Consider the following 82,908-nt stretch of genomic DNA (forward strand, 5'->3'; position numbering starts at 1 on the left):
AGGCGTCCTGGCAACAGGCGGAGAGACAGATTGGTCCACGAATCCTTATCCGGCAGCCGCGACAGCGCTTGTCATGAAAAAACAATAGGACTGAAACGTCCCTACCGCCATCAGGGGCGCTGCCTTGCTGCCTCCTGCGGAATGCAGGGCTTGTCAAGCCGGCGACGACGCGAGACCGTTCAATGACCAGCAACCCTTGATCGCACAGCAAAATCGCCATGCCCGACGCTTCGAACGGTCCCCTGCCCCGCCAACAGGATGTCGCCCCCCTTGATGTCGCCATCGTCGGCGGCGGGCTCGCCGGCCTCTATGCCATCCATCGCCTTCGCGGCCTCGGCCTCCGGGTGCGCGCCTACGAGGCTGGTTCCGGAGTCGGTGGAACGTGGTTCTGGAACCGCTACCCCGGCGCACGCTGCGACGTCGAGAGCTTGGAATACTCCTACAGCTTCTCCAACGAGCTGCAGCAGGACTGGAAGTGGCCAGAGCGCTACGGCACCCAACCCGAGATCCTGAAATACATCAACCACGTCGCCGACCGCTTCGACCTGCGCCGTGACATCCAGCTCGACACGCGCATCGTCGCCGCCCACTTCGAGAGCAAGGCCAACCTGTGGACACTGCGCACCGCGTCGGGCGAGGAGATTCGCGCTCCGTACTGCGTCATGGCCGCCGGCAATCTCTCGACCCCGCGCGTCCCCGACTTCAAGGGGCTCGAGAGCTTCAAAGGCAAGTGGTATCACTCCGGCCTCTGGCCGCATGAGGGCGTGGATTTCACCGGACTGCGCGTTGGCGTGATCGGCACCGGCTCGTCCGGCGTGCAGATGATCCCGATCATCGCCCGCCAGGCGCGCCATCTGCACGTCTTCCAGCGCACGGCGAATTTCAGCCTGCCGGCCCGCAATGGGCCGATGGAACCCGAGCGCGAGCGTTGCCACAAGGCGGAGTATCCGGCGCGGCGTGCGGCCGCGGCGGAAACGCCGTTCGCCATCGGCGGGTACCCCAAGCCGACGAAGTCGGCGCTCACCGTCTCCGCAAAGGAGCGAAGCGAGGCCTACGAGGCCAAATGGCAGGAAGGCGGCAGCATCAGCTACCTCTATGCCTACACCGACCTGCTGGTGAACAAGGAGTCGAACGACACGGCGTCCGAGTTCGTGCGCAACAAGATCCGCGGCATCGTCAGGGACCCCAGAACCGCGGAGCTGCTGGCGCCGAAGGATCATCCGATCGGCACCAAGCGACTGTGCCTCGATACCGATTACTACGAGACCTACAATCTTCCGAACGTGAGCCTGATCGACGTGCGCAGCGATCCGATCCGGGAGATCACCGGGAACGGTCTGCGAACCGGGAAGCGGCAATTCGAGCTCGATGCCATCGTGTTCGCCACAGGCTTCGACGCCATGACCGGCGCGTTGCGCGAGATCGACGTCCGCACCAGCGACGGTGCCGTGTTGCGCGATCACTGGGCGGGCGGACCGCTCACCTATCTCGGCCTGATGGTGGCCGGCTTCCCCAACATGTTCGTCGTCACCGGACCCGGCAGCCCGGGCGTGAAGACGCAGATGATCGCGTCGATCGAGCAGCATGTAGACTGGATCGCCGACGCGCTCGCCCATCTGCGCCGAAAGGACCTCGACCGCATCGAACCGACAGCAAAGGCCGAAATGGACTGGGTCCACCACGTTAACGCCGTGGCCGATAGCACGCTCTATCCTCTGGCCAACTCCTGGTACATGGGCGCCAACATTCCCGGCAAGCCGCGGGTCTTCATGCCCTATGTCGGCGGCTTCGATCGTTACAAGAAGCGCTGCGACGAGGTGGCGGCGAAAGATTACGAAGGCTTCGTACTGTCGCGCCACGGAGCCGTGGCGGCTTCAGCCTGAAAGCGCGCGCGAGTCCGGATGTGACGGGATCATGTGTCGCGCACTGAGCGCGGCCAGCACGGAAGCCAGCGCGGCGGCAAGCAAGGCCGTCGACGGAGAGTCACCCACAAGCATGCCACCCAGCGCCGATCCGAGCGGCAGACCCGACATGTTGAGGCCCATGGACACGGCCATGACGCGTCCAAGCTGGCCCGGATCGGCACGCCGCTGGCGTAGCGACAAGACGGCGATATCGACGGGACCGGCGAACAAGCCGACAAGGACGAGGCCGAGAGCAGAACCCGTCATGCCAGGCAGGAAAGCGATGGCGCCGATAGCGACCGCCGTGGCGAACATGCCGCCAACCAGAAACCGCCGCTCCCGGCCGTCGGTTCGCGCGTATCCGGCACAGAGCGCACCCGCGCCGCCGGCCACGCCGGCCGCAGCCCAAAGAACGCCCACTGCGGTGTCGGCCGCCGGCCCGCTGCCCAGACGATGGATCACCATGACCGGAACGACGACCGCCAGGATTCCCCAGCTTGCCTGATACAGTGAATAGGAAAGCGCAAGCCCGCGCAGCGAGCGATGACGCATCACGTAGCCGAGACCGGCAACGGCCTGCTGGAGCAACGGCTTCGCCAAGGTGAAACCTTCGGCCGTCGCGTGCCGCCTCAATGAAGCGACGCCAAGGCTGGCCGCCAGCGGCAGCAGGCCGATGACCAGCATCGTGGCATGCGGCCCGACGAGGCCCATGAGGAGTCCCGCGAGCGCCGGTCCCATGACATCGATCAAGGCATGGCTTGCCGTATCGAGCGCATTGGCACGGTCGAGTTCGGCAAGCGGCACCAATCGCGGAAGCAGGACCCGGATGCCCGCCGAACTGAGCGGGCTGGTCAACGACTGGAGCGCCACCAGCACGAGCAGCGCCGGCACCGCGACGAGACCGATCCAGCCGCCCACTGCCAGCGCCAGCAACAGTACGCCGCCGACGGCCATATCGAGGGCGATGGCCCGGGCAGCGCCGATTCGGTCCAGGATGGCGCCGGCCAGGGGGCTGATGGCGAGGCCCGGCGCGAAGGCCGCGAAGAACAGCCATCCGGCAAGCTCGGGAGAATGAAAGCGGCTCAATGCATAAAGCACGATGGCCAAGGCAAACATGCGCGCTGCCAGCCGCGAAAGGCAGGCCGCCCAGAAGAGCTGCGGTACATGCGGCAGGCCGAGGAGTGTGCGGTACGCGCGCCATGCCGCAATCATGCCGCAACCTATCATGACCTCGACGAGGGCCTCGGCGAAAAGGACTCGTCAAACATGGGGCGACCGCCTATCTCACGGCCGCGATGCCGACCCTGCGCACCCTCGAGGCCCTGGAACGTGAAGGACTGGTCGAAGCCGATCCACGGCTCGCCAAAGCTGCCCGCTCCATGCCCATCGCCATCACGCCCGAACTGGCAGCGTTGATCGACCGGACCGACCTCGCGCACGATCCGATCGCGCGCCAGTTCGTGCCGGACATCCGCGAAACCGACATCGGGGCCGAGGAATTGGCCGATCCGATCGGCGACGAAGCCCGTTCGCCGGTGAAGGGAATCGTGCATCGCTATCCGGATCGCGTGCTGCTGAAGCCGATGCACGTTTGCCCCGTCTATTGTCGCTTCTGTTTTCGCCGCGAAAAGGTCGGACCGGGTGGCGAGGCGCTCGACGCCGCCGAGCTTGCGGCCGCGCTCGCCTATATCCGCGCTCATGCGGAGATCTGGGAAGTCATCCTGACCGGCGGCGATCCGTTGATGCTGGCGCCACGGCGGCTCGGCGAATTGATCAAGGCGCTCGATACCATTCCGCACGTCGCCGTGATCCGCGTGCACAGTCGGGTTCCGGTCGCCGATCCCGAGCGGGTCACGAACGATCTCGTGACGGCGCTGAAGCCCAGGCATGCGAGCCTATGGATCGGCGTGCACTGCAATCACGCGCGCGAATTGGCGCCGCCGGCGCGATTGGCGCTGGCGCGTCTGGCGGATGCCGGCTTTCCGCTGTTGAGCCAGACCGTGCTGCTTGCAGGCATCAACGACGATGTCGCAACGCTTTGCGAACTGATGCGCGCCCTGGTGAGCGCCCGGGTGAAACCTTACTACCTTCATCACCCCGATCTGGTGCGGGGGACCGGCCATTTCCGCATTTCGATCAAGCGCGGCCAGGCACTGATGAAGGCGTTGCGCGGCCGCCTGTCCGGGCTCGCCCAGCCGACCTATGTGCTCGACGTGCCGGGCGGGCACGGCAAGGTTCCGGTCGGTCCTGCCTATCTCGGCGACGATCCCGGGGCGCTCCTGGTCGAGGACGCGTTCGGCAGGCGCCATCGCTACCCGGACTGAGCTTCCTTTCCCTCCACCTCGGACAGAGCGTCCTGGTCGGGCCTGTAAAGGCCCAGCGCGTCCTTGTTGATATAGCCTTCCACCTTGACGACCAGCTCGACCTCGCGTGTGCCACTTCGGGCGAACTTCAACGTGACCGGCACCTTCTCTCCCGGCACCAGCGGCCTGGCGAGGCCCTGGAAGAACAGGTGATAGCCGCGCGGCTTCAGTTCGATCGCCATATCGACCGGGAGGTGTACGCCCTCCTCCAGACGACGCATACGCAGCACGGCGCCCGCGACCTTGATGCCCCAAATCTCGGTCCTGGCCGCCAGGGGGCTGGACGCCGCAATCAGGCGATCCGCCTCGGGACCACGATTCGTCAGAGTGACGAAACCGGCGGCTTCGGCGGAATCGGCCGCCTGCATGCGCGCCCAGGGCCGGCGGATGTCGATGCTCATGATGTCATCCCAAGATTAGCTCTCGTGTGCAGGCCGACGGGACGTCGTGCAGAGCGTGGCCCACCGAAGGGGGTCGTCGCATGACTGAATGGCACATGAGCGACCCTTACTATTGGACCACCCGAATGACCACAACATCACGCCGTCCTCGGGCTGGCGATCCAGCGCGCTAGGTCCGTGCCGAAACCAGCTCCGAGGCGACCGTCAACGGCGCCCGGTCGCAGCAAGTGCTGCTCGGGCAGACCGCGAAGGCGGCGCGCTGAGCTCCTCCACAAGCCAATCCTCGAAGGCCCGCGTCTTCGGCCGGCTGGCCGAAGACGGCGGACAGACGAACCACCACGCCTTTCCCGAATCGACGATCTGTGGAAAAGGCTGGAACAGGCGGCCTTCCGCCAGCTCTTCGCGGAAGAGCTGGGGCGGACCGACCGCGACACCCGCTCCCTCCATCGCCGCTTCGACGGCGATCATGGTCGAGTCGAACGTGAGCACGCGCTTGGGCTTGAAATCGCCCATGCCCACGGCCCGAAGCCAGATCGCCCATTCCGGGTCGTAGGTCATGTCGATGAAGGGCACACGCTTCAGATCGTCCAACGTCTTCAGCTTGTCCTTGTAGCGTTTGCCGCAAAGCGGCGTGAGCACGTCGCTGAAAAGCCGGGTGGCATGCAGATCCGGCTCGGGCTGCACCGCGAACCGGATCGCACAGTCGAAGTCCTCGCGGGCGAAATCGACGCGGCGCAAGGCCGTGGTCATGCGCACTTCGATCTCGGGGTGCTTGGCCTGGAAGCGATGCAGCCGTGGCGCCAGCCAGCCGAGCGCAAAGGTCGTCACCAGGCTGACATTGAGGGTGCCGGAATTGGCCTTGCGGCCGACCCGCTCGAGGGCATTGGTCATGCGGTCGAAGGCATCGCGCAGATCGGGCAGGAGTGCCTGGCCTTCGCCGGTGATCTCGAGACCGCGCGGCCGGCGCACGAACAGGGCCACTCCCAGCCGTTCCTCGAGCGCCTTCACCTGGTGGCTGACCGCCGCCTGGGTGACATGAAGCTCTTCCGCGGCGTGCGTGAAGCTCGCGTGACGTGCCGCGGCCTCGAAGGCGCGCAATGCGTTCAAGGGAAGCTGAGATCGGCTCATCGCAATCCAAGGTTCATAGTTTTTCTATGCCTCCCCCAAGCAATGATCCTTTGCGAATATGCACAGCATACAGCAAATTGGGCACATAAACGAGGTGTAACGAAGCCGTAGTGGCTTTCTCGCCTCAAACGGAGCTAAGTCATGTCGACCCTGTCCAGCGTGCGGGCAATGGCCCGTACGGAAACCGCTTCCCTCTCGCCCGGCCGCATCGCGGCGTTGGTGGCCGGGACGATCGTGGTCGGCGTCGAAGCTCTGATGAACCGTGCCGAACTCTACCGTTCGCGACGCCAGTTGGCCGAGCTGGACGACCGCCTGTTGCGTGACATCGGCGTCGATCGGGCGCGGGCTCGCTTCGAAGCCACCAAAGGCTTCTGGTCCTAGGCTCTCCGGATCGGGGAATTGCCGGCGGGTGCCGGATAGAGCAGGTTGGTCCTGGCGCCTATATGGGCGTCATGACCCAGCACTTCTCCGTCCTCCCGCCTCCTGCCGTGGCACCCGCCAGTTTCTCCCTCCCCGGCACTTTCCCTGATCCGGACTCCTGCTGGCATGCCCTCCGCCAGCGCGACCGCACCTACAACGGCCGGTTCTGGTTCTCGGTCAAGACGACCGGAGTCTATTGCCTTCCGTCCTGTGCGGCGCGCCCGCCGCTGCGCAAGAATGTGGCCTTCCATGCCTCGCCGCAGGCTGCCGAGGCTGCAGGATTTCGCCCCTGCAAGCGCTGCAGGCCGCGCGACTGGCGAGGAGAGGTCGGGCTCAGTGCTCCGGTTGCCAAGGCATGCGCGCTGTTCGACGCAGGAAACGGCGATGCCCCGCCGTCGCTCGCGGAGGTCGCGCGCAAGGCCGGCCTGTCGTCAAGCGCCCTCAGCAAGCGCTTCCTCGCCGAGCTCGGCGTCAGCCCGCGCGACTGGCTGGTGGCGAGAAAGCGCGAGCGCTTCCGCAAGGCCCTGCGCGACGGCGAGAAGGTGAGCGAAGCCCTCTATGGGGCCGGGTTCGGCTCACCGAGCCGTGTTTACGAGTCGAGCAACAAAGCGCTGGGCATGACGCCGGCCACCTACGCCAAGGGCGGGGCGGGCGCGCATATCGACTTCACCACGGTCGATTCCGACTATGGCCGGGTCCTCGTGGCGGCCACCCGGAAAGGCATTGCTGCGGTGTTCCTCGGCGACGACGATCGCACTCTGGAGCGCGATCTCAGGCACGACTTTCCGGCGGCCGATCTCACACGGAACGACGAAGCCCTCGGCGGGCGGGTGAAAGGGGTGCTGGCGCGCCTCTACGGCCGCAGACCCTCCGCCCTGGATGCCCCCGACGTGCCGCTCGACATCGTCGGCACGGCCTTCCAGTGGAAGGTCTGGAAAGCGCTGACCGAGATTCCTCCCGGCGAGACCCGCACCTACGGCGAGATCGCTGCGCGCATTGGCGAGCCTGCCGCTGCACGCGCTGTCGGCCGCGCCTGTGCCACCAACCGGGCGGCTGTCGTCATCCCATGCCATCGTGCCGTCGGTTCGGGCGGCCGGCTGAACGGCTATCGCTGGGGACTGGCACGCAAGGAACGGCTGCTGGCCGAGGAGCGCCGGCGCGGCAGCAACTGAACAGCAGCGATCAATTGCTGTTCTCGATGCGGGTGATGACATAGCGACCGGTCCGGCGCCGCAGATCGAACCGGATCTTGTCGCCGGGCGTCAGCCCGGCGAGCGTCGCCGGGTCCTCGACGGGGAAGATCCTGGTCATTCTTTCCAGGTAGAATCGCGGGATCGGAGCGTGCGCGACCGTGATCTCGCCGTCCTTCGAGTCGACCGCGACGACGCGGCCGGCAGCCAGCGGAAACACGTCGGCCGGCGGCAGGCTGCTGACGTCGCCGTGCAAGGTGACGGCATGGGTCGCGACGGCATGCGTCGCCCTGTGATTGAGCACCGCGGCGCCAACGCCGCTACAAAGCACTGCTGATGCCAGCATCAAGCACCACGTCAGGGTCATACAACGCATAGGCATATCTCCGGGCCGCTTGGGACATTGAGGTGACGAGGTGGCAGTGCAAGGCGTGGCGTGGCTCACCTTCCCGCAAGAATGCGTGAGCAGTCACCCTGCAGATGCGCCCTGTCGGCGGCCTCGGCGCAGCAACACATAGAATGCGCCGCCGCCGCCGTGGCGCGGATGGGCGGGCTTCATGCCGCGTATGCGGACGAGATTCTCGGGACGCCGCAGCCAGCCCGGAAATTCCGCCCGAATGCGGCCGCCGACAATTCGGTCGCCGACCTGACGCAAGCCTTTGCCGGTCACGATCAACACGAGCCGCAGATCGAGCGCGGCGGCTTCCTCGAGGAAGCGCGTCACAGCCCTCTCCGCCGCCGCCAAGGTCATGCCATGCAGATCAAGGCTGGCCTCGGGCGAGCGACGGCCGCGCGACAGGGCGCGGTCGGTGTCCCGGTCGAAGGAGAAATCCTCGTCAGGAACGGAAGTGGATCCTCCAACCCTCTTCTTCTTCTTGTCGGGCACGGAAGAGCCTTCCGGCCGTTCGTCCGATGGCCGCTGCGCCCTTGGCCTGGCAACCATGCGCTGGCCGCCCCGCCGCCCCTTCAACGGCGTCGTGCCGGCCATCGCCGTCCGGAACAGGTCGAGGTCCTTGACCATGGCGTTTCGTCTAGCCTTGGCCGTGGGGCGGGTCTACACACAGCGCGCCATGGCCGTTGCGCCCCCTCCCCCGACCGCTAATCCGCCGGCCCAAGGTCGGCCCGATCCCGAGCTGCAGACCGCGGTGCAATATCTTCGCGCGGGGTGGTTCGATCGCGCCGAGCCGATTTTCCGCTCGGCCCATGGCCGCTATGGCGATCGACCGGATATCCTGCACTATCTCGCCGTGTGCCTGTCCCAGCGCGGCGCGCTCACAGACGCCGAAACGTTGTGGCGCAAGGCGCTGGCCAAGGACCCCAACGAGCCTCTGCTGTCGTACAACCTCGGCTTGATGGCGCGCCGGCTGGGCCGACTGGACGAAGCCGCCAAGCGCTTCCGCGATACGATCCGCCGCGCGCCGACCCATGTCGAGGCTCGCCTGGCGCTGGCATCGCTTCATCTGGACCAAGGTCGATTCGCGGCTGCCGAACGCGAGCTGAGCGAATTCGCGCACAATGTCGACCGCGCCATCCAGCAGCCGGGCGGAGAGGTGCTGAAGCCGCTGCAGGCTCGGGCGCGCAACATGCTGGGACACGCCCTCTATCGTCTGGGTCACTATTCGCCTGCCATCGAGGTTCTCGACATGGCGCTGCAGGATGCCGGCGACGATGCGGCGAGGCGCGGCCAGATCATGGGCGACCGCGCATTGGCCCTGGGCGGCTTGAACCACCACGACGAAGCGATCGCCGAAGCCGAAGGCGCGCTCGCCATCGCGCCGCAAAGCGCCAGCCTCCATCACGTGCTGGGCTTCATTCTCTATTTCGCCGGCCGGCCGTCGGACGCCATCGGTCCGATTCAGAAGGCCTTGGAGCTCGACCCGACCTTCACGCCGGCCTTGAAAACGCTGGCGCTGGCGCAAACCGCCGCCGGCCGGACCGAGTCGGCCATCGAGATGCTGCACCGTGCGCTGCGACACGATCCGATGGATCGCGACGCCATTCTCCAGCTCTCGTTCCTACAAATCGAGCGCGGCCGGTTTGCCGAGGCCACCGAGACGCTGGAGCCGTTTCTCAAAGTGGCGCCAAACGATGTCCGCGCGCTGAGCAACCATGGGCTCGCCTTACGCGGCCTGAAGCGCAACGAGGAAGCGCGGCGGACATTGAAACGGGCGTCGCGGCTCGCGCCCGACGATCCGCTGGTGCTGACCAACCTCGGCGCCGTGCTGGTCGATCTCGGCCGGGCCACCGAAGCGCGCGCGCTACACGAGCACGCCCTGCGCGGCCTGCCCGGCGATCCTCGCCTGCTGACCAATTATGGTACCTGCCTCGTCGCACTCGGTGAGCGGGAGCGCGCGCGCGAAACGCTGGATGCGGCCTTGGCCGGCGACCCTGGCAACAAGGATGCGCTGGCGGCCCGCGCAGCGCTCGATGCGTAAGCCATTTCCGGCCAGCAGGGTCCAATGAGCGCGGGGTCGGAGCATCTCGACGAAGTGACGAGAAGGATCGGGCAGGCGGCCCGGGCAGCCGGTCGCGACCCCGCCGACGTGACGCTGGTCGCTGTCTCCAAGACCCACGGAGCCGACCGCGTCCGCGAATTGGTCGCGGCCGGACATCGGATCTTCGGCGAAAACCGCGTCCAGGAAGCCCAGGAAAAATTCCCGACGCTCAAGTCCGAGTTTCCCGACCTGCAACTCCATCTCATCGGCCCGTTGCAGACCAACAAGGCACGCGAGGCGGTGGCGCTGTTCGATGTCGTCCAATCGGTGGACCGCGAAAAGCTCGCGGCCACCTTGGCCAAGGAGATGGCGCGGGCCGGCAAACGGCCCGATTGCTTCATTCAGGTCAACACCGGCGAGGAGCCGCAGAAGGCCGGCGTCCTGCCGGCCGACGTTGACTCCTTCGTCGTGGCCTGTCGAGACACTCACAAGCTGCCGATCGTCGGCCTGATGTGCATCCCCCCGCTTGACGAGGAACCGGCCCTGCATTTTGCACTTCTGGCGAAGATCGCGGCGCGCCATGGACTGCCCAAGCTCAGCATGGGCATGAGCGCGGACTACGAGACTGCGGTGAGGCTGGGTGCCACCCATGTCCGGGTCGGCAGCGCACTTTTTGGGCAGCGCCAGTAATCGAGCATGCCGGAGCTGCCTGAAGTCGAGACGGTTCGCCGCGGGCTGGTCCCGCGGCTGGTGGGTCGGCGCATCCGTCGCTTGCATCAACGCCGGCGCGACCTGCGGATACCGCTGCCATCTCGCCTGGCGGAGCGCGTCGAGGGGCGCACGGTCGTAGGCATCGATCGGCGTGCCAAGTACCTGCTCGTTCGGCTCGACGACGGCCATACCCTTATCATCCATCTTGGCATGTCCGGCCGCATGACTTTGCATGACGCGACAAGCGCAGCCGAGCACCCCCTGGATCGACATGACCATGTCGTGATCGGCCTCGAAGACGGCTGGCAGGTTCGTTTCAACGACGCACGTCGGTTCGGATTGATGTTGCTGGTGCGCAACGAAACGCTGACCCGGCACAAATTGTTCAAAGGCCTGGGGCCGGAGCCGCTCGATCCGACGTTCGATGGAGCGGCCTTGGCCCGGCGGTTGAAGGGCAGACGTACCTCGATCAAGGCCGCCCTGCTCGACCAGAGGACACTGGTCGGGATTGGCAACATCTATGCGTGCGAGGCGCTGTATCTCGCCGGCCTCTCGCCTCGGCGCTCGGCGCACACGGTGCAAGGCGAGCGCGCCGACCGTCTGGTCGCGGCGTTGAAGCAGGTCCTCATCCGCTCGATCGAGGACGGCGGTTCCACTCTGCGCGATCATGTCCAGCCGGGCGGCGAACTCGGCTATTTCCAAACTCGATTCAACGTCTATGACCGCGCCGGCGCAGTGTGCCCCACGCGTGGCTGCGGTCGTGAGATCAAGCGCCTTGTCCAGAGCGGTCGCTCGACGTTCTATTGCGCGCACTGCCAGCGCTAGCTAAGAGCGGCGACCTATTCCGGGAGGAATCCGTGGCTGCCTATGAAAATATCAAAATCGAAACCAGGAATCGGGTCGGCATCATTCGCCTCGATCGGCCCAAGGCTCTGAACGCGCTCTGCGCCGATCTCGTACGAGAACTCGGTGAGGCGCTCGACGGTTTCGAAGCCGACCCCGATGTCGGTTGCATGGTGCTCACCGGCAGCGACAAGGCCTTCGCCGCCGGCGCGGACATCAAGGAGATGAAGGAGAAATCCTATCAGGACGTCTTCCTTCAGGACTTCATCACCGTAGGTTGGGAGAAGGTGAGTCAAGTGCGCAAGCCGATCATCGCCGCGGTCGCAGGCTACGCGCTCGGTGGTGGCTGCGAGATGGCGATGATGTGCGATTTCATCATCGCCGCCGACAATGCAAAGTTCGGTCAGCCTGAAATCACTCTCGGTACCATTCCTGGCGCGGGCGGCACGCAACGCCTGCCGCGCTTCGTCGGCAAATCGAAGGCCATGGACCTCGTGTTGACGGGCCGCATGATGGACGCGGCCGAGGCCGAGCGTTGTGGCCTGGTGAGCAGGATCGTTCCACTCGGTCAGCTGATGGACGAGGCGATCGCGGTCGCCGGGAAGATCGCCGGCATGTCCCTGCCCGCCACGATGGTGGCCAAGGAAGCGGTCAATCGCGCCTTCGAGACCACGTTGTCCGAAGGCGTTCGCTTCGAGCGGCGTACGTTCCATGCGACGTTCGCGTTCGACGACCGCAAGGAGGGCATGAACGCTTTCGCGGACAAACGAAAGGCGGCCTGGAAACACCGTTGATTCAAGGTTTTTGGCGGCTTGACCGGGTGCGACGCGGCTCGTATAAGCGCGCCCTTCGAGGAACGAGGATCAGATGGCGAATCACAAGTCGGCCGAGAAGCGCGCCCGCCAGACGAAGCGTCGCACCACGGCGAACTCTGCGCGTCGCAGCCGCGTGCGCGGCTCGATCAAGAAGGTCGAAGAGGCAATCAAGGCCGGCGACAAGAAAGCGGCGGCCGACGCATTGCGCGCGGCACAGCCGGAGATCCAGCGCGGCGCTACATCGCGAGTCGTCGCCAAGAACGCCGCGGCGCGCCGCATCTCGCGTCTCAATGCGCGCATCAAGGCGATGAGCTGATTGACGACTGCAGCACCCTCAACGAAGGATTAATGCGCCGCTCCAACGAGCGGCGTTTGTTTTTTTGGCCGACGGCGCTGGAAATTTTTTTGACGATTTTCGCGAAGATCGTTTGGTCGCCGATTCGGCGAACGACATACGATTCGCCTTTATCGTTCCGCGCGCGAGTGTCGGCGCTAGATGTTGAGCAACGTCATTCTGCTCGCGCGGCGGAGAATCGAATCGAAAGCATTGTCAATCGAGTCGGACAGGGAAGAGGTTGAATAGCGGGTGACGTTGCCTGAGCGAATCGTTTGATTGCTCTCGACGCGGTTGCTAAGAGTCATCGCATCGCGACGGGGCGTGGGGCGCTCATACGCGAGCCAGGGCGAAGACGGGGGGCTTCCTCTTCGCCGAAACGAAGAACGAGGGAGAGCGGCACAGCGCACCGGCATCGCGACGTCCAACAATGGCAGTGCCCCTTCAACGGCGCTCGATTCGGATTTCTTCGTCGCTCCTGCTTCGCTGTGTTTCTGTCGTTGGTCGTCGGCTCGTGAGTGCCCCGCTCGTCAAATGAAGAGCGGGGGGCTATGACGAAAGACAACAGGATCGTCGGCACGTATGAGGTGTCTCCCGCCGCCGGCTATGCCGGTGACGTGACGCCGCAGACCGCGTGGAAGATCCTGAACGAGAACAAGGATGCGGCACTGGTCGATGTCCGCACCCGCCCCGAGTGGACCTACGTCGGGCTTCCCGACCTTTCACCTGCCGGCAAGAAGCCGGCGCTGCTGGAGTGGCAGGTCTTCCCCAGCATGCAACCGAATCCGGAGTTCGTGACGGCTCTCTCCGGTGCCGTCACGGACAAGGATACTCCGCTTCTCTTTTTGTGTCGGAGCGGAGTCCGCTCGGCCGCGGCGGCGAAAGCGATGGCCGCGGCGGGCTACAGCACTTGCCTGAACGTGGTGGACGGCTTCGAGGGGCCGCTGGACGCGCAAGCCAAGCGCGGCACGGCGGGAGGCTGGAAAGCGGCAGGACTTCCGTGGAGACAGACTTGACCCGATTTCAATCACCTATTGCCGACAACGACGCGGCCTACAACCAAAAGACCATAACGGGGACTGACATGGACGAGGGCGGCCGAAAGGAGCTGACGGCGCAATGGACGCGCGTCTGTGACCGGCTGCGCAAGGAGATCGGCGACAAGGCCTTCAAGACCTGGTTCGGCGAGGTCGAGCTGGGGGAACTGAAGGCCGGCAAATTGCGGCTTTACGCCCCGACCCGCTTCGTACGCGACTGGGTGAGCCGTCACTATGGCGATCGGGTGCTGGCCTATTGGCAGGCCGTCATTCCGGACGTGGCAAGCGTCGAGGTGAACCTCGTGCCGCCGCCGGCGCCGCGCCGTCCCAACGACATCATCGCCATGCCGCCGGTACCGGCACCGCAATCGAGCTTCCAACAGCCCATGCCGCGGCTGGGGCCGTCGATCGGACGCGGGATCGACGACGCCTTCCAGGGCCCGGAGGCGCGCTATACCTTCGCCAACTTCGTGGTCGGCAAGCCAAACGAGTTCGCCTATGCCGCTGCGCGCAACATCGCCGAACAGGACCGGCCGCAGCCCGAACGCAATCCGCTTTATATCTTCGGCGGCGTCGGGCTCGGCAAGACCCACCTGATGCATGCCATCTGGCATACCATCCGCGAACGCGATCCCAAGCAGCGCGTGCTCTACCTGACTGCGGAAAGCTTCGTGAACCGGTTCATCCACGCGCTGCGCACCAAGAACACCAATCAGTTCAAGGAGCTGTTCCGCAACGTCGATGTGCTGATGGTCGACGACGTGCAGTTCATCTGCGGCAAGGAGGCGAGCCAGGACGAGTTCTTCTTCACCTTCAACTCGCTGGTGGAGCAGAACAAGCAGATCGTGCTCAGTTCGGAGAAGCCGCCGTCGGAGCTGCAGGACATCGAGGAGCGCATGCGCTCGCGACTGGGCAGCGGACTGGTGGCCGACATCCATTCCTCGACCTACGAGCTCAGGCTCTCGATCCTGCAGACCAAGGCCGAATCGGCGCGAGTGCCGGTGCCGACCGCGGTGCTGGAGTTCCTTGCCCACAAGATCAGCACCAACATCCGCGAGCTCGAGGGCGCGCTGAACCGCGTCGTCGCCCACGGACAGCTCATCGGCCGCGAGATCACCGTCGAGATGGCGCAGGACGTCCTGCACGATCTCCTCCGCCAGGCTGATCGCAAGGTGACGGTCGACGAGATCCAGCAGCGCGTTGCCGCGCACTACAACATAAAACTCGCCGAGATGAGCTCGCCGCGGCGCGCCCGCTCGGTGGCGCGGCCGCGGCAGGTGGCGATGTATCTTGCCAAGCAGCTCACGACGCTCAGCCTGCCGCAGATCGGCAAGCGCTTCGGCAACCGCGACCACACCACCGTCATGCATGCTGTCCGCAAGATCGAGGAGCTCAAGATCTCCGATCTCTCGATTGCGGAAGACGTCGAGTTGCTCAAGCGGCAGTTGCAAGGCTGACGATTTCCGGCGTACCCCTCGAGGACGGGGCCGTAACGGCCCCGTTTTTCGTGCCTCGAAGGCAGCCTAAACGCCTCATATTGCGGGCGAAATCGCTTTCAGCCGTCGGCCTCCGTGGTATACTTTTCAGCCATCCTGCCGGGGCTTCTCCGCCCCTGGCGCGGTGGGCCCAAAAACACCTCCAATCGGCCCCGATTACAGCGACCCAACCATGAAACTGACGATCGAGCGGGCGGCCCTTCTCAAGGCCTTGGCCCATGTCCAGAGTGTGGTCGAGCGGCGGAATACGATACCCATCCTGTCGAACGTGTTGATCACCGCCCAGAAGGGTCGGCTGAGCCTTGCGGCGACCGATATGGATCTCGCCGTCAGCGAGACCGTCGATGCGAGCGCCGCCAAGGCCGGCTCGACGACGGCGCCCGCGCACACCCTCTACGAGATCGTCCGCAAGCTGCCCGACGGGGCGCAGGTCGAGCTGGAGACGGCAAGCGACGGCAACAGCCTCGTGATTCGCGCCGGCCGCTCGCGGTTCACCCTGCAGTGCCTGCCGCCGGCCGACTTTCCGGCGATGAACGAGGGCGACCTGCCGCATCGCTTCCAGCTGCCGGCGACTGACCTCAAGGGCATCATCGACCGCACGCGCTTCGCCATTTCCAACGAAGAGACACGTTACTACCTGAACGGAATCTACTTCCATGCCGCCAAGGCCGCGGGCACCGAGGTGTTGCGCGGCGTGGCGACCGACGGCCATCGGCTGGCGCGGGTCGAAGTGCCGCTGCCGAAAGGCGCCGGCGACATTCCGGGCGTGATCGTGCCGCGCAAGACCGTGAACGAGGTGCGCAAGCTCCTCGATGAAAGCGACGGGTCGGTGGATATCGAGCTTTCCGACACCAAGATCCGTTTCGCCAGCGGCGGCGTGACCCTGGTCAGCAAGCTGATCGACGGCACTTTTCCAGACTACGAGCGTGTCATCCCGACAGGCAACGACAAGGTGCTGAACGTTCCCTGCAAGGAGTTCGCCAACGCCGTCGATCGCGTGTCGACGATCTCGACCGAGAAATCTCGGGCCATCAAGCTTGCTGTCGGCAAGGGCGTGGTCACGCTGTCGGCCACCAGCCCCGACGCGGGCAGCGCCACCGAAGAGATCGAGGTCGACTACAAGGACACGGCGCTCGAAATCGGCTTCAACTCGCGTTACCTGCTCGACATCACCGAGCAGATCGCCGGAGCGGAGGCGCGCTTTTTGATGGCCGACGCGGGCTCGCCCACCCTGGTGCGCGACGGCGCCGACGAGAGCGCGCTCTATGTTCTCATGCCGATGCGGGTATGACGCCGCCGCCGATCAACGCGCTCGCCTATTCTTCCGACGCCGCACCCGGCGCAGCGCCGGCCCTTCTGGCCGTGCGCCAGGTTCGACTGACCGATTTCCGCAACTATCGCGGGCTTCGCCTCGATTGCGGCCCTGAGCCCGTGGTGCTGGTGGGCGCGAACGGCGCCGGCAAGACCAATCTCCTTGAGGCGCTGTCCTTCCTTGTTCCCGGGCGTGGCCTGCGCCGGGCGCGGCTCGACGAGATCACGCGCCGGGCGCGCGGCGAGCAGCCGGTGGCCTCGACCTGGGCCGTGGCCGCGACGCTCGACACGGCGCAGGGCCGGCTTGCCATCGGCACGGGTCTCGAGCCGGCGCGCAACGAAGGCGGCATGCCAAGACGGGTCGTCCGGATCGACGGCCGGCCGGCTGCAAGTCAGACCGCCCTCGGCCTGCACGCGGCGGCAGTATGGTTGACGCCGCAACTGGACCGCCTGTTTCTCGATGGCCCGGGCGAACGGCGGCGGTTCCTCGACCGGCTGGTGACGGCTCTCCATCCCGAGCATGCGGGCGATGTTGCCGCTTACGAGAATGCCCTGCGCCAGCGCAGCCGCCTGCTGGGCGAGGGCAACCGCGACCCGCACTGGTTCACCGCCCTCGAGGACACGATGGCGCGCCACGGCGTGGCGCTGGCGGCGGCACGCGCCGACACCGTCCATCGGCTCGATGCGGCGGCGCGGCTGGGGGTCGGGCCTTTTCCCCGCGCCTCGCTGGCCATGGCCGGCGAGGTCGATGGCTGGATCGCCTCGATGGCCGCGCTCGATGTCGAGGACCGGTTGCGCGCCGAGCTGGCCGCGGGACGCTTGCGCGACGCCGAAGCCGGCACCACATCTTGCGGGCCGCATCGCAGCGACCTCAGCGTACGCCATCTCGATCTCGACCTGCCGGCCGCGGAAGGTTCCACCGGCCAGCAGAAGGCTCTGCTGGTGTCGATCACCATGGCGCATGCCCGGCTGGTGGCGCTGTCGCGCGGACAGCCGCCACTGTTGCTGCTGGACGAGATCGCGGCGCATCTCGATGCCGAGCGCCGCGCCGCGCTGTTCGAGGAGATCGTGGCGCTGCGCGCGCAGAGCTGGATGACCGGCACCGACGCCGGCCTTTTCGAGCCGCTGGCCGGCCGCGCGCAGCTCTTGCGCGTCGCCGACGGAACCATCGCGGCAGGCTGAACGCTTTCAGGATCGGGACGATGGACGAGAACGAGCAAGTGCCGAATGGCAACGGAAGTGGAAACGGAAACGGCGAGGACTACGACGCCGCTTCGATTCAAGTTCTGCGTGGGCTGGAAGCCGTGCGCAAGCGGCCGGGCATGTATATTGGAGATACCGACGACGGCAGTGGTTTACACCACATGGTTTACGAAATCGTCGACAACGCGATTGACGAGGCGCTGGCCGGTTACTGCGATGCGGTGAATGTCGTCCTGAATGGCGACGGCTCTGTCACCGTGCGCGACAACGGTCGCGGCGTGCCGGTTGACATCCACAAGGAAGAAGGCATTTCCGCTGCCGTCGTCATCTTCACCCAACTCCACGCCGGCGGGAAATTCAATCAGAACGCCTACAAAGTCGCAGGTGGCCTGCATGGCGTAGGCGCTGCGGTCGTCAATGCACTCTCCAGTCAGCTCGACCTGCGTATCTGGCGCGGCGGCAAGGAACACTTTGTGCGCTTCCGCGATGGCGGCAACTGGGAGAAAGATCTCGAAGTGGTGGGCGATGCACCCGAGGGCAAGCGCGGCACCGAGGTGAGCTTCCTGCCTTCGCCCGAAGTTTTCACCCGGACCGAGTTCGATTTCGCCACCCTGGAGCACCGCTTGCGCGAGCTTGCCTTCCTGAACTCGGGCGTGCGCATCATCCTCACCGACGAGCGCGGCGCCGAGACCAAGGTTTCCGAGCTCTTCTATGAAGGCGGAGTCGAGGCCTTCGCCAAGTATCTCGACCGCAACAAGCAGGTGCTGCACAACCCGCCGGTCTCGATCCGCGGCGAGAAGGAAGGCATCTCGGTCGAAGTCGCGATGCAGTGGAACGACAGCTATCACGAGACGATGCTGTGCTTCACCAACAACATCCCGCAGCGCGACGGCGGCACGCATCTCGCCGGCTTCCGTGGCGCGCTGACGCGCACGCTGAACAAGTATGCCGACGAGTCGGGCATCTCGAGGAAGGAGAAGGTGAGCCTGAGCGGCGACGACATGCGCGAGGGCCTGACCTGCGTCCTGTCGGTCAAGGTGCCCGACCCGAAATTCTCCTCGCAGACCAAGGACAAGCTGGTCTCCTCGGAAGTCCGGCCGGTCGTCGAATCGGTGGTCAGCGACAAGCTCGGCCAGTGGTTCGAGGAGCACCCGGCCGAGGCGCGCAAGATCGTCACCAAGGTCGTCGAGGCGGCGGCGGCGCGCGAGGCGGCGCGCAAGGCGCGCGAGCTCACCCGCCGCAAGGGAGCGCTCGATGTGAGCTCGCTGCCGGGCAAGCTGGCCGACTGCCAGGAGCGTGATCCAGCGCTTTCCGAGCTCTTCATCGTCGAGGGGGATTCGGCCGGAGGCTCGGCCAAGCAGGGCCGCAATCGCGCCAACCAGGCGATCCTGCCGCTGCGCGGCAAGATCCTGAATGTCGAGCGCGCCCGCTTCGACAAGATGCTGTCCTCGGCCGAGATCGGCACCTTGATCACGGCCCTGGGCACGGGCATCGGCGTCGACGATTTCAGCCTGGAGAAGCTGCGCTACCACAAGATCATCATCATGACCGACGCGGACGTGGACGGCAGCCACATCCGCACCCTCCTGATGACGTTCTTCTACCGCCAGATGCGCGAGCTCATCGACCGGGGCCATCTCTATATCGCCCAGCCGCCGCTGTTCAAATCCGTCAAGGGCAAGTCGGCGATCTACCTCAAGGACGAGCGTGCGCTGGACGATCACCTGATCCGGACTGGACTCGAGGGCGCCACGCTCCGGCTCGGCGACGGCACCGTGCAGGCGAGCGACGATCTGCGGCACACGGTCGACATCGCCCGCTCGGTCTCCAATCTCGTGAAGCCGCTTGCGCTCTCGCGCCGCGTGACCAACCAGGCGGTGATCGAGCAGGCGGCTATTGCCGGCGCCTTCAAGCCGGATGTTTTGGCCGATGCGGATCTTGCGCGGCAGACGGCCGACTACATCGCGCGGCGCCTGAATGCGGTGAGCCCGCCGCTGGAGCGCGGTTGGACCGGCGAGCCGACGGCGGATGGCGGCCTCGCCTTCAGCCGGCGCCTGCGCGGTGTGCAGGAACGGCACGTAATCGATGGCCCGCTGATCAAGAGCGCCGAGGCGCGTCGCCTGGATGCGCTGGCCGCCGACCTGCAGGCGGTCTATCAGCAGCCCGGCATCTTCGTGGCGAAGGACAAGGAGACGACCATCGCCTCGCCGACCGAGATGTTCGCCGCTGTGCTCGAGGCCGGGCGCAAGGGCATGACGATCCAGCGCTACAAGGGCCTGGGCGAGATGAACCCGGATCAGCTCTGGGAGACAACTCTCGATCCCGAGGCGCGCACGCTCCTGCAGGTCAAGATCAATCATGCCGACGAGGCGGATGAAATCTTCTCGACGCTGATGGGCGACGTGGTCGAGCCGCGCCGCGACTTCATCCAGGACAATGCGCTCAAGGTGGCGAACCTCGATGTCTAGGCTGCTGGCGCTCGTCGCGGCGATCATGGCAATCGCGAGCGCCGCACTGGCGCAGGCGCCCGGCCCGGCGCCCACCGTGCATCCGGGGACCAGGCTCAACTTTCCACCGACCCTGGGCGGCGCCAGCTTCGAGCGCGGCGAGGCCGAGGGCAGCGGTGCCGTCTACCTTTACGGCATCAACAAGATGCAGATCTACGTCATCCTCTATGACGGTGGACGGCGCGTGCCGCCGGGCAGCGACAGCCCCGCCCTCTTGACCCAGTTCACGACCGAGGTGAACCAGGCCGCGGCCCAGCTCACCGGCGCCGGATATCATCAGTTCGAACGCCCCACGGTGCCGTCCACCTGCGCCTATGGCAGCGTCACGTTTCGCTGCATCGTCTACAGCGTCCATGCGGCCAGCGGGCGCCTCTACAGCAAGCTCCTGATGACCGGTTACCACGACTACTTCCTGAAGATCCGCATCGACTGGGCATCGGGCACCGGCCAGACACAGGCCGATGCGGACAAGGCGCTGCAAGCCTTCGTCCCGGCCCTCATCCACTGAGCTAGAGCACCATCTGCGTCTGTGTGACGACCGCGACCAGCTTGCCCTCGGCGGTCGTGATGCGGGTCGTCCAGACTTGCGTCCGCCGTCCGCGATGGATCGGCGTCGTGTCGCCGATCACCGTCGTGCCCACTGGCGCGGGTCCCACGAAATTGGTCTTGCTCTCGATCGTGGTCGTGCCCTTGCCCTCGGGCAGGTTGAGGACGGTGGCAGCCGCGCCCAGTGTGTCCGCGAAGGCCATCACGGCACCGCCGTGCAGGACGTCCGGCCGCGTGCAGAGTTCGGGCCGGACGACCATCTCTGCCCTGACGCCGGTCTCACTCGCCGCCACGAACTTGAGCCCGAGCACCTTGGCGAAAGGCAGTTGGCGGTCGTTCAGGAATTGCACCTTGTCCATGTCGTCTCCGTTCAGTGGTCGGCCCCGAGGCGGCGCAGGCCCAGATACTCCAGGATGGCGATGTCGGCCACGATCAACGCCTGGATCACGACGGCCACGATGCCAACGGTGGTCCATACCGACGGCAGGCCGAGCACCAGCACGCTTCCCACGACCCAAGCCAGATCGGTGGCGAATATGACGCGTGCCCACGCTGCTGGCAGGATTCGGCGCGAAGCGATCCAGGCGCAGGCGGCACCGAAGGCAATCAGCCCCAGACCCAGCACTTCGAGCACGATGGCAACGTCGAGGCCAGCCGGCGCCGCCGGCTCGTGGACGGCAAGCCTTGCCAGCGGGGTTGCAAGGATCGCCATCACGGCGCCCGAGACGGCGGAAAACATGGCGTTGCCCCACAGCGTGCGGCGCAGCAGGCGGTCGGCCGAAACGTTCATGACATCCTCCCTGGAATGTGTCGACGACAGGAGAATTCCGTCCGAATCGGCTGCCGGACAATTACGCTTCGGGTAATCGGCGGACCTGCGGGCCGGTGCTACTGTTTGCACCATGATGAACACAGCTATGCCTGCGACAGCCAGCCAGCCCGACCTGTTCGGCCCCATGCTGCGCGCTTGGCGCCGCCGCCGTGGCGCCAGCCAGCTCGCGCTCGCCCTGCAGTCGGGCGTGTCGCAGCGTCATGTCAGCTTCCTGGAATCGGGCCGCGCGCGGCCGAGCCGGGAGATGGTCGTGCAGCTCTCCTCGGCCCTCGACGTCCCGCTGCGCCAGCGCAACGCCATGCTGCTGGCGGCCGGCTTCGCGCCGGTCTATCGGGAGAGCAATCTCGCCGCGCCCGAACTCGGGCCGGTGCGCCAGGCGATCGAGCGCATGCTGAAGCAGCAGGAGCCCTATCCTGCCGTTGTCATCGACCGGCTGTGGAACCTCCTGCAGGCCAACGAGGCGGCCAACGCCTTCATCATCTTCCTGTTCGAGGGCCCCCCGCCCGCACCGCCGCCAGGCAAGGGCCCCAATGTGTTGCGCTGGCTGCTCGACCCCAAGGCACTGCGATCCAAGATCGCCAACTGGGAAGAAGTGGCGCGCTATCTTGTGTCGACGACCTATGCCGAGATCCTGGCCGACGGCGGCGAACCAAAGGCCCTCGCCTTCATCGAGGAGATCATGGCCTACCCTGACGTGCCGGCCTCGTTCCGCAAGCTGCGCTTCGAGGACCGGCCGGCCCCGGTGCTGACGGTCGACTATATCGTCGGCGGCAAGTCGCTGTCGGTGTTCACCACCATCGCCACGCTCGGCACGCCGCAGGACGTGACGCTCCAGGAAGTCCGCATCGAATGTTTCTTCCCGGCCGACGAGCGCAGCGACGCGCTGTTCAAGAGCCTGGCGGCCAAGGGCTGACGCGCGATTATCCGGCCTTTTCCATGAGTGCCAGGAGGCCCTTCACGATCTGAATGGGCGCCGGCGGGCAGCCGCCGATATGCAGGTCAACGGGAAGAACACTGGCAAGTGGTCCAGCGACAGCGTCCGATCCGGCAAAAACCCCGCAATTGGCAGCGCAATCGCCCACGCCGACGACCCATTTTGGTTCGGGCGCGGCATTGTAGGCGCGCAAGAGTGCCTCCTGCATATTCCACGTCACCGGTCCCGTTACCAGGAAGACGTCGGCATGCCGCGGTGAGGCCACAAACTTCAGACCAAACCGTTCGATGTCATAGACCGGGTTGTTGAGCGCATTGATCTCGAGCTCGCAGCCGTTGCAGGAGCCGGCATCGACCTCGCGAATGGCAAGCGACCGGCCCAGCTGCTGTCTTGCCCGCTCGGCCAGCGCCTTCGCCAGCTCCTCGAGCGCCGCCGGCTCCGGCACGGGCGGCATGACCGTCGCTTTTCCCCTGCGCAAGGCATCGAGCAGAAACGATCTCATGGCGCACGCCTCATAGATCCTGACCCGAGTAGGCGCAGTTGAAGGATTTATTGCAGATCGGGAAGTCGGCAATGATGTTGCCCTCGATCGCTGCTTCAAGAATCGGCCACTGGAACCAGCTCGCGTCCCGTATATGCACGCGACCCAGACGCCCTGCGCTATCGAGGGTCACGCTCAGGAAGGCGTCGCCCCTGAAGGCCTCAATCAACGCCGCCCCTTCGCCGGCGACGAACGGCGGCGGCTCGCTTCGGATGTCGCCGGGTTCAAGCCGATCTAGGAGTTCTCGGACCATCCGAAGGCTCTCGACGATCTCGTCCATGCGCACCTGCAGGCGTGCATCAACGTCGCCGTCTATGCGTGTCTTGGCCTCGAAATCGAGCCTATCGTAAGGCCCATAGGGAAAGGCTTTGCGCGTATCGAAGGCTCGCCCGGAAGCGCGACCGACAAAGCCGCCCGCTGCATATTGGCGCACGAGCTCGGGCCTCGCGACGCCAGTTGTGACGGTGCGATCCTGGAGCGATGGCAGGCCGTCGTAGACACGCAGGATCTCGGCGCGTGTTTCCTCCAGCCGCGCGAGAAGGTCGCGGATCGGACCGATGCCGTCCTGTGACAGATCGGTCGCGACGCCGCCCGGTACGACGCAGTCCATCATCAGGCGGTGGCCGAAGCAGGCGGCAGCGACCAACAGTACGTCCTCACGCTGCAGCATGCAGCGTGCGTTGATCGTGATCACGCCTGCATCGTTGCAGATCCCGCCCACATCGTTGATGTGATGCGAAAGCCGTTCGAGCTCGGCGAGGATGCCGCGCAGCAGTACGGCGCGTGGTGGTACGCTCCAGCCCAAGGCCGTCTCGACCGCCCGGGCAAAAGCCCAGGCATAGGCGACCGTGCTGTCGCCGGAGATGCGGCTGGCGATGCGTGCACCCCGCGCGACGTCGGCCCCCTGCAGCAGCCGTTCGACGCCTTTGTGGGTGTAGCCAAACCGCTGCTCAAGCCGCACCACTGTCTCTCCGCTCGCGGTGAAGCGGAAGTGACCAGGTTCGATAATGCCGGCATGAATTGGTCCGACAGCAACTTGGTGCAGATCGTCACCCTCGACGCGAAGGAATTCGTATCGGGCGGTGCTTTCGCGCCCCGGCCATCGTCCGTGATCAAGCCAAGGCCGCCCATCGGGCAGGCCGACCGGCCGCACACCATGCAGGTCCCGCATCGCCCGCTCCAACCGCAGCGCCGGAGCGTGATGGACCGAGACAGAAGGATAGGCACCCTTGTCGGTCTTGAGCGACAAGATGGCGCGACGGCCCTTGCCATTCAGCGCCATGCGCACCCTGCCTTCGTCGACCCACAGCGCGCTAAGGTCATGCTGACCGGCCGCGCAGCCCTCCGCCAGCGCCGTCCAAACGTCGGACGTGACGTCCAGACGCACATAGCCGTCCGGCCCGGCATGGTTGCCGGCAATGAGGTCGGCGAGTGCGGTACCGGTCATCCCAGAAGCTCCGCGGCGCGCTGGAACCAGGCGACGAGCACTGCCGGCAGAAAGACGCCCGCCGCCAGCACGAGTGCGAGATGCAGGACCATGGGCACGGACGAGGCATCCACGCGGTGCGCCGGCCCCGTTGGCACACCCAGAATTGTGCCCTGCAGCCGCATCAGTAGCGCGCCGAATCCGACCAACAGGCCGAAGGCCGGCAACAGGGCGAGCCACGGCTCGCGCGCAAAGGTCGTCGTCAGGATCAGGAATTCGCTGGCGAAGACGCCGAACGGCGGCATGCCGGAGATGGCCAGCACCGCAAGTGCGAAAGCGACAGCCAGCCGGGGATGCGTTTCGCTCAGTCCGGTGATCTCGGCGATGCGCTGAGTACCCTTGGCCTGAGCGATGTGGCCGACGGCGAAGAAGATGCCGGACTTCGTCAGGCTGTGCATGGCCATGTGCAGGAGGCCGGCGAAGTTGGCGAGCGGTCCGCCCATGCCGAACGCGAAGACCATCAGGCCCATGTGTTCGATCGACGAATAGGCGAACAGCCGTTTGATGTCGCGGCGCTGGTAGAGCATGAAAGCCGCGAAGATCAGCGAGACCAGCCCCATCACGATCATCACCGGGCCGGGGTTGAGCGCCGTCGGCTGGCCGGCAATCAGCATCTTGAAGCGCAGCAGCGCGTAGAGCGCAACGTTCAGCAGAAGGCCGGACAGCACCGCCGATATCGGCGTCGGCCCCTCGGCATGGGCGTCCGGCAGCCAGGCATGCAACGGTGCCAGCCCGATCTTTGTGCCGTAGCCGATCAGGAGGAAGATGAACGCAAGATCGAGAATCGCCGGATCCATCTTCGCCGCTACCCCCTGGAGAAGGCTCCAGGTCATCGCCGGCACTCCCTCGCCCAGCGCCGGCTGGCCGGCCAGATAGATCAGGATGGTGCCGAAGAAGGCGAGCGAGATCCCCACGCTCGCCAGGATGAAATACTTCCAGGCTGCCTCGATCGACTGAGGCGTCCGGTAGAGGCCGACCATCACCACCGTGATCAGCGTCGCCAGTTCCAGCCCGACCCAGATGAGGCCGATGTTGTTGGCGGCCAGGGCAACGTTCATCGACCCCATCATCGCCTGGAACATGGCGTGGTAGAACCGCACGAATCTGGGCGGCAGCCGGCCGGTCTCGATTTCATGGCCGATGTACGAGGCGCTGAAGATCGAGGTAGTGAAGCCCACAAGGGTGTTGATGGCGATGAAGACGATGTTGAACTCGTCGACGATCGCATAGGGACCAACCGTCCTCTCGTCGCCGATCAGCCACAGGCCGGCGGCGAAGGTTATGGCGGAAGCAAGCACATTGACGATCGCCCCCGTGCGATAACCGGGAATGGCCGCCAGCACGAGCGCCGCCACATAGGGCACGAGAACCACGATCTGATAGGTGTGCATCAGCGCGTGTCCCCGCGCATGCGGTCGAGCGCCTCGATATCGATCGTGTCGAAGCGCTCGCGAATGCGAAATACGAAGACCGCGAACACGAAAAGGGCGATCAGCACCGAGAAAGCGACGCTGACCTCGACGACCAGCGGCATGCCCCGCGCGCCGGTGGCAGCGAGGATCAGACCGTTCTCCATCGACATGAAACCGACAACCTGGGTGACGGCATTGCGCCGCACGATCATCATCAGAAAGCCGAGAAGGATGATGGCGAGGGCCAACGCCAGCCCTTCGCGCGCATGGCTCGCCGTGCCTTGCGCGACCTTGAGCAACAGCGCCTGCGCCAGGCCCGTGAGGGCGAGCCCGACCATCAGGGCGAGGCCCACGCCGACCACCTTCTCGACCTCGCGATGGATGCCCAATCGCACCACCGTGCGATGGAGCGCTACCGGAATGACGATGCCTTTGAGGCAGAGGGCGATCAGTGCGGTGATGAAGAGTTCCGACCGGTCTTGCGACCACGCCGCCCAGGCCACGGCGAGCGCCAGCGTGACCGATTGCGCCGCGAAAGTCTTGAGCACCGCGGCCATGCGCTCCTGGTAGAGGAGCGCAAAGCTCGTCACCAGCATGACGCCGGCCAACAAATGGGAAAGCTCATATCCTTGAATCACTGGACCGCCCCTCGCGCAAGGAACGCCAGCAGAATCGCCAGGAAGCCGAACACGAAGGCGATGCCGAGGAAATCAGGCAGGCGAAACACGCGCATCTTGGCGATGCTCACCTCCCACACGCCCAGCAGCGCGGCGCCGCCCAGAAGCTTTGCGGTCCAGGCCAGCAGCCCGACGATCCAGCCGCCGATGCCTGCGCTGGCGGGCGCCATGCCAAAGGGAGCGAACAGGCAGATCAGCAGCGAGAGATAGAGAACCAGCTTCAGGTAACCCGCAGCCTCGACCAAGGCGAGATGGCGTCCCGAGTACTCGAGAATCATCGCCTCGTGGACCATGGTGAGCTCGAGATGAGTGGTCGGATTGTCGACCGGGATGCGTGCATTCTCGGCGAGCGCCACGATGATCAGCGCAACCAGCGACAATGCCAGCGATACCCGCACCGCTAGTGGCTCGGCAATGAAGAAGTCGGCGACGCCGGCGAGCCTGGTCGTGCCGGCGGCGATGGCAAGCGTCAGGACGATCAGCATCATCGCCGGCTCGGCAAGCGTGGCGATCATCATCTCGCGCGACGAGCCGATGCCCCCGAAGCTCGTGCCGACATCCATCCCCGCCAGCGCGAGCAGCGCACGTGCGGCGCCGAGCAGCGCGACCAGCGCCACGACGTCGGCCGCCCAATTGAACATCAGTCCGGAGGCGAAACTCGGGACCAGCGCCGCGGCCACCCACGTGAGGGCGAAGATCAGAGAGGGCGCTGCCCGGAACAGCCACGAGGCGCTCTCGGCCACCACCGATTCCTTGCGCAGAAGCTTGGCGAGGTCACGATAGCCCTGCAGGAGTGGCGCGCCTTGACGACGCATCAGGCGGGCCTTGACCCGCCGCACCACGCCGACAGCCAGCGGCGCGATCAGCAGCACCAGGAACATCTGCCCGCCCTGCGCCAAGACCCGCATCACGAGATCGGCGCTCATACCGTCACTGCGGCGATTGAAAGCAGGATGACGAGGGCCGCGAACATCAGTACGAGGTAACGCCGGATGGTAAGGAACTGCAGCGCATTGAGACGTTCGGACAGCCTCAGCAGGGCGCGCCACGGCGCGACATAGAGGGTCGTCCATACGTAGTCGATCAAGGCGACCGAGAAGCGTGCCGGACGAAGATCGCCCGGCGGCGGCATCACCACCGTCTCGCGAGCGGAAAAGACCACGGCGCCATAGACGCGCCGCAAGGGCTGGGCAAAGCTCGCGGCGCTGTACTGGAGGGCCGGCGACGGATCGGGAAAGCCGCAATCCCATGCCGGCCCGCGTCGCGTGCGACGGGCCGACAGGCGATGCACGACCAGCAGCGTGACAACCGACGCGATCGCCACGAAGAGCACGATGATCGCCGCATCGTAGTTGCTGCGGGAGGGCTCGAAGGCGATCAGTGAGAAGGGAGTTGGTCCTGTGCCGGCATTGGGCAACCCGCTGCCCACGAGCCCTTTCAGCACCGGCGTGAGGGCTTCCGTCAGAAATGCCCCGAGCAGCCCGCCCAAGATGCAAAGAAGCGCAAGCCCCCCCATCGCGATCTGCTGCACAAGTGCTACCTCGTGCGCACGCGCCGCCTCGACGCTACGCGGGCGGCCAAGGAAGGCGATGCCATAGACGCGCACGAAGCAGGCAGCCGCCAACGCCGCCGCCAAGGCCAGCATTGCCCCGATGGTGGGGGCGGCGAAATTCAGCGTCGACTGCGGCAAGGCGGGCGCGGCGATGACCGACTGGAACAACAGCCACTCGGACACGAAACCATTGAGGGGCGGCAGGGCGGAGATGGAAAGCGCCCCCACGAGGAAGAACGCCGCCGTTCGCGGCATGCGATGGATGAGGCCACCCATCGCCTCGAGATTACGCCGCCCCGTTACATGCAGTACAGCGCCTGCGCCCAGGAAGAGCAGAGACTTGAACCAGGAGTGGTTCAGGATGTGCAGGAGCGCCGCGGCCATTGCCACGGCGGCGGCTGCGGGCTGTCCATTGGCACGAAAGGCGAGCGCGAGGCCGAGTGCCACGAAGATCACGCCGACATTCTCGACCGTCGAATAGGCCAGCACGCGCTTGAGGTCGCGATCGAAGACAGCGTAGAGCAGGCCCAACACCGCGGTGATCGCACCCAGCACGATCGGCGGCAGTGACCACCACCACGCCGGAGGCCCGAGCAAGTCGAAGGCGATGCGCACGAAGCCATAGAGAGCGACCTTGGTCATGACGCCGCTCATCAGGGCCGACACATGGCTTGGCGCTGCGGGATGGGCGAGCGGAAGCCAGACATGCAGGGGAGCAAGGCCGGCTTTGGAGCCGCAGCCCACCAGCGCGGTCGTCAACACCAGCGCCGCGATCATCGGTGTCGCGGTATGGGTGCGAATGGTGTCGAACACATAGCCGCCCGCTGGACCTGCAAGGCCGCCAAAAGCAAACAGAAGCGCCGTCGTACCGATGGCCGCCATGACAAGGTAGAGATGCCCAGCCCGCCGGTTCTCCGCGTTCGTATGGTGCGCCACCACCAGCGCCCACGAGGTGAGTGACATCAGCTCCCAGGAAAACAGGAAAGCATAGGCATCGTCGGCGATCAGAACGAGATTCATGGCCGCCGCAAACAGCGGGAATAGTGGTTCCACGCGCGGCGTGAGCTCTTTCGCGTGATCCAGCCCCATACCGTAGAGGCTAGCGGACAGCAGACCGCCGTTGATCACCAAGCCGAAGAACGCGGACAGCGGGTCAAGGCGCAAGTGAAGCCCGATCGTCGACAAACCGATCGGCAGCACGGCCGCAAATCCGGCGTGGCCCAGCCATACCGCCAAGTCGATCGCGCCGAGCGCAATCGCCGCCAAAGCAGTAACGGGATAGACGACCGCCAGCAGGAGACCGCGTCCCGATACCGCGGCAAGGGTCGCCGCAACAGCCAGCGCTCCGAGCGCGACCCCTGGGACATACATGACCGGCACGACTGGGTTGGCTCTTTCCTAATTTTACTTCTTTTTTATGTCTAATCTTATCCAGTCTAGCAAACGAACACCCTCACGTTGAAGCTAAAGAGCGCACGGGGGGCAGATTCAAGCCGTGCTCAAACTGCCAAAGCCTGGAGCCAGAGCGGTGAATCAGGGCAAGGTCTTGGCCCGTTCGGCGGCGTCGGCGAAGTCGAGCGGGCTGTCGGACCGGCAGGCGGGCGGGCGGCGCGGATCGGGCACATCGATGAACTCGTTGCGCAAGCGAGCCGCGCAAGCGTCCTGCGCCGAAACGCCATGACCCAGGGCGCGAAAGACGATGTGGCGCGAGAGCGAGAGATGTCGCGCCGCCTCGTGCCCCCATTCCGGCGGGGTCAGCCAATCGTAGCCGCCGCTCAGCAGAAGAGTTGGAATGCCCGATTCCACGGGCTCCCGTTCCGACGACGGCGCCTTCGGCACGCGCCAGACCGGACAGAAGGCGCCCAGTCTGCTCATCCGGGCACTCAGACTGTAAATGCCGCCATCCTGGATCGCCCGGTCACGCGCCGTCTTGTCGACGACCGCCCAGCTTTCGCGGCATTCGATGGTGTTGAAAAGCCCGCCAAACTGCTGCGCGTTTCCTTCGGTCAAGGCGCCGTCGTCTTCCTCCAGCGCTTCGGCAAATCGGGCGATCAAACGCCGATCGCCTCGTGAAAGCGCCGTGACCGTCTCCGGCACCATCGCCGCATCGCCCTCGCGCATCATGTACAGCAGCACCAGCAGGAGCTTCGTGCTGTCGAGCTTGACGGTCCGGGATTGATCGTCGATCTCGAGCGTGATTTCGATCGGCTCGCGATCGGCATTGGCGACCAGCGCGCGGGTAACGGTATCCAGATCGGGATTGCGCGTGCGGCAGACCTTGTCCGAGGCACAGTCCGCATAGAGCTGTTCGAACGCCCTGCGAACGATCTCGGGCTCGTTCTGCTCGCCGTTGATTTCGGGCGGATAGACACCATCCAGCACGGCCGCGCGAACCAGCGCGGGATGGCGCCGCATGATCTCGAGTGCCCAGCGCGTGCCGTAGGAGATGCCGTAGAGATTGACCTTTTCGAGCTTCATCGCCTTGACCAGATCGGCGACGTCGTCGGCGAGCGCGGGTGTCGCATACATCGCAAGATCGATCTTTCGCTTGTCGAGGTCGGCGCGACACTCCTGCAAAATGTCCCGTTCCTGCGGCTCGGTGACAGTGCGGCGACGCGCCCGCGCCGGCTCGGAGTCGCGCGCCTCGAAGCAATCGAGATTGGGCCTGGAGCCTCCGGCGCCGCGTTCGCTAAGGATGATGACGTCGCGCTTGCGACGGATTGCGGCGGTGTCGCGCCACCAGTCGCCTTCGGCCAGCGGGTCGCCACCGGCATTGTAGGCCACGAGCGGCGCATCGCCCGGCCCGCCGGCCAGATAGATCACAGGATCGCGGCCGAGCGCCCGACGAGCTTTCAGGACCGCCACCTTGAGGCGAACTTGCTGGCCCTCCGGCCGGGCGCGATTTTCCGGCACGATCAGGGTGTGGCATTCGAGCCTGTCGCCGCGCGGCGGCTTGAAAGCGCAGCGGTCACGCTCGAGGCGCGGCGCCGCCGCTGCGGCACCGATCGTCAGCATCAGAAGAGCCGCCAGCCCCGCCCCGACCAATCTTGAGATCATGTCCTCGCTTCGAGCCACATCGCGGCTTGTGGCGCCATGAAGTATTCTATCGCAGCGAGCGCGGCTGCTGCTTGAAAAACTGTGCGCTGCCGCCGCAAGTTGGTGCGCATGAGCAACCGTTCCTACTGGACCGCCGTGTGGTGCGGCTTCCTCGTCCTCGCCATCGGGCTGGGCGTCCGCCAGAGCTTTGGCATATTCCTGAAACCGGTCTCAGCGGAGCTGCATGTGGGCCGCGAATTGTTTTCCTTCGGCACCGCGCTCTCCATGCTGCTGATGGGAGCTTTCGCGCCGTTTTCAGGACGTCTTGCCGACCGATTCGGCTCCGCCCCCACCATCGCCGGCGGAGGTGCGGTCTACGTGCTGGGCATGATCGCGACGGCCACCATGCATGGCGGCGTGATGCTGGTGCTGGGAAACGTCCTCGTGGGCATCGGACTCTCGGCGGCGACCTTCGGGCCGGTGCTCGGCGTGATCCTGCGCGTCGCGCCGCCGGCGAAGCAGGCGCTGGCGATCGGGATCTGCTCGGCCGGCGGTTCGTTCGGCCAGTTCTTCATCGTGCCGCTCGCTGCGGTGCTGCAGAACCATTTCGGCGACTGGCGCCCCACCATGTGGGCGCTGACGGCAGTCGCCGTGCTCATGATCCTGTTGCCAGTCGGGCTCAACGACAGCCGGCAGATCGCGGCCGCCAAGAACTCCAGGGCCGGCGCCCAGAGCTCGCGCGAGGCGCTGGTCGAGGCCTTCGGCCAGCGAAGCTACGTGCTGCTGGTGATCGGCTACTTCGTATGCGGCTTCCACGTCGCCTTCGTCGGCGGCCATCTGCCGGCCTATATCTCCGACAAGGGCATCGGCCTCTCCCTCTTCGGTCTCAGGCTGTCGCCTGCCGAGCTCGGCGGCTGGAGCATCGGCATGGTGGGTCTCTTCAACATCGCAGGCTCGATCCTGTGGAGCGCGCTCGGCGCCCGTTTCCAGCGCAAGAACCTGCTGGCGTCGCTCTATCTGCTGCGCTCGGTCGTGTTCCTCGCCTTCGTGCTGGCGCCCGTGTCGGCGGCGTCGGTGCTCGCCTTCGCGGGCGCCCTCGGCTTCCTGTGGCTCGGCACGGTGCCGCTGACGACGTCCCTCGTGGGTTACATGTTCGGGCCCGTCCACCTCACCATGCTGAACGGCTTCGTGTTCCTCGGCCACCAGGTCGGCAGCTTTGCCGGCGGCTGGGGCGGCGGCGTGCTGTTCGACCTCACCGGCAACTACGATGCCATGTGGTGGATCTCGATCGCGCTCGGCGTGGTGTCGGCCCTGCTGCATTGGCCGATCGTCGAGAAGCCGGTGCCACGGCCGGCGGCGCTGGCGGCGCAGCCCGCATGACAGCCGGTTGGCGCTCCCTGATCCTGTGGAGCGTCGCCACGCTGGCCGTGGCCGCGACCGCCGTCTCGTTCGTGCTCTGGGGCACCAACGGCGCGGCATATCTCGTCGACCTGGTCGAGACCTACTGCTTATAGCCGAAGCTACAGAATGTACTTGCTGAGGTCGGCGTTCTTGGCCAGCGAACTCACACGCTCGCGCACATAGCCAGCGTCGATCTCGATCCTCTGGCCGGGCTTGTCGGAGGCGGTGAAGCTGATCTCTTCGAGGAGCTTCTCCATCACCGTGTGCAGGCGGCGCGCGCCGATATTCTCGACCGTCCCGTTGATCTCCGCCGAAAGCCGCGCCAGCTCGTCGATCGCATCTTCCTTGAAATCGAGTTCGACCTTCTCGGTCGCCATCAGCGCCTTGTACTGCTTGACCAGACTCGCCTCTGGCTCGGTCAGGATGCGGCGGAAATCCTCCTGATTGAGCGAGGCGAGACTGACGCGGATGGGGAGCCGTCCCTGCAGCTCCGGCAACATGTCCGACGGCTTGGCGAGATGGAAGGCGCCGGAGCAGATGAAGAGCACATGGTCGGTCTTCACCGGCCCGTGCTTGGTGTTCACCGTCGTGCCCTCGATCAGAGGCAGAAGGTCGCGCTGCACGCCCTCGCGGCTCACGTCGCCGCCGCCGCGGAACTCGCTGCGCCCGGTGATCTTGTCGATCTCGTCGATGAAGACGATGCCGTTCTGTTCGACCGATTCGCGCGCCTCGCGCACGACGCGCTCCTGGTCCAGGAGCTTGTCGCTCTCCTCGCGCATCAGCGTCTCGTGGGACTCGGCGACCGTCATCTTGCGCTTCCTGGTGCGCCCGCCGAAGGCCTTGCCCAGCATGTCGCTGATATTGATCATGCCCACGGAGGCCCCGGGCTGGCCCGGGACCTCGAACTGCATCGGACCGCCCTGGTCGGCGACCTCGATCTCGACATCGCGCTCGTTCAGCTCGCCCGCGCGCAGCTTCTGGCGGAAGCGCAGCCTCGTGTCCTCGCTGGCATTGGCGCCGCAAAGGGCGTCGAGCACGCGATCCTCGGCGGCGAGTTCGGCCTTGGCCCGCACATCCTTGCGCATCTGCTCGCGCGTCATGTCGAGGGCGGCCTCCATCAGATCGCGTGCGATCTGCTCGACGTCTCGGCCGACATAGCCGACCTCGGTGAACTTGGTCGCCTCGACCTTGAGGAACGGCGCATTTGCAAGCTTTGCGAGACGGCGCGCGATCTCGGTCTTGCCGCAGCCGGTGGGACCGATCATCAGGATGTTCTTCGGCAACACCTCCTCGCGCAGCGCCTCGGGAAGCTGCAGGCGGCGCCAGCGATTGCGCAGCGCGATCGCGACGGCGCGCTTGGCGTCCTGCTGGCCGATGATGTGCTTGTCGAGTTCGGAGACGATCTCGCGGGGGGAAAAGTCGTTGCCCATGGACTCTACTCAGAGCTTCTCGATGACGAGATTGTGGTTGGTGTAGACACAGATATCGGCGGCGATATCCATCGCCTTGCGCGCGATCGCCTCGGCGTCGAGACCCTCGACGTCGAGCAGTGCCCGCGCCGCGGCGAGCGCATAGTTGCCGCCTGAGCCGATGGCGATCAGGCCGCCTTCCGGCTCCAGCACGTCGCCGGTACCGGACAGCAGCAGCGACACTTCCCTGTCGGCCACCGCCATCATCGCCTCGAGACGGCGCAGATAGCGATCGGTGCGCCAATCCTTGGCGAGCTCGATGCAGGCGCGCAGCAGCTGGCCCGGATGGCGCTCGAGCTTCGCCTCCAGTCGCTCGAACAGAGTGAAGGCGTCGGCGGTGGCGCCGGCGAAGCCGGCGACGATCTGGCCGTTGCCGATGCGGCGCACCTTCTTGGCGTTGCCCTTGACGATCGTCTGGCCCATCGAGACCTGGCCGTCGCCCGCCATCACGACCTGCCCGGCCTTGCGCACAGAGAGGATCGTCGTGGCATGCCAGCCGGGGGATGCCGTGTCGGATTGTGGGGACATGGCACGCTAAATAATCATTCACGGGCGCAATTCAATCGCATTGCTGGGCGGTCGCAGCGCCCGTGCTAACGTCCGCCGATGAACAATTCAGCCCCCGTCATCGTGATCGGCGCCGGAATCGTCGGCACTGCTACCGCCCGCGCACTGCAGCGCGCCGGCCACGGCGTCACTCTTGTCGACAGCGCCGAGCCCGGCCGGGCGACGTCCTACGGCAATGCCGGCTTCATCGCCATCGATCACGTCCTGCCGCTCGCCCGGCCCTCGACCCTGAAGCGCATACCGCGGATGTTGATGGACCGCGACGGCCCGCTCACCGTGCATCCGCCCAGCCTGCCGCAACTTCTGCCCTGGATGACCCGATTTGCGCGCGCAGCCTACAGCGCCGCCGAGGTGAAGAAAGGCGTCGATTCCTTCGGCCCGCTGATGGCCGAAGCCAACATTGCCTGGAAGGCCGAGATCCAGGCGTCCGGCCTCGCCGATCTGTTCCGCAGCAAGGGCGCGCTCTACGTCTACGAGAGTGAGATCGCCTTTGCCGGCGGCGCCGAGGAGCGGGCGCTGCAGGAGGCCAAGGGAACGAATTTCGAGATCGTCGACGGCGATCGCGCGCGCGGCCTGGCGCCGGGCCTGAGCCCGCGCATCGTACGCGGCGTCTACTACCCGCACGGCATGCACACGATCAATCCCTATCGGCTGGTGACGGCGCTGGCAGAGCGCTTCACGGCCGACGGCGGCAGCATCGTGCGCAGGAAAGTGCGAGGGTTCCGGCGCGACGGCAATCGCGTCACCGCGGTCCAGCTCACCGATTCCGAGCTCGCCGCCGACGCCGTCGTGATCGCCGCCGGCCGCGCCTCGGGCGAGCTCACGCGGCTGCTCGGCTTCAATGCGCCTTTGGTCGCCGAACGCGGCTATCACGTCATGCTGGCGCCCGATAATGTGCGCTTCGACCTGCCGGTGAGTCCGGCCGAGCGCGGCTTCTTCATCACACCAATGGAGGAAGGCCTGCGCATCGCAGGCACCGTCGAGCTCGCCGCACCTCACCAACCGCCGTCATGGCATCGCGCCGACCTCCTGGTGAAGCATCTCAAGGACGTCTTTCCCGGCGTCGGCGGCGAGGAGCGCAGCCGCTGGATCGGCGAACGGCCGAGCCTGCCCGACTTCCGCCCCGCCATCGGTCGCGCGCCGCGACTGGCCAACGTCTATTGTGGCTATGGCCATCAGCATGTCGGCCTGACGCTCGCCACCGCGACCGGCCGCCTGATTGCGCGTCAGATCGAAGGCGAAGAGCTGCCCGAGGCGCTGCAGGCCTGCGACCCTGGCCGGTTCGGCTAGGCAACGACACCTCTTCTGCAATCGCAGGGCGGATGGCCCTGACCGTGGTTTCGTTGCGGGATCGAGGCGGGAGGACTACCGTAGCCTCCCTTTTTTGGTTGGCGAATTGTGATCCTGGAGGCGCGCATGAGTTCTCATCGCAGTCCGGCGCAGGTTCGTGCCAGTCTCAAGCACCCCATCATCGACGCCGACGGCCATTGGGTCGAGTACACGCCGGTGTTCGCCGAGCGCATGCGCAAGGTCGCGGGCGACAGGGCGGCCGACGGCTTTCTCGCCGCCCAGCGGCGGATTCCTGACGCGCTGGGACTGTCGATCGCCGAGCGCAAGCAGCGCGGGATCGCCATGGAGAACTACTGGGGCCGCCAGTCGACGAACACCCGCGATCGCGCCACGGCGATGATACCGCGCCTGCTCTACGACCGGCTCGACGAGCTCGGCATCGACTTCGGCATCATCTACCCGACCGCGGGGCTCAGCGTCCCACGCATCCAGGACGACGAGACACGCCGTGCGATCGCACGCGGCTTCAACATCGTGACGGCGGAGTATTTCGCCAAGCTTTCGGACCGGCTCACGCCCGCAGCCATCATCCCGATGTTCACGCCCGAGGAGGCGATCGAGGAGCTCGAGTTCGCGACCAGGCAGCTCGGCGCCAAGGTCGGCATGTTCGGCGGTGCCTTCGCGCGCCGCATGCCGATCGCGGGTGGCCTCGATCCGGCGCTGGCGCGATTCGTCGTGTCCTATGACTCGATCGGGCTCGATAGCGATCACGACTACGATCCCGTCTGGCAGAAGTGCCGCGAGCTCGGCGTGGCTCCCACCTTCCATGCCGGCGGCCGCGGCTTTGCCCTGCGCGCCTCGCCCAGCAACTTCACGTTCAATCACATCGGCCACTTCGCCTCGGCCGGCCATGCCATCGCCAAGGGGTTGTTCCTGGGCGGCGTCACGCGGCGCTTCCCCGATCTCAACTTCGCGTTCCTCGAAGGCGGCGTCGGCTGGGGCTGCCAGCTCTTTGCCGATCTGATCGAGCATTGGGAACGGCGCGGCGCCAAGGGCATCGCCTACATGGATCCCCGCAAGCTCGACCGTTCCTTGCTCAGAACTCTCGTCGACAAGTACGGCGATGCGGACATGGCCGCCGAGCTAGTGCGCCGCGACGGTTGGCCGAGCCGCGAGGAGGACGAGCCGACCGGCGGTGTGCCGGTGCTGGACGACTTCGCCGCCTGCCAGATCACGCGCAAGGAGGATTGGATCGACCTCTACGCGAGACCCTACTACTTCGGCTGCGAGGCCGACGATCGCATGAACGTCACGGCGTTCGGCCGCGCCAATCCGTTTGGCGCACGGATCAACGCGATCTTCAGCTCCGATATCGGTCATTTCGACGTGCCGGACATGCTCATGCCCGTGCCCGAAGCCTACGAGCTGGTCGAGGACGAGTTCATAACGCCGGACGACTTCCGCGATTTTGCCTTCGCCAATGCCGTGCGCTTGTGGGGCACGCAGAATCCACGCTTCTTCGAGGGCACGTCGGTGGCGAAAGAAGCGGCCGCCGTTCTCAACGTTACGCCAACAAAAGTGGCAGCGGAGTAAGCCAGCCTTCGGGTCGCGAGCGACCGGCCAGACTGAGCGCCGAAGACGCGCGCGGTCCGGCGGCCGGCGTCAGGCTCCGTATTGAAGCAGCGCCTCGCCGTTGGCGCGGAGCCAGGCGCGCGGCTTGGCCATGGGTCCGTCGCACAATCGCTCGGTCAGGGCCCAGAAGCGTGGGCCGTGGTTCTTGTGCACGAGATGGGCGACCTCGTGCGCCACGAGGTAGTCCAGGACGTCAGCCGGCGCGAAGACCAGGCGCCAGGAGAAGGACAGCGCGCCGTCGGGGCCGCAACTTCCCCAGCGTGTGCGGCTGTCGCGTACGCTGATGCGCTTCAGCGGCCGCTCGACGCGGGCGGCCTTGGCATGAGCAAGCGGCGTCACGCGCCGACGGACCTCGGCCATCAGCCAATCGCGCAGGCGCCGTGTCAGATACTCGGCCCGCCCCGCGACATGGATCTCGCCCGCCTCGAGCCAGACCGTGCCGCGCGCGCCGGGCCGATGCCGGATGCGATGCGGCACCCCGAACAACGGTACCTCGGCGCCATCGGCGAAAGGACGACGTGCCGGCAGGCGCTTCAGTCTCGCTGCGATCCAGCCGGCCTGCATCTCCGCGAATTGCAGCGCAACGGCAAATGGCATGCGGACCGGCGCGGTGAGCAGGACGCGCCGCTGTGCCGAATCCACGCGCAATGAAACGCGGCGCGCGCGAGCACTGCGCACGAAGGTAAGGGGCAGTGTGGCTCCAGCATGCTCGATTGCGAGTTGTTGGGATTCGCTCGTGAGACTCCCCCTTTGCTGTCGATTGAAAGCCCACCTACCCGACCCTAGACTTCCTGACAAGAAAACGAGGAGGGGGGATGATACGTCGCGATGTCCTGATGATGGCAGGGGCCTTGGGTGCCGTGTTTGCCGCAGCGCTGCATCCAACTTGCCTTCGGGCGCAGACCAAGCTCGCGCTCAAGGCGGCCGACGTCCATCCTGCCGGCTATCCAACCGTTGCCGCCCTGGAAGCGATGGGCAAGAAGCTCGAGCAGGCGACCGGCGGTCGGCTGTCCCTGCAGATGTTCGCCTCGATGACCCTGGGGGGTGAGAAGGAGGAGATCGAGCAGGCACAACTCGGCGCCATCCAGCTTGCCCGCGTCAGCGTGGGGACCCTGGGCCCGGTCATCAATGATCTGAACGTGATGAACCTGCCCTTCCTCTTCCGCAGCACGGCGCACATGCAGAAAGTGATCGATGGATCCATCGGCCGCGAGCTGCTGGACAAGGTCACCGACAATGCGAATGCCCGGCTCGTCGGACTCTGCTGGATGGATGCCGGAGCGCGCAGCCTCTACAACACCAAGAAGTCGATTCACACCATCGCCGATCTCAAGGGATTGAAATTCCGCGTCATCGGCAATCCCATGTTCGTCGAGATGATGAACGCGCTCGGCGCCAATGGCGTGGCCATGGGCTACGACCAGGTATTCAACGCCCTGCAGACGGGGGTGGTGGACGGCGCCGAGAACAATCCGCCGAGTTTCGTGTTCGACAATCACTACACCGTTGCCAAGCACTATACCCTCACCGAGCACCTCATCGTCCCCGAGATGCTGGTGATGTCGAAGAAGACCTGGACCGGCCTTTCGAAGGACGATCGGGCGCTGATCATGAAGGTGAGCGCCGAGGCACAGCGGGAAGAGCGTGTCCTGTGGGAGAAGTACGAGAAGCAGGCGATGGACAAGGCCGCCGCGTCCGGTGTCGAGATCGTTCAGGTGGCCGACAAGAAGCCTTTCCAGGATGCCGTCAAGCCGGTCTGGGACAAGTATGGGCCGAAGTTCGCCGACCTCGTAAAGCGCATCCAGGCCGTTCAATAGCGCAGTGTGAACACCAAGAGCGAGGGGGACGCCGCGTGGCCGAGGCTCTGCGCCGGACGATGGATGGACTCTACCTGCTCTGCGCCTGGGCCGCCGGCCTCGCCTTCGTCCTGATCTCGGCAGTGATCCCCTGGGCGGTCTTCACGCGCTATGTGTTGAACAGCGCGGCCTCCTGGCCCGAGCCCACGGCGGTCCTGCTTACCATCCTGTTGACCTTCATTGGTGCCGCTGCCTGCTATCGCCGCGGGCAGCACATGAACATTTCCTTTTTTGTCGGTTTGCTGCCCGACACGGGCCAGCGAGCGTGCGCACTCGCCGGCGAATTGCTGGTCGGCGCCATGGCGACCTTCATGGCAATCTACGGCACCGGTCTCGTCGAGACGACGTGGCACAACACGATCGGCGACTTTCCGTTCCTTTCGGTCGGCGTCACCTATCTGCCGATCCCGATCGGCGGTGTGTTCCTCCTGCTGTTCGTCATCGAGCGCCTGCTGATCGGCCCGCCGGTCGTCCCGGTCGGGTCGGCCGAGGAGACACGCTGAGGCTCGGCCATGGATATCTTCGTTCTCCTTGCCACCATGTTCGCATGCTTCGTGATCGGCGTGCCCATCGCCTATTCGCTCGCGCTAGCGGCGATCGCAGGCGCATTCTGGATCGGCATTCCGCTCGAAGCGGTCATGCTCAAGATCTCCGACGGCGTCAGCAAGGTCTCCATGCTGACCATTCCCTTCTTCGTGCTGGCCGGTGCGATCATGGCCGAGGGCGGGATGGCGCGCCGGATGGTGGCCTTCGCCGACGTACTGGTGGGTTTCACCGGCGTGCGCGGCGGCCTGTCCGTCGTCAATGTACTGGCGACGACGTTCCTGAGCGGCATCTCGGGCTCGGCCGTCGCGGATACCTCCGCAGTGGGTTCGGTGATGATCCCGCAGATGGTGAAGAGCGGCTTTCCGCGCGTCTATTCGACGAATGTGACCATCACGGCATCGGTCCAGGCGCTGCTCGTGCCGCCCAGCCACAATGCCGTCATCTACTCGCTCGCGACCGGGGGCTCGATCTCGATCATCACGCTCTTCATGGCCGGCGTGGTGCCGGGCCTGGTGCTCGGCTTCTCGCTGATCGTGCTCTGCCTCGTCATCGCCTATCGCGACCGTCATCCGCGCGGAGTGAGCATGCCGATGCGCGAAGCGGCGAAGGTGACCGTCGAGGCAATCTGGGGGCTCGTCACGCTCGTCATTATCCTGGGCGGCATCCTGGCCGGCATCTTCACCGCCATCGAAGCCGGCGCCGTGGCCTGTCTGTGGGCGTTCTTCGTCACCATGTTCGTCTATCGCGACTATCGCTGGCGCGACCTGCCTGCGCTCGTGCACCGCACGCTGCGCACGGTAGCGATGGTGATGACGCTGATCGCCTGCGCCTCGAGTGTGGGCTACGTGATGGCGCTCACCCAGATGCCTGCGAAGATCACGGCATTCTTCCTTTCGATCACCGGCGACAAGCACATCTTTCTGTTCCTGATCAACATCCTGCTGCTGATCATGGGATGCCTGGTCGACATGGCGCCGTCGATCCTGATCGCGACCCCAATCCTCATGCCGGTCATGCTCAGTTTCGGTGTCGATCCGGTTCACTTCGGCATGATCATGATGCTGAACCTCGGCATCGGCCTCTGCCATCCGCCGGTCGGCGCGATCCTCTTTGTCGGCTGTGCCGTCGGCAACGTGACCATCGAAGAGGTCATGCGGCGCATCTGGCCCTTCTATGGCGTGATGTTCCTGGTCCTGATGCTGGTAACCTACCTGCCGGACCTGTCGCTCTGGCTCCCGCGGCTGCTGGGGCTGACCTAGGAGGGCTCCGCCGGGCTCTACTCCGCCGCCACACCCAACCCGATCGGGCAGCTCACGCCGGTGCCGCCGAGGCCGCAATAGCCGTTCGGGTTCTTGGCGAGATATTGCTGGTGGTAGTCTTCGGCGTAGTAGAAGGATGGCGCGTCGACGATCTCGGTCGTGACCTGGCCCATGCCGTTCTTGCTGAGCTCTTTCTGGAAGAGCGCGCGCGACGCCTCGGCCTTACGCTTCTGCTCGGGTGAGAAGGTGTAGATGCCGGAGCGATATTGCGTGCCGACGTCGTTGCCCTGGCGCATGCCCTGGGTGGGGTCGTGGTTCTCCCAGAAGACCTTGAGCAACGCCTCGTAGGAAGTCTTCTTCGGATCGTACCACACCATCACCACCTCGTTGTGGCCGGTGTAGCCCGAGCAGACTTCCTCGTATGTCGGATTGGGCGTGAAGCCGGCGGCGTAGCCGACCGCGGTCGCATACACGCCCGGCGCCTGCCACAACTTGCGCTCGGCACCCCAGAAGCAGCCCAGCCCGAACATCGCCTTCTCGAGGCCGGCGGGGAACGGCGGCTGGATGCGGTTGTGGTTCACGAAATGCTCCGCCGGCACGGCGAAGGCCGCCTTGTCCCGCCCCGGCAAGGCGTGGGCGGGGTCAGGCAACTCGGCTTTCTTCCGCAGGATCTGCCACATGGACGGCTCCCTTGCTTTTGCGTCTCCCAATATGGCCATACAATCGGTGCGAATCGAGAGGAGAGCGCCGACGATGACGGTCTTTTTCGTATGCGCAGGCCTGCTCGGGCTGCTGGCCGCCGGGATGACCGTCCATGTCGGGCAGCTGCGCGGCAAGAAAAGGATCTTTCTGGGCGACGGCGGCGATCCCGAGCTGCTGGCGGCGATCCGCGCCCATGCCAACCTGCTCGAATTGACGCCGCTCTGCTTGTTCGTCATCTGGCTGCTGCACGGCCCCTACGGCAACGGCACCATCGCCGTGCTTGCCATCATCCTGACGGTCGCGCGGTTTCTCCATGCCGGCGGCATGCTGGGCTTCCTGAAGCTCGGGCGCGCCGCCGGCGCCACCGCCACGACGGCGATTCTGGCCATCGCATCGATCCTGCTGGTCCTCGCAGGTCTCGCCATCCGGCTCTACTGACTGCATTCCGGACGCGATGCTCAACAAGCTCTGGAAGATCGCCGTCGACTCGTTCACCGGTTTCTTCACCAACCGGCTCGCGACCTCCGCCGCGGCCATGGCGTTCTACACCATGTTCGCGCTCGGCCCCATCATGATCTTCTCGATCGCCATCGCCGAGCCGTTCGTGGGCAAGATGATGGCGCAGCAGACCATCTTCGATGCCCTGAGCACGGTCGTGGCGCCCGAACATCTCAAGAGCATTCAGCGCTTCGCCTCGGAAGACCTGTTCCGCGGCCGCGGCATCGCCGCCGTCGGCGGCGCGCTGGTGCTCCTCTATACCGGCAGCCGCGTGTTCGTCGAGCTTGACGACAGCTTCGACGTGATCTGGCGCGGCAACAGCCCGCGCCACATCCATGTCGTGCTGGCGACGCTGCAGTCGCGTCTCCTGGCGCTGCTACTGATGGTGCTGATGGGCGTGCTGCTGATTGCCGTCATCATGCTGAGCTTCCTGTTATCCGCCTACGCCGGTGCGCTGCAGGCGTTTCCCATCCTCGGCAAGTGGATCGGGCCGGCGATCTCGGGCCTCACCCACTACGGCATCCTCGGAGTCTTCTTCACGCTGATTTACAAGTGGCTGCCGACCGGCGGCGTGCCCTGGCGTTTCGCCTTGATCAGCGGCGGCATCAACGCCCTCCTGTTCCTCGCCGGCAACCGGGCGCTCGTCTACTACTTCGAGGTGACGCAGCTCACCTCCGCCTTTGGAGCTACGGCCGGCTTCGCCGCCATCATGGTGTGGATGTACTGGACAGCGCTTACGATCCTGATCGGCGCCCAGGTCGGTCGCGCCACACGCGATGCCTTCGATACCGAGGAACCGCACGCCGCACGCGAAGCGGTCGAAGGCGACATCAGCGATTGAAGTCGGGCGCGCCCCGGTGTCAGAACATCGTCGCCAGTACGCGGTCGGGCGGCTTGTGGCCGTCGGCGAAGGTCTTGATGTTGATCAGGACTTTCTCGCCCATCTCGATGCGGCCTTCGAGCGTCGCCGAGCCCATGTGCGGCAACAGCACGGCATTGTCGAGCTCGAGCAGCTTCGGGTTGATCTGTGGTTCGTGCTCGTAGACGTCGAGGCCGACGCCGGCGAGCTCGCCGGCGCGCAGCATGCGAACCATGGCATTCTCGTCGATCACCTCGCCGCGTGATGTATTGACGATAACCGCCGAGGGTTTCATCAGCTTCAGCCGCCGCGCCGACAGGAGGTGATAGGTGGCCGGCGTATGCGGACAGTTCACGGACACGATGTCCATGCGCGCCAGCATCTGGTCGAGGCTTTCCCAGTAGGTGGCCTCGAGCTCGCGCTCGATCTCGCCGTGGACGCGCTTGCGGTTGTGATAGTGGATGGCCAACCCGAAGCCGCGTGCACGGTGCGCCAGCGCCTGGCCGATGCGGCCCATGCCGACGATGCCCATGCGCTTGCCCATGAGTCGCGTTCCGAGCATCGAGGTCGGGCTCCAGCCACTCCACTTTCCGTCACGGACCAGCCGCTCGCCGGCGCCCATCCGGCGCGCCGTGGCCAGCACCAGCGCCATCGACATGTCGGCCGTATCGTCGGTCAGCACGCCGGGCGTGTTGGTGACGGTGATGCCGCGCTGGCGCGCGGTATCGAGATCGATGTGGTCGACGCCGGTGCCGAACGAGGCGATCAGCTTCAGCCGCGGCCCGGCCTGCGAGAGAATGCGACTGTCGATGCGGTCGGTGACGGTCGGCACCAGTACGTCTGCCGTCCTCGCGGCCTCGATCAGGGCCGCCGGGCCGAGGGGCTTGTCATCGGGATTGAGCTTGGTGTCGAACAGCTCCATCAGCCGCGTCTCGATAGCGTCGGGCAGCTTGCGGGTGACGATCACCAGCGGCTTTTTCTTGGAGCTTGCCGGCATGCCCGCCCCGATTAGCAAGTCCGCTCAGCTGTTGTCCAGCGCGCGACCCCGGTCGTGGAAATTCCTGAAAATCAGGCAATTTCAAGTGGTTGTCGTCCAATGTGGAGATTTCATGTATAAAGACGGTGATGGGAGTTCATCCGTTCGTGCTGCGCGTCGCAGCTGGCATCGCCATTGCCACTCTGGGGATCTGCGCCTTGCGGCCGCTGATCGGCACCTGGCAACAATACGGAGCGCGCGCCGACACCGCCAACACGCCCACCCATCGCGGCTCCGGCCTGCCCATTCCGCGCTTTGCCTCGCTGCGGTCCGACGAGGTCAACGTGCGGACCGGACCGGGGACCCGCTATCCGGTCGACTGGGTCTACCGGCGCAAGGCCATGCCGGTCGAGATCGTGGCCGAATACGAGAACTGGCGCAAAATCCGCGATTGGCAGGGCGCCAGCGGCTGGGTCCACCAGAGCCTGCTGACGGGCAAGCGCAGCTTCATCGTGCCGTCGAAGGCAGTAAGCCTGCACCGCACGCCGGCGCGTTCGGCGGAGGTGGTGGCCAAGCTCGAGCCGGAGGTTACGGGTATGATCGAATCGTGCTCGGGCGACTGGTGCCGCGTCAAAGTGTCCGGCGTCAGCGGCTGGCTCCAGCGCATCGATCTTTGGGGTGTCTACAAGTCCGAGCCAATCAACTAGCGGCCTGCGAGCCTCCCGCCTAGAACGGGTCACGTGACCCACGTCATCAGCGCCACCTATACCCGTTTCGACCGCATGTCGCCGACTGCGGCCGCGCTGGCGGTGCTGCTGCATCTGGCAACCGCGCTCGCAGTGTGGTGGGTGTCGCCCCTCAGCCACCGGACGGCCGAGGTCGAAGACCGGACCATCGACGTCACGATCGAGCAACCCGCCGCTGCCCCGCCTGAAGCAAAGGCCAAGCCTTCTCCTCCGCCATCGGCTGCGAAGCCGCCTCCGCCGCCGAAGGCGACACCTGCACCGCTCGGTCTTGCGCCGCCGAGCCCCACGATCGCCGACACACCCAAGCAGGCCGTGCCGGCGCCGGAGACCCAACAGCTCGCTTTGCCGCCGCCGCAACAAGAGCCTCAACCCGATCCGCAGAAGAACCCATCTCCGCCTCAGCAGCAGCAGGCATTGGTGCCACAAGAAGCGGCACCGTCCGTACCGCTCGAAAGGTCGTTGCCACCGCTCGAGGCACCACCACCGCCATTGACGTCCAAGGATTTCCCCAAAGCGCCGCGCGCCCAGCCGCCGATGCGTCCCCAGACGCATGTCGCGCCACCGGCCGCTCCCCACCAGCAGCTTCGGCCGTCACCGCTCCCGAGTTCGCCGCCGCGGCAGGCGCCTGCCGACTCCCAGGCAACCGCGCCTTCGGCGACATTCGTCAACCCGGCCGACCAGTACAATCAGGCGCGGGTGGTCGACCAATATCTGTGGAGCGTCGCCAACAAGATCTCGCAATACCGCTACCACTCGAACGAGGCGAACGAACAGGGCACCGTCGTGCTGCGTCTGGTCATCAGCCGCGATGGACGCCTGCTCGATGTCAGCGTCGCGCGCTCGAGTGGGATGGTGAATCTCGACCGCGGCCTGATTGAGGCGGCGCGTGCCGCAGCACCCTATGCGCCCTTGCCAAATGCGCTCCGCGGCCCACAGGTCGCGTTCACCCTGCCGTTTGCCTCGGTCTATCGGCGGCAGTAGCAGCGCTCAGTCGAAGTCCGCGACAAGGGCCTTGCGCACACTCGCCGGCATCACGGCCATGTGGCCGTAGTTCGGATGATCGAAGCCGACGACGACATCACCCCTTCCGCCCTTGAAGGTCGCGACCTGCGCCGCCGTGAACGGGAAGCGGATGAAGTGCACGGACGAGGCCTTGCCGTCCTCGCGCGAGCGCTCCTGGTCGTCTTCCGCCAGGCCGCGGATGGTCTCGCCGCCGAGGCGGATGAAGGCGCTGCCCTCGATGCCGCCCAGGCTCGCCAGCACGCGTGCCCGGCGCACCGGGTCATCGATCTCGAACATCACCGTCGCTACCAGTTCGCTGCCCTGCGGGATGAGGGGATTGTAGGCTGCAAGCTCGTCGGGAAGCTGTTGGGCGCCGCCCTTCTCGATGAAGAGCATCTCGTGCACCTGGTGCAGCATCGTCTCGTAGCATTCGAAGTAGAAGGCCGCGAAGGGCCCCACCTCCAGCCGGCGGTCCTTTTTGATCTCGGCGATGCGCTTGCGCCGCTCGCCGCGCTGCCTGCCGTATTCGGCAAGGGGGACGATCGCGGAGGCGTCGATCTTGCGCAGATTCATGACGAGGACTCCCTCAATCCATAGGCGCGGGCCAGGATCTCGATCGGATGGTCGGCACGGAAAGGCTTGGGCTTCTGTTCGCCGGCGGACAGTTCCATCACCTGCATCAGATGCTCGGCGGCCAGCGGACATTCCGAGGCCACGTGGCTGGTATTGTTCTTGAGCGCGGCCTGCGCTGCGGGCTTGCCCACCTTCACCGCGATCTCGAAGTTCTCGACGCGCGCGCCCCAGATGCCGCCATGGCCACTGCAGCGCTCGATTACCGCGACCCGCGTTTTGGGAATGAGGCGCAGCATTTCGGCGCCTTTCGGTCCCATGTTCTGGGCGCGTGCATGACAGGCAAGATGCATGCTGATGCCACCTTCGATCGGCGTTAGCCCCTCGGCCAGGCCGTCCTTCTTGGCGATGTCGACAACGTATTCGGAAAGATCGAAGGTCGCCTGCGCCAGGCTTTCGATCGCCGGATCCTTGGGCAGGATCAACGGCCATTCGAACTTCAGCATCAGCGCGCAGGACGGAGTGAGCGCCACGATGTCGTAGCCCTTGTCGACCCAGGGCAGCAGCTCCGACGAGACCTTCCTTGCTGCGGTGGCCACGGTCTCGAGATCGCCCAGTTCCAGCTTCGGCATGCCGCAGCAGGCCGGATGCAGCACCTCGGTCTCGACGCCGTTCTTCGCCAGAACGGCTAGCGCGGCGGCGCCGATACCGGTCGAATGGAAGTTCACGAAGCAGGTGGCGTAGAGCACGGCCTTGCGCTTGCCGAAGGCCGGAGCGGCCTCGTTGAGCGTAACGCCCTCGCGCCGCGCGCGTTGCACGAACGTCTCGCCGGCCTGCCTGGGCAAGCGCGCGCCATGATGGATGCCGGCAAACCGCTCCATGCTGCGGCGGACCGGCTGGTTGCGTTCGTCGGTGGCCCAGTTCATGAGTGGGGCGATGAAGGTGCCGAGCCGCCCGGCGCGGTCGGTGTCGGCGAGCTGGCTTTCGACGAAGTCGATGCCCTTCTTGCGCGCCTGTACGGCGCGATGGCGCAGCATGAGATGCGGGAAATCGACGGCCCATGCATGCGGTGGCACGTAGGGACACTTGGTCATGAAGCACATGTCGCAAAGCGTGCAGGCTTCCTCGACCTTGGCGTAGTCGGCCTTGTCGACTCCGTCGAGCTCGCCCGTCGGACCATTGTCGATCAGGTCGAACAGGCGCGGGAAGGAATCGCAGAGATTGAAGCAGCGCCGGCAGCCGTGACAGATGTCGAAGATGCGCGCCATCTCCTTCTCGAGCGCCCGCTCGTCCCAGAACCACGGGTTCTGCCATTCGAGGGGATAGCGGACGGGGGTTTCGAGACTGCCTTCGCGCATGGTCTTGCTTCGCTGGTATTTCTCGGGCGGGACGAAAAAGGGGACCCGACGGGTCCCCCTTCGGCAGGGCAATGTGAATTCAGCTCAGCGTATCGAGCGCCTTCTGGAAGCGACCGGCATGGCTCTTCTCGGCTTTGGCCAGCGTCTCGAACCAGTCGGCGATCTCGCCGAAGCCTTCCTCACGCGCCGTGCGGGCCATGCCCGGATACATGTCGGTGTATTCGTGCGTCTCGCCCGCGATCGCGGCCTTGAGGTTGGACGAGGTCTCGCCGATCGGTAGCCCGGTCGCCGGATCGCCGCTCACCTCGAGGAACTCGAGATGCCCGTGGGCATGACCGGTCTCGCCCTCCGCAGTCGAGCGGAAGACGGTGGCGACGTCGTTGTAGCCCTCCACGTCCGCCTTCTGGGCGAAGTAGAGATAACGACGATTGGCCTGGCTTTCGCCCGCGAACGCCGCCTTCAGATTGTCTTCAGTCTTGGAGCCTTTGAGATTGGCCATGGTCCACTCCTCCGAATGAGAAGCGGATTTTGGAAGCCGACCCCTTCCCCGTCAAGCACTTTAGAATAATTCCAAAGATCAAAACGACTCGCAAGCCGCGACGGGCCGCGATGCCTCAGCGACGCACTCGGACCACGACATCGACGCGCGACAGATGCGTCCCCTTGGGGGGCGCCGGCAGGCCGGCAATCGTCACCTTGTCCGACGGGAAGTCGTGCAGTTCGCCGTCGTTCTCGACAAAGAAATGATGATGATGGCCGGTGTTGGTGTCGAAATAGGACCGGCCCGGCGCAACCACGACTTCGCGCAGCAAACCGGCGTCGCGAAACTGGTTCAACGCATTGTAAACGGTCGCCAGTGCCACAGGGATGCGGGTCGCCCTTACTTCAGCATGCAGGCTCTCCGCGGTCACATGCCGATGGCCCGCGCCGAACAGGACGCGCGCCAGCGCCACGCGCTGACGGGTGGGGCGCAGCCCTGCGCTGCGCAGGCGGGCCGCAAAATCGGGGCTGGTACCGGGCATGCTGCGACCATATGTAAGGTTTGCGGGGCACCCTGGAAAGCCCCAAACGGCCAATTCGGCGGTTTGCGCAAGCCGACCGGCGTCCTTATTCTGCGCCCGATCCGGGAAATCGGACGCCTGCGGGACGGTGAAGAGTGAACGAAAAGAAGAGCAGTTATTCCTTCGAAGACCTGATCGAATGCGCGAAGGGCCATCTGTTCGGTCCGGGGAACGCCCAGCTTCCCCTGCCGCCCATGTTGATGTTCGACCGCATCCTGAAGATCGACGATACCGGCGGGCAATTCGGCAAGGGCGAGGTCGTGGCCGAGCTCGATATCAAGCCCGACCTCTGGTTCTTCGCCTGCCACTTCAAAGGCGATCCCGTCATGCCCGGCTGCCTGCCGCTCGACGCCCTCTGGCAGCTGCTCGGATTTTTCCTCGGCTGGATGAAGGCTCCCGGGCGCGGCCGAGCTTTGGGCGTTGGCGAGGTCAAGTTCTCGGGAATGGTCGTGCCCACGGTCCGCAAGCTCACCTATCACGTGCACCTCAAGCGCGTGATCCTGCGCAAGCTCGTGATGGGCATCGCTGACGGGTTCGTGCATGCCGACGGCAAGCAGATCTACGAAGTGAACGGGCTCAAGGTGGGCCTGTTCCAGGAAGCGGCAACCGCCGCGGCGGCGAGCTGACATGCGGCGCGTCGTCGTTACAGGCTTGGGCGTCGTCTCCTCGATCGGCAACAACGCCGCCGAGGTCACGAAGTCGCTGAAGGACGGCAGGTCCGGCATTGAATTCGTGCCGCAATACAAGGAACTCGGCTTTCGCAGCCAGGTCGCCGGAACGATCAAGATGAACGTCGATGAGGTCGTCGACCGGCGCTTGCGCCGCTTCATGGGAGATGGCGCGGCGTTCGCCTACCTTGCCATGAAGGAGGCGATTGCCGACGCCGGCCTGAGCGACGCGGAGATCTCGAACGAACGGACCGGGCTGGTCGCGGGCTCGGGCGGACCGACCACCGGCGCGATCGTGCAGTCGGCTATCATCGCCAGGGAGAAAGGGCCGAGGAAGATCGGCCCCTTCATGGTTCCGAAGGCGATGTCGAGCACGGTGTCGGCCAATCTCGCCACGGCGTACAAGGTCAAGGGACTCTCCTATTCGATCAGCTCGGCCTGCTCGACCTCGGCGCACTGTATCGGCAACGCCGTCGAATGCATCCAGCTCGGCAAGGCCGATCGCATGTTCGCGGGCGGCGGCGAGGAGCTCGACTGGACGCTCTCGGTGCTGTTCGACGCCATGGGCGCCATGTCATCGAGGTACAACGACGAGCCGCAGCGTGCGAGCCGGGCCTACGACAAGGATCGCGATGGCTTCGTGATCTCGGGCGGCGGCGGCATCCTGGTGCTGGAGGATCTGGAGCTCGCCAAGGCGCGCGGCGCCAAGGTCTATGCCGAGGTGATCGGCTACGGCGCGACCTCCGACGGGGCCGACATGGTGGCGCCGTCCGGCGAGGGCGCGGTGCGCTGCATGAAGCTCGCGACCGAAGGTTTCCCGGGGGCCGCCCGGCGCAATGCGCCGGTGGACTACATCAATGCCCACGGTACATCGACCCCCGTGGGCGACATCACCGAGCTCGACGCCATCCGGACGGTATTCGGCGAGAAACTGCCGGCGGTCAGCTCGACCAAGTCGCTTACCGGCCACAGCCAGGGCGCCACCGGCGCGCACGAGGCGGTCTACTCCCTCCTGATGCTGAAGGAGGATTTCGTTGCAGCATCGGCGAACATCGAAAGCCTCGATCCGGGTGCCGAGGGATACCCTATCGCCCGGCAGCGTATCGATAAGGCCGGGCTGCAAACGGTGATGTCGAACAGTTTCGGCTTCGGCGGGACCAATGCCTGCCTGCTGTTCTCGCGCTACGATCACTGAGAGGGGAAGATGCCAGTGAACCGTACCCTCTCCGCCGCGCCCGATGCGTCGGGCGGGAGTGTTTCCGGCACTTCCTCCTCTGGCGCCTCTGTTTCCAGGCCCGCCGAACTGCCCGCCGTACCGAAGCTGATGGCAGGCAAGCGCGGCCTCGTGATGGGTGTCGCGAACGAGCGCTCGATCGCCTGGGGAATCGCCCAGGCTCTGCATGCCGCCGGCGCGGAAATGGCCTTCACCTACCAGGGTGCGGCATTCGGCAAGCGCGTCCTGCCCATGGTGGAAAAACTCGGGGCGCGCATCGTCCAGGAGGCCGATGTCGAGAACGAGGACAGTCTCGATGCCCTCTTCGCCCGCCTGAGGAAGGAGTGGGAGCGGCTCGACTTCGTGGTCCATGCCATCGCCTTCTCCGACAAGGAGGAGCTCAAGGGCCGCTATGTCGACACGACAAAGGCCAACTTCCAGAAGAGCCTGACCATCTCCTGCTATTCCTTCACCGAGATCGCCCGGCGTGCCCTGCCCCTGATGAGCCAGGGCGGCAGCCTGATCACGCTCACCTATGAGGGCGCCGCTCGGGTAATGCCGTCCTACAACGTGATGGGCGTCGCCAAGGCGGCCCTGGAAGCAAGCGTCCGCTACCTCGCGGCCGATCTCGGCCCGCAGGGCGTGCGCGTCAACGCGATCTCCGCCGGGCCGATGCGCACGCTGGCCGGCGCCGTGATCGGCAGCAGCCGTTACGTCTATCGCCTGTCGCGCGAAGCCTCGCCGCTTCGCCGCAACATGGAGCTGTCCGATATCGGCGGCGCGGCGCTCTATTACCTGTCCGACCTGAGCGCCGGGGTGACCGGCACCATCCATTATGTCGATGGCGGCTACCATGCCGTGGGCATGCCGCCGGCAAGCGCGGCCGGCCAGAACGGCGACGATAACGGCAACGGCAACGGCAACGGCAAGTAGCCGGAGCGTGCCGCTCGCTCCCCGTCGTTAGATGCCGAGGAAGATGCGCGACAGCAGTCGCGCGCGGCAATCAGCCGACGACGATATCCATTGTCGTGGCGAGGGCGCCCGTCTCGAGCCCCGGCGCAGGGGCAAGCCGCATTTCGATCAGAGCGCGCTGGCGTGGATCGCGGGCGGCGGCGCGATAGACGCCATCGCGTTCGTTGCCCGGCTCACCCGCGATATAGAACTGGCTGGTCAGCGCGCTGCCGGCCACCGGCGTGACCTTGAAATGGATGTGCGGCGTGCGGCCGGGATAGGCGACAGGCTTCAATGTACGGAAACTGTAGTGGCCGTCCTGCGCCGCCATGCGGCCATAGCCCTGAAAGGCCGAATCCCGGCGGTCGCGCCCCGGCTGGCGCGGATGGTCATAAAGCCCCTGAGCGTCGCACTGCCAGATCTCGACCAGCGCGTCCGGGACTGGCCGGCCGTTCAAGTCGAGCACGCGGCCCTGCAGATGCAGCACCGTCCCCATCGCCTGCGACGCCTGTCCGCGCACTTGCACGAGATCGTTGTCCATGTCGGCGGGGAACGATGTGGGATAGAACGGGCCCTCGGTCTGCGCGGGCGTGGCGACCAGCGTCGTGGCGAGCGTCGGCCGGAGCGGCAGCCAGGTCGCAGCGGCGGCCGCGATCAGGGCCCTGCGGGAGGTGTTCATCCTCGCAACTCTGCACGCAAAAACGGCGGCCTGATGGCCGCCGTCCGGTCCCTTCCTGATGCCTACTCTCCGGCTGCCGGCGCGGACTGCTCCTCGCGCGGCTTGCTGGAAATGTCTTCGCCGGTCTCCTGGTCGACCGCCCTCATGCTGAGGCGCACCTTGCCGCGATCGTCGACCCCCAGCACCTTGACCTTCACCTGGTCGCCTTCCTTGACGACGTCGGTGACCTTGGCGACGCGCCGCGGCGCCAGTTCGGAGATGTGCACCAGGCCGTCGCGTGCGCCCAGGAAATTGACGAAGGCGCCGAACTCGACCGTCTTCACGACCTTGCCGCTGTAGATCACGCCCACTTCCGGCTCGGCGACAATGCCCTTGATCCAGTCGATCGCCTTCTGACCGGCCTTGGCATCGACGGCCGCGACCTTGATGGTGCCGTCGTCCTCGATGTCGATCTTGGTGCCGGTCTGCTCGGTGATCTCGCGGATCACCTTGCCGCCGGTACCGATCACTTCGCGGATCTTGTCCTTGGGGATCGTGAACTGGGTGATGCGCGGCGCATTCTGGCTCACCGTTTCGCGCGCACCGCCCAGACCCTTGGCCATTTCGCCCAGGATGTGGATGCGGCCGTCGCGCGCCTGAGCAAGCGCAACCTTCATGATCTCCTCGTTGATCGAGGTGATCTTGAGGTCCATCTGCAGCGAAGTGATGCCACGCTCCGTGCCGGCGACCTTGAAGTCCATGTCGCCGAGATGATCCTCGTCGCCCAGGATGTCGGACAGGACGGCAAAACGCTCGCCCTCCTTGATCAGGCCCATCGCGATGCCGGCCACCGGGCGCTCGAGCGGAACGCCCGCATCCATCAGCGACAGCGAGCCGCCGCACACCGAGGCCATCGACGAGGAGCCGTTGCTCTCCGTGATCTCCGACACGATGCGGATCGTGTAGGGGAACTTGTCCTTGAGCGGCAGCATCGGGCGCAGCGCGCGCCAGGCGAGCTTGCCGTGGCCGATCTCTCGTCGGCCGGGCGAGCCCATGCGACGCACTTCTCCGACCGCGTAGGGCGGCATGTTGTAGTGCATCATGAAGTGCTCGCGATACTCGCCCTCGAGAGCATCGATGATCTGCTCGTCCTGGCCGGTGCCGAGCGTCGCCACGACCAGAGCCTGCGTCTCGCCACGGGTGAACAGCGCCGAGCCGTGGGCTCGCGGAAGCACACCGACCTCGGCCACGATCGGCCGCACCGTCCTGGTATCGCGGCCGTCGATGCGTTTGCCGGTATCCAGAATGGCACCCCGCACCACTTCGGCTTCGAGGTTGCTGAACTGGTCCGGGAAAAGCGCAAGCTCGTCTTCGTTGGTCTCGAACAGCTTCTTGGCCTCGTCTTTCACGGCCGCCACCTTCTGCTGGCGGGTGAGCTTCTGGACCTCAGCGTAGGCGTCGACCAGCCCGGCGCGCGCCTCCGACTTGAGCCTGGCGGCCACCGTCTTGGCCGCCTCCGGCGGCTCGGCGAGCGGCAGCGGATCCTTGGCGGCATGTTCGGCCAGGGAAATGATGGCGTCGATCACCGGCTGGAAGGAACGATGGCCTTCCATCACGGCGTTCAGCATCACGTCCTCGGGCAGCTCCCTGGCCTCGGACTCGACCATCAGCACGCCTTCCTGGGTGCCGGCGACGACCAGGTCGAGGTCGCTCTTCTCGGTCTCCTCGAGCGTCGGATTGACGATGAGCTTGCCGTCGAGATAGCCCACGCGCGCCGCGCCGATCGGGCCCATGAAGGGCACGCCCGAGAGGGTGAGCGCGGCGGAGGTCGCGACCATCGAAACGATGTCCGGGTCGTTCTCCATGTCGTGCGCAAGCGTGGTCACCACGACCAGCGTTTCGTTGCGGTAGCTCTCATGGAACAGCGGCCGGATCGGACGGTCGATCAGGCGCGAGGTGAGGACCTCCTTCTCCGAGGGACGGCCTTCGCGCTTGAAGAAGCCGCCCGGGATCTTGCCGGCGGCGAATGCCTTTTCCTGGTAGTTGACGGTCAGCGGGAAGAAATCGAGGCCAGGCTTGGGCTTCTTCTCGAAAACGACCGCGGCCAGCACCGTGGTGCCGCCGTAGGTCGCCAGCACCGCGCCGTCCGCCTGGCGCGCAATCTTGCCAGTCTCGAGCACCAGCTTGCGGCCGGCCCATTCCACTTCTTTACGGAAAACGCTGAACATATCGGTCATATTTCATCATCCTTTCCTACACGGCCGTCCGCCCCCGTTTGGCGGCGACCGCCCACCGGCGCCCTTGCGCCGGCAGGACCGGACCAGGCCTTTGCTCTCGCCCCTGCCTTCCCGGTTACTGCGAAGTCGCGTCAGCCGGCCGAACTCACGGGGACCGGACGACGCGACGCGAAAAGGCCCCGCCACGCGGACGGGGCCGGACAATCAACGGCGCAGGCCGAGGCGCTCGATCAATGTGTCGTAGCGCTTGTGGTCCTTGGCCTTGAGGTAGTCGAGCAGACGGCGCCGCTGGCCGACGAGCTTCAGCAGGCCGCGGCGCGAATGGTGATCCTTCGCGTGACCTTTGAAGTGCTCGGTAAGATTGCTGATGCGCTCGCTCAGGATGGCGACTTGCACTTCGGGCGATCCGGTGTCGCCTTCCCCCTGGGCATAGGACTTGATCAGCTCCGCCTTGCGCGAGGCCGTGATCGACATCGGTCATCTCCTGACTCTAGAGGTTGAACACCCGCACCGGCTGGAGGGACGCGCCGTCCGAACGGACCAGCGCCACCAGCCTGCTGCCAGACTCGGCGCGAACCAGTGCGCCGGATGGCGGTGCGTTCCCGGTCAAGAGCACCGGCTGGCCTCGGCGCAGCCGGTCCGCTTGGGCGTCCGTCAGGGCCACCGCCGGGATGTCGTCCAGCGCGGTCGCGACGGGAGCCAAGGCCCCGAGAAGCGGCGGAATATGCCCGAGGCCCTCCAGTTTGGAAAGCGAAATGGCCGCCGCCTCCCGGAATGGTCCGGCGGCGGTGCGACGCAGCGCCGAGAGATGCCCGACGGTGCCCAGGGCCAGTGCCAAATCTCGCCCCAACGACCGAATGTAGGTGCCCTTGCCGCAGCCGACCACGAAATCTGCGTGGTCGGCGTCGGCACGGGCCAGAAGCTCCAGACGGTCGATCCGCACTCGGCGAGGCGTGAGGGCGACCGCTTCGCCGGACCGGGCAAGGTCATAGGCCCGCCTGCCGCCGATCTTGACGGCGGAATAGGCTGGCGGTGTCTGCTCGACTTCGCCGATGAAGCGACCGAGAGCGGCGCGGATCGCTTCGTCCGTCGGACGCGTGGCGCTGTTGGCCGTCACCTCGCCTTCGGCGTCCTCGGTGGAGCGCGCCTCGCCGAAGCGAAGCGTAAAGCGATATTCCTTCCGCCCGTTCATCACAAACGGCACGGTCTTGGTCGCCTCGCCGAGGGCAATCGGCAGGACGCCGCTGGCCAGCGGATCGAGCGTGCCGCCGTGTCCTGCCTTCCATGCCCCGAACAGCCGGCGCACGCGCCCCACTGCCTGCGTCGAACCCAGCCCGACCGGCTTGTCGAGTACGACCCAGCCGTCGATCTTCTCGCCCTTCTTCCGGGAGCTCATTCCTCTTCGATATCGCGCGCAACATCGGGACGGCGCAGCAGCGCCCCGATCTTGTCCGCTTCGTCGAAGGTTCGGTCGAGCTCGAAGCGGATCTCGGGCGCATAACGCAGGCCGGCGCGCTCGCCGACACGGGCTCGGAACCAGGGCGCCGCGCGCCGCATGGCCGCCAGCAAGCGCGTCTCGTCGACACCGCCCAGCGGCATCACGAAGGCCGTGGCGTTACGCAGATCGGGGCTGACATCGACAGCCGTCACCGTGACCGAGGCGTCACGCAGGACCGGATCCCGCATGTTGCCACGCTCGAACAGCTCGGCCAGCAGATGGCGGATCTCCTCGCCCACACGCAACTGGCGCTGGCTGTGGCCGCGATTGTCTTTTTCGGACGAACGACGCCGGGACATGGCCCCATCCTCGTCCCCCAACCATTGCTGGGGGCGCGCCACTCCAGCGGCGCGATCTCGCACTACACAAAGACGCGCGACTGGAGTCGCGCGCCCCACCTCCTAAAGCGTCGGCTGGACTTCCTCGATGTCGAAACACTCGATCACGTCGCCGACCTTGATGTCGTCGTAGTTCTCGAACGCCATACCGCACTCGAAGCCGTGCTGGACCTCGCGGACCTCGTCCTTGAAGCGCCGCAGCGTCTTCAGCGTGCCTTCGTGGATCACCACGTTGTCGCGCAGCAGCCGGACCTTGGCGCCGCGCCTGACCATGCCTTCCGTCACCATGCAGCCGGCGACGTTGCCGACCTTGGTAATTCGGAAGACCTCGCGGATCTGCGCGTTGCCGATGAAGGTCTCCTTGTAGGTCGGCTCGAGGAGGCCGACCATCAGCGCCTGGATGTCCTCCGTGACCTTGTAGATGATGCTGTAGTAGCGGATGTCGATCTTGTCGCGCTTGGCGATTTCGCGGGCCTGCGGGTTGGCACGCACGTTGAAGCCGATGATCAGCGCGCCCGAGGCCTTGGCGAGGGTGAGATCGGCCTCGCTGATGCCGCCGACTCCGCTGAAGATCACGCGCGTCGCCACCTTCTCGGTGCTGAGGCGCGAGATCGCGCCGGCCAGCGCTTCCGCCGAGCCCTGCACGTCCGCCTTGATCAGCACGGGCAACTCCTTCGCCGTGCCCTCGCGTATGCCCTTCAGCATCTCCTCGAGGGTGCCGCGGCCGCCGGCGGCGCGGGCAAGTTGGGCCTGCCGTTCACGGCGCGCGCGGAAGTCCGCGATCTCGCGCGCCCGCGCTTCGCTGTCCACGACATGGAACTCATCGCCCGCCTGCGGCGTGCCGTCGAGCCCCAGGATCTCGACCGGGAAGGCCGGACCTGCGTTCTCCACCGCATTGCCGCGATCATCGACCAGGCGACGCACACGTCCCCACACGGCGCCGGCCACCAGCACGTCGCCGACCTTGAGCGTGCCGCGCTGGACCAGCACGGTCGCCACCGAGCCGCGGCCCGGATCGAGCTTGGCCTCGACCACGACGCCATCGGCCGGGCGCTCCGGATTGGCCCTGAGCTCGAGCACCTCGGCCTGCAGGAGGATGGCCTCCTCGAGCTTGTCGAGATTCATCTTCTTGGTCGCCGATACCTCGATCGATTGCACGTCACCACCGAGCTGCTCGACCTGGATCTCGTCCTGCAGGAGTTCGGTGCGCACGCGACTCGCGTCGGCGCCCGGCTTGTCCATCTTGTTGATGGCGACGATCACCGGCACGCTGGCCGCCTTGGCGTGCGCGATCGCCTCCTTCGTTTGCGGCATGACGCCGTCATCGCCGGCAACGACCAGCACGACGATGTCCGTTACCTTGGCACCGCGGGCGCGCATGGCGGTGAACGCTTCGTGGCCGGGCGTATCGAGAAAGGTGATCTTCTGCCGGGACGGCAGGGTCACCTGATAGGCGCCGATATGCTGGGTGATGCCACCTGCCTCGTGCGCGGCCACGTCGGTGGCGCGCAGCGCGTCGAGCAGCGAGGTCTTGCCGTGATCGACATGGCCCATGATGGTGACGACCGGCGGCCGCGGCGCCTGCGCGCCCTCGCTGTCGCCGGCGTCGGTCAGGCCGATCTCGACATCGCCCTCGGCCACCCGCTTGGGCCGGTGGCCCATCTCGGTCACCACCAGCTCGGCCGTGTCGGGATCGATCACCTGGTTGATGGTCGCCATCACGCCCATCCGCATCAGCGTCTTGATGACGTCGGCACCGCGCTCGGACATACGCGAGGCCAGCTCCTGGACCGTGATGGTCTCGGGAATGGTCACCTCGCGATAGACCTTCTGTTGCGGCGTGTCGTTGGCATGCTCGCGGCGACGCTCGCGCTCCAGGCGGCGACGCTGCTGCGCCACCGACCGGCTGCGGAAATCGTTCTCGCCTTCGACCGCCCGGCCGACGTCGATCTTGTCGGAGCGGCGCTTGGGCGCCTCGCGACGCGCGCCCGGCGGCTGCGGCAGCCGCTTGTTGACGGCGGGACGCATCGGCGGACGACGCAAGGCACCAGGGCCGCCGGGACCGGCGCCGGGCGCTCCGGCCGGCCGGCGCACCGGTTGTGCCGGACTGGTCGATGCCGGCGCCCCGGTCTTGATCTCCTCGGCCTGACGCGCCATCGGCGTCTGTGGCGCGCTCGCCGCCTGATCCAGGCGCTTCTGCACCAGGACGTCGGCCTTGCGCTTCATCTCTTCTTCGGCCTTCCGCCGCGCCTCTTCCTCGGCAAGCCGCTTCTTGTGCTCCTCCTCGGCAGCCCGGCGCGCCTTCTCCTCGGCCGCGCGGCGCACGGCATCTTCGGCGGCGCGCTGGCGGGCGACTTCGGCGTCGCGATTGGCGTCGACAAGAGCTCGGGCACGCGCCTCCTTCTCTTCCTCGGTCAGCGTGCGCAGAACGATGCCACGGCCACCGTCGGGTCGCGTCTGCGCGGGACGCTGCGTGGCAGCGCCGGCGCCGAGCTTCAGGGTCCGCCCGCCGGTCGCCGCCGGCGCCGCCGCGGCCGGGGCCGCAGGAGCAGCCGATGCGGTGGCACTCGTCCCGGGCGACCGCTTCACCGGCTTCTTGACCTCGACGGTCACGGCGCGGGTCCGGCCATGGGAGAATTTCTGCCGAACCTGCGTGGCGTCGCTCTTGCTCGCGGCCGCGCTCGTGCGCGCCGTCGTCGTCGAAAGGGTGAGCGGCTTGGTCGGCTTGTTGGTTTCTTTCTGTTCCGTCATATCGCTTGTTGTCCTTGCTCCGCTCCGGCCCGTCAACCGGTGCTGTTCAGGCGATAGCGGCGCCACCGCGCCGCACCCCCTGCGATCCGTTGAATGAACTGCCCCGACCGATCGTCGCGGGCCACCGCCAGGTAGATCGCCTGCTCGCGCCCGAAGACACGCCCTAAGGTCGGCGCGTCGCCCAGGCGCTCGATCGGAAGCCCGCTCGCCTGTAGTTTGGCGAGCCCGTCACCCTCGGCCCCCTCGGCCACGACCAGCAGGCCGACCTGGCCACGGCCGATCATCTGTTCGACCCGCACGAAGCCAGCGGTCGCATGGCCGGCGCGGCGCGCCCGGCCGAGATCCTCGCAGACACGCTCCAGCAACAGCCGTTCGACCCGGTCGGCGAGATCGGCCGACGCCTTTGCGGGGCGCCGTGCGGCTTTGGAGAAGAGCCTGCGCGCGACGGCCTGTTCGACGGCCGAGCGCTCGGCGGTCACCCACAGCCCGCGCCCTGGCAGGCGGCGCGCCAGATCCGGCACGACCTCGCCGTCCGGCCCGACGACGAAGCGGATCATCCGGTCCGGACTCTTCTCCACGCCGGTCACGATGCAGGTGCGCACCGGTCCTGCGAAGGAAGACGCGGCGGCTCTCTTCTCGTCGAAGCGGGTCATTGCGAGCACCGGGCTCAAGCGATCGGTCCTCCTCCTAGGCTTTGGCGGCTTCGCCGGCCGCTTCCTCGGCCGGGAACCAGTGTTCGCGCGCCTTCATGATGATGGCGTTGGCGCTGTCGGTATCCATGGCGCTCTCGCCGACGATCTCACGCAGCTCGTCGGAGGCGAGATCGGCAAGGTCGTCCAGCGTCTTCACGCCTTTTTCGCCGAGTGCGACCAGCATCGGCAGGGTGAGGCCCTCGGTGGAGCGCACGTCCTCGGCCATGCCCAGCTCCTCGAGGCGTCCTGCGAGCTCGGCGTCGCGCTTCTCGATATACTCCCGTGCGCGCCGCTGCAGTTCGGTGGCGATCTCCTCGTCGAAGCCCTCAACGCCCGTCAGATCCTCGACGGCAGCGTCGGATACGTCTTCGACCGTGGCGTAGCCTTCGGCGACGAGGAGATGGGCAATGACGTCGTCGACATCAAGGGCTGCCTTGAACAGCTCGGTGCGCTCGCGCGTCTCCTTCTGACGGCGTTCACTTTCCTCCGCCTCCGTCATGATGTCGATCTCCCACCCGGTGAGCTGGGAGGCGAGCTTGACGTTCTGGCCGCGCCGGCCGATGGCAAGACTCAACTGATCGTCCGGCACCACGACCTCGGCCTTGTTCTTCTCTTCGTCCATCAGCACCTTGCTGACTTCCGCCGGGGCAAGCGCATTGACAATGAAGTTGGCGTGCTCGGGCGACCACGGAATGATGTCGACCTTCTCGCCCTGCAGCTCCTGCACGACGGCCTGCACCCGGCTGCCTCGCATGCCGACGCAGGCCCCGATCGGATCGATCGAGCTGTCGTGACTCAGCACGGCGATCTTGGCGCGGCTGCCGGGATCGCGCGCGACCGCCTTGATCTCGATGATGGCGTCGTAGATTTCCGGCACTTCCTGGGTGAAGAGCTTGGCCATGAACTGCGGATGGCTGCGCGACAGGAAGATCTGCGGGCCGCGCGGCTCCTCGCGCACGTCGAAAATGTACGCACGCACGCGGTCGTTGACGCGCAGCGATTCGCGCGGGATCGACTCGTCGCGGCGGATCACGCCTTCGGCGCGCTGCAGGTCGACAGTGATATTGCCGTAGTCGACGCGCTTGACGACCCCGGACACGATCTCGCCGACGCGGTCCTTGAACTCCTCGTACTGACGCTTGCGCTCGCTCTCGCGCATGCGCTGCGTGATCACCTGCTTGGCGGTCTGGGCGGCGACGCGACCGAAATCGATCGGCGGCAACTCGTCGGTGAGGAAGTCGCCGATCTGCGCCTCGGGATTGCGACGCTGCGCCTCGGCGACCGAAACCTGGACGTTCTCGTTCTCGACCGGATCGGCGACCTGCATGTAGCGCAGGAGCTTGATCTCGCCGGTCTTGCGGTCGATCTCGGCGCGGATGTCGTGCTCCAGGCCGTACTTGGCACGGCCCGCCTTCTGGATGGCCTGCTCCATCGCCTCGAGCACTTCCTCGCGCTCGATACCTTTCTCGCGGGCGACCATGTCGGCCACCTGCAGCATCTCCAGGCGAGGGATATCGGCGGTCGTTGCCATGTGTGTCTTCCTCTCGTTCCCTAAACCGTTCAGTGAGTCGGATTCCCCGCGCCGCCTTCATGCGCGCGGCGGTGTTCGTCGAGCAGCGCGTCAGTCAACTCGAGCTTCGCCCTGCTGACGGACGCAAGCGGCAAACGGGCTTCATTGCCGTCATCGAGCTTGAGTTTCACGGTACCGTTCTCGAGTCCCAGCAGCGTGCCCTTGAAGCGGCGGCGGCCATCGATCGGCTGCGCGGTTTCGACCCGCGCCACGTGCCCGGTCCAACGAACATAGTCCTTTTCCCGGGTGAGCGGCCGATCGATGCCGGGAGAGCTCACCTCAAGCATATAGGAGCCGGAAATCGGGTCCTCGACATCGAGCAGCGCGGACAGGGCTCGCGACAGCGTCGCGCAAGCCTCGACGTCCATCGACCGCCCGTCGGACGGCTCGACCATGATCTGCAGCGTGCCGCCGCGCCCCATGGCGATGCGCACGAGCTCGTAGCCCATGCCGACGATGGTCGGAGCGACGATGTCTTCTATGCGATGCAGCAGCTCGGTCACGCGGCAGATGCTTCTCGACGGTTGGGCGGCGGGCCGGGCCATAAATGAAAAGAGCGGGCTGTTGGCCCACTCTTTTTTCTTTGGTCCGTCCCGCGAACCCGATGAGGATGGCGGGGGTATAGGCGCAGCCCGGCCAACTGGCAAGCTTTTCCTATGCTGCAATGCCGTTTGGCCGCCCTTCTTGCCCCTGTTGATGATGCCCGAAAGTCGCCAGCGACCTGGGCACAACCGTGGAAGGATTGACCGATCGTCGAAAGAACAACTAGCGAGCGGTTGGATATGTCGCGTCGGTATCACGGTTGGTGGGTTGTCTTCTGTGCCTTTGTGGTCGCCCTCTATGGATGGGGGTTCGGCTTCTATGGTCTCAGCCTATATCTGGTAGCTCTTCACCAGAAGCTGGGCTGGACACCGGCCATGATCTCGACCGGCATCACCTTCTACTACGTCCTCGGCGCCTTCGTCGTGATGCAGGTGGGGGATGCCATCCAGCGGGCGGGCGCACGCCCTATCGTCCTGACCGGCATGGCCCTGATGGGGGCCGGGGTTGCAACTCTGGCCGTCGCCCGCGAGGCGTGGCATCTCTACCTCGCTTTCCTGCTGATGATTCCCGGCTGGGGCGCCATGGGCGGGGGCTCCATCAACACCATCGTGGCGCAATGGTTCGACCGTCGCCGCGGCCTGGCCGCCAGCCTTGCCCTGAGTGGTGCCACCTGCGGCGGGCTCCTGTTTGCGCCAGCTCTCGCATGGGCGATCGACAGCTGGGGTTTCGCTCGAGCCTGCTATGGCGCCATCGCGGTGATGGTGATGACGCTCGGACCGCTTGCCGGCCTCGTTCTGCGGCCGCGGCGTCCCACCGAGCACGATATCGGCGACGACGGCGTAACCAGAGCGACTACCGGCGGTGAAGCGAAGACCCGGCGGGAACTCCTGGGCGAGCCACGCTATCTCACGATGGTCGGTGCCTTCTCGATCGGCCTGCTGGCGCAAATCAGCTTCATTGCCCATCAGGCGGCGTTCCTCGAACCGACGCTGGGCCTGAAAGGGGCCGGCTGGGCCGTCAGCCTGACAGCACTGTCGGCCCTGGCGGGACGGGTCGTCGTCGGGCTGATCGTCGACAGAGTCGATCGCCGGGGCTGCTCCAGCGTGGTGCTGGCCGTGCAGGCTGCTTCCATGATCGTGCTGTTGTCGACGTCGTCGGTGGCCGGCTTGTACGTCGGCTGCCTGCTGTTCGGCTTCGGCGTCGGCAATCTCATCACGCTGCCGGGCCTGATCGTGCAGCAGGAATTCCCGCGCCGCGATTTTGCTCGGGCGGTCAGCTTCAACGTCGCCATCACCCAGCTCGTCGCCGCCGTGGGACCCTCGCTCATCGGGCTGCTGCACGACCTCTCGGGCAGTTACCGGACATCGCTGACGGCCTGCCTCGTCCTGCAAATCGCGGCTGCGATCCTGGTCCTCGTCCGGCCCGGTCCGCGGCCTATCGACCTTCCGGCCGACGCTTGAGGCGCAGAAATGCCGGCTTGTGACCGGCAAGCATCTTCTGTTCGTAACGCGTGGGCGGCCAATCCCCGGGCCGAGTGCGCCAGTCGACGGCACGCTCTGCCAGCCATTCGAACGCCGGATGCGTGCAGGCGTGCTCGACCATCCACGGCAGGTAGCTCGGATCGTCGGTAGCGAGCCGCAGCTCGGACCCCGGGCGCATCAGGCGCGCCAGGACATCGAGATTGCGGCGCGCCACGAAGCGCCGCTTGTGGTGACGCGTCTTGGGCCAGGGATCGGGAAAGAGCACGAAGACGCGCGACAGCGACCGCGGCGGCAAGGCCGCCATCAACAGGCGTGCGTCGTCGCTGAAGATCCGCACGTTGGAGATCCCCGTACGCTCGATATGCGCCAGGCATTTGGCGATGCCGTTGATATAGGGCTCGCAGCCGATCAGCCCGACATCGGGATGATGTTCGGCCTGCCACACGAGATGCTCGCCGGCGCCGAAGCCGATTTCGAGCCAGACGCCGCCTGGCGGCAGAGCGCCGAACAGGCGGGCGAGATCGATCTTGACCACGCTTTCGGCAACGTCGCCTTCCGCGTCGACGACGGCTTCCGCAGGCAGAGCGACAGCGAGGCGGGGCAGCGCCGCGTCGAGCAACGATTGCTGTCCGGCCCGCAGCTTCTTGCCCGAACGACGACCGTGCAGCGTGCGCCGGCGGGCTTCCTCCATGGCGCTTTCCGATAAGGCCGCCCTACATCACCACGTCGATCAGGTAGGGACCCTTCTGCGACATGGCGTAGGTGAGCTGCTTGGTAAGTTCCTCGAGATCGAGCGCCCTGGCCGCAGGCACGCCCATGCTCCTGGCCATCAGGGTGAAGTCGAGCGTGGGCCGGTCCAGCGTCAGCATGTCGATGGCGCGCGGTCCCGGGTTGGCGGCCCCGACATCGGCGAGCTGGCTGTAGAGGATCTTGTACGAGCGGTTTGAGAAGATCATCACGCAGACATCGAGACTCTCGCGCGCCATGGTCCACAGCGACTGGATCGTGTACATGGCGCTGCCGTCGCCGATCATGGCGATCACCTTGCGATCGGGGCAGGCCACCGCCGCTCCCACGGCGACGGGACCGCCGAAGCCGATCGATCCGCCCATGTTGTTGAGCCAGTCGTGCGGCGGCGCTCCGGCGCTGTACGGAAAGAAGCCGCGACCCGTCGTCACCGACTCGTCGACCACGATCGCGCCCTCGGGCAGCGTGGCGCCGAGCGCAGCACCGAGTCCTTCCGCCGTGAACTTACCGGTCGGACGATCAGGCCGCTTCGACTGCGCGAGATTGGCCGGCTTCTCGTTAAGCGCGCCGAGTTCGGCAGCCAGCGCTTCCAGCGCGCCGATCGGATCACCCTCCACAGGACAAAGAGTCGTGACCTCGCAGCCCTCTGGGACCAGCACGGAGGGCTTGCCGGGGTAGGCGAAGAAGGCCGCCGGCGGCTTGGCGCCGCACAGCACCATGTGTCGTGTGCCCTTCAGCATCTCGAGCGCAGTCTCGACCACGAAATGCAGCCGGAGCACCGGAACTCGGCCGGCCCCGCGCTCGATGCGCGCCGTGCCCCCCGCCGCCTGCACCTTGCAACCGGTCTTCGCCGCGATCTTGCCGGCGAGCTCCAGCCCCTTGGCGCGCAGCGCCCGGCCGCCGAGGAACAGCATTGCCGACTGCGCGTTCTTGAGCGCCTTGGCCGCCGCCACGACCGCGTCGTTCGCAGGTTTCTGCGGCGGCGGCGTATCGGCCGTCTCGGCAACGCCGTCGGCCTCGGTCCAGGCCGTATCGGCCGGCAGGATGAGCGTGGCGATCTGACCCGGCGCCACGCGCGAGGCCTCGATCGCTGCAGCACCGTCGGCCGCCACCGTCTTCGCCGTGGGCGAGGTCTTCACCCAATGCGAGAAGGGGCGCGCGATGCCTTCGATGTCGGCGGTCAGCGGCGTGTCGTACTTGATATGATAAAGTGCGTGCTCGCCCACGATATTGACGATGCCCGACCCCGCCTTCTTGGCATTGTGCAGATTGGCGGCGGCATTGGCGAGACCAGGCCCGAGATGCAGCAGGGTCGAGGCGGGCTTGTCGGCCATGCGGTAGTAGCCGTCGGCGGCGCCGCTGCACACGCCTTCGAACAGGCCGAGCACGCAGCGCATGCCCTCGACACGATCGAGCGCGCCGACGAAATGCATCTCCGAGGTGCCGGGGTTGGCGAAGCAGACCTCGACGCCGCCTTTGACCAAGGTCCGAACCAGACTCTCCGCTCCGTTCATGGATACCCCCAACGACCGATGGCATGCGTTGCGCGGCCGCCACCCTAGGGCAGAGCATCGGCAAAGACCACGCTGAGGCACGCGCCGCCGATATGCGTTTATCGGTCCGTTGCCACCGTTCCCTTTTTATTCCAGAAGCGGATCGATGGTCGTCCTGCCGCCTTGCCAACCCGCGGGTTCCGCCGCGACGGTTCGCCCACCCACGGAGCTCGGCTGAATGTCTCTTCTCCGCACGGCAGGCCTATTGATGGCTGCGATGCTGTCGGTCGCGCTCCCGGCGGCGGCACAGGAATTGACGATCGGGCTCAAGAGCGAACCGACGTCGCTCGATCCGCAGTATCAGAACATTGCCGCCAACAACCAGATTGCGCTGCATCTCTTCGATACCCTGGTTGCGCGCGACGAGAAATTGCTGCCGGTTCCCGGCCTCGCCGTTTCCTGGAAGCCGGTCGGTGACACGGTCTGGGAATTCAAGCTGCGCCCCAACGTGAAGTTCCATGACGGCTCGCCCTTCACGGCGGAGGATGTGGTCTTCACCTGCGAGCGCGCGGCCAAGGTGCCGAACAGCCCTTCGCCTTTCACGATCCTGACCCGCCAGATGACCAGGATCGAGATCGTCGATCCGCTGACGCTGCGCATCACCACAGCAGCCCCCGCCCCGCTGCTGCCCCTCGACCTTGCGGGTCTGCCGATCCTGTCGCATATCGCGGTGGCCGGCGGCGCGCCGGAAGGCAAGACGACGGCCGAACTCGATCGGGGCGCGGGTCTCGCCGGTACCGGCCCGTTCAGGTTCGTGGAATGGAAACGCGGTGCGGAGCTGGTGCTGTCGCGTAACGACGAATATTGGGGCCCCAAGCCGGCGTGGAGCAGGGTGACGTTCAGGCCGCTGGCCAATGCCGCAGCGCGCGTTGCCGCCCTGACGGCGGGCGATGTCGACCTTATCGAGGACCCGCCGATCGCCGACCTGTCGAAGCTTCGGAAGGACCCGAAGATCGTGTTGGCGCAAGTGCCTTCGAGCCGCCTCATCTATATCGCGCTCGACCAGTTCGCCGAACCTACGCCTGGCATTCCCGACACCAACGGCAAGAATCCGCTGAAAGACCGGCGCGTACGCCAGGCGCTGAGCGAGGCCATCGATCGAAAGGCGATCACCGACAAGGTGATGGAGGGTGCGGCCCAGCCCGCCGGCGACTTCCTGCCCCGGCCCGCCTTCGGCACGCGCAAGGACGCACAGCCGGAAAGGTACGATCCCGCGGCCGCGCGACGGTTGCTGGCCGAAGCCGGTTATCCCAAAGGCTTCTCCATCACGCTGGGCACGCCGAACGGCCGCTACGCCAATGACATGCAGATCGCCCAGGCGGTGGCGGCTTCATGGAGCCGGGTCGGCGTCAAGACCGAGGTGGAAGCCAGCGAACCCACCGCGTTCGTCAAGAATCGCGACGAATTCAAGTACAGCGCCTATCTCGCCGGCTGGAACGCCGAAACGGGCGAAATGTCCAACCCCTTGCGGGCGCTCGTCGCCACGCCCAGCCGCGAGAAAGGCATGGGCGGCAACAACCGCGGCCGCTACACCAACCCGACGCTGGACGCCAAGCTCGACGAGGCGATGCGCACGGTCGACGACAGGAAGCGCGAGGCATTGCTGGAGGAGGCAAGCAGGCTCGTGATCAACGACTACGGCCTCCTGCCGCTCCAGTTCGAGATGTCGGTGTGGGCGATGCGCAAGGGCCTCGCCTACGCCGCGCGCGCCGACCAGGCCACCTTGGCGCAATTCGTGACGCCTGCAAAATAGCTCTCTTGAAGCGCAAGCCGCCGGTCCGCGGTCAATGAGCTATGCATCGCCAAGCTCGAGCCGCACGAGGTTGACCCAATAGGCTGCGCCCGTCGTCAGGATCGCGTCACTGAAGTCGTAGAGCGGCGAATGCACGTTGTGGCAGCCGCCCTCGTCGGGGCCGCCATTGCCGATCATGATATAAGCGCCCGGCTTCTTCTCGAGCATGAAGGCGAAATCCTCGGCGCCGGTGACGGGCGGCGTGTTGGGCTCGACCTTGTCGCGGCCCACAGTGAGCGCCGCCGCCTCCACCGCGACCGTGGTCTGCTCGGCCGCGTTGATGAGCGGCGGATAGCGGCGGAGATACTTGTAGTCGGCCGCGCAGCCGCCCGCCTGGGCGATGCCGGTCGCGACCTCGCCCATCCGCCGCTCGAGGAGATCGCGCACCTCGGGCGTGAAGCTGCGCGCCGTGCCGCGGACCAGGACCTCCGACGGAATGACGTTGGGTGAGCCCGCCGTGCCGGCCGCGATATGCCCGACGCTCAGCACCGATGCCTGGGTCGGCGGCACGTTGCGGCCGATGATGCCCTGCAAGGCGACGATGAACTGGCCGGCGACGAAGGTCGGATCGGTGCCCCGATAGGGCATGGCGCCATGCCCGCCGGTGCCTTTGAACGTCACTTCCCAGCTGTCGCTGGCCGCCAGCATGGGGCCGGAACGGATGGCGAAATGTCCGCGCGGAAATCCCGGCATGTTGTGCATGCCGTAGACGGTGTCGCAGTTGAACCTCTCGAACAGCCCCTCCTCGATCATCACCCGCGCGCCGCCCAGCCCTTCCTCGGCGGGCTGGAAGATGAAATGCACCGTGCCGGCGAAATCGGGGGCGGCGGCGAGATGCCTGGCGGCGCCCAGGAGCATGGTCGTATGCCCGTCATGGCCGCAGGCATGCATCTTGTTGGGGATCGACGAGGCGTACTCGAACTCGTTCTTCTCCTGCAGATGAAGGGCATCCATGTCGGCGCGCAGCCCGATCGCCTTCTGGCCGGGCCGCTTGCCCTTCAGCGTGCCGACGACGCCGGTAGTGGCGAGTCCCCGATGGACCTCGATCCCCCATGATTGCAATTTCTCCGCCACGATCTGCGATGTCCGCTCTTCCTCGAAAGCCGTTTCCGGATGGCGATGGATATCGCGGCGGATGGCGGTCAGCTCGGCCTGCTGGCCGGCCAAGAGATCGGGCGTGCAATGGCTCATGGATCAGTCCTCGGTTTGGGCCTGGAGCTTAGCGACCGCCATGGCCGCTCGCCACCGTCGGTGCGAGCGCGGGATGACAGCCCTTCGGCAACGCGCTAAATCCGCGCCGCCATGATTCTCTTCCCCGCTATCGACCTCAAGGACGGCAAGTGTGTACGCCTGCTGCGCGGCGACATGGCTCGCGCGACGGTGTTCAACGACAGTCCGGCAGCGCAGGCGCGCGCCTTTGCCGCCGCCGGCTGCGAGTGGCTGCATCTGGTCGATCTCAACGGCGCCGTCGAAGGCCATCCGGTCAATCGCGCTGCAGTCGTCGAAATTCTGAAGGCAATCGAGGTACCGACGCAGCTCGGCGGCGGCATCCGCACCGTCGAAAGCATCGCGCAATGGATCGATGCCGGGGTGAAGCGGGTCATCCTGGGCACCGTCGCGGTCAAGGAGCCCGGCCTCGTCAAGGCCGCCTGCAAGCAGTGGCCGGGCCAGGTCGCGGTCGGAATCGACGCGCGCGACGGCATTGTCGCGGTGGACGGGTGGACCAGGCAGAGCACGGTGCGCGCGCTCGATCTGGCGCTGCGCTTCGAAGATGCCGGAGTCGCGGCCATCATCTACACGGACATCGACCGCGACGGCGCCATGGGGGGCGTCAATGTCGACGCCACCATCACGCTGGCGCAGCATCTCACCACGCCGGTGATCGCCTCGGGCGGCGTGAGTTCGCTCGATGATCTGCGCGAGCTGCGGCCGGCCGAGGAGCACGGCATCGTCGGCGCCATTGTCGGCCGGGCTCTCTACGATGGACGGGTAACGGTGCCGGATGCCATCCGCGTCTTGCGGGAAGAATGACGCGACCATGCTCAAGGTGCGCATCATTCCCTGCCTCGATGTGAAGGACGGGCGCGTCGTCAAGGGCGTGCAGTTCGTCGACTTGCGCGATGCCGGTGACCCCGTGGAGCAGGCGCGGGTCTATGACGCGGCCGGCGCCGACGAACTCACCTTCCTCGACATCACGGCAAGCCACGAGAACCGGGACACCATCCTCGATGTCGTGGCCCGCACCGCCGAGCAATGCTTCATGCCGCTCACCGTCGGCGGCGGGGTGCGCACGATCGACGACATCCGCAAGCTCCTGCTCGCCGGCGCCGACAAAGTCTCGATCAATTCCGCAGCGGTGGCCCGGCCCGATTTCGTGCGCGAGGCAGCCGAGAAGTACGGCGATCAATGCATCGTGGTCGCGGTCGATGCCCGCCGCAGCAGCCCCGCGAGGTGGGAAGTCTTCACCCATGGCGGGCGCCAGGGCACCGGACTCGACGCCGTCGAATGGGCGAGGCGCATGACCGATCACGGCGCGGGCGAGATCCTGCTCACCTCGATGGACCGCGACGGCACCAGGGCAGGCTTCGATCTCGAGCTCACGCGTGCAGTTTCAGATGCAGTGCCGGTGCCGGTCGTCGCATCGGGTGGCGTGGGCACGCTCGATCACCTCGTCGAAGGCGTGACCGAGGGCAAGGCATCGGCAGTGCTCGCGGCATCCATCTTCCATTTCGGCGAGTTCACCATCGCCCAGGCGAAGGAACATCTGGCGCGCGCCGGCGTTCCGATACGACAAATCTCGCGCACCGCGTGAATTTGAAGTACATTTGCGCGGGCGTCCGTTCAAGAGGCGCCGAGAGTTTCCCCTTCGATGGCCAAGAAGAAGAAAGCAAAGAGGAAGGCGCTGAAGAAGCGCCAGGAGAATGGCGGTGCCGCCGAGCACGTGCTGGACCGACTCTATGTCGTGATCGACAGCCGCAAGGGCGCCGATCCGGATACTTCGTACACCGCCCGGCTGTTCAGCCGCGGTCGACAGCAGATCGCCAAGAAGCTCGGCGAGGAAGCGGTCGAGGCGCTGATCGAGGGCATTCGCGGCGACCGGTCGAAGCTGGTGGGCGAAAGCGCCGACATGCTCTACCACCTGCTGACCTTGTGGGCGGCGACCGGCGTCAAGCCCCAGGCCGTGTGGTCGGAGCTGGCGCGCCGCGAGGGGATTTCCGGCATTGCCGAGAAGGCGTCGCGCAAGCCCGCCTGAACGGCGCGACAAGACCACGTTGTCATTCCGATCGCGCCGAACGATCCTGCCGCGCCTCATGCGACGCGTCCGGAGTCCAGCATGCCGAGTTACGACCGCAAGAATGTCTTCGCCCGCATCCTGCGCGGCGAGCAGCCGTGCAGGAAGGTCTATGAGGACGAGTTCGCCCTCGCCTTTCACGACATCCGGCCGCTCGCGCCGATCCACGTGCTGGTGGTGCCGAAGGGTGACTATGTCTCGAATGCCGACTTCGCCGCATCGGCACCGCCCGAGCTGATCGTCGGTTTCTGGCGCGCCGTCGGCAGGGTCGCACATGAGCTGGGCCTCGATCCCGCAGGTTATCGCCTCGTTGCCAACCACGGTCGCGACAGCGGCCAGTCGATCTTCCATTTTCATGTCCACATCTTTGGCGGCAAGGCGATGCCGCACGACATGACCACGCTTCCGCGAGCCGACGCCAAGGCATGATGGCCCGGCGCGCCTTGTTGGCGGGCGCGGCTGCGCTGGCCGCGACGGCGGCACGCGCCCAGTATTATCCGCGCGGCATCGAGGAGCGGCAGGTGCGCTTTGCCGGCACCGGCGATGTGACGCTCGAGGGAACGCTGGCCCTGCCTCTGCTCAGCGAGATCCAGCGCGTTCCGGGCGTTGTGCTGGTCGCGGGCAGCGGACCGACCGACCGCGACGGCAACAATCCCCTCATTCCCGTGCGCGTCGACCTTCTGAAGGAGATCGCCCAGGCCCTCGGCCACGCGGGCATCGCGAGCCTGCGCTACGACAAGCGCGGGATCGGCGGCTCGGCGATCCAGCAACGGCATTCCCTCGACCGCCAGGAAAGCTACTTCACCTGGGGCGGCCTGGTGGGCGATGTGCAGGAGGCGCATGCCGAGCTCGTGCGACACGACGAGATCAAGCCTTATGCGACGGCTTTGCTTGGTCACAGCGAAGGCGGCCTGCTGGCGATCGCGGCATCGGCGGCGATGGGCAAGCGGCGGCCCTACGGCCTGGTGTTGGCGTCGACGCCGGGACGGCCGCTCGGCGATATCGTGCGTGAGCAGATCGCGCGCAATATGCCGGCGCTGAGCGCCCAGGCCGAGCGCATCATGGCGGCAATTCGCGCAACCGGTCGGGTCCCTTCCGACGGGCCGCCGGCGTTCCGCGCGATCTTTCCGGCCTATGCCGGCGGCTTCCTGCAATCGGCATTCGCCTTCGATCCGGCCACCACGCTCGCCCCCACTGACATTCCCTGCCTGCTGCTGCAGGGCGGCGCCGACATCCAGGTCGTGCCGCTCCATGACGTACAGCCGCTGCTCGATGTGCTCGCCAGGCGGGATGCGCCCGGAGAGGCGCTGATTGCGCCGATGGTGAGTCACAATCTGAAGCCGGTGACGGGGCCGGACGATCCGGGCTTCGCCGGCCCCCTGGCGCCCGCGATCGAACTGAAGCTCGTGAGCTGGCTCGGCCACCTGCTGGGCGCCCGATCGTCGCCCTGATCGAGTTCAGGAGCGGACTGCCTCCCGAGCGCGCAGCCGTGCCGCGGCGGCCGCCGCGCCGCGCCGCGGCAAGCCGGGGAAGCCCGCCGCGATCTCCGCCGCCGGGAACTGCGCCAGACGATGAAGCGTCAGATCGATATGCTCCTCGCTCAGCCGGCACGCCAACTCGACATCGCGCGCAAGTGCCGCCTCCATGATGGCGCGGTGCTCGGACTGGATGTTCGGCCTGATGCCGCCCTTGGCAACCGACAGATGGCGGTAGCGCCGCGCATTGTCGTAAAGCACGCTGCGGAAGCGCCGCACCCAGGATGAACGGCAGGCCGCGACCAGCGCCTCGTGAAAGGCATGGTTGCGCTCGTTGTAGGCATCGACCAGCGCCTCCGAGCTGTTGAGGCGTCTGAAGTCGAGCAGGTTGAGCTTGTGGAAGGCGGCGACCACGCCCGCCTCCCAGTCTTCGTCGCCGTTGGCGATCGATTCGCGCAACGCCAGCGTCTCCATCATCTTGCGCAGGCTGCAGATCTCGCGGAAGTCCTCGATCGACATCGGGACGACGCGAAAGCCCTGCTGACCCTCGGCAGTGACCAGCGAGTCGGCGACCAGAAGCGACAGCGCCTCGCGCAGCGTGCTGGAGGCAACGCCGTACTCCGTGCGCAGCCGCTCGATCCTGAGCTTCGACCCCGGCGCGAGATGACCGCGGATGATGTTGGTCTTGAGCCGCTTGTAGGCGTACTCGATCAGCGTCTTGGCATTGCGCCTCTGCTGCCGATCCCTCTCGTCCGATGCCGCGACGGCCTTGATCACAGGCGTCCCGCGTTCACGCGGCAACGTCGAACCAGACATGGACCTGGCCCGTGCCGGCCGCATTCTCGTATTCCGACATTCTTCTCCCCGGCGCCATGCACCGTGGTCCGCCCAGCGCGCCGACCATCATGAGATAGTGACCGAAGAACCCTTCCGGGTTCAACTGGCGATACTTTGGATAGAGCGCGATCACGCCGGCATGGTCGCCGTCGGCCCAACGCTTCAGCACCTCGATGTCCATCTCGCGCGCCTCGGCCGATGCGACCAGGCCCGGGTCCGGCGCCATATGCGCAAGCATGGTGTCCATCGGCTCGAAGCTGTGGCTCATCCCGCCCGCCGCCAGCAACGCCACGCGGCAATCGGTCTGCGCGATGCCTTCGGCGATCGCGCGTCCCATGTCGAGGAAGTTGTGGCATTGCGCAGCCTGGCAGGTACCGATCGACAGGATCTTTTCGTTCCTGCGCAGGTAGTGGACCAGATTGATGGTCGGGTAATGCAGCGGGATGTTGGTCTTGTCATAGTTGAGCACCCGAATGCCGTCGGCCGCTCCGGCCTTGGCGATCGTCGCCGCAAGCTCGGGCGCGCCGGGATAGTCGTATGGAAAGTCCGACAGGAACTCGGGCAGTTCCTCCGACGTGTACAGCCCCTTGTAGTGCGCTGCGCCCGCCAGGATGTGGTTGATCGTGGTGAACCAGTGGGTGTCGAAGATGATGAACGTGTCGGGCGCCGCGCGATCAAGCTCACGGCGCATCTCCTCGAACCCGGCGATCAGCGACGTGTCCGTGCCGCCGTACAGCTCGAGCCGCATGGCGCTCGGCAACATGATTCCCGGTTGATGGCTGACGACGGCGGCAGCAACGATCTTGCCCATCCCATCCTCCCGCCGGGCCACGCCAATCCGAGATCCCGGCCTTCGCAGCGATGATCGGCGGCGATGATCGACTGTCAACAAAAATATCGACATTTTTACTTCGGTATCGATAATGCTTGAAAGACAACGCGGCGGTCGGGAGGGAACAAACATGCGCACCATCGGCGGCAGTGGTCGGCGAACCGTTCTCAAGGGCATGGCGGCCGCGGGGGCGGCCGCGATCGTGGATGGACCGGCCTTCGCCGCGCCCAGGACATTGAAGATCGGTCTTGTCGCCCCGCAGACGGGCCCGCTCAGCCTGTTCTCCGAGCACATCCCGTTCGTGCTCGACCAGGTCAAGCGCGCGACCGGCGGCAACCTCAAGATCGCCGGCGCCAACCGGCAGTTCGAGATCCTCGTCAAGGACAGCCAGTCCAATCCCAATCGTGCATCCGAGGTGGCGAGCGACCTGATCCTCAAGGACAAGGTCGATATCATGTGCGCCTTCGCGACGCCCGAGACCGTCAATCCGGTTTCCGACCAGTGCGAGCTGAACGGCGTGCCCTGTGTCTCCAACGACGCGCCGCTCGAGCCCTGGTTCTTCGGCCGCCATGGCGACCCGAAGAAGGGATTCGAGTGGACCTACAACTACTTCTTCTCGGCCGACGAGGTGATCCACGCCATGCTGGCGATGTGGACTCGCATCCCGACCAACAAGAAGCTCGGCGTCCTGTGGCCTAATGACAATGACGGCAATGCCTTCGCCCACGTCATGCCACCGCCGATCAAGGAGGCGGGCTTCACCATCGTCGATCCGGGCCGGTTCGACCTGCCGGCCAACAACTTCGACGCCCAGATTTCGGCCTTCAAGGCGGCCGGCGTCGAGGCCGTCCTCACGGTGACGCCGTCTCCCGAGTTCACCGTGTTCTGGAACAGCAGCGCCCAGCAGGGCTTCAAGCCCAAGCTGGTGACGCCTGGCAAGGTCGCCGAGTTCCCGCCCGGGGTCTATCCGTTCGGCGACCGCGCCATCAACTTCAGCATCGAGGTCTGGTGGTCGCGCTTCCATCCGTTCTCCTCGGGCATGACCGGCCAGAGCTCGGCCGAGCTCGCCGACGAATACGAGAAGGTGAGCGGCCGGCAGGCCTCGATGGGGCTGGGGTTCCGCCATGCCCTGTTCGAGACCGCCTTCGACACGCTGAAGCGCACCCACGACCTCGACAAGCACGAGTCCGTCCGCGATGCGCTGCGCGATATGGACTACAAGTCGGTGGTCGGACCGGTGAACTTCAAGAAGGGCCCCTTCCCCAACACGTCGCTGACGCCGGTCGTCGGCGGCCAGTGGCGCAAGGGCACAAAGTGGCCGCTCGAGCTCGTCATCGTCGACAACAAGTACGCCACGCAGATCCCGGTCGGCGGGCAGCCCGAGCCGATCGCCTAGGCGCCGGGCAGCGCGGCCCGCTGCTTAGCGTAGCCTGTTGGGCAATGACCGAGCGTTCGACCGTTCTGGAAATCGCCGGTCTCGGCAAGCGTTTCGGCGGCCTCACCGTGATCGACGGGCTCGACCTCGCCGTTGGCGACCGCGAGATTCTCGGCATCATCGGGCCCAACGGCGCCGGCAAGACCACGCTGTTCAACCTGGTGGCGGGCGTGTTGCAGCCGTCCGCCGGCACCATTCGCTACAACGGTCGCGAGATCGGCGGGCTCAGGACCTGGGACCGCTGTCGACTGGGCATCGGACGGACATACCAAGTCCCCAAGCCATTTGCTCACATGAGCGTCTTCGAGAATGTCCTTACCGCCGCCGTGCACGGCGCCGGCAAGAGCATCCGCGCCGCCCGGGAGCAGGCCGAGGCGATGCTGGAACTGAGCGGCCTCGCGGCCGATCACGCGCGGCCCGCCGGGCAGCTTACGTTGCTCGACCTGAAGCGGCTCGAGTTGTGCCGCGCGCTCGCCATCGGACCACGGCTCCTGCTGCTCGATGAGATCGCGGGCGGCCTGACGGACGCCGAGGTCGACACCCTGCTCGGCATTATCCAGCGCGTGCACGCCGAGGGCACTGCGATCGTCTGGATCGAGCACGTCATCCGCGCGCTGCGCCGGATTTGCCATCGCATCGCCGTGCTGCATGAAGGCACCTTCGTGACCATCGGTGAGCCCGAGACCGTGCTGGCCGACATGCGGGTCAGAACCATCTATCTCGGCGAATGAGGCGGCAATGACCTCGTCTGGCGCCGGCGCGCTGCTCTCAGTCGAGGGGCTGTCGGTATACTACGAGCAGTTCCGGGCACTGCACGGCATCGATATTGCGGTCGGCGCAGGCGAGATCGTTTCGATCATCGGCGCCAACGGCGCGGGCAAATCGTCACTGCTCAAAGCGATCGTGGCGCAGGTCGACCGCATCGAAGGGCGCATCCTGTTTGCCGGCCAAAACATCGCGAGCAATCCCACGCCCGCCATCGTCGCGTCGGGCATCGCCCTCGTGCCAGAGGGCCGTCGGTTGTTTCCGACGCTCACGGTCGAGGAGAATCTCGAGATCGGGTGGCAAACCGGCCGCCGGAGCAGCGACGTCGGCCTCGGCGAGGTGTTCGACCTCTTCCCCATGCTGCGCGACAAGCGGCGCCAGCCCGCCTGGCAGCTCTCCGGAGGGCAGCAGCAGATGGTGGCGCTCGGCCGTGCGCTGCTCGCCGACCCGCGCCTGTTGCTGTGCGACGAAATCAGCCTCGGTCTCGCGCCGACGGTCGTCAACGATCTCTATGCCTTGTTGCTGTCGATCAACCGGCGCGGCATCGGCGTGCTGCTGGTCGAGCAGGACATCCGCCGCGCCCTCGCAGTCGCCAACCGCTTCTACTGCCTGCTCGAAGGCCGCATCTCGCTGTCCGGGCGGCCCGGCGATTTCGACCGCGATACCATCACGCGACACTATTTCGGATCCTGAAGCGGCATGCTGGTCACGTACCTCAACCTCGTCATCCAAGGCGTGCTGCTGGGGGGCCTCTATGCGATCTTCGCGCTCGGCCTCTCTCTGTCGGTGGGCGTGATGCGCTTCGTCAACATCGCCCACGGCGACTTCATCGTCCTCGTGTCGTTCTTGCTGCTCGTCGTCGCCGCGGCGCTGCACATCAACGTGTTGCTGGCGCTCTTGCTGGTGCTCCCCGTGGCCTTTGCCGGCGGCTGGCTGCTGCAGCGCGTCCTCCTGCAACGGGTCATCGGCCAAAGCGCGTTGCTGCCGCTGCTCGTCACCTTCGGCCTCTCGATCATCGTGCAGAACGCCCTGCTGCAGGGCTTCGGCGCCGACACGCGGACCCTGTCGGCCGGCCGTCTCGATACGTCGAGCCTACATATCGGCGGCCTCTATGTCGGCGTCCTGCCGGTCGCGACCTTCCTGCTCGCGGTGACCCTCGTGCTGGGTCTCGACTGGCTGCTCTATCGCTCCAGGATCGGCGCCAACATCCGCGCCGTTGCCGATGACGTCGCGGCCGCCAACCTGATCGGCCTGTCGTCGGTGCGGATCTACGCCACCGCCATGGGCATCGTCGGCGTGACCGTGGCGGTCGCCGCCTGTTTCATGGGCTTGCGCATGAACTTCGACCCGACCAGCGGGCCGAGCCGGCTGCTGATCGCCTTCGAGGTCGTTGTTCTGGGCGGCTTGGGCAGCCTGCGCGGCACCTTGCTCGGTGGCATCGTGCTCGGCATCGCCCAGACGCTGGGCGGCCAGATCGACGGCGCCTGGCAGGTGCTGGCGGGCCACCTCGTCTTCCTCGTCGTTTTCCTGCTGCGGCCCCAGGGCCTTCTGCCACGGTACTAGGAGCGGTCGTTGCCCAGGCGCCAGCATCTCTCGATCGCAAGCGGCCGTTTCGTCCTGGCCGGTGCCGCCCTCGCGCTCGCCGCCGCTCCCTCTTTCCTCGACCCCGGCGGCCTCACGGTGCTGACGGAGTTCCTCTGCCTGCTGGTGCTGGCCCTGATGTGGAATCTGCTGGCAGGCTACGCCGACATCGTGACCGTAGGGCAGCATGCCTTCGTCGGCGTCGGCGCCTATGCCTTCTATGGCGCCGTGGTCCTGTTGGACCTCGATCCATATCTCGCCTTCGCCGCGGCCGCGCTGACCGCTTTCGTCATCGCCTTGCCGGCGATGGTGATCGTCTTCCGCCTGCGCGCGGCCTATCTCGCGGTCGGCACCTGGGTGGTGGCCGAGGTGTTGATGCTGATCGCGGGCAAGCTGCCGAATTTCGGCTTCGGCTCGGGCGTCAGCCTGCCGGTCCGCGTCGCGCGCGAGTTCGGCACGCGCCCCGATGCGCGCTTTGCCACCATCTATTGGCTCGCCTTCGCCCTGGCGGCGGTCGCATTCGCCAGCACTTACCTTTTGCTGCGCTCGCGCATCGGACTGGGATTGACGGCGATGCGCGACAACGAGGAGGCCGCGGGTGCAATGGGCGTCAATCTGGTGCGCGCCAGGATCGTCTGCTTTCTCTGGACCGCCCCGTTCCTCGGCCTCGCCGGCGCAATCATCACCTTGCAGAAGCTGCGCATTTCGCCGCCGGCCTCGTTCAGCATCATCGACTGGACGGTGTTCGTCATCTTCAACGTCGTGATCGGCGGCATCGGCAGCCTCGAAGGGCCGATCCTGGGAACCGTGCTGTTCTTCGTCCTGCGCGAGTATCTCGCCCAGCTCGGCACCTGGCATCTCATCATCCTGGGGACTCTTTCGATCGTGATCATCCTGATCGAGCCGCGCGGCCTGTGGGGTCTCTTGCGACGGATGCTGGGCGGCGACCTCATTCCGGTGTCACATGGCGCGCGGCCCGGCTTCGGCGCCGACCGCACGCCCTGACCAGCCACCGACCGACCGCTTCAGCGCATGTTCCCGGTGTGGCCGAGCGAGTAGCGGCCAGGCTGTGGCCAGACCGCCAGGCCGTGCGGCTCGCGGCCGACCTTGACCTGATCGACGGCGCCCGTCGATGTATCGAAGCGATAGACCACGTCGTCGAAGCGGCCCGACAGCCAGAGGTATCTGCCATCGGCGGAGACGTTGCCCATGTCCGGGCTGCCGCCGCCGGGGACCGGCCAGAAATCGACGACCTTCTGGGTCGAAAAGTCGATCACCGAGACGCTGCCCTTGCCGCGCCGCGGCCCGAGCATCTTGTTGCTGCCGCGGTTGGCGACGTAGAGCAGCTTGCCATCGCGGCTGGGATAGAGCCCATGCGCGCCCAGGCCGGTCGGGATGAAGCCGACCTGTCGGAACGACGCGCCATCCACCACGTGCACCCCGTCGGCTAGCATGTCGGCGACATAGAACAGCTTGCCGTCGGGTGAGACGCGAATGTCCTGCGGCATGCCGCGCGTGGCGCAAATGGCTCCCCCGAGTTCGAACGAATCGCTGACGATCGCTGGCTTCTTCTCGAATATTTCGAGTTGCGCCACCACGTCCGCGCGCTGGTAGTAGGGTGTCAGGACCAGCGTGCCGACGACGCTCTTGTTGACCATGTCGATCTTGGTCACGGCGCCGTCGAACTCGCAGGTGAACAGGGCATAGGTGCCGTCGATCGAGAAATCGGCGTGGTTGACGCCGCCACATTTTGGGACGGCGAGCGAGAATTCGGACTTCATCGTGTGCGGATCGCGGAAGTCGAGGCGCCGATGCTCCTCTGCCACGACGATCGCGTAGCGGCCGTCGGGCGTCCAATAGAGGTTGTAGGGATCGTCGACCGGGATCGCCTCGCCCGGCTTGCCGGTAAGCGGATCGACCGGCGTCAGGCTGCCGTCGGTGCGGCCCTCGGCGTTGTTGGCGACCCACAGCGTCTTGAGATCCCATGACGGCACGACATGCTGCGGGTTGTAGCCGACCTTGAAGGTGTCGACGACCTGCAGGGTCGCTGGATCGATCACCGTCACGCTGTTGGCCCGCCGGTTGGGAACGTAGATGCGCGGCAGTGCACCCTCGACCGCCGGGCTCATCCTGTCGGCGGCCGTCTCGCTGTAGAGGTTGGTCGGGTCGACCACCGGCGGCATGCCGGGAACCGTGACGACCGGCTCGGCGACGGCAGGAGTCGGAGGGCTCGTTTGGGCCGCGGCCCACCATCCTGCAAAGGCGACGGCCAGCGCGGGAAGAACGAGAAGACGATTCGCTTTCATGAAATCAATGCTTCTCCCGCCGCGCCTTCCTGATTGCCGCTACGGTGTCGCTGACGATGAGCTCGACGCCGAGTTGGCCGAGCTCGGCGCTGGCACGCCGCGGATCGCCGTCGACGCCGCTCTTCGCGCCCCGGGCCGAAGCCAGCCTGTCGATCCGTACCATCGCCGGATCGGTGGCCAGTTCGAGCGATGTGTCGGCGACGCCTCCATGAGTGCCGATCTCGTCGGCGCCGATTCCCCTGGCGCGCAGGGCCTGCACATAGGCGGCCTGCGTGGCGTCGTAGTAGGCGGCAATGAAATGCGCGTGCGCAGCGGTGCCGGCCCACAGCCGGTTCAGTTGTTCGGCAACCTCCTTCAGTTGGGTCTGGTAGCCGCCATGGTCACCGATCAGCACGATATGCGTGAAGCCGGCCTGCTTGAGACTGAGCGCAGCCCCTTCGAGGACTCCCTTGAAGGCTGCGACCGGCACCGAGATCGTGCCCGGAAAGCGCATATGCTCACTCGGCGGCGAGATAGTGCCTTCGGGCACATAGGCCACGACCGGCGCGACCAGCGTATCGCCCAGGGTCGTGGCAACGCGACCGGCGAGGACCTTGACCCGCCCGTTGTGCTTGCCAAGGGCGAGGTGGGGACCGCTCTGCTCCGTGCCGCCGACAGGCACGATGATGGTCGTCGTCCCGGCGGCCAGCGCGTCGCGCAGCTCGGTCCAGCTCAGATCCTCCAGAAAGGGGCCATGGCCTGCGGCATGCGCGGCCGCGACGCCGGCGCCGAGACAAAAGGCGAAAACAACCAGGCCAAACGCAGCGCGCATCAACGCCTCTCCTCGGGCGGACAGCCTTCTACGCCATCGCCTTCCGGGCCGCCAGTGGCGTGGGCGTCGCGCCCCCGTGATCTGAAAGCGACGGCCGAGACAGGCCGAATCGCAGTTCTGGCCTGCAATAGCGGCGGTGCGCAGGCCGCGGTCGGTACCTGGCGAGATCATCGACAGCTTGGCAAGCGCGGCCGGCCGGGCCACTACAGCGGTAGAAGTGCGAAGGAGCGACCGCCGATGCAACTGCAGTTTCTGGGATCGGGCGACGCGTTCGGCAGCGGCGGCCGGTTCAACACCTGCTTCCTGGTGCGCGATCGCCAGGGCGCGTTCCTGGTCGATTGCGGCGTCTCCTCGATGATCGCGATGCGCAAGTTCGGCATCGATCCCAACATGGTTCGCGCCATCGTCATCTCGCATCTCCATGGCGATCACTTCGGCGGCCTGCCGTTTTTCCTTCTCGACGCCCAGCTCGTCAGCCGCCGCACCGCGCCCCTGGTCGTCGCCGGACCGCCGGGTCTCGCTCGCCGCCTCGAGATGGCGATGGAGACCTTCTTTCCGGGCTCGGCCAAGGTCGAACGCCGCTTCGCGCTTGATGTGCGCGAGATGCAACCACATGAAGCCCATGGCATCGAGGGTATCGAGGTGACGCCCTATCTCATGAAGCATCCCTGCGGTGCGCCGCCGTTCGCTTTGCGCATCGCCGTCGACGGCAAGGTCCTGTGCTATTCCGGCGATACCGAATGGGTCGACGCACTGGCCGAGGCCGCGCACGGTGCCGATCTCTTCGTTGCCGAGGCCTACTTCTTCGACAAGGCGATCAAGTTCCACCTCGACTATGCGACGCTCTCGACCCACCTTCCCGCCATCGGCGCAAAGCGCGTGATCGTGACCCATATGAGCCCGGACATGCTGGCGCGCCGCGGCTCGCTCGGCTGCGAGGCGGCCGAGGACGGGATGGTGGTATCGCTCTGACGGGCTACGCGGCCATCGCCCTCCGCGCTTCGGCGCGGCGATAGGAAAGCGCCTCGGCGACGTGCAGCCGGCGTACGGCAGCGGAGCCGTCGAGATCGGCGAGCGTGCGCGCCACGCGCAGGGTCCGGTGCCAGGCGCGTGCCGAGAGGCCGAGCCGTTCGGCCGCGCGCGTCAACAGAGCGCGGCCGTCGGCATCGGGCTCGGCGATGGCCGCGAGCAGCGCGCCATCGGTATCGGCGTTGCAGCGCGGCTTGCTCCAGTTGCGGGCGCGCTCCGACAGCAGGCCGGCCGTGGGCTCGGCCTCGATCTCCGTGAGCTTGCCCTTCTTGTCGAGGCCTGCCAGCCGGTCGCGCTGGACCGCGCGCGCCGCCGCCACCCGCGCGGCCACGTCGGTAGAGCTTTCTGCCGGCGGGGGCAGGGCGAGATCGGCGGCGTCGACCTGGGGCACATCGATACAGAGATCGATGCGATCGAGCAGCGGTCCCGAAAGCTTGGCCTGGTAGTCGACACCACAGCGCGGCGCCCGCCCGCAGCCACGGCCCGCCTCCACGAGGTGTCCGCAGCGGCAGGGATTCATCGCCGCCACTAACTGAAACCGCGCCGGATAGGTCACGTGGGCGGCAGCGCGCGCAACCGTGATGCGGCCGGTTTCGAGCGGCTGGCGCAGTGCCTCGAGGGTGGCACGGCTGAATTCGGGCAATTCGTCGAGAAACAGCACGCCATGATGGGCAAGCGAGACTTCGCCCGGCTTGGCCCGCGCACCGCCGCCGACCAGGGCCTGCAGCGTCGCCGAATGGTGCGGATCGCGAAAGGCGCGGCGGCGCGACAGGCGGCCGTCGCCGGTCTCGCCCGCCAGCGACCGTACCATCGTGGCTTCCAGCGCCTCCTCCGCTTCGAGCGGTGGCAGGAGGCCCGGCAGGCGCGCCGCCAGCATCGACTTGCCGGAGCCGGGCGGGCCGACCATCAGGAGGTTGTGGCCGCCTGCGGCCGCCACTTCGAGCACG

At 66.1% G+C, this 82,908-nt stretch carries 83 protein-coding genes; 43 read left to right on the forward strand and 40 right to left on the reverse strand.

Annotation, left to right across the window (positions count from 1 at the left end; translation table 11 throughout):
* Window positions 1-218: 218 nt before the first annotated feature.
* On the forward strand, window positions 219-1,883 hold the full coding sequence (locus VH499_RS10175; RefSeq protein WP_332052609.1) for an NAD(P)/FAD-dependent oxidoreductase: 1,665 nt from the start codon (window positions 219-221) through the stop codon (window positions 1,881-1,883).
* Here VH499_RS10175 and VH499_RS10180 read toward each other — a convergent pair.
* Window positions 1,875-3,116: an MFS transporter gene (locus VH499_RS10180; RefSeq protein WP_332052610.1), complete on the reverse strand. Its 1,242-nt coding sequence runs from the start codon at window positions 3,114-3,116 to the stop codon at window positions 1,875-1,877. The genes VH499_RS10175 and VH499_RS10180 overlap by 9 nt on opposite strands.
* A gap of 83 nt (window positions 3,117-3,199) precedes the next feature.
* On the opposite strand from VH499_RS10180, the gene VH499_RS10185 reads away from it, so the two are divergent.
* Window positions 3,200-4,228, forward strand: a complete 1,029-nt coding sequence (locus VH499_RS10185; RefSeq protein WP_332052611.1) for a lysine-2,3-aminomutase-like protein — start codon at window positions 3,200-3,202, stop codon at window positions 4,226-4,228.
* Here VH499_RS10185 and VH499_RS10190 read toward each other — a convergent pair.
* Window positions 4,216-4,668, reverse strand: coding sequence for a copper chaperone PCu(A)C (locus tag VH499_RS10190; protein ID WP_332052612.1), 453 nt, complete (start codon window positions 4,666-4,668; stop codon window positions 4,216-4,218). The genes VH499_RS10185 and VH499_RS10190 overlap by 13 nt on opposite strands.
* Window positions 4,669-4,872: 204 nt before the next feature.
* Entirely contained in the window at window positions 4,873-5,796 is a 924-nt protein-coding gene (gcvA, locus tag VH499_RS10195; RefSeq protein WP_332052613.1) for a transcriptional regulator GcvA, read from the reverse strand.
* Between the two features lie 141 nt (window positions 5,797-5,937).
* Here gcvA and VH499_RS10200 point away from each other — a divergent pair, with 141 nt between their 5' ends.
* Both VH499_RS10200 and ada read left to right on the forward strand, forming a co-directional pair.
* Window positions 5,938-6,177, forward strand: a complete 240-nt coding sequence (locus VH499_RS10200; RefSeq protein ID WP_332052614.1) for a DUF1127 domain-containing protein — start codon at window positions 5,938-5,940, stop codon at window positions 6,175-6,177.
* A gap of 71 nt (window positions 6,178-6,248) precedes the next feature.
* The gene (gene ada, locus VH499_RS10205; protein ID WP_332052615.1) at window positions 6,249-7,388 is read left to right on the forward strand and encodes a bifunctional DNA-binding transcriptional regulator/O6-methylguanine-DNA methyltransferase Ada; all 1,140 of its coding nucleotides are present in this window, start codon (window positions 6,249-6,251) and stop codon (window positions 7,386-7,388) included.
* Between the two features lie 10 nt (window positions 7,389-7,398).
* Here ada and VH499_RS10210 read toward each other — a convergent pair whose 3' ends face one another.
* Together VH499_RS10210 and VH499_RS10215 are read right to left on the reverse strand one after the other, a co-directional pair.
* Entirely contained in the window at window positions 7,399-7,782 is a 384-nt protein-coding gene (locus VH499_RS10210) for a copper-binding protein (RefSeq protein WP_332052616.1), read from the reverse strand.
* Between the two features lie 93 nt (window positions 7,783-7,875).
* Entirely contained in the window at window positions 7,876-8,427 is a 552-nt protein-coding gene (locus tag VH499_RS10215) for a Smr/MutS family protein (RefSeq protein ID WP_332052617.1), read from the reverse strand.
* On the opposite strand from VH499_RS10215, the gene VH499_RS10220 reads away from it, so the two are divergent.
* The 11 genes from VH499_RS10220 (at window position 8,426) to VH499_RS10270 (ending at window position 20,606) form a co-directional block, all read left to right on the forward strand.
* Window positions 8,426-9,841: a tetratricopeptide repeat protein gene (locus VH499_RS10220; RefSeq protein WP_332052618.1), complete on the forward strand. Its 1,416-nt coding sequence runs from the start codon at window positions 8,426-8,428 to the stop codon at window positions 9,839-9,841. The genes VH499_RS10215 and VH499_RS10220 overlap by 2 nt on opposite strands.
* A 24-nt stretch (window positions 9,842-9,865) precedes the next feature.
* Window positions 9,866-10,531 (forward strand): YggS family pyridoxal phosphate-dependent enzyme, encoded by a 666-nt coding sequence (locus VH499_RS10225; protein ID WP_332052619.1) that lies wholly within the window; start codon window positions 9,866-9,868, stop codon window positions 10,529-10,531.
* A gap of 6 nt (window positions 10,532-10,537) precedes the next feature.
* Window positions 10,538-11,377, forward strand: coding sequence for a bifunctional DNA-formamidopyrimidine glycosylase/DNA-(apurinic or apyrimidinic site) lyase (gene mutM, locus VH499_RS10230; protein WP_332052620.1), 840 nt, complete (start codon window positions 10,538-10,540; stop codon window positions 11,375-11,377).
* A gap of 32 nt (window positions 11,378-11,409) precedes the next feature.
* Window positions 11,410-12,189, forward strand: coding sequence for an enoyl-CoA hydratase (locus VH499_RS10235; RefSeq protein WP_332052621.1), 780 nt, complete (start codon window positions 11,410-11,412; stop codon window positions 12,187-12,189).
* A gap of 73 nt (window positions 12,190-12,262) precedes the next feature.
* Window positions 12,263-12,526, forward strand: coding sequence for a 30S ribosomal protein S20 (gene rpsT / locus VH499_RS10240; RefSeq protein ID WP_332052622.1), 264 nt, complete (start codon window positions 12,263-12,265; stop codon window positions 12,524-12,526).
* Between the two features lie 569 nt (window positions 12,527-13,095).
* On the forward strand, window positions 13,096-13,560 hold the full coding sequence (locus tag VH499_RS10245; protein ID WP_332052623.1) for a rhodanese-like domain-containing protein: 465 nt from the start codon (window positions 13,096-13,098) through the stop codon (window positions 13,558-13,560).
* Window positions 13,557-15,038 carry a chromosomal replication initiator protein DnaA gene (gene dnaA / locus VH499_RS10250; protein WP_332052624.1) on the forward strand — a complete coding sequence of 494 codons (1,482 nt, stop codon included), beginning with the start codon at window positions 13,557-13,559 and terminating at the stop codon, window positions 15,036-15,038. The genes VH499_RS10245 and dnaA overlap by 4 nt, the downstream gene beginning before the upstream one ends.
* Window positions 15,039-15,249: 211 nt before the next feature.
* Window positions 15,250-16,368 carry a DNA polymerase III subunit beta gene (gene dnaN, locus VH499_RS10255; RefSeq protein ID WP_332052625.1) on the forward strand — a complete coding sequence of 373 codons (1,119 nt, stop codon included), beginning with the start codon at window positions 15,250-15,252 and terminating at the stop codon, window positions 16,366-16,368.
* Window positions 16,365-17,570 (forward strand): DNA replication/repair protein RecF, encoded by a 1,206-nt coding sequence (gene recF / locus VH499_RS10260; protein ID WP_332052626.1) that lies wholly within the window; start codon window positions 16,365-16,367, stop codon window positions 17,568-17,570. Before dnaN ends, recF begins: the two co-directional genes overlap by 4 nt.
* A 20-nt stretch (window positions 17,571-17,590) precedes the next feature.
* The gene (gene gyrB / locus VH499_RS10265) at window positions 17,591-20,059 is read left to right on the forward strand and encodes a DNA topoisomerase (ATP-hydrolyzing) subunit B (RefSeq protein WP_332052627.1); all 2,469 of its coding nucleotides are present in this window, start codon (window positions 17,591-17,593) and stop codon (window positions 20,057-20,059) included.
* Complete coding sequence (locus VH499_RS10270; RefSeq protein ID WP_332052628.1) at window positions 20,052-20,606, forward strand: hypothetical protein; 555 nt, start codon at window positions 20,052-20,054, stop codon at window positions 20,604-20,606. Before gyrB ends, VH499_RS10270 begins: the two co-directional genes overlap by 8 nt.
* A 1-nt stretch (window position 20,607) precedes the next feature.
* Here VH499_RS10270 and VH499_RS10275 read toward each other — a convergent pair whose 3' ends face one another.
* Window positions 20,608-21,003, reverse strand: a complete 396-nt coding sequence (locus tag VH499_RS10275; RefSeq protein WP_332052629.1) for a PaaI family thioesterase — start codon at window positions 21,001-21,003, stop codon at window positions 20,608-20,610.
* Between the two features lie 11 nt (window positions 21,004-21,014).
* Window positions 21,015-21,434, reverse strand: coding sequence for a hypothetical protein (locus tag VH499_RS10280; RefSeq protein ID WP_332052630.1), 420 nt, complete (start codon window positions 21,432-21,434; stop codon window positions 21,015-21,017).
* 112 nt (window positions 21,435-21,546) lie between these two features.
* On the opposite strand from VH499_RS10280, the gene VH499_RS10285 reads away from it, so the two are divergent.
* Complete coding sequence (locus VH499_RS10285; RefSeq protein ID WP_332052631.1) at window positions 21,547-22,389, forward strand: helix-turn-helix transcriptional regulator; 843 nt, start codon at window positions 21,547-21,549, stop codon at window positions 22,387-22,389.
* Between the two features lie 7 nt (window positions 22,390-22,396).
* Here VH499_RS10285 and VH499_RS10290 read toward each other — a convergent pair whose 3' ends face one another.
* The 7 genes from VH499_RS10290 to VH499_RS10320 form a co-directional block, all read right to left on the reverse strand.
* A complete protein-coding gene (locus tag VH499_RS10290) occupies window positions 22,397-22,912 on the reverse strand; it encodes an NADH-quinone oxidoreductase subunit NuoB (protein WP_332052632.1) in 516 nt (171 codons plus the stop codon).
* A 10-nt stretch (window positions 22,913-22,922) separates the two neighbouring features.
* Window positions 22,923-24,398, reverse strand: coding sequence for a hydrogenase expression protein HypE (locus VH499_RS10295; protein ID WP_332052633.1), 1,476 nt, complete (start codon window positions 24,396-24,398; stop codon window positions 22,923-22,925).
* Complete coding sequence (locus tag VH499_RS10300; protein ID WP_332052634.1) at window positions 24,395-25,828, reverse strand: hydrogenase 4 subunit F; 1,434 nt, start codon at window positions 25,826-25,828, stop codon at window positions 24,395-24,397. The genes VH499_RS10295 and VH499_RS10300 overlap by 4 nt, the downstream gene beginning before the upstream one ends.
* Window positions 25,828-26,445, reverse strand: coding sequence for a hydrogenase-4 component E (locus VH499_RS10305; protein ID WP_332052687.1), 618 nt, complete (start codon window positions 26,443-26,445; stop codon window positions 25,828-25,830). The genes VH499_RS10300 and VH499_RS10305 overlap by 1 nt, the downstream gene beginning before the upstream one ends.
* 38 nt (window positions 26,446-26,483) lie before the next feature.
* Complete coding sequence (locus VH499_RS10310; protein ID WP_332052635.1) at window positions 26,484-27,452, reverse strand: respiratory chain complex I subunit 1 family protein; 969 nt, start codon at window positions 27,450-27,452, stop codon at window positions 26,484-26,486.
* A complete protein-coding gene (gene hyfB, locus VH499_RS10315; protein WP_332052688.1) occupies window positions 27,449-29,449 on the reverse strand; it encodes a hydrogenase 4 subunit B in 2,001 nt (666 codons plus the stop codon). The genes VH499_RS10310 and hyfB overlap by 4 nt, the downstream gene beginning before the upstream one ends.
* A gap of 162 nt (window positions 29,450-29,611) precedes the next feature.
* Window positions 29,612-31,135 (reverse strand): alpha/beta hydrolase, encoded by a 1,524-nt coding sequence (locus VH499_RS10320; protein ID WP_332052636.1) that lies wholly within the window; start codon window positions 31,133-31,135, stop codon window positions 29,612-29,614.
* Window positions 31,136-31,243: 108 nt separating this feature from the next.
* On the opposite strand from VH499_RS10320, the gene VH499_RS10325 reads away from it, so the two are divergent.
* Window positions 31,244-32,494: an MFS transporter gene (locus tag VH499_RS10325; protein WP_332052637.1), complete on the forward strand. Its 1,251-nt coding sequence runs from the start codon at window positions 31,244-31,246 to the stop codon at window positions 32,492-32,494.
* Window positions 32,491-32,628: a hypothetical protein gene (locus VH499_RS10330; protein ID WP_332052638.1), complete on the forward strand. Its 138-nt coding sequence runs from the start codon at window positions 32,491-32,493 to the stop codon at window positions 32,626-32,628. The genes VH499_RS10325 and VH499_RS10330 overlap by 4 nt, the downstream gene beginning before the upstream one ends.
* Before the next feature lie 6 nt (window positions 32,629-32,634).
* On the opposite strand, the gene hslU is transcribed toward VH499_RS10330, so the two are convergent.
* Both hslU and hslV read right to left on the reverse strand, forming a co-directional pair.
* Window positions 32,635-33,945, reverse strand: a complete 1,311-nt coding sequence (hslU, locus tag VH499_RS10335) for an ATP-dependent protease ATPase subunit HslU (protein ID WP_332052639.1) — start codon at window positions 33,943-33,945, stop codon at window positions 32,635-32,637.
* Window positions 33,946-33,954: 9 nt separating this feature from the next.
* Window positions 33,955-34,512 carry an ATP-dependent protease subunit HslV gene (gene hslV / locus VH499_RS10340; RefSeq protein ID WP_332052640.1) on the reverse strand — a complete coding sequence of 186 codons (558 nt, stop codon included), beginning with the start codon at window positions 34,510-34,512 and terminating at the stop codon, window positions 33,955-33,957.
* A gap of 78 nt (window positions 34,513-34,590) precedes the next feature.
* Between hslV and VH499_RS10345 the strand changes: the two genes are divergently transcribed.
* Both VH499_RS10345 and VH499_RS10350 read left to right on the forward strand, forming a co-directional pair.
* A complete protein-coding gene (locus VH499_RS10345; RefSeq protein ID WP_332052641.1) occupies window positions 34,591-35,841 on the forward strand; it encodes an FAD-dependent oxidoreductase in 1,251 nt (416 codons plus the stop codon).
* Window positions 35,842-35,967: 126 nt separating this feature from the next.
* Window positions 35,968-37,434, forward strand: a complete 1,467-nt coding sequence (locus VH499_RS10350; RefSeq protein WP_332052642.1) for an amidohydrolase family protein — start codon at window positions 35,968-35,970, stop codon at window positions 37,432-37,434.
* 69 nt (window positions 37,435-37,503) lie between these two features.
* Here VH499_RS10350 and VH499_RS10355 read toward each other — a convergent pair whose 3' ends face one another.
* On the reverse strand, window positions 37,504-38,187 hold the full coding sequence (locus VH499_RS10355) for a SprT family zinc-dependent metalloprotease (RefSeq protein ID WP_332052689.1): 684 nt from the start codon (window positions 38,185-38,187) through the stop codon (window positions 37,504-37,506).
* Window positions 38,188-38,288: 101 nt separating this feature from the next.
* Here VH499_RS10355 and VH499_RS10360 point away from each other — a divergent pair, with 101 nt between their 5' ends.
* Genes VH499_RS10360 through VH499_RS10370 form a run of 3 tightly spaced genes read left to right on the forward strand, consistent with a single transcriptional unit; the run spans window position 38,289 to window position 41,134 of the window.
* Window positions 38,289-39,290 carry a TRAP transporter substrate-binding protein gene (locus tag VH499_RS10360; protein ID WP_332052643.1) on the forward strand — a complete coding sequence of 334 codons (1,002 nt, stop codon included), beginning with the start codon at window positions 38,289-38,291 and terminating at the stop codon, window positions 39,288-39,290.
* Window positions 39,291-39,325: 35 nt separating this feature from the next.
* Entirely contained in the window at window positions 39,326-39,832 is a 507-nt protein-coding gene (locus VH499_RS10365; protein WP_332052644.1) for a TRAP transporter small permease, read from the forward strand.
* A 9-nt stretch (window positions 39,833-39,841) separates the two neighbouring features.
* Entirely contained in the window at window positions 39,842-41,134 is a 1,293-nt protein-coding gene (locus VH499_RS10370) for a TRAP transporter large permease (RefSeq protein ID WP_332052645.1), read from the forward strand.
* A 17-nt stretch (window positions 41,135-41,151) separates the two neighbouring features.
* Here VH499_RS10370 and msrA read toward each other — a convergent pair whose 3' ends face one another.
* Window positions 41,152-41,814 (reverse strand): peptide-methionine (S)-S-oxide reductase MsrA, encoded by a 663-nt coding sequence (gene msrA, locus VH499_RS10375; protein WP_332052646.1) that lies wholly within the window; start codon window positions 41,812-41,814, stop codon window positions 41,152-41,154.
* 73 nt (window positions 41,815-41,887) lie between these two features.
* Here msrA and VH499_RS10380 point away from each other — a divergent pair, with 73 nt between their 5' ends.
* Window positions 41,888-42,274, forward strand: a complete 387-nt coding sequence (locus VH499_RS10380) for an MAPEG family protein (RefSeq protein WP_332052647.1) — start codon at window positions 41,888-41,890, stop codon at window positions 42,272-42,274.
* Window positions 42,275-42,290: 16 nt separating this feature from the next.
* Window positions 42,291-43,175: a YihY/virulence factor BrkB family protein gene (locus tag VH499_RS10385; RefSeq protein ID WP_332052648.1), complete on the forward strand. Its 885-nt coding sequence runs from the start codon at window positions 42,291-42,293 to the stop codon at window positions 43,173-43,175.
* A 19-nt stretch (window positions 43,176-43,194) separates the two neighbouring features.
* On the opposite strand, the gene VH499_RS10390 is transcribed toward VH499_RS10385, so the two are convergent.
* Window positions 43,195-44,190, reverse strand: coding sequence for a D-glycerate dehydrogenase (locus VH499_RS10390; protein WP_332052649.1), 996 nt, complete (start codon window positions 44,188-44,190; stop codon window positions 43,195-43,197).
* Between the two features lie 128 nt (window positions 44,191-44,318).
* Between VH499_RS10390 and VH499_RS10395 the strand changes: the two genes are divergently transcribed.
* Together VH499_RS10395 and VH499_RS10400 are read left to right on the forward strand one after the other, a co-directional pair.
* A complete protein-coding gene (locus tag VH499_RS10395) occupies window positions 44,319-44,876 on the forward strand; it encodes an SH3 domain-containing protein (RefSeq protein WP_332052650.1) in 558 nt (185 codons plus the stop codon).
* 33 nt (window positions 44,877-44,909) lie between these two features.
* On the forward strand, window positions 44,910-45,896 hold the full coding sequence (locus VH499_RS10400; protein ID WP_332052651.1) for a TonB family protein: 987 nt from the start codon (window positions 44,910-44,912) through the stop codon (window positions 45,894-45,896).
* 6 nt (window positions 45,897-45,902) lie between these two features.
* Here the strand turns inward: VH499_RS10400 and VH499_RS10405 are convergent, their stop codons facing one another.
* From VH499_RS10405 to irrA, 4 genes are all read right to left on the reverse strand, one after another.
* Window positions 45,903-46,490: a DUF3501 family protein gene (locus tag VH499_RS10405; RefSeq protein WP_332052652.1), complete on the reverse strand. Its 588-nt coding sequence runs from the start codon at window positions 46,488-46,490 to the stop codon at window positions 45,903-45,905.
* Entirely contained in the window at window positions 46,487-47,845 is a 1,359-nt protein-coding gene (locus tag VH499_RS10410) for a heterodisulfide reductase-related iron-sulfur binding cluster (protein ID WP_332052653.1), read from the reverse strand. The genes VH499_RS10405 and VH499_RS10410 overlap by 4 nt, the downstream gene beginning before the upstream one ends.
* A gap of 79 nt (window positions 47,846-47,924) precedes the next feature.
* Complete coding sequence (locus VH499_RS10415; RefSeq protein ID WP_332052654.1) at window positions 47,925-48,344, reverse strand: rubrerythrin family protein; 420 nt, start codon at window positions 48,342-48,344, stop codon at window positions 47,925-47,927.
* A 115-nt stretch (window positions 48,345-48,459) separates the two neighbouring features.
* Window positions 48,460-48,867, reverse strand: coding sequence for an iron response transcriptional regulator IrrA (gene irrA / locus VH499_RS10420; RefSeq protein ID WP_332052655.1), 408 nt, complete (start codon window positions 48,865-48,867; stop codon window positions 48,460-48,462).
* Between the two features lie 134 nt (window positions 48,868-49,001).
* Here irrA and fabA point away from each other — a divergent pair, with 134 nt between their 5' ends.
* From fabA to VH499_RS10435, 3 genes are all read left to right on the forward strand, one after another.
* The gene (gene fabA, locus VH499_RS10425; RefSeq protein ID WP_332052656.1) at window positions 49,002-49,532 is read left to right on the forward strand and encodes a 3-hydroxyacyl-[acyl-carrier-protein] dehydratase FabA; all 531 of its coding nucleotides are present in this window, start codon (window positions 49,002-49,004) and stop codon (window positions 49,530-49,532) included.
* 1 nt (window position 49,533) lies between these two features.
* Entirely contained in the window at window positions 49,534-50,769 is a 1,236-nt protein-coding gene (fabB, locus tag VH499_RS10430; RefSeq protein WP_332052657.1) for a beta-ketoacyl-ACP synthase I, read from the forward strand.
* A gap of 129 nt (window positions 50,770-50,898) precedes the next feature.
* Window positions 50,899-51,720 (forward strand): enoyl-ACP reductase FabI, encoded by an 822-nt coding sequence (locus VH499_RS10435; RefSeq protein WP_332052690.1) that lies wholly within the window; start codon window positions 50,899-50,901, stop codon window positions 51,718-51,720.
* Between the two features lie 70 nt (window positions 51,721-51,790).
* Here the strand turns inward: VH499_RS10435 and VH499_RS10440 are convergent, their stop codons facing one another.
* From VH499_RS10440 to rimP, 9 genes are all read right to left on the reverse strand, one after another.
* Complete coding sequence (locus VH499_RS10440; RefSeq protein WP_332052658.1) at window positions 51,791-52,417, reverse strand: protocatechuate 3,4-dioxygenase; 627 nt, start codon at window positions 52,415-52,417, stop codon at window positions 51,791-51,793.
* Window positions 52,418-52,479: 62 nt separating this feature from the next.
* The gene (gene pnp, locus VH499_RS10445) at window positions 52,480-54,624 is read right to left on the reverse strand and encodes a polyribonucleotide nucleotidyltransferase (protein ID WP_332052691.1); all 2,145 of its coding nucleotides are present in this window, start codon (window positions 54,622-54,624) and stop codon (window positions 52,480-52,482) included.
* Window positions 54,625-54,837: 213 nt separating this feature from the next.
* On the reverse strand, window positions 54,838-55,107 hold the full coding sequence (gene rpsO, locus VH499_RS10450; protein ID WP_332052659.1) for a 30S ribosomal protein S15: 270 nt from the start codon (window positions 55,105-55,107) through the stop codon (window positions 54,838-54,840).
* A 16-nt stretch (window positions 55,108-55,123) separates the two neighbouring features.
* Window positions 55,124-56,029, reverse strand: coding sequence for a tRNA pseudouridine(55) synthase TruB (truB, locus tag VH499_RS10455; protein WP_332052660.1), 906 nt, complete (start codon window positions 56,027-56,029; stop codon window positions 55,124-55,126).
* The gene (gene rbfA / locus VH499_RS10460; RefSeq protein ID WP_332052661.1) at window positions 56,026-56,430 is read right to left on the reverse strand and encodes a 30S ribosome-binding factor RbfA; all 405 of its coding nucleotides are present in this window, start codon (window positions 56,428-56,430) and stop codon (window positions 56,026-56,028) included. Before rbfA ends, truB begins: the two co-directional genes overlap by 4 nt.
* A gap of 102 nt (window positions 56,431-56,532) precedes the next feature.
* On the reverse strand, window positions 56,533-59,220 hold the full coding sequence (gene infB, locus VH499_RS10465) for a translation initiation factor IF-2 (protein ID WP_332052662.1): 2,688 nt from the start codon (window positions 59,218-59,220) through the stop codon (window positions 56,533-56,535).
* Window positions 59,221-59,252: 32 nt separating this feature from the next.
* Window positions 59,253-59,873, reverse strand: coding sequence for an RNA-binding protein (locus tag VH499_RS10470; RefSeq protein WP_332052663.1), 621 nt, complete (start codon window positions 59,871-59,873; stop codon window positions 59,253-59,255).
* A gap of 34 nt (window positions 59,874-59,907) precedes the next feature.
* Window positions 59,908-61,443 (reverse strand): transcription termination factor NusA, encoded by a 1,536-nt coding sequence (gene nusA / locus VH499_RS10475; RefSeq protein ID WP_332052664.1) that lies wholly within the window; start codon window positions 61,441-61,443, stop codon window positions 59,908-59,910.
* 29 nt (window positions 61,444-61,472) lie between these two features.
* Entirely contained in the window at window positions 61,473-62,027 is a 555-nt protein-coding gene (gene rimP / locus VH499_RS10480; RefSeq protein WP_332052665.1) for a ribosome maturation factor RimP, read from the reverse strand.
* Between the two features lie 237 nt (window positions 62,028-62,264).
* Here rimP and VH499_RS10485 point away from each other — a divergent pair, with 237 nt between their 5' ends.
* On the forward strand, window positions 62,265-63,485 hold the full coding sequence (locus VH499_RS10485; RefSeq protein ID WP_332052666.1) for an MFS transporter: 1,221 nt from the start codon (window positions 62,265-62,267) through the stop codon (window positions 63,483-63,485).
* Here the strand turns inward: VH499_RS10485 and trmB are convergent.
* Together trmB and VH499_RS10495 are read right to left on the reverse strand one after the other, a co-directional pair.
* Window positions 63,460-64,197, reverse strand: a complete 738-nt coding sequence (trmB, locus tag VH499_RS10490) for a tRNA (guanosine(46)-N7)-methyltransferase TrmB (RefSeq protein ID WP_332052667.1) — start codon at window positions 64,195-64,197, stop codon at window positions 63,460-63,462. The two genes, VH499_RS10485 and trmB, sit on opposite strands and share 26 nt — an antisense overlap.
* A gap of 22 nt (window positions 64,198-64,219) precedes the next feature.
* Window positions 64,220-65,767 carry an acetolactate synthase large subunit gene (locus tag VH499_RS10495; protein WP_332052668.1) on the reverse strand — a complete coding sequence of 516 codons (1,548 nt, stop codon included), beginning with the start codon at window positions 65,765-65,767 and terminating at the stop codon, window positions 64,220-64,222.
* A 217-nt stretch (window positions 65,768-65,984) separates the two neighbouring features.
* Between VH499_RS10495 and VH499_RS10500 the strand changes: the two genes are divergently transcribed.
* Window positions 65,985-67,559 (forward strand): ABC transporter substrate-binding protein, encoded by a 1,575-nt coding sequence (locus tag VH499_RS10500; RefSeq protein ID WP_332052669.1) that lies wholly within the window; start codon window positions 65,985-65,987, stop codon window positions 67,557-67,559.
* Window positions 67,560-67,598: 39 nt separating this feature from the next.
* Here VH499_RS10500 and VH499_RS10505 read toward each other — a convergent pair whose 3' ends face one another.
* Window positions 67,599-68,789, reverse strand: coding sequence for a M20 aminoacylase family protein (locus VH499_RS10505; protein WP_332052670.1), 1,191 nt, complete (start codon window positions 68,787-68,789; stop codon window positions 67,599-67,601).
* 111 nt (window positions 68,790-68,900) lie between these two features.
* Between VH499_RS10505 and hisA the strand changes: the two genes are divergently transcribed.
* From hisA to VH499_RS10530, 5 genes are all read left to right on the forward strand, one after another.
* Entirely contained in the window at window positions 68,901-69,629 is a 729-nt protein-coding gene (gene hisA, locus VH499_RS10510) for a 1-(5-phosphoribosyl)-5-[(5-phosphoribosylamino)methylideneamino]imidazole-4-carboxamide isomerase (protein ID WP_332052671.1), read from the forward strand.
* Between the two features lie 7 nt (window positions 69,630-69,636).
* A complete protein-coding gene (gene hisF / locus VH499_RS10515; RefSeq protein WP_332052672.1) occupies window positions 69,637-70,410 on the forward strand; it encodes an imidazole glycerol phosphate synthase subunit HisF in 774 nt (257 codons plus the stop codon).
* Window positions 70,411-70,467: 57 nt separating this feature from the next.
* Window positions 70,468-70,851, forward strand: a complete 384-nt coding sequence (locus VH499_RS10520; RefSeq protein WP_332052673.1) for a phosphoribosyl-ATP diphosphatase — start codon at window positions 70,468-70,470, stop codon at window positions 70,849-70,851.
* 81 nt (window positions 70,852-70,932) lie between these two features.
* Window positions 70,933-71,319, forward strand: a complete 387-nt coding sequence (locus VH499_RS10525) for an HIT domain-containing protein (RefSeq protein WP_332052674.1) — start codon at window positions 70,933-70,935, stop codon at window positions 71,317-71,319.
* Window positions 71,319-72,341 carry an alpha/beta hydrolase family protein gene (locus VH499_RS10530; RefSeq protein WP_332052675.1) on the forward strand — a complete coding sequence of 341 codons (1,023 nt, stop codon included), beginning with the start codon at window positions 71,319-71,321 and terminating at the stop codon, window positions 72,339-72,341. The genes VH499_RS10525 and VH499_RS10530 overlap by 1 nt, the downstream gene beginning before the upstream one ends.
* Window positions 72,342-72,347: 6 nt before the next feature.
* Here VH499_RS10530 and VH499_RS10535 read toward each other — a convergent pair whose 3' ends face one another.
* Together VH499_RS10535 and VH499_RS10540 are read right to left on the reverse strand one after the other, a co-directional pair.
* Window positions 72,348-73,181, reverse strand: coding sequence for an FCD domain-containing protein (locus VH499_RS10535; RefSeq protein ID WP_332052676.1), 834 nt, complete (start codon window positions 73,179-73,181; stop codon window positions 72,348-72,350).
* Window positions 73,156-74,013: a hypothetical protein gene (locus VH499_RS10540; RefSeq protein ID WP_332052677.1), complete on the reverse strand. Its 858-nt coding sequence runs from the start codon at window positions 74,011-74,013 to the stop codon at window positions 73,156-73,158. The genes VH499_RS10535 and VH499_RS10540 overlap by 26 nt, the downstream gene beginning before the upstream one ends.
* Before the next feature lie 151 nt (window positions 74,014-74,164).
* On the opposite strand from VH499_RS10540, the gene VH499_RS10545 reads away from it, so the two are divergent.
* The 5 genes from VH499_RS10545 to VH499_RS10565 are packed head-to-tail and all read left to right on the forward strand — an operon-like array spanning window position 74,165 to window position 78,820.
* Entirely contained in the window at window positions 74,165-75,430 is a 1,266-nt protein-coding gene (locus VH499_RS10545; RefSeq protein WP_332052678.1) for an ABC transporter substrate-binding protein, read from the forward strand.
* Between the two features lie 44 nt (window positions 75,431-75,474).
* Entirely contained in the window at window positions 75,475-76,200 is a 726-nt protein-coding gene (locus VH499_RS10550; protein WP_332052679.1) for an ABC transporter ATP-binding protein, read from the forward strand.
* A gap of 7 nt (window positions 76,201-76,207) precedes the next feature.
* On the forward strand, window positions 76,208-76,927 hold the full coding sequence (locus VH499_RS10555; protein WP_332052680.1) for an ABC transporter ATP-binding protein: 720 nt from the start codon (window positions 76,208-76,210) through the stop codon (window positions 76,925-76,927).
* Between the two features lie 6 nt (window positions 76,928-76,933).
* Entirely contained in the window at window positions 76,934-77,797 is an 864-nt protein-coding gene (locus VH499_RS10560; protein ID WP_332052681.1) for a branched-chain amino acid ABC transporter permease, read from the forward strand.
* Between the two features lie 9 nt (window positions 77,798-77,806).
* Window positions 77,807-78,820: a branched-chain amino acid ABC transporter permease gene (locus tag VH499_RS10565; protein ID WP_332052682.1), complete on the forward strand. Its 1,014-nt coding sequence runs from the start codon at window positions 77,807-77,809 to the stop codon at window positions 78,818-78,820.
* A 20-nt stretch (window positions 78,821-78,840) separates the two neighbouring features.
* Here VH499_RS10565 and VH499_RS10570 read toward each other — a convergent pair whose 3' ends face one another.
* Complete coding sequence (locus tag VH499_RS10570) at window positions 78,841-80,121, reverse strand: YncE family protein (RefSeq protein ID WP_332052683.1); 1,281 nt, start codon at window positions 80,119-80,121, stop codon at window positions 78,841-78,843.
* 4 nt (window positions 80,122-80,125) lie between these two features.
* Window positions 80,126-80,932: a creatininase family protein gene (locus VH499_RS10575; protein WP_332052684.1), complete on the reverse strand. Its 807-nt coding sequence runs from the start codon at window positions 80,930-80,932 to the stop codon at window positions 80,126-80,128.
* 237 nt (window positions 80,933-81,169) lie between these two features.
* On the opposite strand from VH499_RS10575, the gene VH499_RS10580 reads away from it, so the two are divergent.
* A complete protein-coding gene (locus VH499_RS10580; protein ID WP_332052685.1) occupies window positions 81,170-81,904 on the forward strand; it encodes an MBL fold metallo-hydrolase in 735 nt (244 codons plus the stop codon).
* A gap of 4 nt (window positions 81,905-81,908) precedes the next feature.
* Here VH499_RS10580 and VH499_RS10585 read toward each other — a convergent pair.
* A partial coding sequence (locus VH499_RS10585) for a YifB family Mg chelatase-like AAA ATPase (RefSeq protein ID WP_332052686.1) occupies window positions 81,909-82,908 on the reverse strand: 1,000 nt, incomplete at its 5' end.

The organism is Reyranella sp. (assembly GCF_036558665.1).
Classification (GTDB): Bacteria; Pseudomonadota; Alphaproteobacteria; order Reyranellales; family Reyranellaceae; genus Reyranella.

Bases quoted from the DNA above. Each gene is read 5' to 3' on its own strand.
- VH499_RS10580 (WP_332052685.1), top strand. From the start codon at position 81,170: ATGCAACTGCAGTTTCTGGGATCGGGCGACGCGTTCGGCAGCGGCGGC.
- hyfB (WP_332052688.1), bottom strand. From the start codon at position 29,449: ATGTATGTCCCAGGGGTCGCGCTCGGAGCGCTGGCTGTTGCGGCGACC.
- VH499_RS10385 (WP_332052648.1), top strand. From the start codon at position 42,291: ATGCTCAACAAGCTCTGGAAGATCGCCGTCGACTCGTTCACCGGTTTC.
- pnp (WP_332052691.1), bottom strand. From the start codon at position 54,624: ATGTTCAGCGTTTTCCGTAAAGAAGTGGAATGGGCCGGCCGCAAGCTG.
- hslV (WP_332052640.1), bottom strand. From the start codon at position 34,512: ATGTCCCCACAATCCGACACGGCATCCCCCGGCTGGCATGCCACGACG.
- VH499_RS10210 (WP_332052616.1), bottom strand. From the start codon at position 7,782: ATGCGTTGTATGACCCTGACGTGGTGCTTGATGCTGGCATCAGCAGTG.
- VH499_RS10405 (WP_332052652.1), bottom strand. From the start codon at position 46,490: ATGAATCTGCGCAAGATCGACGCCTCCGCGATCGTCCCCCTTGCCGAA.
- recF (WP_332052626.1), top strand. From the start codon at position 16,365: ATGACGCCGCCGCCGATCAACGCGCTCGCCTATTCTTCCGACGCCGCA.
- infB (WP_332052662.1), bottom strand. From the start codon at position 59,220: ATGACGGAACAGAAAGAAACCAACAAGCCGACCAAGCCGCTCACCCTT.
- VH499_RS10215 (WP_332052617.1), bottom strand. From the start codon at position 8,427: ATGGTCAAGGACCTCGACCTGTTCCGGACGGCGATGGCCGGCACGACG.
- VH499_RS10190 (WP_332052612.1), bottom strand. From the start codon at position 4,668: ATGAGCATCGACATCCGCCGGCCCTGGGCGCGCATGCAGGCGGCCGAT.
- rimP (WP_332052665.1), bottom strand. From the start codon at position 62,027: ATGGCCCGGCCCGCCGCCCAACCGTCGAGAAGCATCTGCCGCGTGACC.
- VH499_RS10285 (WP_332052631.1), top strand. From the start codon at position 21,547: ATGATGAACACAGCTATGCCTGCGACAGCCAGCCAGCCCGACCTGTTC.
- VH499_RS10225 (WP_332052619.1), top strand. From the start codon at position 9,866: ATGAGCGCGGGGTCGGAGCATCTCGACGAAGTGACGAGAAGGATCGGG.
- nusA (WP_332052664.1), bottom strand. From the start codon at position 61,443: ATGGCAACGACCGCCGATATCCCTCGCCTGGAGATGCTGCAGGTGGCC.
- VH499_RS10410 (WP_332052653.1), bottom strand. From the start codon at position 47,845: ATGCGCGAAGGCAGTCTCGAAACCCCCGTCCGCTATCCCCTCGAATGG.
- VH499_RS10520 (WP_332052673.1), top strand. From the start codon at position 70,468: ATGGCCAAGAAGAAGAAAGCAAAGAGGAAGGCGCTGAAGAAGCGCCAG.
- VH499_RS10570 (WP_332052683.1), bottom strand. From the start codon at position 80,121: ATGAAAGCGAATCGTCTTCTCGTTCTTCCCGCGCTGGCCGTCGCCTTT.
- VH499_RS10395 (WP_332052650.1), top strand. From the start codon at position 44,319: ATGGGAGTTCATCCGTTCGTGCTGCGCGTCGCAGCTGGCATCGCCATT.
- VH499_RS10525 (WP_332052674.1), top strand. From the start codon at position 70,933: ATGCCGAGTTACGACCGCAAGAATGTCTTCGCCCGCATCCTGCGCGGC.
- VH499_RS10270 (WP_332052628.1), top strand. From the start codon at position 20,052: ATGTCTAGGCTGCTGGCGCTCGTCGCGGCGATCATGGCAATCGCGAGC.
- VH499_RS10325 (WP_332052637.1), top strand. From the start codon at position 31,244: ATGAGCAACCGTTCCTACTGGACCGCCGTGTGGTGCGGCTTCCTCGTC.
- VH499_RS10535 (WP_332052676.1), bottom strand. From the start codon at position 73,181: ATGTCTGGTTCGACGTTGCCGCGTGAACGCGGGACGCCTGTGATCAAG.
- VH499_RS10545 (WP_332052678.1), top strand. From the start codon at position 74,165: ATGCGCACCATCGGCGGCAGTGGTCGGCGAACCGTTCTCAAGGGCATG.
- hisA (WP_332052671.1), top strand. From the start codon at position 68,901: ATGATTCTCTTCCCCGCTATCGACCTCAAGGACGGCAAGTGTGTACGC.
- VH499_RS10360 (WP_332052643.1), top strand. From the start codon at position 38,289: ATGATACGTCGCGATGTCCTGATGATGGCAGGGGCCTTGGGTGCCGTG.
- VH499_RS10540 (WP_332052677.1), bottom strand. From the start codon at position 74,013: ATGGGCAAGATCGTTGCTGCCGCCGTCGTCAGCCATCAACCGGGAATC.
- mutM (WP_332052620.1), top strand. From the start codon at position 10,538: ATGCCGGAGCTGCCTGAAGTCGAGACGGTTCGCCGCGGGCTGGTCCCG.
- irrA (WP_332052655.1), bottom strand. From the start codon at position 48,867: ATGCCCGGTACCAGCCCCGATTTTGCGGCCCGCCTGCGCAGCGCAGGG.
- VH499_RS10500 (WP_332052669.1), top strand. From the start codon at position 65,985: ATGTCTCTTCTCCGCACGGCAGGCCTATTGATGGCTGCGATGCTGTCG.
- VH499_RS10185 (WP_332052611.1), top strand. From the start codon at position 3,200: ATGCCGACCCTGCGCACCCTCGAGGCCCTGGAACGTGAAGGACTGGTC.
- VH499_RS10175 (WP_332052609.1), top strand. From the start codon at position 219: ATGCCCGACGCTTCGAACGGTCCCCTGCCCCGCCAACAGGATGTCGCC.
- fabB (WP_332052657.1), top strand. From the start codon at position 49,534: ATGCGGCGCGTCGTCGTTACAGGCTTGGGCGTCGTCTCCTCGATCGGC.
- VH499_RS10495 (WP_332052668.1), bottom strand. From the start codon at position 65,767: ATGAACGGAGCGGAGAGTCTGGTTCGGACCTTGGTCAAAGGCGGCGTC.
- VH499_RS10530 (WP_332052675.1), top strand. From the start codon at position 71,319: ATGGCCCGGCGCGCCTTGTTGGCGGGCGCGGCTGCGCTGGCCGCGACG.
- VH499_RS10390 (WP_332052649.1), bottom strand. From the start codon at position 44,190: ATGCCGGCAAGCTCCAAGAAAAAGCCGCTGGTGATCGTCACCCGCAAG.
- ada (WP_332052615.1), top strand. From the start codon at position 6,249: ATGACCCAGCACTTCTCCGTCCTCCCGCCTCCTGCCGTGGCACCCGCC.
- hisF (WP_332052672.1), top strand. From the start codon at position 69,637: ATGCTCAAGGTGCGCATCATTCCCTGCCTCGATGTGAAGGACGGGCGC.
- VH499_RS10550 (WP_332052679.1), top strand. From the start codon at position 75,475: ATGACCGAGCGTTCGACCGTTCTGGAAATCGCCGGTCTCGGCAAGCGT.
- msrA (WP_332052646.1), bottom strand. From the start codon at position 41,814: ATGTGGCAGATCCTGCGGAAGAAAGCCGAGTTGCCTGACCCCGCCCAC.
- VH499_RS10380 (WP_332052647.1), top strand. From the start codon at position 41,888: ATGACGGTCTTTTTCGTATGCGCAGGCCTGCTCGGGCTGCTGGCCGCC.
- VH499_RS10560 (WP_332052681.1), top strand. From the start codon at position 76,934: ATGCTGGTCACGTACCTCAACCTCGTCATCCAAGGCGTGCTGCTGGGG.
- VH499_RS10370 (WP_332052645.1), top strand. From the start codon at position 39,842: ATGGATATCTTCGTTCTCCTTGCCACCATGTTCGCATGCTTCGTGATC.
- trmB (WP_332052667.1), bottom strand. From the start codon at position 64,197: ATGGAGGAAGCCCGCCGGCGCACGCTGCACGGTCGTCGTTCGGGCAAG.
- rpsO (WP_332052659.1), bottom strand. From the start codon at position 55,107: ATGTCGATCACGGCCTCGCGCAAGGCGGAGCTGATCAAGTCCTATGCC.
- VH499_RS10555 (WP_332052680.1), top strand. From the start codon at position 76,208: ATGACCTCGTCTGGCGCCGGCGCGCTGCTCTCAGTCGAGGGGCTGTCG.
- VH499_RS10220 (WP_332052618.1), top strand. From the start codon at position 8,426: ATGGCGTTTCGTCTAGCCTTGGCCGTGGGGCGGGTCTACACACAGCGC.
- VH499_RS10505 (WP_332052670.1), bottom strand. From the start codon at position 68,789: ATGAGCCATTGCACGCCCGATCTCTTGGCCGGCCAGCAGGCCGAGCTG.
- truB (WP_332052660.1), bottom strand. From the start codon at position 56,029: ATGAGCTCCCGGAAGAAGGGCGAGAAGATCGACGGCTGGGTCGTACTC.
- VH499_RS10280 (WP_332052630.1), bottom strand. From the start codon at position 21,434: ATGAACGTTTCGGCCGACCGCCTGCTGCGCCGCACGCTGTGGGGCAAC.
- VH499_RS10290 (WP_332052632.1), bottom strand. From the start codon at position 22,912: ATGAGATCGTTTCTGCTCGATGCCTTGCGCAGGGGAAAAGCGACGGTC.
- VH499_RS10485 (WP_332052666.1), top strand. From the start codon at position 62,265: ATGTCGCGTCGGTATCACGGTTGGTGGGTTGTCTTCTGTGCCTTTGTG.
- VH499_RS10320 (WP_332052636.1), bottom strand. From the start codon at position 31,135: ATGATCTCAAGATTGGTCGGGGCGGGGCTGGCGGCTCTTCTGATGCTG.
- VH499_RS10350 (WP_332052642.1), top strand. From the start codon at position 35,968: ATGAGTTCTCATCGCAGTCCGGCGCAGGTTCGTGCCAGTCTCAAGCAC.
- VH499_RS10305 (WP_332052687.1), bottom strand. From the start codon at position 26,445: ATGCTGGTGACGAGCTTTGCGCTCCTCTACCAGGAGCGCATGGCCGCG.
- VH499_RS10245 (WP_332052623.1), top strand. From the start codon at position 13,096: ATGACGAAAGACAACAGGATCGTCGGCACGTATGAGGTGTCTCCCGCC.
- VH499_RS10345 (WP_332052641.1), top strand. From the start codon at position 34,591: ATGAACAATTCAGCCCCCGTCATCGTGATCGGCGCCGGAATCGTCGGC.
- VH499_RS10275 (WP_332052629.1), bottom strand. From the start codon at position 21,003: ATGGACAAGGTGCAATTCCTGAACGACCGCCAACTGCCTTTCGCCAAG.
- hslU (WP_332052639.1), bottom strand. From the start codon at position 33,945: ATGGGCAACGACTTTTCCCCCCGCGAGATCGTCTCCGAACTCGACAAG.
- VH499_RS10310 (WP_332052635.1), bottom strand. From the start codon at position 27,452: ATGAGCGCCGATCTCGTGATGCGGGTCTTGGCGCAGGGCGGGCAGATG.
- gyrB (WP_332052627.1), top strand. From the start codon at position 17,591: ATGGACGAGAACGAGCAAGTGCCGAATGGCAACGGAAGTGGAAACGGA.
- VH499_RS10470 (WP_332052663.1), bottom strand. From the start codon at position 59,873: ATGACCCGCTTCGACGAGAAGAGAGCCGCCGCGTCTTCCTTCGCAGGA.
- gcvA (WP_332052613.1), bottom strand. From the start codon at position 5,796: ATGAGCCGATCTCAGCTTCCCTTGAACGCATTGCGCGCCTTCGAGGCC.
- VH499_RS10415 (WP_332052654.1), bottom strand. From the start codon at position 48,344: ATGGCCAATCTCAAAGGCTCCAAGACTGAAGACAATCTGAAGGCGGCG.
- VH499_RS10300 (WP_332052634.1), bottom strand. From the start codon at position 25,828: ATGCACACCTATCAGATCGTGGTTCTCGTGCCCTATGTGGCGGCGCTC.
- VH499_RS10575 (WP_332052684.1), bottom strand. From the start codon at position 80,932: ATGCGCGCTGCGTTTGGCCTGGTTGTTTTCGCCTTTTGTCTCGGCGCC.
- VH499_RS10295 (WP_332052633.1), bottom strand. From the start codon at position 24,398: ATGACCGGTACCGCACTCGCCGACCTCATTGCCGGCAACCATGCCGGG.
- VH499_RS10200 (WP_332052614.1), top strand. From the start codon at position 5,938: ATGTCGACCCTGTCCAGCGTGCGGGCAATGGCCCGTACGGAAACCGCT.
- VH499_RS10180 (WP_332052610.1), bottom strand. From the start codon at position 3,116: ATGATTGCGGCATGGCGCGCGTACCGCACACTCCTCGGCCTGCCGCAT.
- VH499_RS10330 (WP_332052638.1), top strand. From the start codon at position 32,491: ATGACAGCCGGTTGGCGCTCCCTGATCCTGTGGAGCGTCGCCACGCTG.
- VH499_RS10435 (WP_332052690.1), top strand. From the start codon at position 50,899: ATGGCAGGCAAGCGCGGCCTCGTGATGGGTGTCGCGAACGAGCGCTCG.
- rpsT (WP_332052622.1), top strand. From the start codon at position 12,263: ATGGCGAATCACAAGTCGGCCGAGAAGCGCGCCCGCCAGACGAAGCGT.
- rbfA (WP_332052661.1), bottom strand. From the start codon at position 56,430: ATGTCCCGGCGTCGTTCGTCCGAAAAAGACAATCGCGGCCACAGCCAG.
- dnaN (WP_332052625.1), top strand. From the start codon at position 15,250: ATGAAACTGACGATCGAGCGGGCGGCCCTTCTCAAGGCCTTGGCCCAT.
- VH499_RS10440 (WP_332052658.1), bottom strand. From the start codon at position 52,417: ATGAACACCTCCCGCAGGGCCCTGATCGCGGCCGCCGCTGCGACCTGG.